The 114,600-nt window shown below is 68.2% G+C and carries 106 protein-coding genes, 1 tRNA gene and 1 pseudogene (2 of these 108 running past the window's edge); 59 read left to right on the forward strand and 49 right to left on the reverse strand.

From position 1 onward, the window contains the following. The 5 genes from ACQPYY_RS25640 to ACQPYY_RS25660 all read left to right on the forward strand — a co-directional run. Positions 1-230, forward strand: the 3' portion of a protein-coding gene (locus tag ACQPYY_RS25640) for a hypothetical protein (RefSeq protein WP_433591285.1). 133 nt of this gene lie to the left of the window's left edge; the window shows 230 of its 363 coding nt (coding positions 134-363); the start codon falls outside the window, past its left edge; the stop codon is at positions 228-230. Between the two features lie 88 nt (positions 231-318). Next, complete coding sequence (locus ACQPYY_RS25645; RefSeq protein ID WP_433591286.1) at positions 319-3,726, forward strand: AfsR/SARP family transcriptional regulator; 3,408 nt, start codon at positions 319-321, stop codon at positions 3,724-3,726. A 177-nt stretch (positions 3,727-3,903) separates the two neighbouring features. Then, the gene (locus ACQPYY_RS25650) at positions 3,904-4,284 is read left to right on the forward strand and encodes a nuclear transport factor 2 family protein (protein WP_379094860.1); all 381 of its coding nucleotides are present in this window, start codon (positions 3,904-3,906) and stop codon (positions 4,282-4,284) included. A gap of 2 nt (positions 4,285-4,286) precedes the next feature. Further along, entirely contained in the window at positions 4,287-6,377 is a 2,091-nt protein-coding gene (locus ACQPYY_RS25655; protein WP_433591287.1) for an MMPL family transporter, read from the forward strand. A 77-nt stretch (positions 6,378-6,454) separates the two neighbouring features. Continuing rightward, complete coding sequence (locus ACQPYY_RS25660; protein ID WP_433591288.1) at positions 6,455-7,906, forward strand: DUF222 domain-containing protein; 1,452 nt, start codon at positions 6,455-6,457, stop codon at positions 7,904-7,906. A 305-nt stretch (positions 7,907-8,211) separates the two neighbouring features. On the opposite strand, the gene ACQPYY_RS25665 is transcribed toward ACQPYY_RS25660, so the two are convergent. Together ACQPYY_RS25665 and ACQPYY_RS25670 are read right to left on the reverse strand one after the other, a co-directional pair. Next, positions 8,212-9,291: an acyl-CoA dehydrogenase family protein gene (locus ACQPYY_RS25665; protein WP_433591289.1), complete on the reverse strand. Its 1,080-nt coding sequence runs from the start codon at positions 9,289-9,291 to the stop codon at positions 8,212-8,214. A 9-nt stretch (positions 9,292-9,300) separates the two neighbouring features. Continuing rightward, positions 9,301-10,467, reverse strand: coding sequence for an acyl-CoA dehydrogenase family protein (locus ACQPYY_RS25670; RefSeq protein WP_379094849.1), 1,167 nt, complete (start codon positions 10,465-10,467; stop codon positions 9,301-9,303). Positions 10,468-10,586: 119 nt separating this feature from the next. Here ACQPYY_RS25670 and ACQPYY_RS25675 point away from each other — a divergent pair, with 119 nt between their 5' ends. Both ACQPYY_RS25675 and ACQPYY_RS25680 read left to right on the forward strand, forming a co-directional pair. Then, the gene (locus tag ACQPYY_RS25675) at positions 10,587-11,534 is read left to right on the forward strand and encodes a patatin-like phospholipase family protein (protein ID WP_379094846.1); all 948 of its coding nucleotides are present in this window, start codon (positions 10,587-10,589) and stop codon (positions 11,532-11,534) included. After that, positions 11,531-12,115 carry a QsdR family transcriptional regulator gene (locus ACQPYY_RS25680; RefSeq protein ID WP_379094844.1) on the forward strand — a complete coding sequence of 195 codons (585 nt, stop codon included), beginning with the start codon at positions 11,531-11,533 and terminating at the stop codon, positions 12,113-12,115. The genes ACQPYY_RS25675 and ACQPYY_RS25680 overlap by 4 nt, the downstream gene beginning before the upstream one ends. Position 12,116: 1 nt before the next feature. Here the strand turns inward: ACQPYY_RS25680 and ACQPYY_RS25685 are convergent, their stop codons facing one another. From ACQPYY_RS25685 to ACQPYY_RS25700, 4 genes are all read right to left on the reverse strand, one after another. Beyond that, positions 12,117-13,271, reverse strand: a complete 1,155-nt coding sequence (locus ACQPYY_RS25685) for an alkaline phosphatase family protein (protein WP_433591290.1) — start codon at positions 13,269-13,271, stop codon at positions 12,117-12,119. A gap of 61 nt (positions 13,272-13,332) precedes the next feature. Further along, positions 13,333-13,794, reverse strand: a complete 462-nt coding sequence (locus ACQPYY_RS25690; RefSeq protein ID WP_379094838.1) for a hypothetical protein — start codon at positions 13,792-13,794, stop codon at positions 13,333-13,335. A gap of 82 nt (positions 13,795-13,876) precedes the next feature. Then, positions 13,877-14,188 (reverse strand): hypothetical protein, encoded by a 312-nt coding sequence (locus tag ACQPYY_RS25695; protein WP_433591291.1) that lies wholly within the window; start codon positions 14,186-14,188, stop codon positions 13,877-13,879. An 89-nt stretch (positions 14,189-14,277) separates the two neighbouring features. Continuing rightward, positions 14,278-14,919 carry a TetR/AcrR family transcriptional regulator gene (locus tag ACQPYY_RS25700; RefSeq protein ID WP_379094835.1) on the reverse strand — a complete coding sequence of 214 codons (642 nt, stop codon included), beginning with the start codon at positions 14,917-14,919 and terminating at the stop codon, positions 14,278-14,280. A 109-nt stretch (positions 14,920-15,028) separates the two neighbouring features. On the opposite strand from ACQPYY_RS25700, the gene ACQPYY_RS25705 reads away from it, so the two are divergent. Beyond that, complete coding sequence (locus tag ACQPYY_RS25705) at positions 15,029-15,745, forward strand: SDR family NAD(P)-dependent oxidoreductase (RefSeq protein ID WP_433591292.1); 717 nt, start codon at positions 15,029-15,031, stop codon at positions 15,743-15,745. 18 nt (positions 15,746-15,763) lie between these two features. Here ACQPYY_RS25705 and ACQPYY_RS25710 read toward each other — a convergent pair whose 3' ends face one another. From ACQPYY_RS25710 to ACQPYY_RS25730, 5 genes are all read right to left on the reverse strand, one after another. Beyond that, a complete protein-coding gene (locus tag ACQPYY_RS25710; RefSeq protein ID WP_433591293.1) occupies positions 15,764-17,086 on the reverse strand; it encodes a serine hydrolase domain-containing protein in 1,323 nt (440 codons plus the stop codon). Positions 17,087-17,196: 110 nt separating this feature from the next. After that, a complete protein-coding gene (locus ACQPYY_RS25715) occupies positions 17,197-18,552 on the reverse strand; it encodes a CHAT domain-containing protein (RefSeq protein ID WP_433591294.1) in 1,356 nt (451 codons plus the stop codon). Then, positions 18,549-20,063, reverse strand: a complete 1,515-nt coding sequence (locus ACQPYY_RS25720) for a tetratricopeptide repeat protein (RefSeq protein ID WP_433591295.1) — start codon at positions 20,061-20,063, stop codon at positions 18,549-18,551. Before ACQPYY_RS25720 ends, ACQPYY_RS25715 begins: the two co-directional genes overlap by 4 nt. Positions 20,064-20,065: 2 nt before the next feature. Further along, on the reverse strand, positions 20,066-21,259 hold the full coding sequence (locus ACQPYY_RS25725) for a hypothetical protein (RefSeq protein WP_433591296.1): 1,194 nt from the start codon (positions 21,257-21,259) through the stop codon (positions 20,066-20,068). Continuing rightward, positions 21,256-22,683 (reverse strand): hypothetical protein, encoded by a 1,428-nt coding sequence (locus ACQPYY_RS25730; protein ID WP_433594730.1) that lies wholly within the window; start codon positions 22,681-22,683, stop codon positions 21,256-21,258. Before ACQPYY_RS25730 ends, ACQPYY_RS25725 begins: the two co-directional genes overlap by 4 nt. A 148-nt stretch (positions 22,684-22,831) precedes the next feature. Between ACQPYY_RS25730 and ACQPYY_RS25735 the strand changes: the two genes are divergently transcribed. Then, positions 22,832-23,374, forward strand: coding sequence for a lipoprotein LpqH (locus ACQPYY_RS25735; protein ID WP_433591297.1), 543 nt, complete (start codon positions 22,832-22,834; stop codon positions 23,372-23,374). A gap of 93 nt (positions 23,375-23,467) precedes the next feature. Next, a complete protein-coding gene (locus tag ACQPYY_RS25740; RefSeq protein WP_357086327.1) occupies positions 23,468-24,256 on the forward strand; it encodes a hypothetical protein in 789 nt (262 codons plus the stop codon). A 62-nt stretch (positions 24,257-24,318) separates the two neighbouring features. Here the strand turns inward: ACQPYY_RS25740 and ACQPYY_RS25745 are convergent, their stop codons facing one another. The 3 genes from ACQPYY_RS25745 to ACQPYY_RS25755 form a co-directional block, all read right to left on the reverse strand. Continuing rightward, positions 24,319-24,885 (reverse strand): YbhB/YbcL family Raf kinase inhibitor-like protein, encoded by a 567-nt coding sequence (locus ACQPYY_RS25745; protein WP_433591298.1) that lies wholly within the window; start codon positions 24,883-24,885, stop codon positions 24,319-24,321. A 106-nt stretch (positions 24,886-24,991) separates the two neighbouring features. Beyond that, entirely contained in the window at positions 24,992-25,738 is a 747-nt protein-coding gene (locus ACQPYY_RS25750; RefSeq protein ID WP_379094811.1) for an AraC family transcriptional regulator, read from the reverse strand. A gap of 129 nt (positions 25,739-25,867) precedes the next feature. Further along, positions 25,868-26,851 (reverse strand): cyclase family protein, encoded by a 984-nt coding sequence (locus ACQPYY_RS25755; RefSeq protein WP_379094808.1) that lies wholly within the window; start codon positions 26,849-26,851, stop codon positions 25,868-25,870. A 94-nt stretch (positions 26,852-26,945) separates the two neighbouring features. Between ACQPYY_RS25755 and ACQPYY_RS25760 the strand changes: the two genes are divergently transcribed. Further along, positions 26,946-27,383, forward strand: a complete 438-nt coding sequence (locus ACQPYY_RS25760) for a T6SS immunity protein Tdi1 domain-containing protein (protein WP_379094805.1) — start codon at positions 26,946-26,948, stop codon at positions 27,381-27,383. 13 nt (positions 27,384-27,396) lie between these two features. Here the strand turns inward: ACQPYY_RS25760 and hutI are convergent, their stop codons facing one another. The 4 genes from hutI to hutH are packed head-to-tail and all read right to left on the reverse strand — an operon-like array spanning position 27,397 to position 33,056. Continuing rightward, the gene (hutI, locus tag ACQPYY_RS25765; RefSeq protein ID WP_433594731.1) at positions 27,397-28,572 is read right to left on the reverse strand and encodes an imidazolonepropionase; all 1,176 of its coding nucleotides are present in this window, start codon (positions 28,570-28,572) and stop codon (positions 27,397-27,399) included. Further along, on the reverse strand, positions 28,569-29,864 hold the full coding sequence (locus ACQPYY_RS25770; RefSeq protein ID WP_433591299.1) for a formimidoylglutamate deiminase: 1,296 nt from the start codon (positions 29,862-29,864) through the stop codon (positions 28,569-28,571). Before ACQPYY_RS25770 ends, hutI begins: the two co-directional genes overlap by 4 nt. A gap of 1 nt (position 29,865) precedes the next feature. Beyond that, positions 29,866-31,515, reverse strand: coding sequence for a urocanate hydratase (gene hutU / locus ACQPYY_RS25775; RefSeq protein ID WP_379094799.1), 1,650 nt, complete (start codon positions 31,513-31,515; stop codon positions 29,866-29,868). Next, positions 31,512-33,056 (reverse strand): histidine ammonia-lyase, encoded by a 1,545-nt coding sequence (hutH, locus tag ACQPYY_RS25780; RefSeq protein WP_379094796.1) that lies wholly within the window; start codon positions 33,054-33,056, stop codon positions 31,512-31,514. Before hutH ends, hutU begins: the two co-directional genes overlap by 4 nt. Before the next feature lie 95 nt (positions 33,057-33,151). On the opposite strand from hutH, the gene ACQPYY_RS25785 reads away from it, so the two are divergent. Beyond that, entirely contained in the window at positions 33,152-33,943 is a 792-nt protein-coding gene (locus ACQPYY_RS25785) for an SAM-dependent methyltransferase (protein WP_379094793.1), read from the forward strand. Between the two features lie 39 nt (positions 33,944-33,982). Next, a complete protein-coding gene (locus ACQPYY_RS25790; RefSeq protein ID WP_433591300.1) occupies positions 33,983-34,996 on the forward strand; it encodes an alpha/beta hydrolase in 1,014 nt (337 codons plus the stop codon). A gap of 28 nt (positions 34,997-35,024) precedes the next feature. Here the strand turns inward: ACQPYY_RS25790 and ACQPYY_RS25795 are convergent, their stop codons facing one another. Next, on the reverse strand, positions 35,025-36,065 hold the full coding sequence (locus tag ACQPYY_RS25795) for a hypothetical protein (protein WP_433591301.1): 1,041 nt from the start codon (positions 36,063-36,065) through the stop codon (positions 35,025-35,027). Positions 36,066-36,099: 34 nt separating this feature from the next. On the opposite strand from ACQPYY_RS25795, the gene ACQPYY_RS25800 reads away from it, so the two are divergent. From ACQPYY_RS25800 to ACQPYY_RS25815, 4 genes are all read left to right on the forward strand, one after another. After that, entirely contained in the window at positions 36,100-37,200 is a 1,101-nt protein-coding gene (locus tag ACQPYY_RS25800) for an alpha/beta hydrolase (RefSeq protein WP_433591302.1), read from the forward strand. A gap of 60 nt (positions 37,201-37,260) precedes the next feature. Then, positions 37,261-40,950: an arabinosyltransferase domain-containing protein gene (locus ACQPYY_RS25805; protein WP_433591303.1), complete on the forward strand. Its 3,690-nt coding sequence runs from the start codon at positions 37,261-37,263 to the stop codon at positions 40,948-40,950. Between the two features lie 33 nt (positions 40,951-40,983). After that, positions 40,984-41,841 (forward strand): aldo/keto reductase, encoded by an 858-nt coding sequence (locus ACQPYY_RS25810; RefSeq protein ID WP_433591304.1) that lies wholly within the window; start codon positions 40,984-40,986, stop codon positions 41,839-41,841. Between the two features lie 114 nt (positions 41,842-41,955). Continuing rightward, on the forward strand, positions 41,956-43,071 hold the full coding sequence (locus tag ACQPYY_RS25815) for an esterase-like activity of phytase family protein (RefSeq protein WP_433591305.1): 1,116 nt from the start codon (positions 41,956-41,958) through the stop codon (positions 43,069-43,071). Between the two features lie 69 nt (positions 43,072-43,140). On the opposite strand, the gene ACQPYY_RS25820 is transcribed toward ACQPYY_RS25815, so the two are convergent. Together ACQPYY_RS25820 and ACQPYY_RS25825 are read right to left on the reverse strand one after the other, a co-directional pair. Then, positions 43,141-44,265: an alpha/beta hydrolase gene (locus ACQPYY_RS25820; protein ID WP_433591306.1), complete on the reverse strand. Its 1,125-nt coding sequence runs from the start codon at positions 44,263-44,265 to the stop codon at positions 43,141-43,143. Between the two features lie 124 nt (positions 44,266-44,389). Beyond that, on the reverse strand, positions 44,390-45,172 hold the full coding sequence (locus ACQPYY_RS25825) for an MBL fold metallo-hydrolase (RefSeq protein ID WP_433591307.1): 783 nt from the start codon (positions 45,170-45,172) through the stop codon (positions 44,390-44,392). An 82-nt stretch (positions 45,173-45,254) separates the two neighbouring features. Between ACQPYY_RS25825 and ACQPYY_RS25830 the strand changes: the two genes are divergently transcribed. Then, entirely contained in the window at positions 45,255-45,968 is a 714-nt protein-coding gene (locus tag ACQPYY_RS25830; RefSeq protein WP_433591308.1) for a hypothetical protein, read from the forward strand. Here ACQPYY_RS25830 and ACQPYY_RS25835 read toward each other — a convergent pair. The 3 genes from ACQPYY_RS25835 to ACQPYY_RS25845 form a co-directional block, all read right to left on the reverse strand. Further along, positions 45,965-46,276, reverse strand: coding sequence for a hypothetical protein (locus ACQPYY_RS25835; RefSeq protein WP_433591309.1), 312 nt, complete (start codon positions 46,274-46,276; stop codon positions 45,965-45,967). The genes ACQPYY_RS25830 and ACQPYY_RS25835 overlap by 4 nt on opposite strands. Before the next feature lie 9 nt (positions 46,277-46,285). Then, entirely contained in the window at positions 46,286-46,633 is a 348-nt protein-coding gene (locus ACQPYY_RS25840) for a hypothetical protein (protein WP_379094764.1), read from the reverse strand. A 71-nt stretch (positions 46,634-46,704) separates the two neighbouring features. After that, positions 46,705-47,319 carry a TetR/AcrR family transcriptional regulator gene (locus ACQPYY_RS25845; RefSeq protein WP_379094761.1) on the reverse strand — a complete coding sequence of 205 codons (615 nt, stop codon included), beginning with the start codon at positions 47,317-47,319 and terminating at the stop codon, positions 46,705-46,707. Between the two features lie 173 nt (positions 47,320-47,492). Between ACQPYY_RS25845 and ACQPYY_RS25850 the strand changes: the two genes are divergently transcribed. The 6 genes from ACQPYY_RS25850 to ACQPYY_RS25875 all read left to right on the forward strand — a co-directional run bounded on the left by ACQPYY_RS25850 (position 47,493) and on the right by ACQPYY_RS25875 (position 53,190). Next, positions 47,493-48,428, forward strand: a complete 936-nt coding sequence (locus ACQPYY_RS25850) for a metal-dependent hydrolase (RefSeq protein WP_379094758.1) — start codon at positions 47,493-47,495, stop codon at positions 48,426-48,428. Continuing rightward, on the forward strand, positions 48,428-49,570 hold the full coding sequence (locus ACQPYY_RS25855; RefSeq protein WP_433591310.1) for a hypothetical protein: 1,143 nt from the start codon (positions 48,428-48,430) through the stop codon (positions 49,568-49,570). Before ACQPYY_RS25850 ends, ACQPYY_RS25855 begins: the two co-directional genes overlap by 1 nt. 55 nt (positions 49,571-49,625) lie before the next feature. Beyond that, positions 49,626-49,973 (forward strand): acyl-CoA thioesterase domain-containing protein, encoded by a 348-nt coding sequence (locus ACQPYY_RS25860; protein WP_433591311.1) that lies wholly within the window; start codon positions 49,626-49,628, stop codon positions 49,971-49,973. Beyond that, positions 49,967-50,470 (forward strand): acyl-CoA thioesterase, encoded by a 504-nt coding sequence (locus ACQPYY_RS25865; RefSeq protein WP_433594732.1) that lies wholly within the window; start codon positions 49,967-49,969, stop codon positions 50,468-50,470. The genes ACQPYY_RS25860 and ACQPYY_RS25865 overlap by 7 nt, the downstream gene beginning before the upstream one ends. 180 nt (positions 50,471-50,650) lie before the next feature. Then, positions 50,651-52,057: a serine hydrolase domain-containing protein gene (locus tag ACQPYY_RS25870; RefSeq protein ID WP_433591312.1), complete on the forward strand. Its 1,407-nt coding sequence runs from the start codon at positions 50,651-50,653 to the stop codon at positions 52,055-52,057. A 113-nt stretch (positions 52,058-52,170) separates the two neighbouring features. Then, positions 52,171-53,190 (forward strand): AraC family transcriptional regulator, encoded by a 1,020-nt coding sequence (locus ACQPYY_RS25875; RefSeq protein ID WP_433591313.1) that lies wholly within the window; start codon positions 52,171-52,173, stop codon positions 53,188-53,190. A gap of 42 nt (positions 53,191-53,232) precedes the next feature. On the opposite strand, the gene ACQPYY_RS25880 is transcribed toward ACQPYY_RS25875, so the two are convergent. Continuing rightward, positions 53,233-54,219 carry an NAD-dependent epimerase/dehydratase family protein gene (locus ACQPYY_RS25880; protein ID WP_433591314.1) on the reverse strand — a complete coding sequence of 329 codons (987 nt, stop codon included), beginning with the start codon at positions 54,217-54,219 and terminating at the stop codon, positions 53,233-53,235. Next, the gene (locus ACQPYY_RS25885) at positions 54,216-55,586 is read right to left on the reverse strand and encodes a flavin-containing monooxygenase (protein WP_433591315.1); all 1,371 of its coding nucleotides are present in this window, start codon (positions 55,584-55,586) and stop codon (positions 54,216-54,218) included. Before ACQPYY_RS25885 ends, ACQPYY_RS25880 begins: the two co-directional genes overlap by 4 nt. A gap of 187 nt (positions 55,587-55,773) precedes the next feature. On the opposite strand from ACQPYY_RS25885, the gene ACQPYY_RS25890 reads away from it, so the two are divergent. Further along, positions 55,774-56,262, forward strand: coding sequence for a DUF420 domain-containing protein (locus ACQPYY_RS25890; RefSeq protein ID WP_433591316.1), 489 nt, complete (start codon positions 55,774-55,776; stop codon positions 56,260-56,262). An 11-nt stretch (positions 56,263-56,273) separates the two neighbouring features. On the opposite strand, the gene ACQPYY_RS25895 is transcribed toward ACQPYY_RS25890, so the two are convergent. After that, positions 56,274-57,083 carry an SAM-dependent methyltransferase gene (locus ACQPYY_RS25895; RefSeq protein WP_433591317.1) on the reverse strand — a complete coding sequence of 270 codons (810 nt, stop codon included), beginning with the start codon at positions 57,081-57,083 and terminating at the stop codon, positions 56,274-56,276. Positions 57,084-57,358: 275 nt separating this feature from the next. On the opposite strand from ACQPYY_RS25895, the gene ACQPYY_RS25900 reads away from it, so the two are divergent. Then, positions 57,359-58,165 (forward strand): LLM class flavin-dependent oxidoreductase, encoded by an 807-nt coding sequence (locus tag ACQPYY_RS25900; protein WP_433591318.1) that lies wholly within the window; start codon positions 57,359-57,361, stop codon positions 58,163-58,165. 157 nt (positions 58,166-58,322) lie between these two features. Next, positions 58,323-58,805 (forward strand): hypothetical protein, encoded by a 483-nt coding sequence (locus ACQPYY_RS25905; protein WP_433591319.1) that lies wholly within the window; start codon positions 58,323-58,325, stop codon positions 58,803-58,805. Positions 58,806-58,940: 135 nt separating this feature from the next. Here the strand turns inward: ACQPYY_RS25905 and ACQPYY_RS25910 are convergent, their stop codons facing one another. Beyond that, positions 58,941-59,621 carry a pyridoxamine 5'-phosphate oxidase family protein gene (locus tag ACQPYY_RS25910; protein ID WP_433591320.1) on the reverse strand — a complete coding sequence of 227 codons (681 nt, stop codon included), beginning with the start codon at positions 59,619-59,621 and terminating at the stop codon, positions 58,941-58,943. 349 nt (positions 59,622-59,970) lie between these two features. On the opposite strand from ACQPYY_RS25910, the gene ACQPYY_RS25915 reads away from it, so the two are divergent. The 5 genes from ACQPYY_RS25915 to ACQPYY_RS25935 all read left to right on the forward strand — a co-directional run bounded on the left by ACQPYY_RS25915 (position 59,971) and on the right by ACQPYY_RS25935 (position 66,008). Next, entirely contained in the window at positions 59,971-61,236 is a 1,266-nt protein-coding gene (locus ACQPYY_RS25915; RefSeq protein WP_433591321.1) for a hypothetical protein, read from the forward strand. After that, positions 61,233-62,417, forward strand: coding sequence for a DUF4041 domain-containing protein (locus ACQPYY_RS25920; RefSeq protein ID WP_433591322.1), 1,185 nt, complete (start codon positions 61,233-61,235; stop codon positions 62,415-62,417). Before ACQPYY_RS25915 ends, ACQPYY_RS25920 begins: the two co-directional genes overlap by 4 nt. A 98-nt stretch (positions 62,418-62,515) precedes the next feature. Continuing rightward, on the forward strand, positions 62,516-63,763 hold the full coding sequence (locus tag ACQPYY_RS25925) for an FAD-dependent monooxygenase (RefSeq protein ID WP_433591323.1): 1,248 nt from the start codon (positions 62,516-62,518) through the stop codon (positions 63,761-63,763). Beyond that, a complete protein-coding gene (locus tag ACQPYY_RS25930) occupies positions 63,764-64,459 on the forward strand; it encodes a TetR/AcrR family transcriptional regulator (protein ID WP_433591324.1) in 696 nt (231 codons plus the stop codon). A gap of 124 nt (positions 64,460-64,583) precedes the next feature. Then, a complete protein-coding gene (locus ACQPYY_RS25935; protein WP_433591325.1) occupies positions 64,584-66,008 on the forward strand; it encodes a DUF1254 domain-containing protein in 1,425 nt (474 codons plus the stop codon). Between the two features lie 63 nt (positions 66,009-66,071). Here the strand turns inward: ACQPYY_RS25935 and ACQPYY_RS25940 are convergent, their stop codons facing one another. After that, the gene (locus ACQPYY_RS25940; RefSeq protein ID WP_433591326.1) at positions 66,072-67,436 is read right to left on the reverse strand and encodes a cytochrome P450; all 1,365 of its coding nucleotides are present in this window, start codon (positions 67,434-67,436) and stop codon (positions 66,072-66,074) included. A gap of 101 nt (positions 67,437-67,537) precedes the next feature. Next, positions 67,538-68,176 (reverse strand): hypothetical protein, encoded by a 639-nt coding sequence (locus tag ACQPYY_RS25945; protein WP_433591327.1) that lies wholly within the window; start codon positions 68,174-68,176, stop codon positions 67,538-67,540. A gap of 247 nt (positions 68,177-68,423) precedes the next feature. On the opposite strand from ACQPYY_RS25945, the gene ACQPYY_RS25950 reads away from it, so the two are divergent. Genes ACQPYY_RS25950 through ACQPYY_RS25965 form a run of 4 tightly spaced genes read left to right on the forward strand, consistent with a single transcriptional unit; the run spans position 68,424 to position 74,279 of the window. Next, a complete protein-coding gene (locus ACQPYY_RS25950) occupies positions 68,424-69,665 on the forward strand; it encodes a hypothetical protein (RefSeq protein WP_433591328.1) in 1,242 nt (413 codons plus the stop codon). After that, complete coding sequence (locus tag ACQPYY_RS25955) at positions 69,665-70,327, forward strand: hypothetical protein (protein ID WP_433591329.1); 663 nt, start codon at positions 69,665-69,667, stop codon at positions 70,325-70,327. The genes ACQPYY_RS25950 and ACQPYY_RS25955 overlap by 1 nt, the downstream gene beginning before the upstream one ends. Next, positions 70,324-72,309 (forward strand): PQQ-binding-like beta-propeller repeat protein, encoded by a 1,986-nt coding sequence (locus ACQPYY_RS25960; RefSeq protein ID WP_433591330.1) that lies wholly within the window; start codon positions 70,324-70,326, stop codon positions 72,307-72,309. The genes ACQPYY_RS25955 and ACQPYY_RS25960 overlap by 4 nt, the downstream gene beginning before the upstream one ends. Further along, complete coding sequence (locus tag ACQPYY_RS25965) at positions 72,306-74,279, forward strand: protein kinase domain-containing protein (RefSeq protein ID WP_433591331.1); 1,974 nt, start codon at positions 72,306-72,308, stop codon at positions 74,277-74,279. Before ACQPYY_RS25960 ends, ACQPYY_RS25965 begins: the two co-directional genes overlap by 4 nt. A 115-nt stretch (positions 74,280-74,394) precedes the next feature. Here ACQPYY_RS25965 and ACQPYY_RS25970 read toward each other — a convergent pair whose 3' ends face one another. Continuing rightward, positions 74,395-75,651: a haloacid dehalogenase-like hydrolase gene (locus ACQPYY_RS25970; protein ID WP_433591332.1), complete on the reverse strand. Its 1,257-nt coding sequence runs from the start codon at positions 75,649-75,651 to the stop codon at positions 74,395-74,397. Positions 75,652-75,969: 318 nt separating this feature from the next. Between ACQPYY_RS25970 and ACQPYY_RS25975 the strand changes: the two genes are divergently transcribed. Both ACQPYY_RS25975 and ACQPYY_RS25980 read left to right on the forward strand, forming a co-directional pair. Then, entirely contained in the window at positions 75,970-76,641 is a 672-nt protein-coding gene (locus ACQPYY_RS25975; protein ID WP_433591333.1) for a helix-turn-helix domain-containing protein, read from the forward strand. After that, positions 76,638-77,447 carry a hypothetical protein gene (locus ACQPYY_RS25980; RefSeq protein ID WP_433591334.1) on the forward strand — a complete coding sequence of 270 codons (810 nt, stop codon included), beginning with the start codon at positions 76,638-76,640 and terminating at the stop codon, positions 77,445-77,447. Before ACQPYY_RS25975 ends, ACQPYY_RS25980 begins: the two co-directional genes overlap by 4 nt. Positions 77,448-77,636: 189 nt before the next feature. Here the strand turns inward: ACQPYY_RS25980 and ACQPYY_RS25985 are convergent, their stop codons facing one another. After that, complete coding sequence (locus ACQPYY_RS25985; protein WP_433591335.1) at positions 77,637-78,080, reverse strand: type II toxin-antitoxin system VapC family toxin; 444 nt, start codon at positions 78,078-78,080, stop codon at positions 77,637-77,639. Beyond that, a complete protein-coding gene (locus ACQPYY_RS25990; protein ID WP_433591336.1) occupies positions 78,077-78,307 on the reverse strand; it encodes a ribbon-helix-helix domain-containing protein in 231 nt (76 codons plus the stop codon). Before ACQPYY_RS25990 ends, ACQPYY_RS25985 begins: the two co-directional genes overlap by 4 nt. 333 nt (positions 78,308-78,640) lie before the next feature. Here ACQPYY_RS25990 and ACQPYY_RS25995 point away from each other — a divergent pair, with 333 nt between their 5' ends. The 3 genes from ACQPYY_RS25995 (at position 78,641) to ACQPYY_RS26005 (ending at position 81,374) form a co-directional block, all read left to right on the forward strand. Further along, positions 78,641-79,909 carry an ATP-binding protein gene (locus ACQPYY_RS25995; RefSeq protein ID WP_433591337.1) on the forward strand — a complete coding sequence of 423 codons (1,269 nt, stop codon included), beginning with the start codon at positions 78,641-78,643 and terminating at the stop codon, positions 79,907-79,909. Continuing rightward, the gene (locus tag ACQPYY_RS26000; protein ID WP_433591338.1) at positions 79,906-80,091 is read left to right on the forward strand and encodes a hypothetical protein; all 186 of its coding nucleotides are present in this window, start codon (positions 79,906-79,908) and stop codon (positions 80,089-80,091) included. Before ACQPYY_RS25995 ends, ACQPYY_RS26000 begins: the two co-directional genes overlap by 4 nt. A gap of 167 nt (positions 80,092-80,258) precedes the next feature. After that, positions 80,259-81,374 (forward strand): replication-relaxation family protein, encoded by a 1,116-nt coding sequence (locus tag ACQPYY_RS26005; RefSeq protein ID WP_433594733.1) that lies wholly within the window; start codon positions 80,259-80,261, stop codon positions 81,372-81,374. A gap of 204 nt (positions 81,375-81,578) precedes the next feature. Here ACQPYY_RS26005 and ACQPYY_RS26010 read toward each other — a convergent pair whose 3' ends face one another. From ACQPYY_RS26010 to ACQPYY_RS26020, 3 genes and pseudogenes are all read right to left on the reverse strand, one after another. Continuing rightward, the gene (locus tag ACQPYY_RS26010) at positions 81,579-81,863 is read right to left on the reverse strand and encodes a DUF3892 domain-containing protein (RefSeq protein ID WP_433591339.1); all 285 of its coding nucleotides are present in this window, start codon (positions 81,861-81,863) and stop codon (positions 81,579-81,581) included. Between the two features lie 145 nt (positions 81,864-82,008). Then, entirely contained in the window at positions 82,009-82,725 is a 717-nt protein-coding gene (locus ACQPYY_RS26015; protein WP_433591340.1) for a MerR family transcriptional regulator, read from the reverse strand. Positions 82,726-83,019: 294 nt separating this feature from the next. Continuing rightward, positions 83,020-83,254: pseudogene (locus ACQPYY_RS26020) on the reverse strand (transposase); the annotation flags it as partial. A 159-nt stretch (positions 83,255-83,413) separates the two neighbouring features. Here ACQPYY_RS26020 and ACQPYY_RS26025 point away from each other — a divergent pair. Continuing rightward, positions 83,414-83,755 carry a hypothetical protein gene (locus ACQPYY_RS26025; protein ID WP_433591341.1) on the forward strand — a complete coding sequence of 114 codons (342 nt, stop codon included), beginning with the start codon at positions 83,414-83,416 and terminating at the stop codon, positions 83,753-83,755. Between the two features lie 7 nt (positions 83,756-83,762). On the opposite strand, the gene ACQPYY_RS26030 is transcribed toward ACQPYY_RS26025, so the two are convergent. Together ACQPYY_RS26030 and ACQPYY_RS26035 are read right to left on the reverse strand one after the other, a co-directional pair. Further along, positions 83,763-87,083, reverse strand: coding sequence for a type ISP restriction/modification enzyme (locus ACQPYY_RS26030; RefSeq protein WP_433591342.1), 3,321 nt, complete (start codon positions 87,081-87,083; stop codon positions 83,763-83,765). A 41-nt stretch (positions 87,084-87,124) separates the two neighbouring features. Continuing rightward, entirely contained in the window at positions 87,125-87,457 is a 333-nt protein-coding gene (locus ACQPYY_RS26035; protein WP_433591343.1) for a hypothetical protein, read from the reverse strand. A gap of 34 nt (positions 87,458-87,491) precedes the next feature. Here ACQPYY_RS26035 and ACQPYY_RS26040 point away from each other — a divergent pair, with 34 nt between their 5' ends. Continuing rightward, the gene (locus ACQPYY_RS26040) at positions 87,492-87,968 is read left to right on the forward strand and encodes a hypothetical protein (RefSeq protein WP_433591344.1); all 477 of its coding nucleotides are present in this window, start codon (positions 87,492-87,494) and stop codon (positions 87,966-87,968) included. Between the two features lie 159 nt (positions 87,969-88,127). Next, complete coding sequence (locus tag ACQPYY_RS26045) at positions 88,128-88,526, forward strand: NUDIX hydrolase (protein ID WP_433591345.1); 399 nt, start codon at positions 88,128-88,130, stop codon at positions 88,524-88,526. Here ACQPYY_RS26045 and ACQPYY_RS26050 read toward each other — a convergent pair. Then, entirely contained in the window at positions 88,510-89,877 is a 1,368-nt protein-coding gene (locus tag ACQPYY_RS26050) for a hypothetical protein (RefSeq protein WP_433591346.1), read from the reverse strand. The two genes, ACQPYY_RS26045 and ACQPYY_RS26050, sit on opposite strands and share 17 nt — an antisense overlap. A gap of 398 nt (positions 89,878-90,275) precedes the next feature. On the opposite strand from ACQPYY_RS26050, the gene ACQPYY_RS26055 reads away from it, so the two are divergent. The 4 genes from ACQPYY_RS26055 (at position 90,276) to ACQPYY_RS26070 (ending at position 92,808) form a co-directional block, all read left to right on the forward strand. After that, a complete protein-coding gene (locus ACQPYY_RS26055; RefSeq protein ID WP_433591347.1) occupies positions 90,276-90,533 on the forward strand; it encodes a helix-turn-helix domain-containing protein in 258 nt (85 codons plus the stop codon). Beyond that, complete coding sequence (locus ACQPYY_RS26060) at positions 90,530-90,892, forward strand: hypothetical protein (protein WP_433591348.1); 363 nt, start codon at positions 90,530-90,532, stop codon at positions 90,890-90,892. Before ACQPYY_RS26055 ends, ACQPYY_RS26060 begins: the two co-directional genes overlap by 4 nt. A 417-nt stretch (positions 90,893-91,309) precedes the next feature. Further along, positions 91,310-91,534 (forward strand): hypothetical protein, encoded by a 225-nt coding sequence (locus ACQPYY_RS26065; protein ID WP_433591349.1) that lies wholly within the window; start codon positions 91,310-91,312, stop codon positions 91,532-91,534. Between the two features lie 170 nt (positions 91,535-91,704). After that, entirely contained in the window at positions 91,705-92,808 is a 1,104-nt protein-coding gene (locus tag ACQPYY_RS26070) for a recombinase family protein (protein ID WP_433591350.1), read from the forward strand. Here ACQPYY_RS26070 and ACQPYY_RS26075 read toward each other — a convergent pair. Together ACQPYY_RS26075 and ACQPYY_RS26080 are read right to left on the reverse strand one after the other, a co-directional pair. Further along, on the reverse strand, positions 92,784-93,098 hold the full coding sequence (locus ACQPYY_RS26075; protein ID WP_433591351.1) for a hypothetical protein: 315 nt from the start codon (positions 93,096-93,098) through the stop codon (positions 92,784-92,786). The genes ACQPYY_RS26070 and ACQPYY_RS26075 overlap by 25 nt on opposite strands. Positions 93,099-93,294: 196 nt before the next feature. Beyond that, a tRNA-Ala gene (locus ACQPYY_RS26080) sits at positions 93,295-93,370 on the reverse strand. Positions 93,371-93,489: 119 nt separating this feature from the next. Here ACQPYY_RS26080 and ACQPYY_RS26085 point away from each other — a divergent pair. After that, entirely contained in the window at positions 93,490-93,882 is a 393-nt protein-coding gene (locus ACQPYY_RS26085) for a hypothetical protein (protein ID WP_433591352.1), read from the forward strand. Between the two features lie 330 nt (positions 93,883-94,212). On the opposite strand, the gene ACQPYY_RS26090 is transcribed toward ACQPYY_RS26085, so the two are convergent. Then, positions 94,213-95,535, reverse strand: coding sequence for a putative glycoside hydrolase (locus ACQPYY_RS26090; protein ID WP_433591353.1), 1,323 nt, complete (start codon positions 95,533-95,535; stop codon positions 94,213-94,215). Positions 95,536-95,659: 124 nt separating this feature from the next. Between ACQPYY_RS26090 and ACQPYY_RS26095 the strand changes: the two genes are divergently transcribed. The 3 genes from ACQPYY_RS26095 to ACQPYY_RS26105 all read left to right on the forward strand — a co-directional run bounded on the left by ACQPYY_RS26095 (position 95,660) and on the right by ACQPYY_RS26105 (position 99,305). Continuing rightward, positions 95,660-96,661 carry a polysaccharide deacetylase family protein gene (locus ACQPYY_RS26095; RefSeq protein ID WP_433591354.1) on the forward strand — a complete coding sequence of 334 codons (1,002 nt, stop codon included), beginning with the start codon at positions 95,660-95,662 and terminating at the stop codon, positions 96,659-96,661. Positions 96,662-96,721: 60 nt separating this feature from the next. Further along, positions 96,722-98,173, forward strand: a complete 1,452-nt coding sequence (locus ACQPYY_RS26100) for an FtsW/RodA/SpoVE family cell cycle protein (RefSeq protein ID WP_433591355.1) — start codon at positions 96,722-96,724, stop codon at positions 98,171-98,173. A gap of 61 nt (positions 98,174-98,234) precedes the next feature. Next, the gene (locus tag ACQPYY_RS26105; RefSeq protein WP_433591356.1) at positions 98,235-99,305 is read left to right on the forward strand and encodes an amidohydrolase family protein; all 1,071 of its coding nucleotides are present in this window, start codon (positions 98,235-98,237) and stop codon (positions 99,303-99,305) included. A gap of 3 nt (positions 99,306-99,308) precedes the next feature. Here ACQPYY_RS26105 and ACQPYY_RS26110 read toward each other — a convergent pair whose 3' ends face one another. Then, a complete protein-coding gene (locus ACQPYY_RS26110) occupies positions 99,309-100,007 on the reverse strand; it encodes a phosphatase PAP2 family protein (RefSeq protein ID WP_433591357.1) in 699 nt (232 codons plus the stop codon). 175 nt (positions 100,008-100,182) lie between these two features. Between ACQPYY_RS26110 and ACQPYY_RS26115 the strand changes: the two genes are divergently transcribed. Beyond that, entirely contained in the window at positions 100,183-100,992 is an 810-nt protein-coding gene (locus tag ACQPYY_RS26115; protein WP_433591358.1) for a class I SAM-dependent methyltransferase, read from the forward strand. 28 nt (positions 100,993-101,020) lie between these two features. On the opposite strand, the gene ACQPYY_RS26120 is transcribed toward ACQPYY_RS26115, so the two are convergent. Then, a complete protein-coding gene (locus ACQPYY_RS26120; RefSeq protein WP_433591359.1) occupies positions 101,021-102,133 on the reverse strand; it encodes a cytochrome P450 in 1,113 nt (370 codons plus the stop codon). Between the two features lie 171 nt (positions 102,134-102,304). Between ACQPYY_RS26120 and ACQPYY_RS26125 the strand changes: the two genes are divergently transcribed. Further along, positions 102,305-103,117: an SAM-dependent methyltransferase gene (locus tag ACQPYY_RS26125; protein WP_379094671.1), complete on the forward strand. Its 813-nt coding sequence runs from the start codon at positions 102,305-102,307 to the stop codon at positions 103,115-103,117. Positions 103,118-103,140: 23 nt separating this feature from the next. Here the strand turns inward: ACQPYY_RS26125 and ACQPYY_RS26130 are convergent, their stop codons facing one another. The 4 genes from ACQPYY_RS26130 to ACQPYY_RS26145 form a co-directional block, all read right to left on the reverse strand. Further along, the gene (locus ACQPYY_RS26130; protein ID WP_379094669.1) at positions 103,141-103,581 is read right to left on the reverse strand and encodes a hypothetical protein; all 441 of its coding nucleotides are present in this window, start codon (positions 103,579-103,581) and stop codon (positions 103,141-103,143) included. Beyond that, positions 103,578-104,429 carry a hypothetical protein gene (locus ACQPYY_RS26135; RefSeq protein ID WP_433591360.1) on the reverse strand — a complete coding sequence of 284 codons (852 nt, stop codon included), beginning with the start codon at positions 104,427-104,429 and terminating at the stop codon, positions 103,578-103,580. Before ACQPYY_RS26135 ends, ACQPYY_RS26130 begins: the two co-directional genes overlap by 4 nt. Before the next feature lie 387 nt (positions 104,430-104,816). Next, the gene (locus ACQPYY_RS26140; RefSeq protein ID WP_433591361.1) at positions 104,817-105,887 is read right to left on the reverse strand and encodes a polyprenyl synthetase family protein; all 1,071 of its coding nucleotides are present in this window, start codon (positions 105,885-105,887) and stop codon (positions 104,817-104,819) included. Positions 105,888-105,990: 103 nt separating this feature from the next. Then, positions 105,991-108,153: a terpene synthase family protein gene (locus tag ACQPYY_RS26145; RefSeq protein ID WP_433591362.1), complete on the reverse strand. Its 2,163-nt coding sequence runs from the start codon at positions 108,151-108,153 to the stop codon at positions 105,991-105,993. A gap of 301 nt (positions 108,154-108,454) precedes the next feature. On the opposite strand from ACQPYY_RS26145, the gene ACQPYY_RS26150 reads away from it, so the two are divergent. Continuing rightward, complete coding sequence (locus ACQPYY_RS26150; protein ID WP_433591363.1) at positions 108,455-109,663, forward strand: UDP-N-acetylglucosamine--N-acetylmuramyl-(pentapeptide) pyrophosphoryl-undecaprenol N-acetylglucosamine transferase; 1,209 nt, start codon at positions 108,455-108,457, stop codon at positions 109,661-109,663. 118 nt (positions 109,664-109,781) lie between these two features. Continuing rightward, a complete protein-coding gene (locus tag ACQPYY_RS26155) occupies positions 109,782-110,138 on the forward strand; it encodes a ribosomal subunit interface protein (RefSeq protein WP_379094659.1) in 357 nt (118 codons plus the stop codon). A gap of 105 nt (positions 110,139-110,243) precedes the next feature. Here ACQPYY_RS26155 and ACQPYY_RS26160 read toward each other — a convergent pair whose 3' ends face one another. After that, a complete protein-coding gene (locus ACQPYY_RS26160) occupies positions 110,244-111,104 on the reverse strand; it encodes a response regulator transcription factor (RefSeq protein WP_433591364.1) in 861 nt (286 codons plus the stop codon). Between the two features lie 55 nt (positions 111,105-111,159). Here ACQPYY_RS26160 and ACQPYY_RS26165 point away from each other — a divergent pair, with 55 nt between their 5' ends. The 3 genes in view from ACQPYY_RS26165 to ACQPYY_RS26175 are tightly spaced (at most 53 nt apart) and all read left to right on the forward strand, a layout consistent with a single transcriptional unit that may run on beyond the window. Then, positions 111,160-112,797: an AMP-binding protein gene (locus ACQPYY_RS26165; protein ID WP_433591365.1), complete on the forward strand. Its 1,638-nt coding sequence runs from the start codon at positions 111,160-111,162 to the stop codon at positions 112,795-112,797. Next, positions 112,794-114,500: an AMP-binding protein gene (locus ACQPYY_RS26170; protein ID WP_433591366.1), complete on the forward strand. Its 1,707-nt coding sequence runs from the start codon at positions 112,794-112,796 to the stop codon at positions 114,498-114,500. Before ACQPYY_RS26165 ends, ACQPYY_RS26170 begins: the two co-directional genes overlap by 4 nt. Before the next feature lie 53 nt (positions 114,501-114,553). Then, positions 114,554-114,600, forward strand: partial view of a hypothetical protein gene (locus ACQPYY_RS26175; RefSeq protein ID WP_379094651.1) — the 5' end (the start) only. 145 nt of this gene lie beyond the right edge of the window; 47 of the gene's 192 nt are visible here — the first part of the coding sequence; it begins with the start codon at positions 114,554-114,556; its stop codon lies off the right edge, out of view.

Genomic DNA, 114,600 nt, shown 5'->3' on the forward strand with positions numbered 1-114,600 from the left:
CGTGGGTGCGAGATCAGGAGACCGGGCCCGACCCGCGCCGCGGCGTGGTCATCCCCGGCCCCCAGCGCCGCGTCGGCCAGCGACATCCGTACCGGGAGGTGTGCGTCCCGTCGGCCGAATACCAGCTCTTCAGCGCCGCGGTTCGCAGCAACCGCCGCCGCGCCACCGCCTGCGCCGAGGAGGAAGGCCGCCGGCGAACCCGCGTCCTGTCCACCGCCAACTGCGGCTGACCACACCGCTACCGGCGCACGCCACCGGACCGCTCGGGGGGTCGAGCGAATATCCGAGCCGATCGTGCCGCCGTGCCACACTCGCGGAGTGAGAATCGCCATCCTGGGCCCGCTGGAAGTAGCGAACGACGCCCGGCCCGTTCCCGTCCCGGGAACCCGCCTGCGCGCCCTGCTGATTCGCCTCGCCCTGGACCCCGGCCGCCCGGTGCGCGTCCCCACCCTGATCGACGACCTGTGGCCCGAAGCCGCGCCCAAACGCCCCGAACACGCACTGCAAGAGCTGGTTTCCCGCCTCCGCCGCACCCTCCCCGCCAGCGTCCCGCTCCACGCGGCCGCGGGCGGCTATCTCCTCGGCATCGCCGCCCTCTCGGTCGACGCCCACCGCTTCGAGCGCCTCGTCCGCGGTGGCATCCTGCGCCTCGACGGCGGCGACCGCACCGCCGCCATCAACCAACTGCGCGAAGCCCTCTCCCTGTGGCGCGGCCCCGCCCTCGCCGACGTATCGGTCCTGCCCTTCGCCGCCGCAGCCGCCACCCACCTCGACGAACTCCGCCTGACCGCCACCGAATCGGCCCTGGCCGCCGAACTGTCCACCCGCCCCGGCGATCCCCTCCTCATCACCGAACTGACCGGCCTCCTCACCGCCCACCCCCTCCGAGAACGCCCCCGTCTGCTCCACATTCAGGCTCTCCACGCCGCGAGCCGCACCCCCGAAGCCCTGAGTTCCTACGCCCACTACCGCACCCTGCTGGCCACCGAACTCGGCCTGGACCCCAGCCCGGAACTCGCGGACCTGCACCTGAAGCTCCTGCGAGGCGGGCCCCCGACCGGCCCCGCGGCGGCGAGGCCCGAACCGGCCACGACCGCTCCGGGTTCCACGCAGCAGCTGCCGGAGCCGACACCGGCGTACAGAGATTCGGCGATGAAGGCGACCGCCGCCACAAGTCCGGCTGCGCGGCTCCGGATTCCGCTGACGAGCTTCGTCGGGCGCGAACACGACCTGACGGAGGTGGTGAAACGGGTCGGAGCCTCGCGGCTGGTCACGTTGGTGGGGCCGGGCGGCGCGGGCAAGACGCGACTGGCCGTGGCCGTGGCCGGAGAACTGGGCGGGCACATCGCGGGCGGACCGGTCCCGGGCGAGGCGGGCCGAGCGGACGAAGGCACGACGAGCAGCCGAGGCGAAAGCACGGCACACGGCCGAGGCGACAGCACGGCGGGCGGAGGGTTCGCGGGTGGTGTGGGGTTCGCGGAATTGGCGGCGGTGAGTGATTCCTCGGATCTCCCGCGGGCTGTGGCCGGGGCGCTGGGGGTGGCGTTGTCGCGGACGGTGGAGCCTTCGGGGGCGGATCCGGTGGGATTGCTGGCGGAGGCGCTGCCGACCGCGCCGATGCTGCTGGTGCTGGACAACTGCGAGCACCTCGTCGATGAGGTTGCCCTGTTCGTGGCGGAGCTGCTCGGGCGGGTGCCGGAGCTGCGGGTCCTCGCGACGAGCCGTCAACCGCTGGGGATCGGCGGGGAAACGCTGTGGGAGACCGCGCCGCTAGCGGTACCGCCACCCGATTCGGCTGATATCGAGGGTTTCCCGTCGGTTCGACTGTTCCTGGATCGCGCTGCGGCGGTCCGCGCCGACCTCGCACCGACCGATAGCGTACTCGAGACTGTCGCCGAGATCTGCCGTCACCTGGACGGATTGCCGTTGGCCTTGGAGCTCGCGGCCGCGAAGCTGCGGGTCATGCCACTGCCGGTGCTGCGTGCACGGCTGGATGATCGTTTCGCCGTGCTGGCGGGCGGGAGCCGCACCGCGCTCCCCCGTCACCGCACGCTGCGGGCGGTATTGGATTGGGACTGGGAGCTTCTCATCGAGGCGGAGCGCACCGCCCTCGCGCGCCTGTCGGTCTTTCCCGCACCGTTCACCCCCGCTGCTGCCGAGGGTCTCGGTGTGGCGTGCGCCGAACTCGAAGCGCTGCTGGACAAATCACTGGTGCAGCTCGTCGACGTCCTGGTCGCCGAACCCGCCCTGCCCACACCGCAGCCGCGCTACCGCATGCTCGAGTCGGTCCGCGCCTACGGTCGCGAGCACCTCACGGCCCGAGGTGAACTGGACTCGACCAGATCCGCCCATGCGGCCTACCACCTGGCTCTCGCCGAAGCCGCCCATCCGTATCTACGAGGCCATGCCCAACTCCCCTGGCTCCGGCTCCTCGATGCCCACCATGATCACCTGATCGGAGCCCTGCGCTTCGCCCAGGAGTCCGCGGACACCGACACCGCGGCCCGCCTGGGCTCGGCGCTCGGCATGTACTGGGCCCTCCACGCCAGTCACACGGACGCGGTCCGGCTCCTGCGCCCAATCCTCGAACTCCCGACGGCCCACCCTCATCCCCCGCTGGCGGCCGCGTTCGCCCTGCATTCCATGCTCGCCGCCCAGGCCACCGAACTCACCGCGGCCGCCGACCACATCCGCCGCTGGACGGGCGCGACGGAATCGGCTTCCGGTTCAGCCGCTTCGGCGACAGCGGACGGGGCAGCGGAATTGGCTTGGGCGCTGGTGGAGTTGGCGTCCGAACGAGTCGATGTGGGGCTCGGGGTGGTGGAGCCGTGGCTGGGGCATCCCGATGCGTGGACTCGGGGGATGTTCTGGTTGGTGCGGTCGTTCCTGCACGCGAACGAGTCCGGAGTGGCGCGGCTGGAGGCGGATCTGCGGATGGCGGCGGGGTGTTTCGAGGAGGCCGGGGAGCGGTGGGGCTGGTCCACCGCGTTGACGTATCTGGCGTTCGCGCGGGCGGCGCTCGGGGATTTCGACGGGGCCGAGGCGGCGATGGCGTCGGCGCTGGTCGCGGCGGAGGAGCTGGGCAGACCGGTCGCGTTGCGGGTGTGGCTGGTGATGATCCGCTTGCATTCGGGCGAGGTGGAGGCGGCCCGGGCCGATCTGACCGCGCTGGCCGAGGAGACCTTGCCGGCCGGGGACACCGTCATGACCCGGCTGCTCGCGGCGGATGTCGCTCGGTTCGATGGGGATCTCGCCGAGTCGGTGCGCTGTTTGCGGCGGGTGGAGTCCGATCTCGGGCGGGCGGTGCGCGAGGACCGGTCGTACCGGGCGATGTTCGGTCTGCGCATGGGCTTGCTGCGCGCGGCCGAGGGCAGTACCGCTGCGGCCGCCACCCATTGTTCGGATGCGTGGGCGAACGCCGTGGCCGTCCGCGACCTGCCCCTGGCCGCCGAGGTGGCCGTCGGCGTCGCACGGGTGTGCCTGGCGGCCGGGGCCGCGGCGGCGTCGGCCGAGGCTTTGGGCGCCGGGCACGCGTTGCGTGGCGCGCCGGATGCCCGCTATCCCGACATCGTGGCGCTCCGAACGGAATTGGCGGCCGTCCTCGGCAGCGATCAGGCGACTGCCGCTTACGAACGGGCCCGGGTTCTCCCACGCGACGGGGCACTCGCGGCGGTCGAAGCCAGTCTTCGGACGGCGAGGGACAGCAGCTCGGACGACCGGGGTTGATGAGCAGCACGATCGAGCAGCCCGGCTCGTATGCAACACGACGGACGTTGGGTCGTCCCTTCGGATGGGCCAGACGCGCCACGACACGCCTGGGCTATCGGCACACGTGAGCGCCGCGTGAATGCGTGTGAGCGCGATGTGAACTCGCTGTGAGCGCCGCCCCGCAGTGTGGGTCGTATGCGAAACGACTCCGATCTGCACGAGTTCCTCACCACCTATCCCCACGACATGGCGTTCAGCCCCGATGACCCGTCCACCGTGGTCGACCGCTGGTTCGCCCCCGACGTCGACTACCGCAACGACGGCCTCCACCTGAACCGTCAGTCCTTGATAGCCCACGCCCGCCCGGCTCGCAGGAACGCCGAATCCGTCCGGGTCCGCATCCATCGAGCCTTGCTGTCGGGTGACAGCATCGCGGCCCACTACACAATGTTCGCGACCCTCCGCACGACCGGCCCGACCGCCACCGAAGTGTGCATGATCGGCCGCCTGTCCCCGGACGGACGCATCGAGCGGATCGATCAGCTCACCCGCTCCGTGCCGGTGGAGGGCGAGTAACCGTGAGGTCCTCGCTATCCGCGCCGATCGTGCGGCGAATCGCTGTGGCCGCCATCGTCTTCTGGGTGGCCGTGCTCGTCGCCACCGGTGGTCTGGCGGGCAAGCTCGCCGGGGCCGAGAAGAACGACGCCACGACGTGGCTGCCGAAGAGTGCGGAGTCGACGAAGGTCTCCGAGCTGACCGGGAAGTTCATCGGGTCCGATGTGTATCCGGCGGTGGTCGTCTACGAGCGCGGCGACGCGGTGTCGAGCGCCACCGCGCGGGCGCGCGCGGAGTCGGACTCGCAGCGGTTCGCGACGCTGCCGCAGGTGCACGGCCCGGTCCCGGAGCCCGTGGAGTCCGAGGACGGCAAGGCGATCCAAGTCGTGGTCCCGATCTCGGTGGGCGTCAAGGGGGTCACGGACGCGCTGCCGACGGTGCGATCGATCCGCGACATCGTCTCCGATGCGGGCATGAGCGTGCACGTCACCGGGCCGGCGGGTTATGGGGCCGATTCGGCGGACGCGTTCTCCGCGGTGAACTCGACACTGTTGTACGTGACCATCGCGATCGTCATAGCGATCTTGCTGGTCACCTACCGCAGTCCGGTGCTGTGGCTGCTGCCGCTGGTGTGCGTGGGCGTGGCCCTGACCGTCGCGCAGGGGCTGATCTACCTCCTGGCGGCGCACGCGGGCCTGACGGTCAACAGTGACACGGAATTCCTGCTGACCGTCCTGGTCTTCGGCGCGGGCACGGACTACGCACTGCTGCTCACGGCCCGCTATCGAGAGGAGTTGCGGCGCACGGAGAATCGTCACGCGGCCATGGCCACGGCCATCCGCCGCGCCGGACCCGCGATCGCCGCGAGCGCGATCACCGTCGCGCTGAGCCTGTTGTGCCTGGTCGTGGCCGACCTGAACTCGACCAAGAGCCTGGGCCCGGTGATGGCGACGGGCGTCCTGGTCAGCTTCGCGGTGCTCACCACCCTGTATCCGGCTCTGCTCGTGCTGTGCGGCAGGTGGATATTCTGGCCCGCCGCACCGCGATTCGGCGATCCCGAACCGGCCGGAAGCCGCCGAGGGAGTCGCCTCGAACGCTTGATTACCTCCCGTCCGCGCAGGGTCTGGCAGGTCACCGCGGCCGTGCTGGCGTTCCTCTCCCTGGGGTTGTTCGGTTTGCACGCGTCCGGACTGCGGGCGCAGGACACCTTCCGAAACCGCCCTGATGCCGTGGTCGGCGAGCAGGTTCTCCTCGAGCATTTCCCGGGCGGATCCGGTGACCCGCTGCAGATCATCGGACCGGCGTCGGACGCGGATCGCCTGCGGGACTCGGCTTCGGGGGTTCCCGGTGTGGTGTCGGTGTCGACTCCCGTGCGCGCGGGCGGTCTCGCGTACTTGGAGGCGACGACGGCCGATGTCACCGGTAGCGCTGCGGCGTTCGCAACCGTCGAACGTCTCCGCTCGGTGGTGCGTTCGGTGCCCGACGCCATGGTTGGAGGCAGCAGCGCCATCGCGCTCGATACTCAGAAGTCCGCCCGCCACGACCGTAATACGGTTGTGCCACTGGTGTTGTTCGTCGTCTTGGCGATCATGGCGCTACTGCTTCGAGCCTTGGTCGCTCCCGCGGTGGTTCTGGCTACTGTCGTCCTTTCTCTCGCGGCAGCTCTCGGCGTCAGCGCGCTGGTGTTCGACAAGGTGCTCGGCTTCGCGGGCGCGGACCCATCGTTCCCGCTGTGGGCCTTCGTGTTTCTGATCAGCCTGGGGATCGACTACAGCATCTTCCTCATGGCCAGGATCCGCGAGGAGACAGCGAACCATGACACCGCTACGGCAACGGCGATCGCGGTGCGCACCACCAGCGGAACGATCACGGCGGCGGGTGTTGTGCTGGCGGGGACGTTCGCGGCATTGCTCACGCTGCCTTTGGTTTTCGCGGCGGAGATCGGGTTCGCGGTCGCGTTTGGAGTGCTGCTGGATACGTTTCTGGTGCGGACCGTGCTTGTACCAGCGCTCGCGATCGATCTGGGTGAGCGCATGTGGTGGCCACGACGCACCCGACTCGATTCCCGAGAGGAAGGCGCGATTCCCGATCCGATTGTGACGCAAACTATTTAATTCGTGCAATCTGAAAAGGCTTGGACTCCTTTGTATTTCAGGCAACATAGATAATCATGCGGGCGTAAAATGGAGGCATGGATTCGAATGGGGTGACACTCGACGACTGCGGCATCGCTGAACTGGCGGCCGCGGTCTCGACCCTGACCGAATCCTTGCAGAACGGGAAGATGGTGGAGTTCTCCGACGAGGATGTTGTGTCGTTGATGCGGCAGCTCGAAACCTGCAAGCGTCAGCTCGCCGCTCTGGATACCCGTCTGATCATCGAAGCCGGGGAGCGGTCGCTGCATTCGCGCAGTGGCGCGGGGAAGATGGTGCCGTTTCTGCGCCACACCCTCGGGCTGTCACGCTATGACGCGTCGGTGCGGGTGAAGGTCACTCACCACTGCGGCGAATTCGTCCAGCAGACGGGCCATGTCGCGCCGCCGGTACTGCCGGTGACCGCCGAAGCGTTCGCGGCCGGTGTCATTTCGCGGGATCACGTGCGTCACATCATGGATGTGATGAACCACCTCCCTCTCGATGTGCCTGCCGAGGCGCGGGCGGAAGCCGAACAGATTTTGGTGGACTACTCCCGTCATGGGTGGCCCGATGATCTGTTGAAGATCGGCCGTGACATCCTCGCCCGCCTCGATCCCGACGGGAAAGTGGTGTCGGACGCTGACCGTCGCCGCCGTCGCGGGATCACGTTGTGCCGCCCCGGGGTGGACGGGATGACGCGAATCGAAGGGTGGATCACGCCAGAACTGCGTGCGTGCCTGGATGCGGTGTTCGCGAAGCTGGCGCGGCCGGGGATGTGCAATGTCGAGGATCCGGAAAGCCCGTCGGCCACTGGTGGGTTCATCGCCGACAGTGTTCTTGATGCTGCCGCGCGTCGTGATCGTCGTGATGCCGGGCAGCGGACTCATGACGCGTTGCTGGCGTTGGTGCAGCCGGGTGTGAACATGCGGACCCTGGGCATGCACCGTGGGCTGCCGGTCGAGGTCGTGCTGACCATGAGCTTGTCCGACCTGGAGAACGGCACCGGGGTTGCCACCACCGCGTCGGGCATCCAGATCTCGGTCAACGAGGCGCTGAAGATGGCCGAGGGCACCCGGCCGGTGATCGCGGTCCTCGATGGTGATGGGATGCCGCTCTACCTGCGCCGCTCCCGCCGCACCGCCAACCGCGCCCAACGCCTCGCACTCCTCGCCCGCGACAAGGGATGCACTCGACCGGGGTGTGAACAACCCGCCAACATGTGCGCCGCCCACCACATCACCGACTGGGCCAAAAACGGACCCACCGACATCACCAACCTGACCCTGGCGTGCGACCACTGCCACGCGCTGGTCAACGACGGCCCTGATGGCTGGAAAACCGTTGTGATGGGTAAAGATTCGCTTTACCCCGGCCGGACAGGGTGGATCGCACCGAAGAGTCTTGATCCCACCGGCACCCCACGCGTCAACGATCGTCATCACGTAGGGCAGGCGATCGCCGCTGCCGTCGATTCCAGTTGCCGAACGTGGCGCTCACGGGCAGCGTGACACCCGGCTGCTCATGTCGCACCGGCGTGCGCAAAGCTACGCGGAGTGTGGTCACCTCGCCTGCCCTGCCGGACTGGGGCTGACGCCGGGCTGAGATCCGTATCCCGCCGATCCCAGCCCACGGACCGCACGCATCACCTTGTCGAGCCCGAACCCCAACCCCTAACCCCTCTTGCTCCGGGATGCTGCGCGGCCGAGCCGTGAGGGGGCTGGTAGGTGAGGGTGCCTCGCAAGCTCGGCCACCCTCTCTTCCTTCTCCAGGCGTCTTTATCTTTTGGTCTCTTGATCTTCGGTCTTCTCTGCCCTCAGATCTCGACCATCTGATAGTCGGCCACATGACTGCCGAGGTACCGCAAGTGGTCGGTGCAGTCCCCCAGCGTGTGCTCGATGGCGTTCAACCGCGCGGTGAAGTGCCCAACCGGATACTCGTCGGTCATACCGATCCCTCCGTGCATCTGAATCGCCTCCTGCCCGATGTGCCTGGCCGACCGCCCGATTCGCAACTTGGCACGGGATACGACCATCGGATCGATAACCCCGTCGGCCAGCGACATGGACGCGTACATGCTCATCCCCCGCGCCAGCTCCAGCGACACGTACATGTCGGCAGCACGCTGGGTCAGCGTCTGGAACGTACGCAGCGCCACACCGAACTGCTTGCGAGTCTTCAGGTATTCGGCCGTCAGCCGCAGTGACTCTTCCATCGCCCCGATCGCTTCGGCACACAACGCGGCCTGGGCGGCGGCGATGGCGGCACCGATGGCATCGGAGGCATCGGCCACGTCGCCGAGCGGCTCCGCGGAAGCTCCGTCGAATTCGATGTCCGCGCCATGCCGTCCGTCGTGGGTGGTGTACGGCCGCAGACGCACACCCGGATCGGAGGGCTTGACCAGGAAAAGCCCGACGCCGTCCGCGTGGGCAGCACTGACGATCAGAACGTCCGCCTGGTCACCGTGAGAAACGGGGTGCTTGCGTCCGGTGATGCGCCACTCGTCGCCATCGGGAACGGCCTGAGTGTCGGTGTCGGTGGCAGGCCAGCGCAGACCCGGCTCACCGTGGGCGAAAGCGAGTTTCAGCTGTCCTTCGGCGACGCGCGGCAGCAGATCCTTGCGCTGGACGTCGCGGCCGACGGCCGAGATGAGCGCACCGGGCAGTAGCGCGCAGTCCAGGATCGGTTCGGTGGCCAGGGCGCGCCCGATCTCGGTCATGACCAGCATGGCTTCGATGGGTCCGGCGCCCGTGCCGCCGTCTGCCTCATCGAAGGTGAGTCCGAGCAGCCCGATGTCGGCGAAGGTGGCCCATCGTTTGGTGTCGCGGCCGCGGGCGAGCAGGTCCCGCACGGTGTCGCGCAGCATTTCCTGTTCGGGGGTGAGATCGAAATCCATGGTGCTGCCTCACAGTCCGAGGATCGTCGAGGCGATGATGCCGCGCTGCACCTCGTTGGATCCTCCGTAGATCGATGTCTTGCGATAGTTCAGGTAGGTGGCGGTGCTGCGGCGCGCCCAGTCGGCGTTCGACTCGTCCTCGCGGGCAATCGAATCCGGGCCGGCGATGTCGACCAGGAGTTCGGTGACGGCCTGCTGGAGCTCGGTGCCGCGCAGTTTGAGGATCGACGACACCGGGTTGGGTTTGCCGTCGGCGGATCCGGCGGCGACCCGTAGTTGCACGAGTTCCAATGCGAGCAGCTCGTTTTCGAGTTCGGCGAGGCGGGTCGCGAACAGCGGATCGTCGAGCAGGGTGCGGTCGCCGAGGCGGGTCTGCTTGGCGTGTTCCTTGGCGAGCCACAGCCGCACCTTGGTCTGGCCGACGGCGGCGATGCCGGTGCGTTCGTTGCCGAGCAGGAATTTGGCGTAGGTCCAGCCCTGGTTCTCGGCGCCGACGAGCTGGTCGGCGGGCACCCGGACGTTCTCCAGGAACACCTCGTTGACCTCGTGGCCGCCGTCGATGAGCTTGATGGGCCGCACGGTCACGCCCGGGGTGTCGAGCGGGAACAGGAACATGGAGATGCCCGCCTGCTTCTTGGGGGCGTCGGGATCGGTGCGGGCCAGGCAGAAGATCCAGTCGGCGAACTGCGCGCCGGTGGTCCAGGTCTTCTGGCCGTTGATCACGTAGCTGTCGCCGTCGCGGACGGCGACGGTGCGCAGGGAGGCGAGGTCGGAGCCGGCTTCGGGTTCGGAAAAGCCTTGGCACCACCAGATGTCGAGGTTGGCGGTGGCGGGCAGGAAGCGCGCCTTGAGTTCCTCGGAGCCGAAGTGCGCGATGACCGGCCCGATCATATTGGTGTTGAAGGTGAGCGGTTCCGGCACCGACGCGAGCTGCATCTCCTCGTGCCACAGGTGCCGCTGGATCGGGGTCCAGTCCTTGCCGCCCCAGGCCACCGGCCAGTTCGGGGTGGCGAGCCCGTGCGCGTTGAGGATGCGCTGGCTGGTGACGAGGTCGTCCTTGGACAGTTCCTGTCCGTGCCGATGCCGGTTGCGGATGTCGGCCGGGATTTCGCTCCGATAGAACGCGCGCAGCTCGTCGCGGAAGGCGAGCTCGTCGTCGGTGAGCGCTAGTTGCATGCGTTGACCTCCAGTTTCGTGGTTACCCACGCCATCGCCGGAAATGATACACAGACATAGCCGTGTCTCAAATAGGGTCGTATACTCGACACGCCCCCGGCCCCTCGAAAGGAGCACCTTTGTCCGACCACGACCTCGGCGTCGGCGAACTCATCGCGCGCCGGCATCGCGAGGACAGCGCCCCCGGTCGCCGCACCGATCGCCATCGTCTCGCCCTCGTCATCGAGGGCGGCTCCTCGCGTGGCGCCTACTCGCACGGAATGGCCATGGCCATCGAGGAATTGGGCGTGCTGTCCTGCTTCGACGCGGTGTACGGGGCTTCGGCGGGCGCGTTGAACGCGGCCTGGCTGCTGTGCGGGCGGGCGGTGGATTCGCGGCGGGCCTGGAATCCCGAGGTGATCAACCGCGTCATCAGTCCGGCGCGGGCGCTGCGCGGCGGCAAGGTGGTGGACACCGACTACCTGGTGCACACCGTGTACGAGCGGATCGTGCCCATGGATTTCCCGGCGATCCTGGCCAATGCCATCACCTTCCATCCGATCGCCACCGACGCCGATACCGGCGCGGCCGTCGACCTGCACCCGGAGCTGAGCGATGTGCGCTCGGTGCAGACGGCGCTGCGGGCCTCGACCTGCCTGCCGATCCTGGCGGGGCGGCCGGTGCGGATCGGGGCGCGGCGGTTCGTGGACGCGGGGCTGTCGGAATCCGTGCCGGTGCGAACGGCATTGGCGCAGGGCGCTACCCGGGTGCTGGTGCTGCGCACGCGCCGGGACGACGAGGCCGTGCGGCCCCCGTCGACGGTGGAGTCGCGGGTGGTGGCGCGCTTCCTGTCGCGGCACGCGCCCGGGACCGTCGAGCCCTGGCTCGCGCGGGTCGAGCGACATCACAGCGACGAGCGCGATTTCGCCTCCGACCCGGCCGTGCTGCAGATCCGCCCGCCGCGCGACGCACCCGCTATCGGCCGCGTCGATCGTGACCCCGAGGTGCTGCGGACGGCTCTCATCCTGGGACGCGCGGCGACCGCGCGCACGCTGTCGGAGTTCCTGGCTCCTAAGCTGTCCGCGTGACACGAGCGGAGGGAACGAGAGCGCCGGGCCGACCGGCGTCGGCGAGCCGGGACGATGTGCTCGAGGCGTCCATCGCCGTGTTCCTGGCGGGAAAGCGGCTGGACGTCAATGCCATTGCCGCGCAGCTCGGGGTGGGGCGGGCGAGCATCTACCGCTGGTTCGGCTCCCGCGACGGCCTGCTCGGCGCGGCCGTGGCGCGGCAGCTGGAGAAGGTGGTCGCCCTGGCCGACCGCCGCACCCGCGGCACCGGTGGGGAGCGGCTCGCCGCGGTGCTGGACCGGACCATCGACCTGCTGGTCGCCAACGACGCGCTGCGCGCCTACTTCGACAACGAGTCCACCGCCGCCCTGCGCCTGATCACGCGCGGTGACGGGACGGTGCACCAGACCGCGGTGAGCATCGTCGAGCGGCACATCGAGCGCGCGCGATCGGAGGGCTACCAGCCGCCGATCGAGCCGGACACCCTCGCCTATGCCCTGGTCCGGTTGTGGGAGGCGTTCCTCTACAACGATGCCGTGGCCGGCTTCCGCGGTGACGTGGACCGCCTGCGCAAGGTCCAGAACGCGCTGCTGCGAACCTGATTCAGCGGTTCGCGATCAGCGGGACGAGCTGTTCGGCGGAGGTGCGGGCCCCGTGGTGGCCCAGCAGCGCGGATTCCAGGGGTTCGAGGGCGGGGCGGATCAGCGCGGCTCGATTCTCGGCCACGGCGATGAGATCGCCGATGCGATGGGCGATCACGGGTGTCGGCGGGGTCGGCCCGAACCAGTGCTCGTCGAGGGCTTGTTCGCGGGAGACGACGGTGGCGTGCGGCGCGAGTTCCCCGGTCCAGGCCGCGCGGACATCGGCGACGGCGTCGGGGTGGTCGAGATAGACGTGACGCACCCGCGCCTCGCCGCCGATCAGGCGGACGCCCCGGTGCAGGGCGGGGAGCGCGTCGAGGTCGATGGCGTTGTCCACGTGGACCATTCCGTGGTCGCCGGTGATCAGCAGCGTGCAGCTGGACGGCAGGTCCGCGAGCAGGTCGGCCACCGCGGCGTCGATCTCCGCGAGTACCGCCAGCCACTGCGGCGATTCGGGGCCGTACAGGTGCCCGTTGGCGTCGAGGTCGGCGAAGTAGGCGTAAGCGAACCGCGACGCCGTCCCCGAATGCTGTGCGACAGCGAGGATTCCGGCGCGCAGATCATCGAGGTTCGAGGCCGGGTGCAGGGTGCCCGGGGCGCGGAAGGCGGCGCGGGTCAGTCCCGAGGCGCGCTGGTAGCCGGGGATCACGTAGTGCGGTTCGATCCCGTGGGCGGCCAGGTCCTCGAGGCGACTGGCCTGCGGCTGCACCGATTCCGGCGGGTAGGCCTCGACGGCGGTGTCGCCGGTGGCGCTGTCGAGGGTCCAGCGCAGCGAGTTCAGCAGCCGCACCCCGTCGCCCTCGGGCAGCGCGAAGCTGTAACCGATGATGCCGTGGGTGGCGCAGGGCGCGCCGAGCGCGAGGCTGGTCAGGCTGGTCGACGTGGTGGCCGGAAAGCCCGCGGTGAGCGTGGTGCGGACGTGTGCGGCGAGGGTGGGCGCGAGGTCGCGGTGTCGGCCCAGCAGCTCCGCGCCGAGGCCGTCGATGAGCAGGACCACGACGTCCCGATTGGGCGCGATGGCCAGGGGATTGGGCTGGTCGAGTCCGAAGGAGGCGGCGACGGAGGGCAGGATGTCGGCGAGCGTGTGCGGACTGGACCCCGCGGGTGTACCGGGCATGGCCCGACTCTATTGATTGCGCGGCCACCGTTCAGGTCGCTCGCCCGGAAAAGCCGCGAGTTCAGAATCCCGGCGGCGGGGGCAGGCGGCGTTCGCGCGGGACGAGCAGGAGCAGCAGCGACAGCAGTAGTCCCCCGGCGACGAGGTACAGCCCCCAGGTGCCGGAGAGCAGGTGCCGGTAGTCGGTGCGGAGTTCGTGGTCGAAGCGCTGGTCGAGCCGCCAGCCCAGGACGCCGAGTCCAGCCAGTCCGGCCAAAACGCCGATCCAGCCCACGATGCGGGACCCGGTCAGCGCGGCCACCAGCACCACCGCCGCGACCGCGAGCAGCCCGATGGCCAGTGAGGTGACGAAGCTCCCCGACTGCGCCCCGATCTGCCCCAGGGTCCGGCCTTGCTCGAAGCCGTTCCGCAGGTCGGTGAACTGAACATTCCGCGCGTCGACCGTGCCGACGAGCGGACCGAAGACCCCGGCCGCCACCGCGATGGCGGCGGCGAACAGCAGTAGGTGAACGAAAGTGCGCATACTCCACGGTATTGCGTGGACGGTCCCCCGGCACGCGATCGAACCTTACGGTCCGACACACACCGGAGGACCGGCGGATGAATCAGGCGCGACGATCCACCGCGGCCCACGCGGCCACGGCGACCACGCTCGACACCACGGCCACCGACGGCCACGCGCCGATCTTCTTGGCCAGCGGGTGCGAGGCGCCCATCGCGCCGATGGCGAGCCCGGTCAGCGCGGCCGCGCCACCGGCGCCGACGGTCTTGCGCCACCGCGGGAACGCGGCCGCCGTGCCCGCCGCGAACACCGCACCGCCGAGCTGACGCTTCTTGGTGGCCTGGGCGAGCGCGAAGCCGCCGGTGAGTCCACCGGCCGCGAGCAGCGACGTCGGTACCGCGGGAATCCCAGCCATTTCACTACCTCCAACACGTGCGAACGAACGATCATCCTCGACGGTAACCGGAGCCGATTCCGCCGTTTCTTCGGGTCGGTGTTCGTCCCTCAATCGCGGTCCGGGTCCGCGAGCAGCGAGCGGTTCAACTGCTCCTCACTGATCGGCGGAACCGGTAGCGGGTGAGCGGCTTCCGCCCGCAGACCGTCCAGGATCAGCGCCAGATTGCGCCGCCACGCTTCGGGGGCGATGTCCGTGGTCTGCTCCACCACCCGCGTGTGCGACCAGGTGATGAACGCGATGTCCTCGAGCACCCAGTCCGCCCGCAGCGCCCCGGCATCCTGTGCGCGCGTGATGATTTCACGCATGACGGCGTGGCCCCGATCACGCTGGGCGGCGATCTCCGGACTGGGCGCGGCGCGTAATGCGAGCTCGTTGAGCAGGCGGTCGTGAGCCTGTAGTTCACAGATCTTCTCGACCAGGTACACGAACGAATCCCACGGATCATCCAAGGCGAGAGCGGCTTCCGCGATGCGACCGCCCGCCTCGATGCGGTCCTCGACCGCGGCCGCGATCAGATCGTCGCGCGCCGGGAAGCGGTTGTAGAGGGTGCCGATGGCCACGCCCGCGCGGGCGGCGATCTCCTTGAGGGGCGCGTCGAGCCCACGTTCGGCGAAAACCTCACGCGCCGCGGTCACCAGCGCGTCGCGATTGCGGCGGGCGTCGAGGCGGAGCGGTTTCTGGGCGGGCATCCGCCGATCCTACAAATCCGGGTCACGATTTATGTTGAGCATAGGTTCAACTTAGTGTTAGCGTCGGAGACGTAACTTGAACCACTGCTCAACTTATCTGGGAGCGAGCATGAGCAAGACCATCGCGATCTTCGGTTTCGGCCCCGGCCTCGGCATGGGCGTCGCGCGGCGCTTCGGGCGGGAGGGGTTCCGCGTCGCCGTGATCGGCCGCAGACCCGACAAGGCCGATCGGCACGTGGCCGACCTGAAAGCCGAGGGCATCGAGGCGCAGGCCTTCCCCGCCGACGTCACCGCCGCGGACCAGCTCGACGAGGCCATCGCGACCATTCGGCGGACCTTCGGCGACATCGATGTCGCACTGCACGGCGCGGCCGCCGGGATGACCGACCGCGCACCCTCCACCCGCGCCGTGGACCTCGCGGCCCTGCGCGTTCCCATGACCCTGAAGCTGCACTCGCCCATCCTGATGACCCGCGCCCTGCTGCCCGCCATGCTCGAGCGGGGCACCGGCGCCCTGTTGTTCTCCTCGGGCTCGCCCGCGCACGGCGTGCTGCCCTATCTGGCCAATTTCGGTGTGGCGCTGGCCGCGCAGCGGGCCTACGTGCTGCAACTGGCCGAGGAACTGCGCGGCACCGGCGTGCACGTCGGGTTGATGAACATCGGCGTGCTGATCGGCGACAGCGAGGCGGAGCGCATGGTCGACGAGCACCCCGAAGTGGTGCCGTCCGGCGTCAGCATCCCGCGCATGACCAATAGCGAACTGGGCGACCACTATTGGGACCTGTATACCGGCCGGGATCGAACCGAAGTGGAGATCGGCTTCTGAACCCATGCCCCCGACGGGTCAGCGGATGCCCGGGGTCGCGGGATCGGCCCCGGTGCAGCCGAGGATGAAACAGCCGGGGGGCCAGTCGCCGAAGGGCGGGTACAGGGGTTTGCCGAGGCATTCCAGCAGGCCGCACCCCGGGTACGCCATCGGGCCGAGGCCCAGGGCGGCGAGGGTAGCGTCGGGGTTCATGAACATGGGGTCGGTGATGCTGGCGTCCGGACGTTGGACGTAGGGGCCGGGGTCGGAGAGTGCGGGGGTGCGGAAGGCGGTGGTGAGGCCGCGCAGGACGTCGTGCGGAAAGCTCACCGCGCCACCGGGAACCGTGACGCCGGTCCAGCTGACGAGGAGGCCGAGGCTGGGGACGATGAAGTTGTCCTGGCGCATCATGCCGGCCATCTGGAGGGCGTCCTTGGGGAGGCCCGGGAACAGGTCCTCACAGTCGGGGCCGTTGACGGTGATCAGGAAGCCGTAGCAGGGGTTGACGCCGTTGGAGGTGGTGGCCTCGGCGAGGTAGGCGGTCGGGATCACCGGGCGGCCGTGCCATGTGCCGCGATTGACGAGCAGCAGGCCGAGCTTGGCGTAGTCGTCGGGCGGGAGCACCAGGTGGGCGTGCCCGTAGGTGTTGCCGCTGCGGTCCCGCGCCCACAGATAGTCGGAGTGCCGGATGCCCCAGGGATCGAACAGGTTTCGTTGCGCGTACGCCTGGAAGTCCTCGCCGACCGCCCGCTGGATCACGTACACGAGCAGGTCGACGGCGCGTTGACTGTACTGCCAGGTCTCCCCCTGCGGATGCAGGATGGGCATGGCGAGGGCCTGCGCGACCACGTTCGAGTCGAGCCGGGCCACCCCGGTGATGCCTTCGGAGGCGATGGCGATCTCCATGCCGGAGGTCTCGGTCAGCAGGCTGCGCACGGTGATCGCGCGATGTTCGGCGTCACCGAGCCCGGCGGGCAGGTAGTCGCCGATCGGATCGTCCACGCGCAGTAGGCCTTCGCCGACCGCGATACCCGCGACCATGGACACGACGCTCTTGGTGCCGCTCCACAGATTCCACGGGACGCCGCCCGCCCGCTGATTGGTGGGTCCGGCCGCGATCAGGCAGTTGTTGCGGAACACCTGCACGGTGAAGCGGGTCGGGTCGGAGGCGAAGTCGACCGCGCGCCGCAGCGCCTCCGAATCCAAGCCCACCTCTTCGGCGGTCGCGGTGTCGGGCTGCCTGCCGTCGCTGACGTCGCAGTGCCGCAGGCCGTCCGGCTCCGCCCCGGCGACGGGCGCCGCGAACGAGGTCAGGGCGGCCGCCATCATCACCGCCAGGATGCCTGTCAGGAAGCGCGCCACTCGATCCTCCGTACTCCGTTGAATCCGTCTGGCTCATCGGAGAATCGGCGGGCGCGATTAGCTCTTTCCGGCCCGTGACTTTCGGGGGCGCGGGTTTTCGGGGCAGCCGATCAGCGGGTGTCGACGGTGGCGAACGCCGCCCAGATCAGCGGGGAATGCTCGATCGCCCCGGTCGCGCGCCAGGCGGCCAGATGTGTGCGCTGCCAGGCATTGAGGGCGACGACCGGATCGGCTGTCTCGTGCGCGGAGTCGATGGCGCACACGGCTTCCTGGAACGGGTGCACGGTGTCGGGGATGCCGGAGTACCGGCGGAACGCCAGGTCGGTGGGCAGCGGCCAACGCCCCGCCGTCACCAGTTCCGCGCCACCGGTGAGCATGGCCGCCACCAGGCCGACGGGTTCGGCGAAGCGCAGGTCGCCACCACTCTCACAAGCGATCAGCGCGACCCGGCTCGGAATCGGCCAGATCTCGGGTCCCGTCCGGGGAACACGCACGCCGCCAACACCATTGCCCGTCCCAGCGCGCTTGCCCACGATGCCGGGACCGTAGCCCAGATCATCGCCGAGGTTGCCGGAGCTCGGATCCGCGGCGAGTGCATGCGTGCCCAGCAGCAGGTCGCGCGCCGAGAGCGGGCGATGATCGCGGTAGGCGGGCGCGCAGCCCGGGCTGGCGGCGGTGCAGGACAGGTGCAGAGTGGCCGATTCGCTGCGGCCGGATTCGGGAGCGGCGGCGGTGACGTGGCCGACGTAGAGCAGCCGGGCCGCGCCCGCGTGCAGGGCGCGGCTCAGCCACGCGCGGTCGAGATCGGTGCGGCGGAACGCCTCCACCGGTTCGGCGACGGGCGGGGTGAGGCGGCCGGCGGCCGCGTGGTCGGCGACGAGCGCGGCCAGTGGGGCTGCGGCGGAGTCCATCCGGCCGAGGACGGATCCGAGGGCGGAGTCGGCGCGGAAGCCGGGCACGCGCGGGTCGAGTACCGCGACGACTGGCAGATCGCGGGTGTCCGTCCATGTTCGCGCTACCCGGGCGGGGGCGTGCACGATGCCGGGCGGGGCGAGGACGCTCACGTCGGCGATGTCCAGCAGGCGCACCTCCGGGTCGGGGGCGATCAGTTCCCAGGGCAGTTGGGCGGTGCGGGGCGACGGCTGAATCCGGATGTGGGGGCGAATACCTCGCACGGAGAACTCGTGCAGCGATACGGCCAGGTTGTACGGGAGAAATACCGACGAGAGATACTGCGCCAGCGCGTTTTCCGCCTCGGCGGTCGCCAGTTCACCTGCGGTGAGCGCATTCTCGAGCCCACCGGCGACTCCCGGTGCGGGGAGGGCGGCGGTGAACCGGCTCATGGCCGCTTCGACCTGGTCTTCCGGTACCACTCCGACCCCGGCGGGGGCGCTGTCGTCGATCCAGCGCCAGGTCAGGTAGAGGTCGCCCGCGTCCGCCATGCGGACCAGCACGGTGGGCGTCATGCGGGGATCACGCGATCGGTGCGGACGCGGCGGCCGTAGCGTTGTTCGGCGGCGTCGAGCCAGGCTGCCAGGGCGATGTGGCCGTCCGGTCGCACCGCGATACGAGGCGGTGGCGTGACGGGCAGTCCCGCGCCCGCGGCCACCGCGGCGAGGGCGGTGCCGAGTTGCAGCGCGTCCTGAACCGCGGCCGCCGAGTCCGAGGGCGGATCGAAGGGTTCGAACAGGTCCAGCGGTGCGGGCTGGTCCGCGGCGAGCCGGTCGATGTCCAGGATCGTTCCCGCGCACTGATTGTCGATGAGGTCGGCTACCAGCCGGGCGTCCCCGGCCAGGTAGGCGTACCGGAAGGCGAGCCGCAGGGCGGGATTCACGATCCGGCGGTTCCAGGTGTCACGCTGGGTGCCGTCGGGGAGCTCGTAGCGGACGGCGTCCAAGGCCAGTGCCGCCGGGACCGCTAGATCCACCGCTCGCGCCAGCAGGCCCGGTACGTGCGCGACGAGCGGTTCCAGGAGTCCCGCGTGCCAGTAGTCGAGCTGGGCGCAGTGCAGCCCGAGGCCGCGAGCGGCGTAGGTGCCGCGCGCCGCCGCCAGCTCGGACTCGCCGTCCTCGTATCGTCCCGCCGCGAACGCGTTGGTGGCCAATCGAAGTCGCACGTCCGCTGCCTCGACCACGGCGTGCGACTCTTCGAACCGGTGCAGCGCCGCACGGTACTGAGCGTCCGCGGCACCGGTCCGCCCACGGCGCTCGGCGATGAACCCCATGACCTTCAGACCGATGCCCGCGCGATGCGCCATTCCAGTCGCCTCGAAATACTCCTGGGAGGCGGCCAGCAACGGTTCGGCTTCATCGAAAGCGCCGGTGCGGGTGTGCATCAAAGCCAGGTTCTGCTGTGTCTCGGCGACGCCGCCGGGGTCGGCGACGGCTTCGAAGGCGGCCAGCGCCTGCCCCGCGAAATCCTGGGCCAGTTCCCAGCGCCCGGTCTCGAAATGCGCGGCGGCCAGGTTCATCAGCGGATGCCCGGCCTGCTCCGGCCCGAACCGCCGTGCCGCGTCCAATGATTCACCGGCCAGCTCCAACGCGCGCCACCACTGCTGCCGATGCAGGGCAATCGCCGTCGCGGATACCAGGCACGCCAGCCGCAGATCGCCCGGCGCACCCTCGTACCCGAGCACCTCCCGAGCCTGTTCGAGGGCCGACTGCGCCCCGTCCAGATCCCCGAGATTCTGCAAGGCCTGTGACAAACCGATCAGCGCGCCGGGATACATCCTGGGCGCGTCCTTCCGCATCCGCGCCAGTGCTTCCCGGAACCGCGCGGCCGCCCCGGCGTGATCCCCCAGCCGATCGGTCACCACCGCCACGTCCACCAGCGCACACAACCGCAGATCCCCGTGCTCGACCTCGGCGGCCCGCTCGAATATCCGCAGCCCCTCCAGTAGTTCGCCGCGCGCCACGGCTTCCGCCCCGGCCCGTAACAGCGGGCTCTCGCCCGCGTTCTCGTCGATACCCGTACTCATGCTCAGAAGTCCGAATCACCTGCGGCGGCATCGATTTCGGCGAGCAGTGGCGCGAACGGACCGTCGTCACCGACCTGGGCCGACGCGGTCCGGAGCCGTTCGGCCGCGAAGTCGCGAATTCGCTGACGCACCGCGCCCTGCGCCGCCGCCTGTGGATCGGCCTCGAGGTCGGGCCCGAAGCCCGGGACGCCGATGGCGACGTCCACCGTGGAAGCCGATGCGGGCAAATCGGATTCGCCGGTCCAGCTGTCGCCACCCGGACGCAGTTCGGTCAGCAGCTCACCACGACCGGTGTCGACGCGGGCCCACGGCCGCAGGTGCTCGGGCACCCCTGCGGGCAGGTCCGGATGAGCCGCCACGGCAATGGCGACGGTGGTGACCCCGGCCGCCCGCAGGACCTGCCAGGACACCGCGGATTCGGACGCGTCGACCAGGCCGGGCGGGCACCGCCGCCAGTCCCAGCCACCGGTGCCGCGGGCGAGCACCATGGCGGCGCCGATCCGGTCACCGTCACCGGCCGCGAGCGCGTAATCCGAAGCCCGCAGCGAGGATTCGACAGGTTCCCGAACCGGTGGCGGGACCGCGTCGTCCCCGTCGACCAGCGACTCGCACTCCTCGGTCAGCAGTGCGATATCGCGATCGAGCAGGGCTTGGTCGAGCGCGGCGATGCCGTCCAGTACCGAGACCGGCCACCAGCGTGACGCCCAGTGCGCGTACGCGAGTCTGCGGGCACTCGCCACCAGCGCGGGGAGCCCGGGGGCCGTCGCCGCTTCGGTCAGGCGGCGCTGACGGGAGTCTGCGGGGAGTGTTTGGGACCCGCGATCGACAGCGTCGGCACCGTAGACCCCGTCGTCCACACCGGTCGGCTCGTCGAGGGGAGTATCCGGACCGGTTGCGGCGGTATCGAATTCGGCGAGATCCCTGTCCAGTTCGCGGGCTCGCGGCCGCACGGCGTCGAGCGCGGTGGCGACCAGTTCGCCGTACAGGGCCCATACCCACTCCTGGGCGGCGTCGACATCGTCGATGATCGCTACGGGGAGTTCTTGCGCGGCAAGGACATTCCAGGTCAGGAGGCCGCCGAGTACTTCCAGCACCATGACGCCGGGTCCGGCGGGCGCGACGGCCGGGGTTCCGGCCGGGACGATCGCGCGCACCGCGTCGGGCCAGCGCTCGATGGTGACAGTCGAGTGCGTCATCCCGCCCTCGATTCCAGGGCCTCGGGCTCGGCGGTCGCGGTGGCGGCCAGGGCCTTCTTCACCCGCATGCGGTGGTCCAGGATGACCGACCGTGCCACCCCGTCGAGGAGGTCCCAGAGCTCGACGGCCGCGTACACCGGAAATTCGCGCACATCCCGGCCATGCAATCGCGGCCACAGCCTCCGCAGGTAAGGACGCCACGGCACCCGCAGATCGGCGGCGATGGCACCCAGCGGCCCGTCGACGGCGCCCACGTGCACCGCCATCCGCCGGGCCTGCAAGACGTAGGCCTCGCGTTGCCAGCGCCCGTTGATCAGCCGTGCGGCCGCGCCACCGGCGGCGGGGTCCCCCGAATCTGTCGCGGCCCCGGGGACTCCGGTGGTGATGCCGGGTGAGCCGGCCGCCGCATCCGGTGCACCTGCTCGGGCCTGGGGCGGAACCACGCTCCCGCCATTGCCGTTCGGCCCGTGTCCGCGGTGGTCGCCGAGCGGCCGCAGGGCGACCGCGAGCCGGGCTCCCGCGGCCGCCGCCACCCGCAGCGACTCGTCCAGCAGCGCCCAGGGCGAGCAGGCGCGCGCGATCTCGGCGTCGACGAGCTCCGGAATCGGGGGCAGGTCGGCGCGTTCGCTGGAGGCCTGAAGGACGGTGAAGACCCGCTCGTGAATGGTGCGGTCGAGCGGTAGTCCGAGAGTGGCGGTGGCGGCCGACGCTCCCACTCCGGGCGGTTGCGGCAGCGGGTACAGGGTGAGTCCGAGTTCCTGTGCGGTACTGCCGATCCCACCGTCCCAAAGCCGAATCCCGGTGTGCGTGCCCACGGACGCCGCGACAGCGTCGTCGAGGTCCGGCTGACCGTCCGCATCGTCGAATCGGGTTACGGCGCAGGCGTCGACGAGTTCGCCCAGCAGATCAGCGTGATCGGGGACCTCGGTCAGCGGGCGTCGCCGCCACGCGGTGTCGATCAGCTCGGCGACTTCCCCGGCCCGTTCCGGTTCGGACAGGTACTCCCGCAGCGCCTGGGTGGTGCGCCCCGCGGTGACCCCGTGGATCTCGCGCAGCGCCGCTTCGGCGGCGGGCCGGTCCCGCACAGGATCGGGCCGACCCGAGACGGTGGCCAGTTCGAAGCAGCGCTGGAAGTACAGATCCTGCGCATTGCCCTCGGTGATGCGCAGCGCGCGCCGGGTCTGCTTGAGCAGTGTGAACCAGGCGGCGGTGGCGGCGAGGACGTCGGCGGCGGCGTGGACGCGGGCGGCGAGCAGCACCGCGCCGTCGGCGGTCAGCATGGCTCCGGCGCAGGCCGGGTGCTGGACGGGCCGGATCACCAGGGGATCCAGGATCAGCTTGACGGTGCGGCGGAGGGGCCCGCCGTGGGGTCCGCTCAGGGGTTCGACACCGGCGAGGCGGTGCCAGACCTCATCCAGCACCATGGCCCGCGGTCGTCGCATTCGCCCACGTTATCGCAGTTTCCCCGGCCCGCGCGCCCCGGAAGTTGGGATCGGTAGGCCGGGTGCCGATTCCTACTGTTCTGGCATCGGTTCCACCCCGGAGCCACCATCACGAGAACGAGGAATGACCATGAACACCAAGCCGATCCGCCTCACCACCGCCGTCCTCGCCGCCACCGCCGCGGCCGCGCTGCTGGTGACCGGTTGCAGCTCCAGCGATTCCAAGTCGGGTTCCCCCACCACCGCCGCGACCTCCGCCGCGCCCGGCTCCGCGGCTCCCGCCGGCGGCGCGTCGTCCGCGTCGGTGGACGGCAAGGCGATCAGCGGCAAGTTCGACACCACCTGCGTGAAGCAGGCGGGCACCCTGGCCCTGGCGCTCGCCGACCAGAGCAACGCCACCTACGGCACCCTCGCCGCCAGCGCCACCATCACCGGCGACAACACCGTGCAGGCGGTCGGCATCACCGGCACCAAGGGCGGCGCGAACGGCCAGCCGTACGCGGTGGGTTTCGGTAACGGCATGCCGGGCGGTTCGGCGAAGGTCACCAAGAGCGGCAACACCTACACGGTGTCCGGTGAGGGCGTCGGCGGCGTGGACCTGTCGAACCCGATGGCGGGCCCGAAGACCGAGAAGTTCGAGATCGTCTTCGCCTGCTCCACCATCGTGGGCTGACCCGGCCCGCCCCGGCCCCCCCGTTGTCCCCGCTCGTGCCACCTGGCACGAGCGGGGGCGGCAACCACAACGTCTTCGCATCAGGAGAAACACATGAAGAACCAAATCCGTTACAGCGTCCTCGCTCTCGGCGTCCTGGCCATCGGCTACTACCTGTGGCACGGCCTCACCGCCGACGACGTCTTCGGCTGGGTGGGCCCGCAGATGGCCCTGCCGATCATCGCCCTGACCATCATCCCGATCGTCTTCGCCTTCACCGGCGACGGCATCATGTCGGCCTTCACCGGCACCAATAGCTCCCAGTTCCGCGACGGCCTGGTGGGTTTGGGCACCGTCGAGAGCGTCCGCCAGACCGGCGTGTATCTCAACGAGCAGCCGCAGGTGCGCATCGACTTCCGGGTCGAGGGCGCCGACGGCAAGGTGTTCGCCTCGCACGCCAAGCTGATCGTGCCGCTCACCCAACTGGCCCTGCTGCGGCCGGGCGTGGTGCTGCCGGTCCGCTACCTGCCCGACAGCCTGGACAAGGTCGAGGTGGACCTGTCCGGCGACACCTCGGCGGCCCAGGACGCCATGAACGCGGCCATGATCCGCAAGGGTTTCACCACGCCCGCCAAGCTCGATATCGCCCGGCGCGGCACCGCGGCGCAGGCGGTGGTCCGGTCGCTGTCGGTGCCCGGCGAGATCCGGGACGGCTACACCCGTCTGGACCTGGTCCTGGTGGTCACCCGCCCCGACGGCACCACCTTCGAGACCCGCACCGAGAAGTTCCTGCCCCCGACGGCGGTCTCGCTGGTCCAGGTCGGCCGCATCGTGGGCGTCCACTACCTGCCGGAGAACGAACAGGAGGTGGTGCTGTCGCTGCCCGTCAACGCCGCCGGATGATGAACGACCGGATCGAATCCCCCAGAGCCGCAGGCCTTGCCGCCCGCGGCTCTCGTGCTGTGTCAGGAACGTTCGTAGAACCCGTCGATCCGCCCGCGCCCGCAGGCCCGCGCGGCGTCGAGCACCTTGTGCGGTGTGGCGGCGTCGAGCGCCCGGCCGCCGGGCAGCGCGACCGGTTCGGCCAGCGCGAACACCTGGAAGACGTAGCGGTGCGGTCCGTGCCCGCGAATCGGCCCGGGCCCCATGTAGCCCCGGCCCCAGCTCGACCGCAGCAGCCGGACGCCCTCGGCGTCGGTGCCGGAACCCAGTGCGCCCGTCGCCAATTCGCTGATGCCAGGTTCGATCAGTGCGAGCGCGTGCACGAACGGCCCGCCGAACGGCGCGTCCTGGTCCTCGACCACCACCAGCAGTCCGGCATATCCGGCCGGTAGCCCCGACCAGGCCAGCGCGGGCGAAAGATCCTGCCCTCCGACTCTTCTCATGGTGTGCCGGATGTCCAGCCGCGCCTCGTGCGCGAAGTCCGTGCTCGTCACCTCGAAGACGTCGCCCGCGCCCAGATTCGCCCGGCCCCAGGCCAGCTCCGCGGCCGTCGCGCGCCGATTCCGGAGTATTTTCCCGATGACCGCCACGTGTTCTCCTTGCTCATCGGCTGGACTCTGATCACCCCGCCCGGACCGCCGTTGGCTGCTGGCAGCCCGCGCCTCCGGCCTGACGGCCGCGGCGGTTCACCCGGCGTCACCCGGGGGACGCCGGGGTCGCGCCCTGCTCACCGAGTTCGAGCCGGAACCCGGTGGGGGTGGTCGCCGTGTGGGCACGGAAGAACTTGGTGAAGTTGGCCGGGTCGTCGAAGCCGAGGTGACGGGCGCAGTCGGCGGTGGTGGCGGGACTCTGCGCGAGCAGGCGTTTCGCCTCCAGGGTGACGCGCGCGTTCACGTACTGCTTGGCGGTGACCCCGATGGCGGCTTGCACGGCGCGTGAGAGGGTGCGCGGCGAGTAGCCGAGTTGTGCCGCGTACCAGGACACTTCCCGGGTGTCGGCGTGACAGCGTTCGACCAGGCGCGCGAACCGGCCGAAGAGGTCGGTGGGTTCCGGCGGCGCCGGCAGGGCCGCCGACAGCCGCAGGGTGACCGCGCCGAGCAGGTGCCCGAGGATGGCGGCGTCGGGCGGATCGGCGGCGTATTCCCCGGCCAGATGGTCGAAGGCACTGTCGGTCAGGGCATTGGCGGCCACGATCGGGGGTGTGGACGGCAGCCGTCCGAGCACCGCGGCCGGAACCAGGTCGGAGCGCACCAGCACGAGATCGCCCTTCAGGTCGGCGATGTCGTCCCAGCGGTGCGTCCAGCCGGGATGGATCCAGGCGATGGTGTCGGCGGTGAGTTCGTGTGCCGCGAAGTCGACGGTCAGCCGCCCGCTGCCCGCGGTGCACCGGGCCAGCACGTGGAAATCGCCGCGAATGGTCTCCCGGCCCAGGGCGACGGACATGCCGCGGAGCCGGTCGAAGTCCAGCAGTTCGAGACCGGTGGGGGCACCGGCCCTCGGCGCGTACCGCGGTGTTCGACTGGGTTGTCCGCTTTCGACCATGAGCGTTGCCGAATCTACCGGCCGCCGGTCCTATTTGATGGCGATCGGGCTGATCGGGGTCCCCACCGCACCGGGAATTCGCAAAGCGGGCGCGCAGAGCAGGAAGTCGTAGACGCCGTCCTCGGCGCAATCGCGGGACAGCGCTTCGAGATCCCAGATCTCGCCGAGCGGCATGCCCATGTCCCGCAGCGCGATCATGTGCAGCGGCATCATGACCCCGTCCTCGGGCCGGATCACCTCGACGGCCGGGTTGTCGGCGGCGACGGCGGCGATGTCGTGTTCGTGGAACCATTCCGCGCACCGCCAGCTCAGGCCGGGGCTGCCCGCGAACCATTCGCCGTGCCTGCGGGTTTCGAGGAAGCGGGTCCACCACCCGGTGCGCACCACCAGGATGTCGCCAGGCCGCAGCTCGACGTCCTGGGCCTCGGCCACCGCGGCCAGTTCCTGCGGGCTGATGACGGCGGCCGGTTCGAGTCGGTCCACGTTCCGGTGCCGGGCCACGTCCAGCAGGACGCCGCGGCCGACCACGCCGCCGCCCTCGGCGATCCGCTCGATACCCAACTTCGTCGCACCGAAGCTGGTGACCGAACCGGCCGGGTACCCGTTGTAGAGCAGTCCGTCGTAGTACACGTGCGAGATGGCGTCCCATTGCGTGGACGATTGCAGCGGCATCATCAGGTAGTCGTCGTTGAAGCGCATCGGGCCGTGCCCGTACAGTCCGGCGACCTGGGCTTCGGTGGGTCCGCCCCAGCCTTCGAGGTAGCCCGCGAGCTCGGCGTCGCCGCCGTCGAGGGACATCAGGTGGATGGGGTTGCGCCGGTAGCCGCTGGAACCCTGCGGGCCGTAGGCGTCGATGGGGATGCCGAGCTGGATGGCGCGGCCCCGCAGCGCCCGGGTGGCGGCGTAGGCGATGCGGTCCGGTGTGAGGTGGTTCAGTGCCCCGAGCTGGTCGTCGTCGCCCCAGCGACCCCAGTTCCGCACGCGCTCAGCGGCTTTGCGCCATTCCTCGGTCACCGGGCACCTCCATGTCGATCGGTCGCTCGATATCTACCCGGTGCCGCGGAACCTGTCGAGTGAGAGTCCCGGCCGGTCTGGTTGGATGGTCGCGGTGACCAGCGTTCCCTTCCGCCTCATCGGCGACCTGCGTATGGACCGGGTGATGCCGGCGTGGGCCGAGCAGTATCCGCCGTACGACACGGTGGTCGGCTACTCGGATCTGGGGCACGCGTTCCTGATGAGCAGCCGCACCGGCGAGTACGGCATCTTCGACCCGTACAGTCCCGGCGTGAAGGATTACGGCGTCTTCACCGAGGTCACCGATTTCGTCAGCCGGGTCCTGTTCGATCCGAGCGTCATCACCTACGTACTGCAGCCGGGTCATGTCGCCGAGATCCGCCGACGCCTCGGCCCGCTCGACGACGGCGAGGTCTACATCGCCACCCCGTACCCCTTCCTCGGCGGTTCCGAGACGCCGGACGCCTATCAGAAGGGCGGCGTCTGGGTGTTCTTCGATCTGGTGGCGCAGGCGCACGAACAGGATTCGTGAGCAAGCGCTCCGGCTAGCCGGGCCGCACCTGTTCGCCGCGCCGCCAGACCGACCGGGTCAGCGGGACGCCGGGGCGGTACGCGAGATGGATGGCGGAGGGTGCGTCGAGCATGTGGAGGTCGGCCGCGGAGTCCGGGCGCAGCACCCCCACCGCGCCGGGCGCCGACAGATCGTGGGCGAGCGCTTGGGCGCCGCCCGCGGTCGCGGCCCAGATCGCCTCGGCGATAGTCAGATTCATCTGCAGGACCGCGGTGGCCACGCAGTAGGCCATGGAGGTCGTATAGGAGCTGCCGGGGTTGGCGTTCGTGGCGAGCGCGATCCGGGCGCCGGCGTCCAGCAGGCGGCGGGCGGGGGCGAGTGGCTGGCGAGTGGAGAGGTCGCAGGCCGGCAGCAGGGTGGCGATGGTGGTGGAATCGGCCAGCGCGTCGACATCGGCGTCGGTCAGGTGGGTGCAGTGGTCGACACTGGCCGCGCCGTGCTCGACGGCCAGTCGGACACCCGGCCCGGGGCCCAGTTGATTGCCGTGGACGCGAAGACCCAGGCCGCGTGCGCGGCCCGCCGTCAGCACCCGGGCCGACTGATCGGCGTCGAAAGCGCCTGTCTCACAGAAGACATCGGTCCAGCGGACATACGGCGCGACCGCGTCGAGCATGGGTCCGCAGACCAGGTCCAGGTACTCGTCGGCGGACAGTTCGGGCGGGACCATGTGCGCGCCCAGGAACGTGACCTCGTCCGCGATGTCGGCGGCCACCATGGCACAGCGCTGTTCGTCGGCGACGGTCAGCCCGTAACCGGTCTTGGTCTCCAGGTAGGTGGTGCCCTGACGCAGGGCTTCGGCCCGCAACCGCCGCAGGTTCGCGGCCAGGGTGGCATCGCTGACCGCTCGGGTGGCATCGACCGTGGTGCGAATACCGCCCGCGGAGTACGGGATTCCGCTCATCCGGGCCCCGAATTCGGCGGTGCGATCCCCCGCGAACACCAGGTGGGTGTGGCTGTCCACCCAGCCGGGCAGTACGGCCCTGCCTCCGGCGTCCACGTGGTGATCGGCAGCCGGAGCCGACGCGGTGGGGCCGATCCAGCGCACAAGGTCGTACTCGATCACCAGGGCCGCGTCGCGCAGGACGCCGTACTCCGCCGTATTGGTGGTGAGTTCGCCGATGCCGGTGATGACCGTGGTCTCCGGGTTCATCGCCATAGTGCTCCGATCTCGGTGTCGAGGGCCGCGGCGACATCGCCGAGGGTTCCGTGGGCGCGATCGCGGACCACCCAGCGGCCCGCGACCATGACATCGGTGACGTCGGATGCGGTGGCCGCGAACAAAATTCCGTCCCCGGTCACGCCCGCGGTGCGCGGTGACGCCGTGTCCACGCACACCAGGTCGGCGTCCCGGCCGGGAGCGATCACGCCCGGGCCGGTCCATCCCGAGGCGGCGTGTGCGGTGGCGGCGGACCGCAGTTCGCCCGCGCCGAATCGTCCCCGCTCGCCGCTGCGGAGCCGTTCGTGCATTTCCAGGGCCCGCGCCTCGAACCAGGGGTCGATGACCGACTGCCCGTCACTGCCGAGCGCCAGCCGCACCCCGGCGTCGGCCAGCGCCCGGGCGGGCCCGATGCCGTCGCCGAGATCGGCTTCCGTACCGGGGCACAGGCACGCCCAGCACTCCCCGAGGGCGGTGATATCCCCGGGCGTCAGATGAGTCGCGTGCACCGCGACCGTGCGCGGGCCGAGCGCACCGGCGGCCGCGAGCAGTTCGGTGGGCGTGCAGCCGTGGACCGCGAGGCATTCCTCGTTCTCCCGCGGCTGCTCGGACAGGTGGACGTGCAGGGTCCGGTCCCCCGCGCCATGTACCACAGTGGGCAGCTGATCCGCGGGGACGGCCCGCACCGAGTGGATCGCCGCCCCGACCTGCACCAATCCCCTTGCCGGGGAGAAGGATTCGAGCCGCTGCGCCCACGCCTCCGCATCGCCGTCGTCGAACCGCTGCTGCGCACCGGCCGTCGGCTGACCGAAACCGCCTGCCAGATAACACACGTCGAGCAGCGTCAGCCGGATCCCGGCATCGGTGGCGGCCGCGACCAGCGCGTGCGAGAACTCGTTGGAGTCGGCGTACCGCTGCCCGTGCGCCGCATGATGCAGGTAGTGGAACTCCGCGACGCTGGTGTAGCCCGCGAGCACCATCTCGGCGTACACCGCGCGCGCCAGCCGGTAATAGGAGTCCGGCTCCAGGCGTGCGGCGACCGCGTACATGCGGTCCCGCCAGGTCCAGAAGCTGCCCCGACCCGACTGGGCCCGTCCGCGCAGCGCCCGATGGAACGCGTGCGAGTGCGCGTTGGCGAACCCCGGCACCACCATGCCGGGCAGCCGGGTCCCGCAGGCCCGTTCACCGCTGGCCACCGCCACGATGACGCCCTCGGCGACATCGATGCGCACCCCCTCCGCCACCCCCGACGGCAGCCACGCGCGCTCACCCCAGTAGGTGGTCAATTCAGGCCTCCCCCAGAGGAATTCGGACGCCCTTCGCCCGCGCGACGGCATCGGCCTCCGGGTATCCGGCATCGACGTGCCGGAACACCCCCGTGGCCGGATCATTGGTGAGCACCCGGTCGAGTTTCTGCGCGGCCAGCGGCGTCCCGTCCGCGACGGTCACCTGTCCGGCGTGGATGGAGCGCCCCATGCCGACCCCGCCGCCGTGGTGGATGGACACCCAGCTCGCCCCGGACGCCGTATTGACGAGGGCGTTGAGCAGTGGCCAGTCGGCGATGGCGTCGGAACCGTCGGCCATGCCCTCGGTTTCGCGGTACGGCGAGGCGACCGACCCGCAGTCGAGGTGGTCGCGCCCGATCACCAGCGGCGCGCTGACCGTCCCGTCCGCGACCAGTTCGTTGAAGCGCAGTCCGGCGGCCTGCCGTTCGCCGTAGCCGAGCCAGCAGATGCGGGCGGGCAGGCCCTGGAAGGCGACCCGGTCGCGGGCCAGCCGGATCCAGCGAGCCAGGGATTCCTGTTCCGGGAACAGGTCGAGGACGGCGCGATCGGTGGCGGCGATATCGGCCGGGTCGCCGGACAGCGCGACCCACCGGAACGGTCCCTTGCCCTCGCAGAACAGCGGGCGGATGTAGGCGGGGACGAAACCGGGGAAGTCGAAGGCCCGCTCGTATCCGGCCAGTTTCGCCTCGCCGCGAATCGAGTTGCCGTAGTCGAAGACCTCCGCGCCCCGGTCCAGGAACCCGACCATGGCCCCCACGTGGATGGCCATGGATTCCCGTGCGCGGCGGGTGAATTCGTCGGGTTTGCGGCCCGCGTAGTCGTCCCAGTCCTCGACGGCGACGCCGATCGGCAGGTAGGTCAGCGGATCGTGGGCGGAGGTCTGGTCGGTGACGATGTCCACCGGGACCTCCCGGCGCAGCAGTTCCGGCAGTACTTCGGCGGCATTGCCGATGAGCCCCACCGACAGTGGCCGCCGTGCGGCCTTGGCGGCGAGCACCCGGGTCAGGGCGTCGTCGATGTCGTCGGCGATCTCGTCGAGGTAGCGGGTCTCGACCCGCCGCCGGGCATGGCGCGGATCGCATTCGACGCACAGCGCCACGCCGCCGTTCATGGTGACGGCCAGTGGTTGCGCCCCGCCCATACCGCCCAGGCCGGCGGTCAGGGTGAGGGTTCCGGCGAGGGTGCCGCCGAAACGCTTGGCCGCCACCGCCGCGAAGGTCTCGTAGGTGCCCTGCAGGATGCCCTGGGTGCCGATGTAGATCCAGGATCCGGCGGTCATCTGCCCGTACATGGTCAGCCCGGCCGCCTCCAGCCGCCGGAATTCCGGCCAGTTCGCCCAGTCCGGCACCAGATTCGAGTTGGCGATGAGGACCCGGGGCGCCCATTCGTGGGTGCGCAGCACGCCGACCGGCTTGCCGGACTGCACCAGCAGCGTCTCGTCGGCGCTCAGGTCGACGAGGGTGCGGGCGATGGCGTCGAAGCAGCGCCAGTCGCGGGCGGCTTTGCCGGTGCCGCCGTAGACGACCAGGTCGCCGGGTCGTTCGGCCACGTCGGGATCGAGGTTGTTGTGCAGCATCCGCCAGGCGGCCTCGGTCTGCCAGGTGCGGGCGGTGAGGGTGCTGCCGCGGGCCGCGCGAACCGTTCTGGTCATGACGAAACCCCTTGTCCGAGAAGGTGATCCATCGCTCCTGAATGCAGGAGGTCGGTGACGGCGGCGATATCGGGCGCGAGATGCCGATCGGGTCCGGGGCCGGGGACCCGGGTGCGGACCAGGTCCCGCAGGGCGCCGGTCACCGGAGCGGGCCGCAGCGGCGCGCGGAAGTCCAAGGCTCTTGCGGCGGTGAGCAGTTCGATGGTCAGCACGGTCGTCAGCCCGTCCACCGCACGGCGCAGTTTGCGGGCCGCCGACCACCCCATGGACACGTGGTCCTCCTGCATGGCGCTCGAGGGGATGGAGTCCACCGACGCCGGGACCGCGCATCGCTTCAGCTCCGACACCACCCCGGCCTGCGTGTACTGCGCGATCATGTACCCGGAGTCGACGCCCGGGTCGGCCGCCAGGAACGCGGGCAGCCCGTGCGAGCGGTGCACGTCGAGCATCCGGTCGGTGCGCCGCTCGGCGATCCCGGCCACGTCGGCGACGGCGATGGCCAGGAAGTCGAGCACATAGCCCACCGGCGCCCCGTGGAAGTTGCCGTTGGACTCCACCCGGCCGTCGGCCAGCACCACGGGATTGTCGATGGCGGAGGCCAATTCGCGTTCGGCGACGGTCTCGGCGTGGGTGAGGGTGTCGCGGGCCGCGCCGTGTACCTGCGGTGCGCACCGCAGCGAATAGGCGTCCTGGACGCGCGGGCAGTCCTCGCCGCGATGGCTGGCCACGATCTCCGATCCGGCCAGCGCCGTCCGCATACGCGCGGCCGACACCGCCTGCCCGGGATGCGGGCGCAGCGCCTGGAGGTCGGCGGCGAAGACGCGGTCGGTGCCGAGCAGCGCCTCCACGCTCATGGCGGCGGTGAGGTCGGCCAGGTCGAAGAGCCGATGCAGGTCCTCGATGGCCAGCACCAGCATGCCGAGCATGCCTTCGGTGCCGTTCGTGAGGGCCAGACCTTCCTTCTCCGCCAAGATGATCGGGGTCAGTCCGTGCTCGGCCAGCGCGGGCGCGATGGGTCGCGCGCCGTCGGGGCCGAGCACCGAGCCTTCCCCCATGAGCGCCAGCGCGACCGCGGCCAGCGGGGCCAGATCGCCCGAGCAGCCCAGCGAACCGTATTCCGGCACCACCGGAATCAGTCCGCTGTCCAGGAGCGCGGCCAGTGCACGGGCGGTTTCGGGCCGGACGCCGGTGTACCCGGACAACAAGGTGCGCAGCCGCAGCAGCATCATGGCGCGCACCACCTCGGGTTCGACGGGCGCTCCGGCCCCCGCGGCGTGCGAGCGAATCAGCGAGCGCTGCAGGTCGGTTCGCCGATCCGCCGGAATGTGCCGCAGGGCCAGCGCCCCGAATCCGGTGGACACCCCGTAGACGGGCCGGTCGCTGTGCGCCAGCTCGTCGATGTCGCGGCGCCTGCGTTCCAGGTCCGCCAGTGCCCGCGCGTCGACGTCCACCCACGCGTGGCGGCGGGCCACCGCCACCACCGCCGCCCGCGTCAGGGGCCCCGCTCCCACCGGTACCCGCTCGGTTCCGATTCGCGTCATGGGCACCATTCTGGCGGGTTGCGGGTAAGCTGCGCGTTTCCCTCTGGCGCGCGCCGCCGATTGTTACCATCGGCGTGGATGTCGAGGGAGGTGCGGTGTCTGAGAACAATCGAGCACCGGTTGGTGTGGACCCGTTCCGGCCCAACCCTGCTCGGGTGTACAACTACATGCTCGGCGGCAAGGACAACTACGACGCCGATCGCGAATACGGCGATCGGATGCTCGAAGTCGCGCCCGATACCCGGGTGACCGCCTGGCACAGTCGGCGTTTCCTGCTGCGTGCCGTCGAGTTGGCCGCCGACGCGGGTATCCGCCAGTTCGTGGATATCGGCGCGGGCATTCCGATCTCGCCGAATGTGCACGAGGTGGCGCAGGAGATCGAGCCGACCTCGATCGTGGCGTCCATCGATTTCGATCCCGTGGTGTTCGCCCACAGCAATGCCTTGCTGACCGGCGCGCCGGGCGTGACGCCGATCCTCGCCGACATTCGCGAACCGGACAAGATTCTCGAATTGGCGCGTATCGAAGCCGGAATCGACTTCTCGCAGCCGGTCGCCTTCCTCATCGTGGGTGTCCTGCATTTCGTCATGGACGACGAGAAGCCGTTCGAAGCGGTGGCCCGCCTGCGCGAGGCCATGGCCCCGGGCAGCCTGCTCGCCATCCAGCACGCCTCGACCAATACCCACCCGTTCTTCAAGAACACCGCCGCCACCAATGCCGCGAACAGCCCCGCCCAGCCCGATTTCCGCCCGCCGGAACGGGTGCGGGAGTTCTTCGACGGCATGGAGATGCTGCCCCCGGGTCTGGTCGCCGCCAACGAGTGGCTCGCGGTCGACCCGGGCCCGACCAGTCTCGTCGTCCTCTGTGGTATCGGCCGGAAGCTCTGAGCCGCAGCCCATCCCGATCCCCGGAAGGGAATTACCCACGTGCACACCAAGTTCCGTGCGCTGGCTGTGAGCGCCGCCGCGACGCTGTTGTGCTTCACCCCGGGCGTCGCCCAGGCCGACGACTCGACGGCCGGCCGGTGCCAGGACGTCAGCTTCCCGGTGTCGCAGGGCACGCTGTCGGGGACGCTGTGCCTGCCCGACGGTCCCGCCGACGCGGTCATGGTCCTGATGTCGGGCTCCAACTACAACCACGTCTACTGGGACTTCCCGTACCAGCCGGAGACCTACAACTTCCGCCAGGCCATGAACAAGGCCGGATACGCGACACTGGTGGCCGACCGGCTCGGCAACGGCGCGAGCACCCGGCCGCCCAGTCTCTCGCTGACGGCCACCGCCACCGCCGACGCCCTGCACGTCATGGTGCAGTCGCTGCGCGCCGGACTGGCGGGCAAAGCCCCCTTCGCCAAGGTGGTCACGGTCGGGCACTCGCTCACGTCGAGCACCTCGGTCATGGAGGCCATCGGCTATCACGACGTGGACGGCGTCGTGCTCACCGGCTACTCGCACACGCTCAGCGTCCCCGACGTGCTGGGGGTGATCAGCAGCTACTATCCAGCCGTCGAGGATCCCGGATTCGCCGGGCGCGGTTACGATTCCACGTATCTGGTCACCCGCCCCGGGGCCCGCGCCGCCGACTTCCACGGCCTGAACCCGGATCCGCAGGTGGTCGCCCTCGACGAGGCCACCAAGGAGACCTTCTCCCTCACCGAGTATCCCGACGGCCTGCTCGCCACGCTGCCCGGCGAGTCCAGCCTGATGACCGCCCCGGTGCTGTTGGTGGACGGGAGCCGCGACCGCATGGTCTGTGGTCCGGGCTTCAGTGTCTGTGCCGACAGCGCCACCCTCCAGGCCGCCGAGAGTCCCTACTTCTCACCGGCCGCGAAGTTGCGCGCCTACGTGCTGCCCGACAGTGGTCACGCCATCAACCTGGCCCCGAACACCCGCGACTACCACGCCGTCGTCGTCGATTGGATGAAGTCGGTCGTCGGCTGAGGCCGAATCAGCCTGGGCTGAGGCCGAATCAGCCTGCGGTGGCGAGGAAGCCGGCGCGAGTGACCAGAGCGTCGGCGATCGGGCGCGGTCGGCGGCCCAGACCGCACGCACTGGCCACCCCGTCGACCGGACGACCCAGTGCCTTCTCGACGATCCGCAGCGTCTCGATTTGCGCTGCCTCGGTGGGGCTTTCGTGGACCAGCCCGGCGTGGAAGCGGGCGCCCGCGGGCAGGTCCAGGCCCGCGAGGGGCGCGTAGAAGGCGGGATCCGTGGACGGCGGGATGTCTCCGGCCGCCAGCGGGCCGTGGATGAATTCCAGGGTTCTTCCCGAAGGCCACTGCCGGGCAATCGAATTCGCCAGCGTCACCAGCGGTCTGGTGTCCCGCAAGGTGGTTCGCGCCTTGTTGTTCATGCTGCCCAGGCACAAATGGACGCCGATGCGGGTCCCCGGCGGTGTCGCCGCGGCCATCTCGGCGATGCCGCGACCCAGGCCGGCCGCCGCCTCCACCTGCCGGTGCAGGGGCTGGGTCGTGGCCATCAGCACCATCTCGGCGGTCGCCTCGAACTGCACGACCACGTCGTCACCGGCCAGCGCGCGAATGGTCTCGATATCGCGAATACTGGCGTCCTGGAAAGCTTTCCGATGCTTGCGCACGCCGCACCGGCCCATGGCGATGAACGCCAGGGTGAAGGCGGTGGGCATCCCGATCTGCAGCGACAGCCCGGGCAGATCCCGTTCCGCGCGCAGTGCCCGGAAGATCGGCATCGCCTCCTGGGCCTCGGCCAGGTACCCCAGTTCCATCATGCCGCCGGTCAGCGCGACACCCCGGGCCGCACGGTGGATGGTGCGTTCGTGACTGGAGAGCCAGGTGCCGCTCCTCTTCACCTCGAGCGCACCCTGGGCGACCAGGTCGTCGATGATGGGCTGGATGTACCACTCGTAGCGGCGGGTCTCCCCCGTGGGCAGGGTGCGTAACCGCGGGCCCGCACCGTCCAGCATCGCCCGCATCGCATCGCCGGTGCTCTCGGCCGGAAAGCTCCCGACGAAGTGCACATTTCGCGCGCCCATACCGTGCATCGTAGATCTTCGATCACATTTCTCGATGGGTAGGTCGCGGATCTCGGTGTGGAGTATCGTCATTCGCCAGAAGATGGCCGGAATCGAACCGCTCAGGGGATTTCCGCACGTGCGCACCTCATTACGGACGTCGGCCGTGTGCGCGGCCGCGACTCTGCTCGCTCTCGTCACCGGTCCGGCCCACGCGAGCGAACCCGCACCGGACCGCTGCCAGCACCTGACCTTCCCGGTGCCGCAGGGGACGGTGGCGGCCACGCTCTGCCTGCCCGACGGGCCGACCGACACCGTCATGGTCCTGATGTCGGGCTCCAACTACAACCACGTCTACTGGGACTTCCCCTACCAGCCGGAGACCTACAACTTCCGCCAGGCCATGAACAAGGCCGGGTACGCGACACTGGTGGCCGACCGGCTCGGCAACGGGGCGAGCACCCGCCCGCTCAGCGTCAGCCTGACCGCCACCGCCACCGCGGAAGCGCTGCACGGCATGGTCACCGCGCTGCGGGCCGGACTGGCGGGCAACGCGCCCTTCACCACGGTGGTCACCGCCGGGCATTCGCTGAGTTCGGGCACCTCGGTCATGGAGGCCACCGGCTACCACGATGTCGACGGCGTCCTGCTCACCGGCTACTCCCACACGCTCAGCGTGCCGGACGTCCTCGGCGTCATCAGCACCTATCAGCGGGCCGTCGACGATCCCGGGTTCGCCGGGCGCGGTTACGATCCCGGCTACCTGGTGACCCGGCCCGGCACCCGCGCCGCCGACTTCTACGGCCTGGACCCGGATCCGCGGGTGGTCGCCCTCGACGAGGCCACCAAGGAGACCTTCTCGCTCACCGAATACCCGGACGGCCTGCTCTCCACCCTGCCGGGTATGTCCAGCTTCATCTCCGCGCCCGTGCTCATCGTGGACGGCAGCCGCGACCGCATGGTGTGCGGCCCCGGCTTCGGCACCTGTACCGACACCGCGACCCTGTACGCGGCTGAACAGCAGTACTTCTCGCCCGCCGCACGACTGCGCACCCACGTGGTGCCCGACAGCGGCCACGCCGTCAATCTGGCCCCGAATACCGGCGGCTACCACGCCGTGGTCCTGGACTGGATGCGGTCGATCGCCGGCCACTGAAACGGGGGCCGCGGAAATCCGCGATGAGATTCGCGGAGGCGATGGCTAGCATCGGCGTTCGTGCGTTCAGTTTCCGGGGGAAGTTTTCACATTCGACTGATCGCCCTCGTGGCGGGGGTGCTCGGTGTTCTGCTGGCGGTGCTGGTGCCGCTGCTGCCGGTCCGGCAGGATCGGGCGAGTATCGATTGGCAACCGGCGCAGGCGATTCAGCTGACCGCGCCACTGGTGGACTATGTGCCGCTCACGCTCGATCTCCGGGTGCCGTGCGCGGCGCTCCGGGAGCTGCCCAGCGGCACCGTGCTGTCGACGGTGCCGGCCCAGGCCCCGGGCGGCTCCGCCACGGGGTTGATCGCGCGGATCGAGGAACTGCCGGGCAGCGGGCGCACCCTGTCGGTGACACTGCGCAACAAGCCGCTGATCACGGCATCGGTATTCCAGATGACGGGCGTAGGAACAGCTTCCGAGACCGCGATCACCACGCCCTCGGGCGTCACGCCGCAAGCCGTGCCGCCCGCACCGGGTTCGACCCCGGCAGCGGTCCCGCCATCCGCGACAGGAACTCCGCCCGCCGGCGCCAAGCTGCCCCAGGGCGGGACGACGCCCACCGGCCCCGCTCCGTCCGGCGGCCCGACGCCGCCCGCGGGCGCCACGCCGCCGGCCGGATCGACGCCGCCGCCGGGCTCCACACCACCGGCGGGTCAGACCCCACCGGGAGGCCCGACTCCCCCTGCCGGGCCCGTACCGCCCACCGGGCCGACGCCGCCCGCGGGCACCACTCCCCCGGCCGGATCCACACCGGCCGCCGACGCACCGCTGCCGCCCGCCGGTTCCGGAAGCGGCACCGCGCCCGGACCCGGCACCGGCGCCGGTTCGACTCCGAATATCGTGCCGCACAACGGTTGCGACGCTCTGATCGTGCACTCGACCGCGAGCGGGACGACCGCCGAGCTGACCGGACTCGCGACCCCGGAGGGTAAGCCGTTCCGGTCCACGGTGGCCGAGGATGTGCGGCCGCGGATCGTGGGCGTGTACACCGATCTGGATCAGGCTCGGCTGGGCGATGCCACGCTGCACGCCGAGGTGGACGCGCGGTTCTCGTCACGGCCGAGCCTGTGGAAGCTGGCGGCCATGGCGGGCGCGGGACTGTGCACGCTGGTGGCGTTGGTCTGCCTGTACTTCCTCGATGCCGCCGACGGGCGGCGGCGACGGCGGTTCCTGCCCGCGCGCTGGTGGCGGTTCACCGGCACCGACGCGGTGGTGCTCGCGACGCTGGGCGTCTGGCACGTGATCGGGGCCAATACCTCCGATGACGGCTACATCCTCACCATGGCGCGGGTGTCGAAGCACGCGGGCTATACCGCGAACTACTACCGCTGGTACGGGGTGGCCGAGGCGCCGTTCGGGTGGCCGTACGAATTGCTGGCCCAGATGACCCGGATCAGTGAGGCGAGCGTCTGGCTGCGATTGCCCGCGCTGCTGGCCGGGGTGCTGAGCTGGTGGGTGATCAGCCGGGAAGTGCTGCCGCGCTTGGGTTCCCGGGTGCGGTCGGCGGGACCGCGATGGACGGCGGCACTGGTGTTCCTCGCCCTGTGGTTGCCGTACGACAACGGCCTGCGTCCCGAACCGTTCATCGCCCTGGGCGCGCTCCTGACCTGGTGTTCCATCGAGCGCGCCATCGCGACGCGGCGCCTGCTGCCCGCCGCGGTGGCAGTCCTGATCGCGGCGTTCTCCCTGGCGGCCGGTCCGTCCGGATTGATCTGCCTGGCAGCGCTGTTCGCCGGTTCGCGGCGGGTGCTGTTCGTGCTGGTCGCCCAGGTCCGGGCTGCCTCCGGCGGGGTGCTCGGACATCTCGCGCGCATCGCCCCCGTGCTCACGGCGGGGACCCTGGTGCTGACGGTCGTCTTCGCCGATCAGACGCTGGCGTCGGTCGCCGAGGCCACCCGGGTGCGAAAACTCGTTGGCCCCGACTTCTCCTGGCCCGATGAGCCGACCCGCTGGATCTCACTGCTCTCGCTGACCCCGGACGGATCCCTGGCCCGCCGCTTCGGCGTGCTCGCCATGCTGCTGTGCCTGGCCGTCTGCCTGGCGGTGGCGCTGCGCAAGGGCGGACGGATTCCGGACACCGCGCGCGGCCCGGTCGCCCGGTTGCTCGGCATCGCCGTGATGTCGCCGCTGCTCATGGCCTTCACGCCGACCAAATGGACCCACCACTTCGGCGTCTACGCCGGTCTGGCGGGAGCGCTGGCCGCGGTGACGGCGGTCGCGATGGGCGGCAACGGTATTCGACTACCGTATTTGCGCACCGCGTTCGCGGCGGCGGTCCAGTTCCTGGTGGCGTTCAGCTTCACCGGTTCCAACGGCTGGTGGTACGTCTCCGGCTACGGCGTGCGCTGGCCCGATCGCGCACCGCTGGCGGGTGGCGTCGGCCTCGCGTCGCTGATCTTCGGGCTGGGTGCGCTGTGCCTGGCCGTGGCCGCCTGGCAGTACTGGCGCGAACCCTATCGATCGGCCGGAAACAGCGGCGCTGCCTCGCCTTTCGCCAGGATCGCCATTCGGCCGCTGACCATCGCCGCCGCCGCGCTCGTGGCCTTCGAAGTGGCGACCATGGCTTCGGCCGCCTGGTCGCAATACCCGGCGTACTCCGTCGCGCTGTCGAATATCCGCGCGCTGGAGGGCAAACCGTGCGCGGTGGCCGACGACGTCCTGGTGGAGACCGCGACGGCGGACTCGGTCCTCCAGCCTTACACGGGCGCACCGGCGGATGGACTCGCCGCCGACAACAGCGGATTCACCGCCAACGGCGTCGGCGACCTCGCCCCCGAAGGCGGCCCGGGCGGCGGCGCCGGGAACGGCGGCAAGCCGTCCACTCCCCCACCCGGCGGCCCGGCCGACAAACCCAAGTCCGATCCCGGCATCAATGGCAGCACCGTCGCCCTGCCCTACGGCCTGGATCCCACACGCACACCGGTGCTGGGCAACTACACCACCGATCACCCTCGGCCCAGCCACCTGACGACCCAGTGGTATCGCCTGGATCAGGAGGCGGCGCAACCGGACTCGGCATTCAAGGCGCTGATCCTGACCGTCGCCGGTCATATCGCGGGCGAGCAGCAGGGCCACCGGGTCGAGGGAGCCGCCCTCCGCGTGGAGTTCGCGCATCGCGCCGACGACGGCACCCTCCAGCCCCGCGGCGATCTGACCCCGCCCACGGTCGGCGGCGCACCCGGATGGCGCAACCTGCCCATCCCCCTGGACCGAGTCCCCGTCGGCGCCAATGCCATTCGCTTGATCGCCACCGCGGACGACCCCACCGGTCAGCAGTGGCTGGCCCTCACACCGCCACGCCTGCCGCGCCTGGCCACCCTGGACGCGGTGGTCGGCCACGACGCCCCGGTGCTGACGGATTTCCATGTCGGCCTGGCCTTCCCGTGCCAGCGCCCGTTCGACCACCGCGACGGCGTCGCCCAGCTCCCGGCCTGGCGCATCCTGCCCGACAAGCTCAATGCCCAGGTCGCCACCACCTGGCAGGGCGATTCGGGCGGCGGCCCGCTCGGCTGGTCGGATCTGCTGGCGCGTTCCGAGACCGTCCCCGCCTACCTGGACCACGACTGGACCCGTGACTGGGGCGAACTGCAGCGCCTCACCCCGTACGTCGACGCCCCCGCCGCCCCGGTCACCGTACGGGTGGAGAGCCGCTGGGGCTGGGCCGGGGACGACCCCATCCGCGCCGACCCGGCCCGGACGCCGTAGCCGGGCGGCGCGGGAAGCCTATAGTCGATCGATATGACCTTTCGCAGCGAGAGCAGCACGGTGCCGTCGGTCGTCCTGAACGACGGACATGTGATTCCGACGCTCGGTTTCGGGGTGTTCCAGGTCGCCGACGCGGAGGCGTTCGACGTCGTGACCGCCGCGCTCGGCGCGGGATACCGCAGCATCGACACGGCCGCGATCTACGGCAACGAGGTCGAAGTGGGCCGCGCGATCCGCGAGTCCGGCGTGCCGCGCGACGAGGTCTACGTGACCACGAAGCTGTGGAACTCCGAGCAGGGCTACGACTCGACCCTGCGCGCCTTCGACGAGAGCACGGCCCGGCTCGGGCTGGACTACCTGGACCTGTACCTCATCCATTGGCCGGTGGCCCAGGCGAACCGGTTCGTCGACACCTTCCGGGCCTTCCAGACGCTGAAGTCGCAGGGCCGGGTCGGTTCGATCGGCGTCTCGAACTTCACCCGCGACCATCTGTCCCGGGTGATGGCCGAGACCGGCGAGATCCCCGCGGTGAACCAGATCGAACTGCATCCGCATCTGGGGCAGGCGGATCTGCGCGCCTTCCACGCCGACAACGGCATCGCGACCGAGGCGTGGAGTCCACTCGGGCGGGGCGCGGATCTGAAGGATCCGGTCGTGGTGGAGGTCGCGGAGGAGACCGGGCGCACCCCGGCGCAGGTGATCATCCGCTGGCATCTGCAGCTGGGCACCGTGGTGATCCCGAAGTCGGTGACGCCGTCCCGCATCCGGGAGAACTTCGACGTCTTCGGTTTCGAGCTGACCGCCGACCAGATGCACCGCGTCACCGCCCTGGATCAGGGCACCCGGATCGGCCCCGACCCGGACGTCCTCACCTACGGATTGGACGTTTAGACGAAATTCCCGGCCGGAATCCGCTGAGCGGGACGATCTCTGGCCGACCGGCGTGAGGGTTCGGACGCTTACCGGGAAGCAGCGCTTCCCCGTAACGAAAGGGCCTTCACGCCAATGAAGTTCGCACGCCTGAGCACCGTCGCCTGCGCCGTGACCGTGGGCCTCACCGCACCGCTGCTACCACTGGATTCGACGCCGGCGGGCCGGGCGGACACCGCGATCGGCATTCGCTACGTCAACTCGGTGACGCTGTCGGACGACACCCAGTTCGGCGGCTTCAAGGTGGGCGGCCTGTCGGGCATCGACTACGACAACGCGAAGAAGAACTACCTCGCCATCAGCGACAACCGCGGCGAACAGGGACCGGTGCGGGCCTATACGCTGCGGCTGCCGATCGGCGCGGACGGCCGCCTGGGCGACCCGGCGTTCGACACCCTCATAAAGCTGCGCGACGCCGACGGCAACCCGTACGCCCCGCGCGCCTCCGACACCGAGTCCATTCGCTGGACCCCGAATCACAAGGGCTTCTACTACACCAGCGAGGGCGAGGCGAAGGTCGGCCGACCGGGCTTCATCCGCGAGGCGAACCTCGACGGCTCCTACGTCCGCGACATTCCGGTGCCCGAGGCCTTCACGCCGGTGCTCGACGCCCAGGGCGTCCCGCAGTCCGGCATTCGTGACAACCTCGGGTTCGAGGCCATGGACGCGGCCGGTTCGTCCATCGTCGCGCTCAGCGAGAACGCCCTGACCCAGGACGGTCCCGCGGCCGGATCGGATGTGGAGAGCCGCGCCCGCCTGGTGCGGATCCACCACACCACCGGCGCGGACCTGGGCGAGTACATCTACCCGGTCGACAAGGTCGCCCCCGGCGCGCTGCCGGTCGCCACCGGTGTCGCCGAGATCCTCTCGATCGACGGCGACCGCTACCTGACCCTGGAACGCAGCCTCGTCCCGAACCAGGGCTTCACCGCCCGCATCTATGAAACCTCCACCGCCGGTGCGGATCCGGTGACCGGTGCGGCCTCGGCTCCGGCGTCGGCCAAGCCGATGTCCAAGCGGCTGCTGTTCGATTTCACCGCCAACGGCATCGACCCCCAGTGCGCCGAGGGCATGACCTGGGGTCCGGAGCTGCCCGGCGGCGGCCGCTCGTTGATCCTGGTCTCGGACAACAACTTCGGCCAGGCGGGCAAGACGGCCTTCCACCTGCTGGCCGTCGACAACGCCCGCTGACCCGCGCACCAGAAGATCCGCCGCCGGCCGGTGAACCGGTCGGCAGCGGATCTTCGGTGTCACGACCCGCTAGTTCTGCGGCGGCGGGCCGGCGGGACCGTTCGGCGGCTGCGCACCGCCCGGACCGTCCCCGGGCGGCGGGCCCGGCTGCGCACCCGGCGGCAGCGGCTTGCCGATGTGCTGGGCCAGGTCCGGCAGCATGCGCGTCGCGACCTGTTCCCAGTTGCCCCAGTTGTGGACGCCGATGCTCGGGAAGTCGTAGCTGACATTGTCGTAGCCGAGCGCCTGCAGGCGGGACTGGAACGCCTTGGTGTTGGCCAGGGCGATGCCTTCCAGGGGCATGCCCTGGATGATCGCGTCCGCCGAGGACAGGTCCTGTTGCGCCGGGGTCCCGCTGCCCGCGGCGATGTAGAGCCGCGTGTTGTTCTCGATCAGCTTGGGCGCGAAGCCGTACGGGTCCATGCGCTGCCATTTGGCGCTGCCCGCGGCCGCCATGGAATCGATGTTGTAGCCGCCCGCGGCGAGCAGCGCCAGGCGCAGCGCCTCCCGCATGCCGGGCGCCGCCAGGGACAGATAGCCCGACATCGAACCGGCGTAGACGAACTGGTCCGGATGGTAGGCGGCCATGAGCAGCGCCGCGCTGCCGCCGCTGGACAGTCCGAAGATGCCGTTGCGAGAGTCGCTGAACCCCAGCCGATCCCGTAGCGCGTCCCGCAGATCGTGGGTGAGGAAGGTCTCCCACTGATAGGTGTAGGACTTGCCGGAGCTCTCGTCCCAGCCCGCGATGGCCGACCCGGAGTCGCGGCTCGGGAACAGCCCGGCGTCCGGATTCACGCCGCCGAAGCTGCTCGGGGCGTCCCAGTCCTGATAGAAGCTGGACTCGCCGCCGACCGGCAGCACCACATTGATATTGAATTTGGCCAGTGCGGCCGGGATTTCGGTGTGCAGCTCCCAGCCGTTGTAGTCGTTCTGGGCGCGTTCACCGTCGAGCAGGTACACCACCCGATCGGTATTGCCGTCCGCCGCCCGCACGATCCGGGTCTTGATCGACCCCATGCCCGAGTCGACGAAGAAGTCGAATGCCTTGGGATTCGGCTCCGCCGCGACCGGTCCGGCCGTCACCACCGCCGCCCACGGCACCACGGTCGCCAGCGCGGCTCCCACCAGGCCCCGTTTGGCCCATCCACCCCGCATATCCTGTTGTCTCCCCTCGATCCTCCCCGCTGCCCTGTTCCCGGCGCGGCGGTCCGCCAGGCAGCATATCCGGTGCGCCCGGGCGGGTCCCCCCGAATACCGTTGCCGCCCAGCCGGGATCGGCTCAGGCGGTGGCGACCGCGTCCTCCAGCATGCCGGGGTCGTGCGCGCACACCATCAGCAGATCCGGGCCGCTCGACCGGTACAGCTCGGCCAGACGCGCCTGATTGGCGTGCATCACCGCGCGGTCGTGGGCGAGGAGGTTCTCGGCGAGCGCGTGCATGCGCGGCACCGGCGACCCGTCCAGGCGGCCCGGGTGCAGGAAGGCGTCGCCGCAGTGCAGCACCCAGCGGTGACCGGCGTCGACCGCGACCGCCGCGTGGCCTCGGGTGTGACCGGGCATGGGGATCAACACGATTCCGGGGCTGATCTCGGTCAGCTCCCGCGCGGTGAACCCCCGCCAGCTCTCCCCCGCCGGCGCGTACTCGACGATCTTCGGCCCGTGCGCCCAGAGCCCCGGGCGGAAGCGGTTGCGCTCCTGCCAGGTCGGCTCGTGCATCGCCCCCAGCGCCTCCGCGGCGGTGACATGCAAGGTGGCGTGCGGGAAGTCGGCCATGCCGCCGATGTGATCCCCGTCGAGGTGGGTGGCGACGATGTGGCGGACATCCTCGGGCGAGTAGCCCAGGCCCGCGAGCTGACGCACCGCGGTCTCCGCCGGATCCAGGATGGGACGGTTCATGAACCGACTGGGCCCCAGCCGCCCCGCGGGATCGGCGATATCCGCCAGGCCGAATCCGCAATCCACCAGCACCAGACCGGCCGCCGCGGTTTCGATCAGCAGCACGTGACAGACGTACGTCGCGAACGGCAACCGCATGGTGCCGCAGTTCAGGTGGTGAACCTTCATGACCCGATCGTGCCCCAAAGTTCTTGTTAAGCAAACCGGAAGATCACTCGCGAAATCTGGCCTCCGACGGAAAGGGGCCCCCATGGAATCGTTGATCTTCTCGCTGGGTATTTGCGTCGGCGTTCCATTGCTCCTGCTGGTCGCGGCGGCGACCATGGCGGCCCACAGCGAGCGGGACCGCAGGGCCCGGGTATGGCAGTGGGCGATGACCAATGGATGGCAGTTCCAGGACGGCGGCTCCGCACCCTGGATCAACCGGCTGCCGGGCCGCAGCCGCCGACGACTCGGCATCGCGGTGACCGGCATGCTGGGCGGCCACTGGGTGACGGTCGCGGAGTACTCCTACCAGACCACCTCGAGCTCGGGCGATTCCACGACCACGCACACCCACCGGTACATCGTCGTGCTGGTCCTGCTGGATCGGCCCCATCCGTGGCTGGCGGTGCAACGACGCGGCTTGATGTCGCAGTTCGGGCGGGCCTTGTTCGGCGACAAGCCGACCGCGACCGGCAATGTCATGTTCGACGCGCAGTATCAGATCAGCGCCGCAGACGCTTCGCACGCCAAGGCCATGATCAGCCCGCCCTTGATCGCCGCGCACATCGCTGACGCGGTGCCGCAGTGGACGCTGCAGGGTAATGGGCTGCTCGGCTACTTCCCGGCGGGAAAGTTCAACAACCCGAACCTGATTCCCGGCTATGCGGGCCCCTTGCTGCATGTCGCGGACCTGCTCGGCCCGGTGGACTTCGCCGCACCAATCGACCGCCGGTCGCCGTCGCGACCGGCGGATGGTTAGGCGGGTTCGAGGGTGAATTCCGGACTGCGCCCGCGCGCGTCCAGCCGCCCGTCACCCCAGCTCGAGCTGCCGTAGGCGTCGACCTCGATCGCATACGTCCCCGCGGGCAGGTCCTCGGGCAGCTGGACCGAAGCGCGATCCAGCCGATCGACCAGACTCAGATAGGTTCGGGGCGAGCGGGATTCGACGGCGACCAGGAACACCCGCGCGGACTCGAAGCGCGGTGCGTCCGTGTCCGAGGACCAGCACACGCGCAGTGACCGATGCGCCCCATCGGCGAATTCCACGGTCACGCGCAGCACCGGCACCCCTCCAGGCTAGACCGTGTCGTCGAGCGTCACCCGCACGCTGACCCGCCCGTTGTCGCGCTCGGTCACCGCGTGCCCGCTGCGATCCACGCCGTTCAGGTGCAGCGAGATCGGCCCGCCCTCGCCCAGGAAGTTCCGCCACCAGGTCTTCTTCTCCGGCATGGCCACTCCGATGACGATGTCCTTGCCCGACCGCATGTACCCGACCGGAATGGAGAACGTCTTCCCCGACCGCCGCCCGGTGTAGGTGATGACCACCAGCCCGCGCCCCACGAACGGCCCGATGACCGGGAGCTTGGTCAGCGCCACCATGCCCGCGTTGAACCCGCCCGCCAGCTGTGCCACAACATTTTTCATAACCCTGCCCTCCTTTTGGAGGCACGGTAGCACTCGAGAGCAGCGCTAACGATCCCCGGTGAGCGGTGCGCCTAGTTCATGACCGTGGATTGGGCGATGATGGCCGACCCCATCCAGCGGCGCAGGTAGCGGCGCAGTTCGGCGTCGGAGCGGGGCGGGTTGCCCGGGGAGATGAAGAAGGACTGCATGGTGCGGAGCAGGAATTCGACGAGTTCGGCCAGGGACTCGTCGTCGTAGCCGTAATGCCGCCAGTCGACGTCGAATCGCTTGATCATCGTGAGGCCGAAGGCCTGCGCCTCCTCGGAGGTGATGCCGGCGGGGTCGGCGTTGGAGGAGGTGGCGGCCAGCAGCAGGCCCAGGTGCGGGGTGCGGCGGACCTCGGTGAGGGTGTAGGCGATGCCGTGGGTCATCGCCTCGACGGGATCGGTCATGCCGCTGACCTGCGCTTCGAGGCGGTCCAGGAAGCCGGCGACCGAGGCGATGGCGGAGGCCCGCATGAGGGCGTCGGCGCTGGGGAAGTAGCGGTACACGGTCTGCCGGATCACGCCGAGGGATTCCGCGACGTCGGCGATGCTGATCTCCGAGCCCGTGCGCGCGATCAATTCGACTGCGGCGGCGACGATTCGAGCCGCCGCCTCCTCGTCGTTCTCCGGCGGACTCCCGCCCCACCCGCGCCTGCGTGCCATGGCCAGACCGTAACACCCGGAAGGGTCGCATTCGGCGCGCGATCCCGCTGAGCAGGGATTTCAAATCATACACTTGTACGTGGCTGTGTATGTTTGTATGTTCACAGCGGCATCGGAGCGCGCGACCGGGCCACCGGACCCCAGCCCTTCCGGAAGACGAGGAATCGCCCGATATGACTGACCTGATTGTGCGGAAGCTGACTTTCGCGTTCGAACAACACGATGTGCCGTTCCTCTGGAATCCGGAGAACCCGGCCTTCTCCAGCATGGCCAACGCGGTGTCGTTCCTGGCCATCGGTTTCGAGAAGATGATCGTGCAGATGATCACCCAGGCGAAGTCGCAGTTCACCGACCCCGAGGTGGCCGAGGAAGCCGACGCCTTCATGCGGCAGGAGGGCCAGCATTCGACCGCGCACCGCCAGCATGTGCGCGGCCTGATCCGCGCCTACCCGGGCCTGCAGGAGACCCTCGACGAGGTGGTCGGCGAATTCGACAAGCTCACCGCCGAGAAGCCGCTGAAGTATCGCCTGGCCTACACCGCCGACCTGGAGGCCACCTTCACCTCGGTGTTCAAGCTGATGCTCGACAACGAGGCCTCGCTCTTCCGGCCCGGCGACGACCGCGTCGCGTCGCTGTTCATCTGGCATTTCGTCGAGGAGGTCGAGCACCGTAGTTCCGCGCTGATCATCTTCGATTCGCTGGTGGGCAGCGACCTCTACCGGATGCGGGTGGCGCCGTCGATCTTCCGGCACGTGCTGCGCATGGTGCGGATCGCGTGCGCCGGATTCAACAAGCATGTGCCGCTGGAGGAGCGGAAGATCGACGCCATGTCGATGTTCGCGACCTACCGCTATCAGCAGCTGCTGGGCAAGGTGGTGCCCAGCCTCGCGCTGCCCTACGCGGGTCCGGGCCCGCGCGCCTTCGACGATCTGCCGCTGGGTGAGCAGCTCGTCGCGCTGCGCGGGGTCATCCGCAGCCAGCTGCCCAAACACAATCCGGCGCACGAGACGACGCCCGCTCTGGCCGACGTGTGGTTCAAGCGCTACCAGGAGGGTTACGACGTGACCCGCTGGTATACCGCCGAGACGTCCGGGGCGGGAGCGAACTGATGGCCGAGCATTGCGCACCCACCTTCGCCGGGCTGGCGAAGTCGCTCGGCTTCTCCTGCGAGGAGGCGGGCGGGCTGTTCGAGCTGAGAAGCCCGCTGGCACTGGAGAACTGGACCCTGCCGGTCCTGGAGACGACGATCATCCTGGGCTCGATCCTCGCGCTGGTGTGGGCCGTCATCCGGCTGCGCCGCCACGGCGACCCGACCAATCTGGTGCTGTGGTTCGGCGCGACCGCGTACCTGTTCGTCATCGAGCCGCCGTTGTATTTCCCTGCCGCGTTCGGCATTTCGGGACACGTGGACACGATGTTCGCGCACAACGTGTTCACGGTGGACTTCCTGTGGGGCCGCCTGCCGCTCTACATCGTGGCGATCTACCCGTTCATGGCCACGATCGCCTACGAGATCGTGCGCATGCTGGGCGTTTTCCGCTACGGCGCGCTCGCGGGCGCGACCTGCGTCGGTTTCGTGCACCATGCGTTCTACGAGATCTTCGATCAGATCGGCCCGCAGCTGCGCTGGTGGGAGTGGACCACCGACAACCCGCTCAACCAGCCCATGTTCGATTCGGTGCCGCTGCCGAGCGTGGTGGTCTTCGCCGCCCTGTGGCCGATGTCGCTGGCGTTCTGCGTGTACCGGTTCGTGGGTCGCCGCGTGGATGCCGGTGAGCATTTCACCGGTCTCCAATTGACCTGGCGCACAGTGGTGATCGGTCTCGCGGCGTCCGCGGGCACCTTCATCCTCCCGCTTCCGGCCACGGTCCTCGGCGCCGGCAGCACCACCGTGCGCGGCGTCATCTACGCGCTCGAACTGATCGCGCTCTCGGTGGTGGCGGTCTGGCTGATGTATCGCCAGTGGTCGCGCCTGCGGCAGCCGGGCAGCACCGAACCGCGCTACGACAATGCCTTCGTCCGCGTCTACGCCACGCTCTACCTCGTCGTCTTCGCGGTCCTGTGGGCGACGGCCCTCCCGGACTTCTTCGACGCGAAGAACGGCGTCACCGAGAACGGCGACCCCATCGGCAACCTCTGGTACACCCTCGCCTGCTTCGCCGTCGGGATCCTGTCCGTCGCGGCGGTTTCCTTCCGCGGCGCGGCGCGATCCGGGGACGAGACTCCCGCGCTGATCGCGGAGCGGAGCTGATCCGGCGAGCGGGACCCGTGCGGATTTCCACGGCCGGGTGTGCAAACATTCGGCCATGGCTGGTGGTACCCACATGTGGCCGGTCGTCGACCTGACGGACCTGCTCGATGTTCTCGATCTGACCGAGGCCGGGCCCGGGAGGTTCCGGGCCCGCAACGTCACCTCGACGCTGCCGACGACCCTGGGCAGTCAGACGCTCGCCCAGGCCGTCATCGCGGCCGAGCGCACGGTGCCGCACATGGCCGTCCAGTCGCTGCACGGGGTGTTTCCGCGCGGCGGGTACGCGGATCGCGATGTCGAGGTGGAGGTCGAGACCGTTCAGTCCGGCCGGGCGCTGGCGACCGTCCAGGTGTCGTTCCGGCAGGAAGGGCGCGAACACGCGCGTGTGTGCTGGCCATGCTGAGCGTCGAGGAGCCCGATTTCCTCGCCCACAGTGCCCGCCTGCCCGAGGACGTTCCCGGTCCCGACGAGTGCGACGAACTGCCCTGCGCGCTGCTGCCCTGGGAGGTTCGCACGCTCGGCGGGGCCGATGCGCTCGCTCTCGAGCTGGCCGGGCCGCCGACCCTGGACGTGTGGATGCGCTGCGACAAGGCTCCGGACGAGCCCGGTCTCGCCCGCGCCCTGCTGGCCCACGGCAGCGAGGGCTTCCTGGGCCCGGTCGCCATGCGGCCCTATACGCAGTCCGAGATCGCGCGTCTCGGTGGTCGCGGGGCCGCCGCGATGCTCGCCCAGACGGTCACCTTCCACCGCCCGTTCAGCCTCCACGACTGGCTGCTCATGCGGTGCGAGAGCAACTTCGCGGGCAATGGCCGGATGCACGGCCGGATCCAGATCTTCACGCGGGCAGGCGATCTGGTGGCCACGGTGGACACCCAGGGCCTGATGCGCAGCGCCGCCTGAGCGCGGCTGTTCCGGCCGATGGGGGGCAAACCGGTCACTCACGGGTGTCCGGTCGGTCAAGGCGGTGAGTCCCGAGTCCACCGCCTCTACCTCTGGGTATGTTCTTGCGAAACCAGCCGGACACCCGCCGTTCAGTGTTCCCCAGGGGGACGGCGGGACTCAGAGGAGTTCCCCACCCGCATGCGCAGATCAGTTCGCAGCCAAGGCGATCGCGGTCGTTTGATTCGGTTCGGCGCGATCACGGCCACGACTACCGTGCTCGCCCTGGGCGGGCCGTTCCCGGCCGCGACGGCCGATCCCGCGCCGCAGCCGATCACCGACGCGACCGATCTGCTGGCGGCGATCCAGGGTGGCCGGTTGCTCGGGGTGCCGCCCTTGCGGGATGTGATCGCGGGCAGCGCCGCGAGCCTGTCGTCGCCCGAATTCTGGTCGAACTACGTGCGCGAGATCCTCGTCCACAACAAGGTGCTGCTGCCGCTCCCGATCGATGTGGTCAAACCCGATGTGGCCCTGCCGCACGCGCCGATCGCGGCCGGAGCCGCCGCCGCGCTGCCGCAAGCGCCCGTCGATCTGCTCGACGTGACCTACGAGTGGGCGGGCGGCACCAAGACGGTCGCCGATTTTCTCAATGACTCCGGCACCGACGTCATCGAATTCGCGCACCAGGGGTCCCTGGTCGCGCAATACTTCGCCAATGGCTGGTCCAATGACACCGCCCATCAGGCGTGGTCGACCACCAAGTCCTTCGTCTCGACCCTGGTCGGCATCGCCGTCGACCAGCACCTGATCGCCTCGCTGGACGATCCGATCGAGCGCTACATCCCCGAGCTCACCGGCACCGCCTGGCAGGGCGCGACCGTCCGGAATCTACTGGAGATGCGGTCGGGCATCCGGTGGGACGAGCACACCGAGGAGCTGTCGCAGAACACCCAGGTGACGCAGTGGATCGAGATGTCCCTGGACTACTACACCGAGGGCGGGTCGGGGAAGACCCGGGACGAGTTCCTGAAGTCGCTTCCGGCGGATCGGGCGCCCGGCGTCGCCTTCAACTACAGCAGCGCCGACACCCAGGTGCTGGCCTGGATGCTGGAGAGCGTCTACCACCAGCCGTTCAACCAGGTTCTCTCCGAACAGTTGTGGCGGCCCGCGGGCATGGAAGCGCCGGCCGACATCATGACCGACCGGACCGGCGCGGCCATCGCCTCCGAAGCCCTCTTCGCCCGGCCTCGCGACTTCGTGCGGCTCGGTGAGCTCCTGCGTACCGGCGGCCGCACGCCCGAGGGCCGGCAGGTGGTGTCCCCACAGTGGGTCACCGCCGCCACCACCGGCATGAAACCGGCCAGCGATGCCGGGGACGCCACCGTCGGAGGCTACGGCTTCCAGTGGTGGAGCGGCGCGACGCCGGATGGCTTCCAGGCCAACGGCTTCCAGGGCCAGTACATCACGGTCGCCCCGTCGGACTGCGTGACCGGCGTCCGGCTGGCGCACACTCTCCAGCTGAGTACGGACGGGGAGTTCGCGGGCCAGGGCAATGACGAATGGCATGCGCTGTACCGGGCGGTGCTGGCCCGGCTCGGCGGCTGTTGAGCCTCGCCGCGTTCGAGGGGTGACGACCGGTGTCCGCTGGTGTAAACGATCTCGCGAACCTAGATTGGACGTGTGACCAAGTTTGGCGTCCGTCGGCGCGAGGTCCGGACGGAGTGAGCACGAGGCTGGATCTGCCCACGATCCCCCCGTCGGTCCTGAGCGGGCTGGTCGAGATCGGCGCGCGGGAGGCGCGCGATGTCGGGCGGTGGTTCACGGGTACCGGTCTCACCGCGCCGGACGTGCTGACGGCGGACTCCATCAAGGTGTCCTTCCGGCAGGCCGTCACCGTCCTGCGGCGCGGCATCGCGGATATGCCCGGGCGGCCGCTCGGTATGCAGGTGGGCGGGCGGGACATCCTGCTGTCGATGGGCATGCTCGGGGTGGCCATGCGCTCGGCCGCCACCGTGGGCGAGGCCATGTCGATCGGGCTGGAACTGCACCAGGCATCGGGCAGCCTCATGGACATCGAACTGGAGCGCGACCAGCACCACGCGGCGCTGCGCCTGCACGAACGGTGGCCCGAACCGCAGCTGCTCAGCTTCCTGTGTGAGGAAATACTGTGCAGCACCATGATTTTCGTGCGGTCCGTGGTCGGGTCGGACTGGTCGCCCACCCGGGTGGAGCTGAGTTATGCCCCGCCGCCGTACGCCGGTCACTACGAGCGGTTCTTCCGCTGCCCGGTCGAGTTCTCGGCCGAGGCCAACCGGGCGGTCTTCCCCGCCGCGGACCTGGCCCTGCCCTTCGCCACGCACAGTGAGCCGACCCGGGTGATCGCGGTCGACGCGTGCCGTCGCCTGCTCGATATCGGGCGGCGGGAACCCGACGTGGTACTGATCGTCGAAACCCTGCTCGAGCAGAATCTGCGGCATCCCCTGACGATGTCCGAGGTCGCCGCGCGACTGCACGTCACCGAACGCACGCTGCGCCGCCAACTCGCCACCGCCGGTGAGAGTTTCAGCTCGGTCCGGGATCGGGTGCGGGAACGGCGCGCCACCTATCTGCTGCAGGATTCGGCGCTGCCGATCTCGGCGATCGCGCACCAGATCGGATACAGCGATATCCGCGAGTTCCGCCGCGCCTACATCCGCTGGACCGGATCCGCGCCCAGCGTGGCCCGCCGCACGCTCCCGTAGCCGGTCCGTATCCCGGACAAGGGATCCGGACCGGCTGAGCGGTCACAGCGGCAGGTGTTCCTCGTACCAGCGGGCGGCATCGAGGATCGCTTGGTCGATATCGCCCGGGTAGTAGCCGAGTTCGGCGATGGCGCGGACACTGCTGGTCGCCTGCGGCAGCGACAGGTAGCGGGCCAGACCGGGATCGAGTTCGGGAGCGGTCCGGGTGACCGTGGCGGTCAACTCCCCGAACAGTCCCGCCGCGCGCACGATCGAACCGGGCAGCGGCAGTGGCCTTTTCGCCGCCCCCACCAGTTCCGCCATACGGCTGAACACCTCGTGGTAGCTGTGGTTCGGCCCGGCGAGAATGTAGCTGCTGCCGCGGGTGCCGTCGTGTTCGAGCGCGGCGATCATGCCGCGCGCGACCGCCCGCACGTCACACCAGGACGTGGTTCCGGGCGGGCACGGATAGCGGCGGCCCTGTTGCAGCGCCCGGATGACCCGGCCGATCTGCAGGGTGTAGTCGTAGGGGCCGATCATGAAGCCCGGGTACACGATCACCGCGTCCAGTCCGCGTTCGATCCGGTGCCGGACCGCGATCTCACCGGCGAGTTTGGTGTCGGCGTAGTGATAGCCGATACCGGTGAACAGCTGGTCGCCGCCGTCCTCGGTGACGGGTCGGCCGTCGCGGTGATACCCCAGCACATCGGTGGTGCTGGTGTGCAGGAACCGTTTCACGCCGGACTCGAGTGCGGCATCCGCGAGCAGCGCCGGGACCACGGCATTGACCAGCCGCCGCCGTTCCGCCAGGCCGGACCAGGCGGAGGTGTCGCCCGCGACGTGGAAGACCCAGTCGTGGCCGTCGACCAGGCTCCGGGCCGCGCCGGGCGCGGTCAGGTCCGCGAGGCGGACGGTGATGGGAAGCTCTGCGAGCCAGCGGGTTTCCGAGCCCGGCATGCCGGACGCGGTCACCTGGTGACCGGCGCTCAGGAGTTCCCGGACCAGGTTCGCGCCCACGAATCCGGTCGCGCCGGTGACCAGGCACCTCATGACCGACCCTCCGACGCCGACCGCTCGGCCCGGATCGGTTCGAACTGGCCCGCGGTGAGGTTGCTCCAGCCGAATCGCTTGCGCAGCACCGCGAGATAGCCGTGATAGGCGTGGGCGTCGACATAGGCGCGATGCCGGGCCGAGGCCAGGAACTTGATGCCGCCGTTGAGTTTCGGCCGATCGCCGGCGATGAGTCCCTCGAACGCGGCCGCCCGGGCGGGATTGTGCTGCTGGTCGTGCAGGTACTGGGCGACGACATTGCTGATGTGGTCGAACAGCGTGTACGCGCTGGAGTTGATCTCGAGGTAGCCGAGGCCGAACAGGTTGCGGTGCTCGCGATTGAACACCGACAGGTACAGATCGGGTCGGCCCTCGGTCCAGTCGAAGTACTTCTCCGCGTACGGAATCGACCAGTCGTAGCCGGTAGCGTGGAGGATCAGGTCGATTTCCTCGCTGCTGCCGTCGGCGAACCGGACTCGGGAGCCTTCCAGCGCCGCGACATCGGGGCGGATGGCGACGTCACCGTGCTGCAGGTAATGAACCAGCTGACTGTTGAGCAGCGGATGCGACTCGAACAGTTTGTGATCCGGTTTCGGCAGACCGTATTTCGTCAGGTTTCCTTGGAGCAGCCGCAGCAGCGCCTGGAAGAACGGGCGTTCCAGCCACAGCGGCAATTGCGGTCCGCTATTGGCGATTTCGTCGCTGGGGATACCGAAGATGTGTTTCGGGATGACGTGATAACCGCGCCGGATGCTGACGAAGGCGGCCTCGGCGTTCGCGGCGGCGTCGCAGGCGATATCGGCGCCGGAGTTGCCCAGTCCGACGATCAGGACCCGCCGCCCGCGGAATTCGAGGGGACTGCGGTAGGTCGAGGAGTGCCGGATCTCGCCGTCGAACGAGCCCTGGTGTTCGGGCGAGCGCGGCTGCCAGGTCACGCCGGTCGCGCAGATGACCGCGGCGTACCGGCGCTCGGTGCCGTCGTCCAGCGTGACCAGCCAGCCGAGGCCGTCCTCGAGCACATCGACGACGGCGCAATCGAATCGGATCGCCTCGCGCAGGCCGTAAGCCGCGGCGAAGGAGCGCGTGTACTCCAGGATCTGCCGGTTACCCGGATAGTCCGGGTAGTGCTCCGGCATCGGAAAATCGAAGAATCCCGACGTCTTTCGCGACGAGATGAAATGCGCGGACTCGTACATCGGGGTGCCCGGGTTGTCGAGGTCCCAGATGCCGCCGACATCGGAATGCCGCTCGAACTGATCGTACGGGATCCCGAGGCGTTTCAACGCCCGAGCCGCGGACAATCCCGCCGGCCCGGCGCCGACGATACAAACCCGACCCGGCCCCTCGGCCGCTTGCGTTCCGAACATGAACCCTCCGTTCGATGGTGACGATAACGGCATCAAACAGCCGCCGGACCCCTGCTGACGAGGGGTGATGCGGCTGGAAAGGGGGGATAACCGGACACGCCGCGCGCGCTGCTACGCTCGCGGTCCGCGGATCTTCCCGACGCACCGTCGGTAAGTTTGTCTCCGCAGAGAGGTGAAGGCACCGACGATGAACAACTTCCCCGGAGTCGACGGTTTCCTCGGCACGAGAGCGTCGTGGGCGATGGACACCATGGTGCTGGTCATGGCGGCCGTGGTCGCCGTGCTGGCGTGGAGCGTCCACCAGGCCCGGGTCAATCGGAAATTCGGCCTGCACAAGGGAGTTCAGATCCTGCTGGCGGTCGGTCTGCTCGCCGCCGTGGTGCTCTTCGAGATGGATGTCCGCTTCAACGGCTGGCAGGAGCGGGCCGCGGGCGTCGTCGGCGGCACGGCCTCCACCGTGGTGTGGACCGCCCTGGCCATCCACCTGGCCTGCGCGGTGTTCTCGGTCGTCCTGTGGCCCGTGGTGATCATCCGCGCGGCCCGCAACTTCGATGCGCCCCCGCGCCCCGGCGCGCACAGCGCCTGGCATCGCCGCTGGGCGCCGATCGCCGCCATCGGCATGACGCTGACCGCCGTGACCAGCTGGATCTTCTACGGCCTGGCCTTCGTCGCGTAACCCGGTGCGGCTCAGACCTTCTTGCCGACAGCCCCGTACAGCGACACGTTCTTGTCGTGGCCGGGCGGGAATTCCTCGCCGGGGTTGCGCCACCGGTGGATGATCTCCACCCCCGGCTCCACCAGTTCCAACCCGTCGAACAGCCGCTCGACCGCGCCCCGGGTGCGCGGCTGCACCGGTATCCCGCGATCGATGTAGACCTGCAACAGCCGGGCCATCCCCTCGGGATCCTCGGGCCCGGCGTCGAAATCGGTCGTGACATGCGAGATCGCCAGATACGACCCCTTCGCCAGCGGCTCCATCAGGGTCCGCACGATCTCGAGCACGTCCCCCGGCACGAAATGCAGCACCGCCATCAGCGACACCGCGACAGGCTGCGAAAGGTCCAGCGTCTCCATCAGTTCCGGAGCGTGGAGAATCTCCTCCGGCTTGCCCGCGTCGGCCAGGACGAACGCCGTCCGTCCTTCCTCCGCACTCACCAGCAATGCCCGCGCGTGCGAGAACACCAACGGATCATTGTCGACGTAAACCACCCTCGACTCGGGCGCCAACCCCTGCGCCACCTGATGCAAATTCGGCTCGGTGGGTATCCCCGTCCCGATATCCAGGAACTGCCGAACCCCCTCCCCCGCCAGATACCGGGTAGCGGTCCGCATGAACTCCCGATTGGTCTGCGCGGTCACCCGAACAGCCGGAAACTCCGCCAGCGCCTTGTCCCCCGCCTCTCGATCGGCCTCGTAATTGTCCTTCCCCCCGAGGAAGTAGTCATACATCCGAGCCGAATGCGGCACATCAGTACGTAGCTCACGCGAACTCGCCACAACGGCCCCCTACGACCCGTATCCGAAAACCCGTCCCCCGCCTGTATACCGCAGCGCCATGAGTCGCACCCCCGGATCGGGCAAGAGCTCGAACCGCACAACCCACCCGAAACGCCCCGCCCGCAAGGGCATCCCGCTTCCCCGGCATTCACCACCGCGCGCCGGGAATTGCGCGCTTCGGATATAGATCTGAGCGAATCACGCATTGGAACGCTCGCGGCAAGGTCATACCGTTGAGCCACGTACCAACCGCACAGGAAAGTGGAGGCCCTCCGGTGGCTATTCAGATCGGCGTATTCCTGCCCACGTCGGGACCGCACAGCGCGGCGTCGGGGCCACGCGAGGTCCGGGAGAGTGCGCGGGTGGCGGAGGCCGCGGGGCTCGAATCCCTGTGGGCCACAGATCACCTCGTCGCCAGTCAGCCGATGCTCGACAGTACCGTCGCGCTCAGCACGGCGGCGGCGGTGACCGATCGGATCCGGGTCGGGTTCGGCGCGATGTTGTTGGCGATGCGGCCGGTTGCGTGGGCGGCCAAGGAGATCGCCACCTTGCAGCAGGTGTCGGAGGGTCGGCTGCTGGTGGGAGTCGGGACCGGCAACCCGGCACACGGAGATGTCGGGTGGCGGGCGGCGGGAGTGCCGTTCGCGGAAAGGGGGGTTCGCACCGATCGGGCGCTGGCGGTGCTACCGCGGCTGGTCGCCGGCGAGCGGACGACGCTGGACGACGGGCTCGATGTCGCGCTGTCGCCGGGTGCGCCGGTGCCGCCGATCCTGGTCGCGGGCAATAGCGCTCGGGCCCGGCGCCGGGCCGCCGTGCACGGGGATTCCTGGATGCCGATCAACCCGGGCCTCGACGATCTGCCCGGCTTGCTGACCGACCTGAAGCAGCTCGCTGAGCAGTATGGGCGGCAGACCCCCGCGGTGACCGTCGTCGCCCCGGCGCTCTCCGCGGAGCCTCGTGCGGCCGCGGACGAGTTGGTCGCCTACGAGGCCGCCGGTGTCGAGCGGGTCGTGCTGGCTCCGACCGGCCCGGATTGGCGAAACGACTACGCCTTCGCCGCCGGCGTACGCGCCGCCCAGTAGCCGGGGTGCCCGAGCAGCTCGCCGCGTCGAATACACAGATGCCGCTGCGCTCGCGGCTGTCGGCTGCGCCGATCCCATCATCATGCGGTCACGCGGCCGATGTCTATGCACGCAGAAATCACTCGATGCACGCACGAATCAACCATGAGGAGGTTCAGTGACGAATGACGTGACTCGCCGGGCTGCCGGTGTCGTCGGCAGGCTGGGTTTCGCGGGTGTGATGGCAGGTGCGCTGCTGCTGGAGCAGCAGGCCGTCGCGCAGGCCGCGGAGACGACCACGTTTCAGCTCCCCTTGATGGAGGTTTCCCAATCATGGGGCGTCCCGGCATATTTCACGATCTTCATGACGGCCACCGTCGGCGACGAGCCGGGAGTCACCAGCTTCGGTGTCGCCAACCCGCCGGCGTACGACGGTGACCACGTTCTCGACTCGGCCGTCCGAATCCGGTGGGTGAATCTGTCCACCGGCGCCACCGGCATGATCGACATGCCGGTCCGGGAAACCGCGGCGCAGCCCTGCACCTGCGCCCCGGCGTCGGTACCGGTGCGCACCGGAGCCGGCCGGATCGTCGCCCTGGCGACCGCCGACGGCATTGCGGCGAACGTGTCCTCGGGGCTCGGCACCTTCATGGCACCTTGATCTCGGACTCGGGAGCGCCACGCAGGCGATACTGAACACCGGCTGAGCGCGAAATAGCCACGGTAGCCGTCGGTTTGGGCATGCACGGAGTCCCGCGAAGCCCAGACCGGCGGCTGCCGCCAGTCGATAGCCGTCTCAGCTCGTCGTCCCCGCCGCCCGCAGGGCCGCGTTCTCCCGCTCCAGATCGGCGATCCGCTCCCGCAGATCGGCCACCGCCTCCAGCACCTCCTCCCGCGGATACAGCTCCGGAATATGCTGACTGCAGTTCCAATCGAACGCCTCGACCTCGATCAGCACCGCCCGCTCGACCTGCGCCTTGTACCCCGGAACCGTCAGCGAGGCAACAAGTTCCGGCTGCTCCGCAGCCTCCACCACCCGCGCCCGCCCGAAGATCTTCAACCGGGTCCGGGCCGCGTAGTCCATCAGGAACAACGCCACCCGACCGTCATGGTCGAGATTCCCCCGGCTGATGTACTGCTTGTTCCCCCGAAAGTCCGCGAACCCCAACGTCCGCGAATCGACCACCTTCAAGAACCCCCGAGCCCCACCCCGATGCTGAATGTACGGCCACCCCGTCTCACTCACCGTCGACAGATAGAAACTGTCCCGCTCCCCGATGAACCACGCCTCGTTCTCCCCCAGCCGATCCGCCACCTCCGGCACCGCCGCCATCCGCTCATACCCCCGCAAACTCCCCTGCGCCGCCTGATGAGCCCGAACCGCATCGGTGAACGCAACCTGCGCATAATGCCCGGTCATCCCCCAACCTCCCTCTCGATCGGCCCACGCGAGATGCAGCCTTCTAACCGTTAACACTGGCTTGAACAGTTAAAAGCTCGGATTGATTCCCTACGCCCTGACCAAATACGAACTCAGCGGCCGATCCCCCAGCTACCCAGCGACGAATCAACCAGCCTGCGCGCGGAAACGAGCGATCGGGCAGGCGTACCGCGATGGGATCGCGTCCCCTGCCGATCAGATCAGCACGCCGGCAAGGAATTCAGCGTGACGAACGCCCCCGACCAGTGTCGACGGCCCCTGGACCCGAGATCCGGCGTGTCCGGGCCGGGTGTCTGTAACGGAGCCGACCCAGTCGCGACAGGGAGTGCAGGCCGTGGTTCTGCGGCCGGATCTGTGAATATGGCCGGAAATGGGGTGGAGCTGGGTGACGCGGCGTCGGGGGTTCTTCGCTGAATTGCAGCATCAGCAGCGGCTTGCGCAACAGCGGCAAGCGCAGATGCAGCGGGCTGCGACACGTGCACACAACGAGGCCGTCCGGGAGGCGCAGCGCTTCGCGCGCGAACAAGAGCGTGCAGCTGCAGCTGCCATGCGCGCTTCGGCCGCTGAACGCGCATCCGCGGAGCGCGCGGCCAAACTGGCCCACATCGCGGCGCGAGAGGCGGAGGTCGAGGAGAGGAATGCACAGCTCGCCGTCTCCTACGACGAGATCAACAATCTCCTCAACGCCACTCTCGAGGTTGATGACTGGGTCGATCTGGAATTGCTCCGCGAACACTCCGCGGAACTCCCGCTCAACCGGCCTGAGCTACTTACGCCGACTCGGCCTCCCGCCTACCAAGTGCCCCCTGATCGCCCGGTCTTCGTGCCGCCCCCGCCACCGTCGGGCCTCAGCGGCACACTCGGCGGCAATCGCAGACATGCCGCCCAGATGGAGTCGGCGCAACAGGAGTACCTGAATCGCGTTCAGCATTGGCAGCTGGCGCTGTCTCATACCTGCGCGATGAACGCAGAGCTGCGCGATCGATGGCGGCAGCAGGAGTCAGCGAGGAAGGCAGCGCTGGCCGACGCGAAACATGAACTGGACGAAGCGAATGCGGAACGTCGACGCCAGACTGAGGAGTCGAATGCTCGTTTGGACAGTCTGATCATCGGGTTGCGGGAGCGCCGACCCGATGCGATGGATGAATACGTGTCGATCGTCATGGCGAACTCGATCTATCCAGAAGCGTTCGAGGTGTCGTACGAGCACTCCTTCGACGCGGGCGACCACGAACTGCACATCAGCGTGTTGGCGCCGCACCCCGACACCTTCCCGACGATTAAGGCGTTTCGCTACAACAAGACCAGCGACGAGATCACCTCCACCTCGGTGCCGGCGACCGAAACGAAACGGCGTTACGCGTCAGCGATCGCACAGACCGCGTTGCGAACGGCGCACGAAGTGTTCGAAGCCGACCGGGAGAAGGTCATCGACAGCATCGCGCTCACTGTCGCAGTCAATACCGTCGACAGCGCGACAGGCCACGACGTCCGCATCGACCTCGTTCGGTTGGCGACTGATCGCGCGGATTTCCTTCCACTGGAACTCTCCAGGGTGGAGCCCAGCGCCACGCTGGATTACCTGGCGGCCGCGGTGTCGAAGAACCCTTACGGACTGGTTCCCTTGGCAAACCATGGAGTACGGGGATGAGCGACCAGCAAGAAGTGATCGTGGGATTGCGAAAGATGTTGGTCGTCAAGGAACGTGAATCCGCCGACCTGCAAGACCGGATCCAGCAGCTCACCGCGCAACTCCAGTCCCGCGCGATTGCCGCTCTCGAGCCTCCGGCACCGGCTGATCCCCGACTCATCACAGTCGACGACGCCCTGGTGCTTCAGGAGGTGGGGATCTACGAGTATCACCACCCTTTGGAGAACGCCGAGAACTACAAGCAGGCCCTCGCCCAGCTCCGCGCCGATGTACGGGAGGCCGTGAAAGGCAGCGAGGCTATCGTAGTGGCCAAGAAGTTCAGCTTCAACAATTCCCTGGCGGAAGGCCGCCGGTTGACCTCGGACCTGGCCAAGCTCATGTTGCGCGCCTACAACGCTGAGGCAGAGAACTGCGTCCGCACCATGCGCGCCGGCAACCTGGACACCGCCAAGCGACGGCTCGACAAGGCCGCCAAGGACATCGAAAAACTCGGTGCGGCAATGCAGATGCGAGTGTCATCCAGCTATCACACGATGCGCACCAAGGAACTCGAGCTCACCGCCGACTACATGATGAAGGTACAGGAGGAACGCGAGATCGCTCGTGAGGAACGCGAGCGACTGCGCGAGGAACGCAAGGTCGAACAAGAGCTCGCCGCCGAACGCGAGCGACTCGACAAGGAACAAGCTCACTACCGTGCCGTGCTGCAGCGACTCAGCGATACCGGACAGGACACGAGCGAAATCGAAGAGCAGCTGGAACGCATCGCCGACGCCATCGCACAGAACGACTTTCGCGCAGCGAATATCCGCGCAGGCTATGTCTACGTCATCTCCAACATCGGCGCCTTCGGCCCGGGCGTGGTCAAGATTGGTTTGACACGCCGACTCGAACCACTCGACCGAGTACGCGAACTCGGCGGTGCCTCCGTGCCGTTCCCATTCGACGTCCACGCGGTCTACTTCTCGGACGACGCGGTCACCCTCGAAAACGAACTCCACAGAGAGTTCGGCCGGCAACGGCTCAACCACGCCAACCCTCGTCGAGAGTTCTTCTTCGCCACCCCTGAGGAAGTACGGCAAGTACTCGCGAAGAAGGTCGGAAATCTCCTCGACTACAACGATTCCCCCGAGGCCACACAGTACTTCCAGTCGAAGGGCTACTGGCCGGCGTCACGGTGAACCTGCCCGGACCGGGCATCCGACTGGCTCGGGAACATTTGTCCTATATCCGGAGTGGTGGGCGGCGGATAGTGGAACTCGTTCACAAGGAGGGCTTCGTGCGGATTCTCGTTTCAGGGGCCGGCATCGCGGGGCCGGTGTTGGCGTATTGGCTGAACAGGCATGGGTTTTCGGTCACCGTGGTGGAGCGGGCGGTGACGTCGCGCAAGACCGGGGGGCATGCGGTGGATCTGTTCCGGCCTGCGATGGAGATCTCGGAGAGGATGGGGGTGCTGGAACGGATCGAGGAGTGCGCTACCGGGACTGCGCGGTTGACCTTGCGGCCGGAAAGGTCGTCGCGGGCGGTTCAGGTGGACCTCGGCAAGATCTTCAGCGCCGCCTCCGACCGGCATGTCGAGATCATGCGGGATGACCTGAGCGAGATCTATTACGACGCAACGCGTGACGATGTGGAGTACCTGTTCGGGGACTCGATCACCGGGCTCTCGCCGGACGGCGGGGTTCGGTTCGAGCATGCGGCTCCGCGCCGGTTCGACCTCGTCATCGGCGCGGACGGACTGCACTCCACGGTCCGGCGGCTCGTTTTCGGCGACCGACCCGGTTCCAGCACCTTCATCGGGGCCTACCTCGGCGTTCTGACCTTGCGCGATGCCGCCGCGCTGGATCGTGAGCTGCTCATTCATGTCGGCGTCGGCCGGACCGCGGGGATGTACGGCACCCGACATTGCGGCGAGGCACGGGCATTGTTTCTGTTCCACAGTGAGCGGGAACTCGACTACCACTACCGTGATATGCCACGGCAGAAGGAACTGCTGCGCAACGCCTTCCAGGACATGCATCCGGACGTGGACCACTGGCTGACCGAACTCGACACCACACCGGCCTTCTACTTCGACTCGATCACCCAACTCCACCTGGACACCTGGTCGCGCGGAAGGGTGACGCTGGTCGGCGACGCGGGCTACTGCCCCGGCCCGGCGGTGGGCGGCAGCACCACCCTGGCAGTTGTCGGCGCCTACGTTCTCGCGGGCGAACTGGCTCGAGCGCGCAGCGACCACGAACGCGCTTTCGCCGCTTACGAACGCGTGATGACACCCCACATCCAGGGCAGCCGAGCAGCCGCGCTCAGCGTCGCGAAAACCCTCATCCCCGCATCCCGCCTCGGCATCACCGGACTGACCCAAGGCGCCCGCCTGATCGCGGCCCTGCCCACCCGCCCCCGCCGAGCCCTCCTACGGCTCGCCGGCCAGACCGGCCGCCTCTACAACTCCATGACCATCGACGACTACGGTCCATCGATCCCGTCAGGGCGGCCGGCCCGCTCCGGTGATCACTACGATGGCTGAATGTCCCAAGGCCCTTCCACCCGGCAGCTTCTGGCCGACACGGCATTGCGGATGTTCGCCGAGCGCGGCATCGACGCGGTCTCCCTGCGGGAGCTGACCGCCGCCGCGGGCCAGCGCAACAAGACAGCCGCGCAATACCATTTCGGCAGTAGGGAACAGCTGGTTCGCGAGCTGTTCGAGCAGCACACCGGCCAGGTGAATCAGCGGCGCTGGGAGCTGCTCGGCGCTCTCGGTGAGGGGGCCGAGACCCGCGAACTCACCGACGCCCTGATCCGGCCCCTCGCCGAGAAGGCTGCTCAACCCGAGGGCTACTACCTTCGTTTCCTGGCCCAGGTGTCGACCCCGCCGTGGATCCACACCCTTGCCAGTGCCGATCCCGCTGTCACCAGCAGTGTGCGGGCCGTGCTGGCGGCGTTGGCGGATCGCCTCGCACACCTTCCCCTGCCGATCCTGCGTACCCGCCTGTCGCTGAGCATGATGCTCGCGGTCCGAGCCCTTGCCGGGTTCGAGCACGCCGGACCGGCGGACGGCACCCGCAGCGCACTGTTCACCGTCAACATCATCGACGCCACCATCGGCATGCTCACCGCGCCGGTTTCGGAGGCCGCCGACGCCCTCCTCGCCGAGCTGCCCGGCACGACACCCGAGCCCGATTGGCCGTGGCCCTTCCTGATCGGCGCCGCCAGCGGAGAGTGACCGCATCCCCTGCTCGACCGAGCTGTCAAGACCGTGGCCCGTACAGCAGTTCCGCCGTTGACGACCACCCGAGTTAAGTCATATGCCTTAAGGCGCTCGACTTAACCTCTCAGGAGTGGTCCACATGAGAATCATCAGAGGCCGCAGGGCCGTCATCTCGCTGGTCGCACGCGGCTTGGCGGGTGCGCTCGCCGCCGCCACACTCGCGACCCTCGCCGCGCCCGCGGGCGCCGACGAACCCGACGCGAACGGTCCCGAACCGCATCGGGAAACCACCATCCGCGAGGCCTACGACTACGCGTTCCCCCTCTACTTCCTGTCGAAGCTGCGATGGAACGCGCTCGAGACCACCGGCGGACGCACCAGCACCACGCTCAACCATTACGCGCACTCGCGGTCGGTGGCGGGACCGAACGACACCTGGGCCAACGCACCGCTGGTCGACGCGCTCTACTCGACGGCGTGGATCGATCTCGCCGCGGGACCGGTCTTCCTCGATACGCCCGACACCGGCAGCCGGTATTACGCACTGACCCTCATCGACTTCTACTCCAACACCTTCTATTACGGCGGAACCCGGGCGACCGGCACCGCGGCGAAGCGTGTCCTCCTGGTCGGCCCGAAGTGGAACGGTCAAGCGCCCGAAGGGGTCTCGGTGGTGCGTTCGTCCACCAACGACGTCTACGTCAACCTCCGCGTTCAGACGACCGGGCCCGACGACCAGGCCGCGGTCAACGCCGTCCAGGACGGATTCACCATCACACCGGCACCGGGGTATTCGGCCGGCGCCTCGGTCCGCCGGGTCGCGCCTGGCACGGGCCCGGAGAACTACCTCGCCGTGGTCAACCAGATGCTGGAACTGAATCCGCCACCGAGCTACGACGATTCCCTGATCAAGAAGTTCCGCAAGGTCGGAATCTGTGGTGCGGATTGCACTTTCGACAAGATCCCGAAGCCGACCCAACAGGCGTGGCAGGAGCTCTATCCCACGTTGGGCAACTACATGGCCCAATATGCCGCCCAGACCGCCAAAGCCAAAGGCTGGGTCGACTACAGCCCGCCCGGATCCCTACTTGGCACCACCGAACAACGCGACTACGCCTTGCGCGCCAGCTCATTGGGCAGCGGAACGGGCATGCTCGGCCTGCGCCGCGAGGAAGCCAACTACTGGATCACGTTCACCGACAGCTCCGGCAACTACATGACCGGTGACCGCGCCTACACCCTGCGCCTGCCCTCCGGCGGCATCCCGTCCAAGGCGTTCTGGTCGGTCACCCTTTACGAGGTCCAGCAGAACGGCCAGTTCCTCACCAAGAACCCGATCAACCGCTACCACATCGCGAACAACACTCCCGGCTTGGTCACCCATCCCGACGGTAGCTTCGACATCCGTATCCAAGCCACCGAACCCGCCGCCGACAAGCAGCCGAACTGGCTCCCCGGCCCCGGCCCCGGCCACGCCTTCATCCTGTTCGCCCGCGCCTACATCCCCGGATCCTCCGTGCTGGCAGGTGAATTCACCATGCCGCCGGTCACCGTGACCGACTAGTCCGCGCCCTCGGCCGGGGTGCCCGCCGAAGCCCGGCGGGCACCCCGCAGCCGATTCGGCGTGTCAGCCCCGTCGTCGAAGGGTCACGGGGAGTGAGTCTTCCGGCAGCGGGGTGGCGCTCATGTCGAGGGGCATGATGTAGTCCTGCGGGACTTCCCATTCGAAGCTGCGGAGCAGCTGGTGGAGGACCATTTTGATCTCGAGGCCGGCGAAGTGCTGGCCCAGGCATTTGTGGGGGCCGCCGCCGAAGGGGGCCCAGGCCATGCGGTGGCGTTTGTGTTCGGCGCGGTCGTCGCTGAAGCGTTCCGGGTCGAACTCCTCGGGGTGGGACCAGATTTCGGGACGATGGTGGTTGGCCAGGGCGGGGACGATCACCATCGAGCCTTCCGGGACGAAGTAGCCGCAGATCTCGGTGTCCCGCACGGCTACGCGCGGCTCGATCTGGATCGGCGTGCACAGGCGCGTCGTTTCCTTGAAGATCCAGTCCAATTCGGTGAGGTCGGCGAGTTCGTCGTAGCCGAGCTCGTGGGGCATGTCGAGGGAGCGGGCGCGGGCGCGTTTCTGCCAGTCGGGGTACTTCGCCAGGTTGTAGACGATGTTGGCGAGGGTGCCGGTGGTGGTGTCGTGGGCGGCGGCCAGGAGGAAGACCATGTGGTTCACGACGTCCTCGTCGGTGAACCGTTCACCGTCCTCGCCGGTGGCGTGACACAGCACCGACAGCAGGTCGGCGCCCTGCTGGTCGCGGGCGGCCGTGATCCGTTCGGCGAGGAACACTTCGAGGGTGCGGCGGGCGCGCAGGCCCTTCCGCCAGCGGCTGCCGGGCAGCGATATCCGCACCATGGCGCCGCCGGCGTGCAGGAGCGCCATGATGGCGCCGCTGATCCGGTCGGCCTCCGCGCGCGGCAGGCGCGCACCCATGAAGACCTCGAGGGCCACATCCAGGGTCAGCTGCTCCAAACGCTTGTGCATGAGCACCGGGTTGCCCTCGGCCACACTGCCTTCCGGCAGCTCCGCGATGTGGCGTTCCACGATGGTGTGGAGGGCTTCCAGGTAGGAATTGAGCGCCGATCGCCCGAAGGCCTGCTGCATGATCGCGCGGTGCGCCTTGTGCTCGTCGAAGTCGAGCATCAGCAGGCCGCGGTCGAAGAAGGGCCCGTTGAGCGGCTTCCACGCGGGGCCGTTGGCGAACACCCGGTCCCGGTTCATCAGGACCTGCTGTGCCGCATCGGGACCGGCGGCGATGATCCACCGGCTGCCGAACATGTTCAGCACATGCACCGGGCCGTAGGTGTTCTCGTCCTCCTGCGCCGCGCCGTGCGGGTCGCGGCGCTGGCGCCGCAGCTGCGAGATCCAGTTCGTGGCCGGCCCGCTGATCTGCCGGAGCTCGCTGCCCGTCGGTGGTGCCGCGACGAATTGTGTTCTGGGCAAGGCAAACCCCTCCTGCGTAACTGACGACAAGGCCGAAAGTTACCTGCAGGGATAAGGGTCACACCAGGGTTCGGACAGATTTTGCCGAACCCTCCTGCGTTTTAATGCAGATTGGCTACGACGTCCGCCGCGATCGCCTTCGCCGCCGCTTCCGAGGCGGCCGCGCCGTTCCAGTCGTTGACGACGACATCCACGACGGCATTACCCGAACGCAGGATGAGTCGCGCGTCGGAACGACCCGGAATCGCCTTCGGACTACCGCTGACCATGACGGCCGACTGCACCTTCGACCCGAGTTCGGCGGGAGTGATCTCGATGGACTTCGACTCGTTGAGCTGCGGCTGATACACATCGGAGAGCGAGCTCTGAGCACGGCTGTACATCGCGGGCGAGCCGGCGGCCATGCGCAGGACCACCTGGATGCTGACCGGATGCGTCACGGAATCGGCCGTCGTCCAACTCGGCGTGTGGGTGACCTCGTCGGGGTTGAGCGTCATCGTCGGGGTGCGTCTGCACTGCGCCCCAGGGGTGTAGCGGCTCAGCAGCGCGGCGGAGACCAGCGTGCACTCGTCGCTCGTGTCGTGGTAGGTCGGCCCCGCGGCCGCCTCGTCGGAAGAGCCGGACGTGATCAGGAAGACCGCACCGGCCGCGATCGCGACTCCCAGCACCACCGCCCCGACGATCCACACCCGCTTGGACCGAGGCTGTCCCTGCTGCACCGGGGACATCACCGCACTCACCAACCCGCTCCGATCTAGAGAACTCAGCTGGTCAGAGACATTACCGCACCGCAAGCCATCCGCTACACCCGGCAACCCGCACCTCCGATGTGAAACCGATTGACGGCCAGGACAATTGATCGGCGGTTCGGCAACCCTGCCGCGACGGCGAATGCGATGCCGTCACGTAATCCTCCATGCCGGATTCGGGCATTCGCGGTACGGTGGCCCGGCGCTGGACAGCGCGGTCAGGAGGGAGGACTTGACCATGGCAGGTAGTGAGCACGCGGAAACCGAGGATGAGCGACAGCCGGTGGGTCCCGGTGATTCGACTCGGACCTCGGAGGCCCCCGACGGCGGTCCGGCCGAACCGACCTTGGCACGGCAGATCGCCGAATACGGTCCCATGCCCGAGTTCACGGTGCGGGTCATGGGAACGCGGCTGGCCGAAGCGCTCGCGGCGATGCACGCGCTGCGTCAGGTATTCGGAGATCTGCGTCCGGAGACGGTGCTGATGTCTCCGGACGGGCCGCGGCTGGGCACCGCCCGGCCGCCCGCCGATGCGGAACAGGGCGACGACGTATTCGCGCTCGCGGCGGTGCTGGTCTTCGCCGCGACCGGCCGCATGCCGGCCGACGGCGGATTGGCCGCGGCACCACCGGGACTGCGAAGCACAGTGGGCGACTGTCTATCCGGCGATGCGAGCCGCAGGCCGAACGCCGCCGATCTCGCGCGGGCGCTGGCCGCACCCGTGCCGGCGGTGCAGGCGCCGTTCCCGCCGGAGCCGACGCCCTTCCCGGATCAGACCACCCGCCGATTGCCGACCGACTCGGCGACGGCGCGTAGTCCGGAATATTCTTCCGCACCGCATGATTCGCGTAGCCGTCTGCCGTGGATCCTCGCTGCCGTCTGCGCGGCCCTGATCGTGGCGATCCTCGCGACCGTCGGCATCGTTCTCGCCACCCGCGACGACGGCGGCACGGCGAGCCCCGGCGGAACTTCCAGCGGCACGGCGGATCCGGCGGTGAAGTACACCAGCGCCGGCCTCGGCGACGCCTGCGCGCTGCTCGACTTCACCGCCCTCGAGAAGTACATCGGCAAGCCCTACAAGAGCCCGCAGGGCGACAAGATCGAGTTGCCGCAGGTCGCGGATTCGCTGGAGTGCATGCCGCTCAACGATCACGGCTTCGTCCTGCTCCACATCGAGGTCTCCGACCACATGGACATGATCCACCAGCTCTACGACGGCCATCGGGCGGACGGTCTGGGCACCACGGGATCCGGCGTGACCACCGCCAAGGTGCCGGGAATCGGTGAGGACGCGTACCAGGTCATCCACGAACCGAACAAGGGCGATACCCAGCAGATCGGCTGCCAGCTCGGCTTCCTGAAGGCGAACGTGGTCGTCATCGTGGACGTGAACCTGTCCGAGGACAACGGCACCGGCCGCGACAAGCTCGCGGAGATCTGCCAGACGCAGGCCCGCACCGTGCTCGGGAGGCTGAAGTGATGGACCGGCCTCCGGTGTCGTCCGGCAACCGGTTGCCGTGGGTGATCGCGGCGGTGTGCGCGACGCTGCTCGTCGCGACCGTCGTGTTCGCGGTGGTGGCGCTGACGGGCGGCGGTGGCAGCACGAACACCGCCGGGACGACCACCGCGTATCAGCCGGGTGGGCCCTTGCGTGAGAAGCCGGGCAGGTACCAGCCCGGCAAGGTCGCCAATTCCTGTGAGGCGCTGGACTTCTCCGCGATCGAGAAGATGGGGTTTCCGGCGAAGGGCAAGCCGGTCCACGAGGAGCGGAACGCGGGGAACACCGGCAGCCTCGAATGCTCGGCCGATTTCGAGAACGCCTCGTTGACCGGGCAGGCCGCCTACGAAGCGCAGGATGACCCGGGGATCTTCGACGAACTGAAGGCCGGCACCATCGCTACGCCACCCGCGAATACGACCGCGGGCGCGATTTCCGGCCTGGGTGGTTCCGCGTATTTCACGGTGGAGGACATCGGCAACGCCACCAGCACCTATCTCACGGCGGTGGTGGAGGTATTCGACGAGAATCTGCGGTTGCGCACCACGTTCAAGGTGTCCGGCCTCGGTCTGCACACCACCCGTGAGGATGTGCGCAAGGCCGCCGAGGCTCAGGCGCGCACCATGCTGGATCGGCTTCGGTGACAGCGGAATCGGCGCGCACCGTCGGCCCCTACCGGGTGATCGGCCGGCTGGGATCCGGTGGCATGGGTGAGGTGCTGCTCGGGCGGTCGCCGGGCGGACGGCAGGTCGCGCTCAAGGTGGTGCACCGGCATCTGGCCCGCGACAGTGAGTTTCGCGCCCGCTTCGCCCGCGAGATCCAGGCGGCGCGAGCGGTCGGCGGCTTCTACACGGCCGCCGTGGTCGACGCCGACTGTGAGGCGGCGCAGCCCTGGCTGGCCACCGATTTCATCGCCGGACTGTCCTTGAAACACGTGGTGACCGATTTCGGCCCGCTACCGGAAGCGTCGGTGGAGGAGCTGGCGGCGGGAGTCGTCGAGGCGCTCCTCGCCATCCACGAGGCGGGCGTCACCCATCGCGATCTGACGCCGGGCAATGTGCTGCTCACCGAATCCGGGCCGCGTGTCATCGATTTCGGCATCGCCAAGCTGGTCGCCGAGACGCAGTCGATGACGGCCACCGGCTCGATCATCGGCACGCCCGGGTACATGTCGCCGGAGCATGTGCTCGACGGCGAGGTCGGTCCGGCGGGCGATGTCTTCTCGCTCGGGTCGGTGCTCACCTTCGCCGCCACCGGGCACGGACCGTTCGAGGACAAGACGTCCGCGCTGGTCATGATGCGGGTGGCGCACAACAAACCCGATCTCGGCGGGCTGCGCGAGGGCAGGCTGTACCGGATCATCACGGCCTGTCTGCACAAGGATCCGGATGCCCGGCCGAGCACCGCGGACCTGCTGGCCGCGCTGGCCGATCACCGATCGGAGCCGAGTCCGACCGGCTGGCTACCGCCACCGATGCTGCGGGCGGTGGCCGTACCGCCGGCGATCGAGCCGCTGGAGCCGGCACGGCCGATGAGCCGCCGCACGGTGGTGGTCTCGGCCGTCGTCGGCGCGGCGGCGGTCCTGGCGGGGTCGTTCGGCGCGGGGAGGCTGATCGTGAATGGCGTGCGGTCCACAGCGCCTGCCGCGGTGGCGAGTCCGGGTGGCGCGCTGCGGTGGAAGAGCGATATCGGAGCCTTCGTCGGCGCCGACCGCGCGGTCGATCCGGTGGCGGCGGACGCGAATTCGGTCTACGCCGGCAGCATCGACGGGTCGTTGTACGCACTCGACATCGGGTCCGGCGCGACGCGATGGAAATCTCCCATGCAACAGGAGCTCTCGCACGGACCGGTGATGTCGGGCGGAAAAGTGTTCGCCACCAACATCAACGGGCTGTTCGCGTTCGATGCCACCACAGGCGCCCGGTTATGGAGCAATGCGAACATCACGGGCGCTGTCGCGGCCGACGGCGGGCTCGTGTTCGGTGTGATGTCGACCGCGCGCGGCGACGGCATCGTCGCTTACGACGCCGCCACCGGCGTCCAGCGCTGGAATGCGCTGGGCGGTGAGGATCTCTTCATCAGCCGGGTCTCCGCCGCGGACGGCGTGGTCGCCACCGTGACCGGTCGCTCCCAACTCTGCGCGCTGGATGCCGCGACCGGTGCGGAGCGCTGGCGGAAAGGCGATGCGAAGCTCGAATTCTCCCGGCTGGAGACGCCGGTCATCGCCGATAGCACGATCTTCATGGCGGCCGGGTCCGCTTTCCGCGCCTTCGATCTCGCCACCGGCGCCGAGAAGTGGAAGTTCGACCACTACGGCGGCTTCGCGACCACGGTGCGTAGCGGCACGGTCTCCATCGTGGACTACGACCGCGCCTACGGATTCGACGTCGCCGAGGGCACCGTGCGCTGGCTGTACCGCGCGGACGAACCGCTGTCCGTCACGATCGCGGCGGGCACGGACTCCGTCTATGTCGTCACCGCGAAAGTTCTGCACGCGCTCGACAGCGCCACCGGCGAGCAGCGCTGGAGTTTCACCGCACCGGACAAGATCGGCCGCGTCACCTTCGGCTCGGGAAGCGTGTTCCTGAGCTGCGATGACCGAAACGTCTACGCCCTCACCGCATGAACACGCCAGCACACCGGGTGATCGAGCCCCCGGCCGCCGACGATCCGCGCCGCATCGGCCGGTATCGCGTGCTCGGCAGGCTCGGGTCGGGCGGTATGGGTGAGGTCTTCCTCGCCGTGTCGCCGGGCCGCAGGCTGGTCGCGGTGAAGGTGGTGCATCCGCATCTGGCCCGCGACCCGGCGTTCCGGCAGCGCTTCGCCCGCGAGGTGGCGGCCGCGCGGGCGGTGGGCGGATTCCACACGCCGGCCGTGGTGGACGCCGATGTCGAGGGGCCGCTGCCGTGGAGTGCGAGCGAATACATCCCGGCACCCGCGCTGGACGAGGTGGTCACGAAATACGGTCCGCTGCCGGTCGATTCGGTGTGGGAGCTGGCGCGCGGCATGGCCGAGGCGTTACAGGCCATCCATGCCGCGCAGGTGGTGCACCGGGATCTGAAGCCGTCGAATGTGCTGATCGCGGCGGACGGGCCGCGTGTCATCGACTTCGGGATCGCGCAGTCGCTCGGCGACGGCGCGACGGTCACGGTGACCGGCGGGGTGATCGGTACGCCCGGATACATGTCTCCGGAACAGGCGCGGGGTGAGTTCGTCGGTCCCGCCGGGGATGTGTTCTCCCTGGGGTCGGTGCTGCTGTACGCGGCCTGCGGCCGAGGACCCTTCGGAACCGGCGACGCGGCGGCACTGCTCATGCGGGTCGCGACCGGCAAGCCGGACCTGTCGGGATTGCCGCCCGGATCACTGGGTGACCTTGTCGCGCAATGCCTGTCGATCGACCCCGGCGACCGGCCACGACCCGCTGACCTGCTCGCGGTCCTGAACCGCTCGCCTCGCGCGGCGGCGGAGTGGCTCCCCGCCGAGGTGGCCGATGGCACCCGGGCGGTCACGCGAGAGGTCTCGGACCTCACTCTGCACGCCGCGGCGACCGAGCCGGAGCTCCCACCGCGCCGCACGCGGGCGGGCATGATCGTCCTCGCGGTCCTGGCGACCGTACTGCTCGCGGTGGCGGGCGGGCTCAGCTATTCCGCTGTGCGCGATTCTGGGACGTCAACGGCCACAACGCCTTCGAGTGCGCCATCGACGGCGGCCGCGCCGCGCGCGACCCGAATTCCGGTCACCGGCCTCCCGACCTCCGTGGCCCTGTCGGCCGACGGCAAACAGCTGTTCGTTCTGGGCGGCGGCACCGTGGAATTCGTCGGACTCGCGACCGGCGTCGTCACCCGGACCCTGAAGCTCGATCTGGCGGTGTTCGAACAGGCCACCGTGGCCCCCGACGGCAGACGCATCTACGCACCCTCGCTCGCCCGCAAGGTGATTCGCGTTCTGGACGCCACCACCGGCGCCGAGATCGGAACCCTGGGGCCGGTCGATTCCCCCAAACGGCCGGACGTCTCCCCCGACAGCCGCCTGGTCTACGTCCCCGATGGCAACAACCTCGCCCTCTTCGACGCGGAGACGAACTCCCGTGTCGGCGAACGCATCCCGATTCCGCAATCCCCGGGCAAGACCTTGCCGCTACCGGATTCGAGCAAACTGTTCATCGCCGAATACAGCCTGATGAACCAGAAGAAGAACGACATCTCCGTCTACCACTCGGCGACCGGCGCGGTCACCGGCATCGATGTCGGAGTCCGCACCCGCGATCTGGCCCTGTCCGCCGACGGCCGCCGGGCCGCGGTGACAACCTGGACCGCCAACCGGGCCTTCTTCATCGACACCGCCACCGAAACAGTCACCGGCAGCATAGATTTCGACTCCCGCCTGTCCGGCGTCGCCCTGTCCGCCGACGGCTCCCGCGCCTACATCGCCTCCGAAGCCACCGCCACCGTCATGGTCGTGGACACCGCCACCGCGAAGCTCGTCGACCAGATCCGCGTCGAACAGGAACCCGAAGGGCTCGTCATGGCCGCCGACGGCCGCCTGTACGTCGCGAACTCCCGCTCCGGCTCGGTGTCGGTGGTGTCCACGCGCTGAGGCTTTCTCTCGGCTCCGGCACCGTGCCGGTAACAGCGTGCCGTCGCGGTACCCGGATACGAAAAGAGCCGGGCTCGGCGATCTCGCCGAGCCCGGCCGGTGGGGGCGTCCTAGCTCAGTAGACCTTGTCCGCCTGGTCAGGGATGACCGCGCCGGTGGTGTCGTCCTTCGCGGGGGCACCGCTTCCGTCGGGGTTGGTGTAGCCCTTGGTGGAGCACGGGTACAGCGAGGTCTTCTGCGCCTTGGGCTCGATGAACATGGGGTTGACCAGCCACTTGCCGTCGCCGTTGAAGTACGCGGGGCACATCAGCTCGGTCTTGTTCCGGTTGATCACCAAGCGCAGCGCGGTCGCGTCGCGAACGAAGGTGGCGTCGGTGGTGGAGTCGCCCGCCGCGAAGACCTGGCGGTTGTCCTGGCGCTCCCACGCGGCCGCGCCGGTGACGCCGAAGACCCGCTCGTTGATGAAGCAGCGCTTGCCATCGAGGTAGGTAATGGCCTGATCCTCACCGGAACCGCCGCAGCCGACGGTGTGGTAGCTGCGCACTCCGTGGTCCATGACGTTCTGGATTCCCACGATGTGATTGCGCTGCACACCCAGATGCGGCGCCCAGGCCTCGATCACGGCCTGCGGCGAGGCGGTGATCACCCAGACGTCGAAGCCCTCCTTCTGCAGGGTGCGGTAGAGATCGGCCATCTGGTCGTAGTAGCGGACCCAGGCCACGACCTTCTTGGTGCCCACCATCTGCGTGGCGCCGACCGGATTGGCGAGGTTCTCCGCGCGGGCGGCCTCGGCGAACTTGGTCACGGTCTCGTCGTTGTAGCCGGAGAGCAGGTTGTTCACCCACGCGTAGGAGGCTTCCGTGCGGCGCTGATTCCAACCGGCGAACGCGGGCTTACCGGTGGTCGTCGTGGTGTCGTTGTACACCGTGTACAGCTCATCCGCGCACGCGGTGTTCGTGCTGGTCGGCAGCGGCTGACCGGCGGCGACGGTGGTGCCGCACGCCTGGGACAGCGCCGCGGCGGCATCCTTGGTCAGGTACGGGCTGGTCTGCGTCCAGTCCTTGTTCGGAGGCTGCAACACCTTGTCATTACGCAGGATCCAGAACGTGGTGGCGTCGCCCGCGTCGTTCTTGATCGTCGTGTTGTCCCAGTCGAACGTGGCAACCGGGTGCTTGTTGCCGTGAACCGCCTTGTTGCACTTGCCGTACTCGTCGACCAGCTGCTGCAGTTTCGAGGCGTTGTCGCCGTACCACTGCAGTGAACGGTCGAGCTGCGCGCAGTTGTTGCTCGACGGGGCCGCGCTCGCCTGTGGCATCACCAAGGAGGCGAGGCCCAGCATGACCGCCAGCGCGAGTAGATATCTCTTTGTCATGCGCGGCACGCTAGGCATCCCACCCCACCGCAAGCCGTCACCTACGTAAATAAAGGACTGGTGTCCGGCAAATTATTGACATCGACTCCGTCGTCCGAGATCGGATGCGCGGCAGCCTGTTCCGAAACGCAACAAAGCCGCAGCCCATCGATCTGCGGCTATGCCGTTCGGTGGAGCTGGCCGACCAGCATGCGAACCGGGTGGGCCCTGATAGACGAGCCGGACATCCTGGCCGGGGCGGCGGCCTGCGACATGGCGTTCGCGCCGGCGATGCCGATACACTTTACAGATTAGGTCCGAAATGGGACATTATCTGTCATGACTGAGAGCGACTTCGTCAGCCTCGAAGTAGCGGCGGCACTGCTAGGGATTTCGATTCGGCACGTCCGTCGCCTCGCAAACTCCGGACGCCTGACCCAAGTCGCCCGCGGAGTGCTCGAGCGCGACTCGGTGGATCGCTACCTGATGTCGCAGCGTCAAGGTCGAACCCGCTCGTGGGCGGAGCATACGGCGTGGGGGGCGATCGCACTCCTCTCCGGCGAAGAGGCTGACTGGCTCGGCCCTACCCAGGCCTCACGGATCCGACGCACGCTCCGGGAACTGGTAGACCCGAGCGACCTGGTTTCACGGGTCCGCGACCGCGCGCACGTGCAAACATTCGCAGCTCACCGCGCCGCGATGCCCCGGCTTCGCGCAATCGTCGTGCGCCCCAATATGAATGCTCTCGGTATCGTCGACAGCGGAGAAGCCCGAATCGACGGCTACATCGCCGCATCAGACCTCGACAACGCGATTCGGACTCTCGGTCTCCGCATCGAGTCCTCCGGTGACATCACCCTGCGTGTCACCAACTTCGACTTCAACCAAGTCCGCAAGCTCGTTTCCACAAGCGCCGTCGTCGCGGCGCTCGACGCCGCGACCGTGCTCGACCCCCGAATTCGGGGGGTCGGCCAGCGCGCTCTCGCCGAGATGCTGGAGGCATACCGATGAGCGATCAACCCGAGCGACCGACGATCGACATCGCCTCCTTCCCCGGCGGCTGGCCGACACCGTGGCCCAATGTTGCCGAACTGGCCACCGCGCTCCCACGTGACAACTGGACCTTGGTCGGCGGACTCATGACCCAACTGCACACAATCCACTACGGAATCGGCGTCGTTCGCCCAACCAACGACGTGGATATCGTGCTGCACATCGAGACCCAGCGTGGAATTCCGGCTGCCGCGGCGACCGCGCTCGAAAGCCTCGGGTACCGACTGCAGCCCTCCATCGGCCCACGCAACAACACGGCGCACCGGTTCGTACGCGGAACAACAACCGTCGACCTCGTCGCTGGTGCCCCGACCGAAGATCACGTCGATGTCTTGATCTCCGATCATCCGGCGCCCAAGGTTGTCGAACGACTCCGCGGCCGCGACATGGTCCGCATCGAAGGTGGCACCCAAGCGCTACGCCGAACCATCAACGCACGCATCGAGATAACAGCGGGGGTGGTCGCAGAGATCTCCGTGCCGCGCCCGTTCGGTGCCGTGATTCTCAAGTCAGCGGCTTACACGACGGATTCCCGGGATCGGGACCGGCACCTTTACGACGCCGCGGCACTGCTGGCATGCATCGCGGATCCGTTCGCGGAACGTGCCGACTTCGCCGGCTCCGACCGGCGTCGAATCTCCATGCTGGCAACCCAACTCGTACCCGAGCATTCCGCGTGGCGCACGCTGTCACGCCAACACCGGACTCAGGGCGAGACCGCCTTGGCGATCTTGGCCCAAGCGGACCAGACACCGGAGCATTGATCGAATCCCGGGCATCCCGCATCGGGCGATCATTTTGGGCCCAGGTGGCCTGGCCGAGTTCGATGCCATCCCCAACCGCATCCCGAACGACAACCTGCCTGGTGCGAAGAAACAGGTGCGGCCCGGCGATTCGTCGGGCCGCACATCACGATCCGCGCGGCCGGCACCCGACCGCGGTTTGTCAGCGGTTCAATCGCCCTGGAGCAAGAGCCGGAACGACGAATGAGCCGGGGTCAATGGCCGCACGGCACGAAAGTCCTTCTCATCCAAGGTCAGTACGTCGTTGGTGAGGTAACGCTCGGCGAGCACGACAGTCACCGCATCGGCCAGATCGAGCCGCAGGCCGCGATACTGCTCGATGATCTTCTGGGCGACCCGGAGGTCATCGCGGTCCACCGGTGGCACGAGCACCGCGCCCTCCTCGGCGGAGGTGAGCAGATCGTCGAGTACGAGATCGGCTACGCGGCGGTCTTTTCCGAATCGCGCGACCAGCAGATGATCGACCTCGTCCAGCACGAGCGGCGAGACAACCGCGACGGAGGTGGCGAGGAATTCACGGGCCCGCTCGTGCAGGTCCGCGGCGCGATCGTAGGCAGCGATGATGGCCGAAGTATCGGCGACGAAGAAGCTCACTCGCCGTATGCCTCGCCGAGCAAGTCCTCACTGTTGGCGGCAAACCGAGGATCGCCGGAATCGAACGACGGCCAGGGACGGGTGCGCCGTACCCGGTGCGCCCGCATCAATACCAGGTCTATCCCCTCGCGGATCAGATCGGCTTCCGATCGCCCCGCTGCTTCGGCAGCCTCTTTGAGACGGGCAGCCTGCTCGGGATCCAGGTACACGCTCGTTTTGGCCTTCATGAACGTAGGGTACTACGTAGGGCACCTGCCGGGTTCGCGCATTGCCTGAACAGCAGCGGTGCTTGTCGATGGGCCCGCAATCATGATTCGAGCGGTGGGTGCCCGGCCGGGCTCGGTTGTCGGTGCCCGATGATCGCGACCGCTCCCCGTGCCCGATCGCAACGAATCATCTGCGGACCAAACCGCCGACTCAATGACAACGCTCCAGCGAAGCAGCGGCTCCAGCATCGGCAAGAAGCGCACGACCGAAGCGGCAGATCACGCACACAGGAACCGGCAGATCGCGCACGTATTATGCGGCAAATCGCGCATGACATATGCAATACTGCTGCGGTGACCTCGTCCTTCTCGTCATCGCCGATTGGTCGGATCCTTCCCCGGCATACCCACTCGGCAGTGCATGAAGCGCTTGCAGATACTCGTGTCGTCCTGGTCAACGGAGCTCGCCAATGCGGAAAGAGCACGCTGGTCGCCCGGATAGGCAGGGAGATCGGCGCGACCTGGCGCAGCCTCGACAAACCCGAGACCCGACAGGCAGCCGGCTACGACCCCACACAGTTCGTCCTCGACGATTCCCTCTTGATCATCGACGAGGTCCAGCGAGTGCCGGAACTGCTGCTGGCGATCAAGGAGACCGTCGACGCCGACGGACGACCCGGCCGGTTCCTGCTGACCGGTTCGGCTCACGTCATGGCACTTCGGAGCGTTCCGGACGCGCTCCCCGGACGCATGGAGACGATCGAACTCTGGCCGCTCTCCCAAGGCGAAATCGACGGCGCACCCGACAAATTCATCGATTGTGCCTTCGAGCGCGGACCCCAGCTACGGCACGACGGGACCGAGAATCGCGATGATTACATCGAACGGATTGCGCGCGGCGGTTTCCCCGAAGCCGTTGCACGAGAGGGTAAACGGCGTTCCCGATTCTTCTCCTCCTACGTCGCCGATCTGATCAATCGAGATGTCATGCAACTGTCCGAGATCGAACGTTCCGCTGAGATGTTCACCCTGACCAACCTCGTCGCGGCCCGCTCCGGTCAACTTCTGGTGCCCGGCGCCCTCGGCAATGAACTCGGCCTGCCCAAGGACACCGTCGCCCGCTATCTCCGCCTCCTGGAAGAGGTTTTCCTGATCAAGCGCATCCCCGCTTGGTCCCGAAACCTGACCACTCGGGCCGTCGCGACCTCCAAGGTGTTCATGGTCGATTCCGGAATCGCCACATATTTGTGCGGTGCCGACCCGCGCGCACTGCGGGCCGTGAACGGCCCACTCGGGCCACTACTGGAGGGCTTCGTAGCCGCCGAACTCGCTCGTCAGCTCACCTGGTCCGACCAGGAGGCCCGCATGTTCCACTACCGCACTCGCGACAACGTCGAGGTCGACATCATCCTCGAGAACAACCGACGCGAGGTGATCGCGATCGAGGTGAAAGCCGCCGCCACGGTCAAGGGCGAGGACTTCCGCGGCCTCCGCCACCTCGCAGAACGCCTGGGCGACGACCTCCTCGCCGGATACGTGCTCTACACCGGCACCGAAACCCTCCCCTTCGGACCGAAATTCCGCGCCCTGCCGGTCAGCGCCCTGTGGAACACACGACCATGACCACCTCGAACGGTTCGCGCGCCGCCACGAAAACAGCAGAGCCGCAGGCTATTGACCTGCGGCTCTGCTTTTCGGTGGACCTGACGGACCAGCATACGAACCGGGCGGTGCTGGTCGACGGGCCGGACGTGATCATCCGGGCCGTGGGTGCCCGACCGGTCGCGGGCGGTGATGCCCGATGACCGGCCACGACGAACATCGGGCTGCGTTTGGATCGGCGGATGGCAATACGGATGGGTCGGCGTCTGCTCGGCGTCCTATAACCGCCGCCCCAAACGCCGAACACGGTATCGGCATCCGCGCCGCTCAACACCACAATCCGAGGGCGGGGTCGAAATCCCGACTCAGTATCAATACTGAGGGTCCATCACGTGGGGGGCGGCGGCGTGGCCGCGGCGGGCATCCGGATGCCGGTCCCTGGTTCCGACTCCTCGATCGTGACCGTCGTCTTCTCTACCTTCTGAACGAGCACAAGGTGTTGACCACCGACCAGATCGCAGCGCTGGAGTTCACCTCGACCCGCCGCGCCCAGGACCGACTACGCAAGCTGCGTGAGATGGGCATGCTGTTCGCCTTCCGCGAGTCGCTCTACGGCGGTGGCACCAGCCAAACACGCCACGCCCTCGGCTACTCCGGCGCACGCCTGATCGCCGCCGCACGTGCCGGGAAGCCGCCGACCCCGGCCGCGCACGCAGTGATGCTCGAACGGCTGGCCTGCTCCCCGACCCTCGAGCACCGCTTGGGGGTCAACAGTTTCTTCGCCGCGCTGGCCGCGCACCGCAACCCTGCCCGTCACCCCGATACTGCGGATGCGGAGGGGCTGACGCAGTGGTGGTCGGAACGCCAATGCACCGACCAGTTCTGGACCTCGCCGCTCGATCCCACCCCAATCCGCCCGGACGGGTATGGCTGCTGGGAGCAGGGCGGGCGCGCGGTGCGGTTCTTCCTCGAATACGACACCGGCACTGAAACCTTGTCCACCGTCGCCTCCAAACTCGCCGACTACCAGAGCTTTCCCACCGACCGATTCGGAATCCTGCTCTTCTCGCTGCACTCGACCCGCCGTGAAACCGGGCTACACACCGCCCTACGCCGCACCTTCGCCAACGGCGACTCGGGCCTAGTGATCGCGACCGCCGCCCGCGACCTCACCCACCAAGACGGCCCCGCAGGCCCGGTCTGGGCGTTGCTGACCGCCAGCAACAGTGACACCGTGACCGAGCGGCTTCGGCTGGCCGAGCTACCCGAACGCGGCCCACGCATCTCCCACCACGCCAGCACCGGCCAGCCCTACAACGAAGCCGCCTTCGACCATGACGACCCGACCGTCCGCGACCGGTTCCTCACCAGCCAGCCACAGCCCACCAGCCCGTATCCAGCTGCGGCCGTGCACCTTCACGACGGCACCGCCTCCACAGACGACAACATCATCATCGACCTGGACCACTACGATGATGAGTCCTGAGAGCACTCAACGGCGTTTCTGGATGGACGCGGAAGAGGGCTTGCTGGAGCCACTACCGTCCATCGAGATGCTCTTCGTGCCTTCGCAGCACCGGGTCCAGTCGCATCTATTGACATTCTGGAAAGGGTGAGAGGGCGGACTCAGCCGCACCGCATCCGAGATGGTCCTCGGAATCCGGTGCGGCTGTTCATCCTTCAGCCTTGCCTAGAATTTCGGCAGGTTGAGCAGATTGTTCGTCCAGACTCCGTCGGCATGAGTCCGCAGATACTTCGGCTTGCCGTTGCCTGGATTGACAACGCCTACATCCACCCGCGGCGCGCGGGGCTCTTCCACGTACGCCTTGCCGTTCTCATTCCCGATCCAGGCAACGATGTCCGCCCGGGTGTTCTCGCCTGTCTTGCTTGTCGCCGGGTTGATCCACCGCAGCCGCTGGATGTGCTCGTGGGTGGTGCCACCTTCGAGGTGGATAGCGGTGATACGAATTGCCATGATTAGTGTTTGCCCTTACTTCGTGGGTTGTGTTTCTCCGACCGAAGTGAAGGCCGTACGCTACGAGTGCAAGCAGGTTGCGTAGCAGCCTTCACAGTGAGGCGGGCACTCCAATGCCCGCCTCACTACTTGTATTCAGCGCTTTTCAGCTGGTCACCTCCTTCTTCCGGGTAGATGCTGGCCGCTTCGCTGACCCGTCTTCGGGGTCGGGCGGGAGCTTCTCGTTCGGCCCCAAACCGAGGATGACCGTGGCCGGATCAGTGGAGTAGTTGCGCTGCAATGCCAGAGTGATCCGGGTAGCGGCGAACCACTCCGGATCGCCTTCCACACCGTTCTCGTCCTTCGGACGCCGGGCGATGGCGAATCCAATCGTCGTGTCCGGGTGGGTCGAACGCTTTAGGTTCCTGTTCTTGTCGACGATGTCGACCGCTCGCTCGGGAAGTTGGCCCAAAGTGTCGATGAACAACCGCGGCACGTTGATCGCAGCTTCGACCGACCGGACGTGTTGCCGGGCGACGAATTCGAGCTCGCAGAGGTCTAGTTGGCCGGCCATGCGAGCCCGGATGAGGCACTTCCACACCGGCATCAGTTCTTGTAGCGCCTCGATGGAAACGCCGATCTTTCGGGCGCGCAGGATCCACTTCGCCAGGTCGACCACGATCAGTGGGTAGGCCCCGGCCCGGGAGCCGACGCGGACGCTGTGAGGGATCAGCTTTGCAGTTGTGGCGTAAAAGGTGAGCTGACGGGAGGTCAGAGAGAACCCAGCCTTGCGGACCGCAGCGATCAGCTCAGACTTTGTAACCAGCTGGTCGCTGCCCTGGAGCTGTAGATACTCCAAGAAGCCGTTCTCTTCGATTTCCACCGCGCACCACCTTCACTGCTGTTCCGTACACCATCAGTGTACGACATGCCACTGACATGGCCATACGACCAGTGTAAGTGATCACGGTGACATACGACCGGCTGTGACAATCTGGGCACGGTGCCATATCCCTCGGGTAGCTCGAACGTCACCCGCACGCCCCATCCAAGGTCATCCCCCGAATTACGAAGGCAATGAACACGACAAGCAGCTCAATCGCGCCAGATCTGTGGAGGCGATTGGATGCACCCGGCGAAGCTCAACCGGCCAAGGCGGTTCGAGGTCGATCGAACGCTCAATCACGACCGCGGTCGCCAGCCGCACGAAGGACACCGGGTTCGGGAAGATCTCCACCACATCAGAGCGGCGTTTGATCTCCTTGTTCAACCGTTCGATCGGGATTGTTGGACCACACCTTCGACCAGTGCGCGTGCGGGAATCCGGTGCACGCCAGCACATCGTATTTCGCTTCCCGCATCATCTCTGCCACCTTCGGAAACGACCTGGCCAGGGTGTCGGTGACCTGATCCTGAGCCACGCGTTCGCGTTATTGCGACAGAGCGGGCGCACAGTTTGTTTAGAAGCCCCGTTACGCGCGGTCTGCGGCAGGATCGTCCCCGGTGCTGCTAGACATACATCCGTGCACCCAGCGCTTTCGCCATCACAGATTCGGGTTCTGCGTCATCTCGTGACCGCCGAGATTCCGTACCCTGATGCGATAGCGGCCGCAGCCCGGGGGCTAGACCAGGAGAGCATCACAGCCGACGTGCAAACTCTCAGTTGGATGGGCCTACTGGAAGTCACAGGTGAGAGTCTGGTTATCACGCCGCGAGGCAAGGCGGTCTACTTCGAAGCCGAGTGCGCCACGCTTGGCGAACGCCTGGCTGAGGTGAGCGTATTCGCCGATGAGATGCAGCGACGTACACCCTCACTCAGTCCGGAAATGCACGCGCTCCGTGAACTCGCAGAGGGTACATGGAGCGGAACAGAGGCGCTAGCGTACGTGGAGCGCTGGGCGGAGAAACGCTGAGCTGACGCTACGGTTCCTCGTCGGCGTCCAGATGAAGCTCGTCGTGACTAGGCTTCAGTAGACGACGGGGCCTGCGAGCCTTGTCGGGCACCGGCAGAATAGCGGCCTTCTCAAGGTCTGCCACCGTGACCGTGGGTCCGGCGAGGATCCGGTCCAGCAGTTCCTGTTGCACGGGAGCGAGGTCGGTGAGCCGGCGCAGCACGGAAAGCAGTTCCATGAGTTCGCGCGACCAGCTGGATGGCCACGAGTCAACATGCAAGTCGTCCAGTGGGCTCGTCTTGCGGCTGTTGGGGTTCGCCTTGCGGTATCCGAACCACTTCTTGACGATCTGCATGCCGCCGACGTCATAGTTCCACACTTCTGTCGGGACCGGGCTCACGAATCCGGCACCCAAGTACAGGGTTCGGTTCATCTCGGCGTAGTGGATTTCGCTCGGAACCTCCGTCCCGATGTGCTGGTCGTAACGGAGCCGACGCGGATCGCCTGGAGGGAAGAGGACATCTCCTGCTGGTCGACCGTCTTTCGGATCGATGTACCGTTCCCCGTACGTCGAGGCCCACAGCAGACGCTCACCAAGCTTCACGGCCTCGTGCCACAGATCGGGATCGCGAGTGAGCGGCAGCCGTACGCCAGGAGTGAGTAGTTCCTCGGCGAACCGCACGGTGAACCCACTGTGCCCGGCGACAGCCGCCACATATGCGGCCAGGTCGTGCACCGTGATGCGGTCGAGGCCGAGCTCGGTCGCCAAGTGGGCGAGCAGGCGTGGATGCACATTGGGTGTGCCGTCCGGGTGGAGGATCGGCATGATCTTGCCGCCGCGGCCGTTGAAGTGGTGGGTGTCGGGGAGCAGCGCGGTGGCGACGACGGCCGGCCCGGTCTCGATCTCCTGGGAGGACTGCTGGTTGAGGAAGAGCTGTCCCGGCTGGAGGGCTTCCCACAGTGTGGGTCGGGCGAAGTCGATGACGCGACTGTCGGAGATCAGCCACTGCCGGTCGAAGCTGCGCATGGCGATGCGGATCAGGTCCGGCGTGAGGTCAGTTTCGTCTGCAAGCCCGTGGGCGTGCTCGGGTTGTCCGGGCAGCGGGGGCCGGCAGGCGTGCAGCGAACGATCTCGCGTCTCCTTGAATAGCTTCGCCTTTTTGTCGGGGTCGGCCTCGTGGATCAGACGCGCCCAGCGCCGTTGGAGCAACTGCTCGCTGGGGGCGTTGACCCACGAGCGGTTAGCGGTAATTCCCAAACTTCCCCAAAGGAAAAGATCATCGAGAGCAGGATAGTCCTCCCACCCCGTCTCGGTGACTGGGCGGAACGGGCGGATGGCGGCAGAGTGCGTGTCCTGCCAGCCGTCGTCGTCCAGTTGGATCTCTTTGAGCTGGCGGTACTTATCGGCTCGCCTGCCGTGTATGGCTCGGTAGTGGATGTGGGCGGGCCGATCGGGATCGGTGTCCTTGCTGCGGACGAAGATGCAGATGGCCAGCGGCTGGGCAACACCAGGGAAAATCCGGGTGGCCACATCTGGGCGATGCCCTTCCGGAGAGAGGTCTATAACCCAACCCTCGTCGCAGGTCCGCCTCAGGTAGTTACGCATGCCACGCCCGCCGGGGCCAGTGGTGAAGCCAGCGGGGGTGATGAAGCAGACGACTCCCTGCTGGTCCTGTTGATGGGCGTCGAAGACCTTCCAGGTTGCCCAACGCCAGAAGTAGATGTAGAGGTTCTTGAGCACGTGCTCATAGCGACCGTTTCCGGGCCACTTGAACGCTTCGATCGGGGTGCTGCCCTGCGCCGGGCTTCCCTTCTCTATCCAGCCTCCACGGCCCATGGCCTTGTCGTCGTAGGGTGGGTTGCCGATTGCGACGGTGACCGGCGTGTTGGCCTTCACCTGGTTCGCCCGCCGACGCGATTCCGAGATCACGCCGTACGTCGAGGCGAGGGTTTCCTCGGCCAGATACGGGTTGTCCAATGTGTCGGTGACGAACATCTTCATACCGTCAGGTGGTGCGACTGCTTTATGCCGCTTGAGCAGGTCCGAAGCCCTTAGCTCGGCGACGGCGAAGGGGCCCATCTGCAGCTCGAAGCCGATGAGGCGCTTTGCCAGACTGCCTATTGCATCCGGAATCGCCCCAGGGCCATCGTTATCCGCCGCCCAAGCGGCGACGTGCTCGATGATCGCGTGAAGGTATGTGCCCGTTCCCATCGCCGGATCGACGATGCGCACGCTGTCGTCCGCGTATCCGGCCTGGCGACTCAAGCGGGTACGGAGCACATCCTCGGTAAGGCGCACCATCTCCTCGACAATTTCCCGAGGGGTGTAATACGAGCCGCTCTTCTGGCGGAGCTTCTCGTCGTATACCTCCAGGAACGATTCGTACAGGTGTAGGTAGGCATCCCGCCGACCCCTGCGGATCACCGCCCATTCGACAGCGTCGACTACTTGGATAAGCAGGTCGAGGCTGACCTCGAAGCTTACCGTGATGTTGTCGGTCAGGAGCTGAAGGGCTTTGCCCATCAAGGCGTGTCCGTTATCCAGGCGTCGGCCGATCTCGTGTAGCCCCACTCCTTTCACGGAGATGTCCTCTGTACGCGCTAGCAGAAGCGCGAATGTCACCGTCTGGGCATATCCGTCGGCAAAGGTAGCGTCGTCAGCTGACGGGAAGAGCAGCCTACGCCAGTCGTTCTTCAGCCCGGTAAACCGCAGTTCCTCGGGCCGCGCGCCCTCCGCTGCATACTGTCCCTCCCATTCCAGCTGCTCCAGGACCGCCGCACGTAGCAGGCGGCACAGCGGCGCGGTGCGCCGGACCAGTGTGTTGATGTGGCGGATCGGCTCAGGAACCCAGTGGAGGAAGGTCCTCAGAAGGGCATGGAATGCGGCGGGCTCCCGGACGGACAACGAGTGTCCTACACTTCCGAGATCGCCGTCGAAGAAGACCGGGGCACCGATCAGCTCGCCGGAGCGGAAGAGGCGCCACTCAGTGCCGTTGGTGTAGAGGACGTTTGGCAAGTCGCGGAGCCGTTCCCACTGCTTCTTGTTACGCCCGGTGAACTTCTCTGGATCGACCGTCTGACCGGGGCGCTTGACCTCGACATAACCTACGATTTCACCGTGCACCTCAACCGCATAGTCAGGGCGCACGCCAACATCACGCAGGGGCGTTTCGGAATGCCACAGGACGCCGTCCATTGCGTCGTGGCTGCCCACAGCTTCCAGAAGATTCTGCAGAGGTGGTCGAATTGACGCCTCGGGGTCGCCCGGTCCGTTCACCATGGCCTTGCATGACGCACCGAAGATCGAGATAGCTTCTGCGAGCCAGCCGAACTCCTGACCCTCCGTCACTGCCACTCCCCCGCCCTATCGATCGCGACGCGAGGAGTATGTCACATCCTAGCCCTAGAGGATGACGTGAAAGCACTTCGGACCGAACACGTTTCGGTGCGATGATCGGCGACGGTGCGATTGTCCGGCCAGAGATCGTACTGCGGCCCGCCACCCTTCATCGGCACGCACGCTCTGCCTGGCCGAAGATGATCATCACCGGTGCCGGTGATGATCACGACCTCGTTGGCGCGGTCGGCGCCGATCACCCCAGCAAGCAATGGCAGTCGACTGAACATCCCATAGTAGCCGCATTGAGCGCTGTTCGAACCGGCCAAAGTGATCCGGTCCGGACGTACCGGTTTTGACGAGCGCAGCGCGAAGTGTCGCGACATGGGGGACGCTATCGATCGTTCACAATTTCTGTTCATGAGCGAGCCCAGCCCTGAGTGGACTCCGCCAGAGTCCTGTGATCAGTGCTCGCATCCGATTTCCGAGCACATGCTGTGGAAACCGGATGCGGTATGCGGCGGCTGGATCCACTGTTGCGTTGCCGGTTGCCAGTGCTGGCACGACTGGCCGCTGACCGCCGCGCAGGCGAACGTCGAGTCGCGAATGCTCGTGGAGAGGGTCGATCGTCTGTCGAGCCGTCCCGGGTGGCTTTTCGTCACGGGAGTCGTCGAAGGTGAGCCGCTGCATGTTGGCGACACGGTACTTGTCCAGCGTGGGAACAAGACTCGCTCCACGACGGTCAGAACGATCGAAATTCATCCTCTCCCCGGTAAGACCACGATCGTGTTGGACACGGACCTCGAAGATCTAGCCGTAGAGGGTGCGATCGTGAGTCGTCGGGCGGGGAAGCAAGGCGCGAAAGCGGTCGAGGGCAGAGCCCAGCCAAACCGTTGACCGCGTAGGGTCTGGGGCGTGAAGCGTGCGACGCAGTGGAACATCCTCGGGGAGCGCCTGGTCGATGAGAATCGGCACATTCGCCTCTCGACGGTCGACGTCGAACTGCCGGACGGGGTCCGGTTTACTCAGTACGTAGCGCGGATGCCACGGTGTGCAATGACGTTGGTACTCAACGAGAATCGCGAAGTGCTGTTGATGTACCGGCATCGGTTCATCATCGATCAATGGGTGTGGGAACTGCCCGGCGGCTATGTCGATCATGCCGAGGATGTCGCGGTGGCGGCGGCGCGGGAGGTGGAGGAGGAGACCGGATGGCGGCCACGCGCGATGGAGCATCTGGTGACCTATCAGCCCTCGATCGGCACCCTGGATCAGCCGCAGGAGATCTATCTGGCCCGGGGCGCGGATCTGACCGATACCGCGCCCGACATCAACGAGGCCGAGGACGTGCGGTGGATCCCGCTTACCCAGGCGGCGGCCATGATCGATCGGGGTGAGATCGTGGGTGCGGCGACGGTGGTCGCGATCTATCGGGCGCTCAGCCTCGCCGTGTGAGTTCGAGGATCTGCTGACGGAACTCGGCGACCTCGGTCAAGTCGTTGAACGGCCGCAACCGGTAGCGCAGGTCCCGCAGGTAGGACAGGCTGCGGCGAGATGCCAGTTCGACGGCGATATCGAGCGCGCCGCGTCCGACCTGTACGGCCTCGCGTGGGTCGGTGACGGTCAGGGCGGAGGCGAGCAGGCTCAGGTTGAATGCGCGTCCGCGTTGGTAGCCCGCTGACATCGTCAATGATCGCTGCGCGAATTGCGCTGTGCGCGCGTGGTCGCCGAGTTCGCGGAAGCAGTGGGCGGTTTTCGCGGAGATGTAGGACTGGTCGAAGTAGGCCAGCCATACCGGTTGTTCACCGGGTCGGGCGCGATCATAGGCGCGTTCGGCGGCGTTGAGTGCTGTGGTGCAGGATGTTTCGTCTTGGCGGGCGGCGTGGCCGTGGGCTTCGACCATGTGGCATTCGGATTCGAGGGCAGCCAGACCAGCGGTGCGCGCGGCGATCTGGGCGGCGCGGGCCAAGTCGATGGCATCTCCGGGCCGACCGACGTAGGTGGCCTGGTGGCTCATGGCGGCCATGATTTCCGCGCTGAGCGCGCCGTCGCTGGCGGCCCGGGCGAGTCGGAGGGCTTGGATCAGGTACCGCTGGGCCAGGCCGTGGTCTTCTTGGTCGTAGGCGGCCCATCCGGCCAGGCGGACGAGTTCGGCTGTGGAGCCGAACAATTGGCGGCCGATGTGTTCGTTGAAGCTGCCGTGCAGCAGCGGCGCGACCGAGCTGTGCAGGTACTGCACGATCGTCGAGCGGACCTTGCCGCCACCGACCTTGTTGTCGAGATCCCGGAACGCCGCGGCCATGGATTGGACCGCGTCGACGTCGATCTGCCCGACACGTCGAGACGAGCCGATCGATACGGGGTGTTCGGGGCCGGGCAGTGTCAGCCACCGCATGGAGGCGGCCGGGTACACGGCAACCGCGTAAGAGGTGTCCTGAAGAAATCGTCGGTGCTCGATATCGCTGCGCCACAACGCGGTCGAGGCGGCGACAGCTCCCGAGAGACTGAGTGAGAACTCCAGGCCGAGATCCGCGGCCGCATCCCGGGGATTGGACATGCCGCACATGGCCGGTGTGATTGTGCGCCCGAGTAATTCGGTCAGAGTGTCGGCGATCAGCTGCGGTACCGGCGGCTGGGGCTGCTCCCCTGACAGCCAGCGCCCGATCGAAGTGTGGTCGTAGCTGAGCTGCAGCCCCAGACCGCGGCCCCGGTCGACGACGCGGCGGGCGAGGGCCTTGCGTACCCCGCCGGCCTCGTCGACCAGCTCCTCGAACTGCCGATTCGGTTGTTTCGCACGGCGTCCCATGCATCGCAGTGTGGCACCGGTAACACCGAACCGCTATCAATCGACGATTGCGCACACCCCCTGTGCACACACCCGCCCAGCCCGCGCGCCTACCGATGACCGCCCCCTGTGCAGTGGACTGGCAGTCAGCCCCACCGATGCCGGGTGGCCTGTTAACACGCGATACCCCCGGCATCGGGTGCGCTGCAACGACCGCCGAGTACCGGGAGCTGCCGGACATGGACATCCTTCTTGCCATCACGCTCGTCTCGCTAGTGGTCTTCGCCGCCGCCGCAACCGGCCGCCTTCTTGCTGGCAGTGACGGTCCCGCGCCGCGGCTAACCGTCGCTGACATCCAGGCACGACTCGCCGCCGAACCACCACGCAGTTACGTCCCGATCAGTCGAGGGCGGTGAACGATGGCGTTCACGGAACCCGAGGCGAAAGTGCTTGGCGCACTGTCCAACCTGGACCCAGCCGAAGCGCTGACCGTGCGACAACTCTGCCGCGCGACCAGGCTGCCCGAAACCTCGATCCACCGGGCACTGCTGCGACTGTCCCGCACCGGGCTCGCGATGGGCACCCTGCAAGGACCAGCGCGCTGGCGCTGCACCAATCGGGGTCGCCTCGCGATCACCCGCCCCGTATATCGCGAATATGCCGGGACCCGACCATGACCAACTACGTGATCGGATTCCTCCGCCCCGACGTCTCTGGCGAACAGTGGCAGCAGGACGAGGCACGCATTCACACGCTCGCGGAGAAGCGCGGGTGGTCGGTGGTCCTGGTCTACTTCGGCGACCCGAAGCGCCCCGGTGCGGTGATCAATCGCCTGATGAATCTCGCCTACGCCGAATGCGTCAACGAGGTGATCGCCCCAAGCGCCGACCATTTCGAACCCGACGACCTCCCTGCCCTGGTCAAGATCGCCGACGTGATCTGCGCGGACACCGGAACCAGGTACACCATCCCAACAGACAACGCTTCCCAAAGCCCCCCGAAACCCGCAGCTGCTGGGGGGGAGGTGAACCGATGAAGTCCTTGGAACCCGGCCCGAACGGCAACGGCCACGACATGTGGAATGTGCCCGTAAACGCCGATGACGACGGTCAAGACCAGACCGGCCTGATCAACCGGCGGTAGGCGTCACTGCTCCCACGAACCCGTTCAGAGCGCCCCAGGTAAGGCAATCGCCCCTGGGGTGCTCGGCTGTGGCGACACCGATCGTTATCGAACTTTTCGCGCGCAAATGTCGAAATCGGGCCCCTCCTTGGCAGTTAACAGGCGCGACACCCCCATATGCCGGAACCCAGCGGACCCGTGATTGATGTCGAACTTTGACCGCGGAACACGGAATTGCATCAATTCCGGTCCCGGACGCGGATAAACGCGGGTTCCGCTGCCAGTACAGGGTGACGCCACTCCTAACGCCGAACATCCCATAGGAGCCTCGATGGAACGCCCCGAACCCGGAAAACGCACCCTGACCGGGACCGAACCTGCCAAGCTGCGCGCCCGCGACCGTGTCCACCAACGCTGGCACATCGAACGAATCGACACCGAACCCCTCACCACCACCCAACACGACTACGCCGTCACCCTCCTCGCCGACCTCATCACCGCATGGACCCACCGCCACCACAACGACAACGACAACGGCGAACGGAACGCCGCATGAAACACCCCGACCGAAATACCCGCCACACCAATACATTCGAAAACCGATCGAGGGACAATGAACCCGGCGACATACCGGACCGAATCCCGAACCCGAATTCCGGGCGGCCACAGGTTGTTTCAGACATCGGATTTTGCGAGAAGCGTGTCTTGATGGGAAGGACCGGCAGCATGGCAGGCACCAAGAAGTCCTCAACTCCGCGTATCTCTACCGACATTGCCGCATGGGAGCAGGACGTGCGGGTAGGGACTTACACCCGCCGCTCCACCACCGAAGAAAACCAGCCCTACTCCATCGAAGCCCAGGACGCCCGGCTGGATTCCTACATCGATTCCCAACCCGGCTGGCGGCACACTGCCAGCTTCACCGACGACGCCTCCGGTGCCAGCACCGAGCGGCCAGGTCTGCAACGTGCCCTGCAAGCCGCGCGCGCCGGGGTCATCGATGTGCTCGTGGTCTACCGAGTGGATCGCTTCTCCCGCAACCTGCGTGACCTGGTCACCCTGCTCGATGAACTCGACCGGGCCAAAGTCGTGTTCCGCTCTGCCACAGAACCATTCGACACCTCCACTCCCATGGGGCGCATGCTGGTGCAGATGCTGGGCATGTTCGCCCAATTCGAACGCGACACCATCATCGACCGCGTCATCGCAGGCATGGAACGCAAAGCCGCCAAAGGGCTTTGGAAGGGCGGCAAACGCCCCTACGGCTACCGAGTCAACAAAGCTACTCAAACCCTCGTCGTCGACGAAGCCGAAGCCGTGGTCGTGCGCGTGATTTTCGACCTCTACACCTGCCGTCGTCTCGGTGCCCGTGCCGTCGCCGCGGAGTTGAATGCGCGGGGTCATCGCGCCAGCACCGGCCGCGAATGGTCCGGCCACCACGTCCTGCGGATCCTCAACAGCCGGATCTATCTCGGCGAGTTGACCTTCCGCGGCACCACCGTCACCGATACCCACCCCGCCCTCATCGATACCGCCACCTTCGACCATGCCCAGGCCGTCCTCGAAGCGCGCGGGGAATCCCACGCCCACCGCGCCGCCAACTCCTCGGACTATCTCCTGACCGGTCGCCTGCGTTGCCCGCGCTGCGGACGCGCCATGATCGGTACCAGAGCCACCGGACGCTCCCGCACCTACCGCTACTACACCTGCTTCAACCGTGCCCGCTACGACAGCGACAAGTGCGACTTCACACGACTCGATGCCGACTCCGTCGACGCCGCCATCCTCGAAGCCCTGGGCAAGTTCTACCGCACGACCGTCACGACCTGATCAGCCAAGCCATCCACGCTCAGCGGCTCCACCACCACGACTCGATTAGCGGCACCCGCGCCGAACTTGCTGCCGTCTCCGCCGAACTCGCCAAGGCTCAGCAGGCGATCGACCGCTATCTGAACGCCTTCGAGAACGGCACCCTCGACCCCGAACTCCTCGCCGGGCGACTCGGCGAATTGCGCACCAAGACAACCCAGCTCGCCACCCGCCGCGACCAACTCACCGCCACCCTGGCCTGCGAACCCACCGCCCCGGAACCCGCCGCGCTGGACGGCATCGCTGACCATATCGCGGAAATCATCGCCACCGGCACCCGCACCCAAGCCAAGGCACTGATCGAGACCCTCGTCGCCCAGGTCGCCATCACCGGGTCCGATCGTCTAGTCCCCACGTTCCGCATCCCTCAACCCGGAAACGACATTGGGGCTGGTACCGCTTCCGCGGTACCAGCCCCAATGGAGTCGGTTCGTGCAATGCCACGATTGGTGGAGCTAAGGGGACTCGAACCCCTGACCCCCACACTGCCAGTGTGGTGCGCTACCAGCTGCGCCATAGCCCCTTGCGGTTGTCGCGGGGATTACCCGGCGACTGGACGAAGGTACACCATGGGGGTTGGGGGTGTGCAAATCGCCTGGTAAAGGTGGGTCATTCGGGCGAAGGGGTGGGTTGGGTGCACGGATGACGGGGCACTCGGTGTTGAGGTCGGCGGCTGCGGCGATTGCCGTGGGCGTGGCGGAGTTCGATGAGCTGGCTGCTGCGCCGGAGAGTGTGAGCTTCCCGCCTACGGTCGAGTTGCGGGATGGGACACAGGGATTGAACGGTTTCGCGGAGGTTGTGCTGCGGGATGGGTCGCTGTACACGCGGCCTCGGGAGTCGCGGGGGGCGTGGCGGAAGGTGCCGACGCCGGGGTGTTTGGACGGGCAGGTCACCGCCGTGTCGGTGGACGGGAACATGCTCGTGGCCGCGGACCGGAACGGGTGGATCTACTTCGATGGACAATCTGCTGTCGGGGCCGATGGTGTGGAATTGGACGTTCTCGTATGGCGGGCCGATCTGGTTGTGGCCGGGTGAGCAGGGGCCGGGGCCCGCCGATCGCGTCGAGCCGGTGGGCGATCAGTCATCGGATGTCGACAAGTTTCGAGGATGCGAAGGGGTACAACCGTCCGAGCACGGCGAGGCTGGTCGAGTTGGTGGCGTTGTCCCAGGACGGATCTCGGATCTCATATCAGGATCCGTGGCTGCCGGCGGATCTGAGTTATGAGATCGGGGGCTGATGGGTGGCGGGCTTCGTCGACGGACCCCTCACGGGCACGCCGGTTTTCGAGGTGACCGTGCAGGCCACCCGGTCCCAGCTCACCGTCGCCCCGCTCGGCGTGACCCTGAACCGGGGCTGACCATCGGCTAGTTGGGGATCATCGCCCCGGGGTGGTACGTGACCGCGGGGTTCCACAGGAAGAACCCGTTGTACCCCGCCGCATAGGTGGCGTCGATCTGGGCCTTCACCTGGTCGTCCCCGTAGGAGACGCCCAGACTGAAGTCCTGCAGCCACGGAATCACCTGCGCGCTGGTCCCCGCCGTGCGCGCCCGGAAGTCCTGGAGGGACCGGAACACGATGTCGTAGGGCTGTGAGTTCGGGCTCGCGACATCGTATTCCCCGGCATGCCAGTGCGACGGATACAGCATGGGCGCCAGGAAATCCGAGTAGCGCGCCATCGACGGGATGTCCTGGGCGATCTCGTCGGGCCGGGTGGCGGCGATGCCGAACACGGCGGCGCTCAACGACGCACCGGCCTGGTGGATCGGCTCCCGGCAGTCGCGCAGGAAGTTGGCGATCGAGTCCGACGGGGATTCGGAGAGCCCCGGGAACTGCATGCCGCCCAGCCCGCCGTCGGGACGGCGGATGTAGTCGTACATGACGCCGTCGAAGCCAAGCTTCGCCGCCTCGACGGCGAGATCACGGTTGTAGGACCGGATTTCGGGGCTCGCGAAGTTGGTGAACGCGATCGCGCCGTAACCGCTGGAGTACGGCTGGCCACCCGCGTTCTGGATCACCCAGTCGGGATGGCCGTTGCGCCAGGCCCACACGGCCACGGTCGGATCGCGGAAGGCGACGATGCGGCCGATGACCTTCAACCCCATGTCGTGCAGCTGCTTCAGCGCGGCGGGGGCGTCGTAAATCGTGGTGGCCGCACCGGATTCGCGGGCCAACGGCACCTGCGAGTCGTAGCCGATCATGCCGTCCTCGTCCTTGATGTCGAGCTGCACGGTGTCGATCCGGCCCTGACGGGCGAGATCCAGCACGGCCTCCCGCATCGGGTCGTAGGCCCACGCGTAGGCGGTGACATGGACGGCGCGGATGCGCGGCAGCGTCACCTCGACCTTCACCGGGCTGACGACGGTGTCCCCCGCCGCACCGGTGGCCACCACCGTGGCGTCGACCGGACCGTGCGGCAGCCGGATCTCGAAGGAGCCGTCCGGGGCGGGACGCACCGACTGGTCGCCGATGGCGACCTGTTTCGCGCCGATCGCCTTGCCGCGCACCAGCACCGGGTCCCGATAGGAGGTGGCGGCGGGGGTCGGGGCGAGTTCCAGGGTGGGCGGCTGGACGGCGGCCGAGGGGCGGCTGCGGCCGAACACGAACACCACCGCGGCGAGCACCAGGCACAGCACCGCGCCGATCGCGAGCAGGGCGGACCGCCGACGGCGGATCGACCGGAGTCGCATGAGCAACCTAGACACCAACTTCCACAGACGGCTGTTGGGCATCACTATCTCGCCTGTATGCGAACAAAGTCCGATTTTCACCGAGATCACGTCAAAACCGTTGTCGCCGCGTAGCGTTGCGGCGATGAAGGCGTCGACCATGCTGCGAATGGTCACGGCGGCGCTGCTGTGCGCGACCGCCACCGCGTGCGGAGGATCCACCGCTCCGAGCCCGGCGGCCGCGCCCGCCCCGCCCCCGGCGGCGGCCAGGCCACCGGATCCGGCCGCGGTCGCCGCCAATGAGCTGGGCCGGATCCCGATCCTCATGTACCACCGCGTCGAAGCGGAGCCCGGCGGCGAATACGACCAGACCCCGGCGAAGTTCACCGCCGAACTGGAGCGGCTCCACACCGAGGGCTACCGCCCGATCACCATCACCGAGTACCTGTCGGGCGTCATCGACCTACCCGCGGGCACCCATCCGGTGGTCCTCACCTTCGACGACTCCACCGGCAGCCAGCTGACCCTCACCCCGTCCGGCGATCCGACCCCCGACTGCGCCGTCGGCCTGCTCGAGCAATTCCATTCCCGCCACCCGGATTTCGCGGCCACCGCCACCTTCTACATCAACAACGAACCCTTCGGCGAGGACGCCCGCACCCTGCCCTGGCTGGTCCGCCACGGCTACGACATCGGTGCGCACACCGCCACCCACGCCAATCTGGGCCAGCTGCCGCCCGCCGACGTGCAACGCGAACTGGTCCAGAACATCCGCGCCATCACCACCGCCGCCCCCGGTACCACCATCCGATCCATGGCCCTGCCGCTCGGCGTCTATCCCGCCGACCACGCCCTGGCCCGCGCGGGCAGCTGGGACGGCACGCCCTACCGATTCGGCGGCGTCCTGCTGGTCGGCTCCAACCCGGCCGCCTCGCCTTTCACGGCGGCCCTGGACCCGGCGGGCATCCCCCGAATCCGGTCCGGCCGCGGCCCCGTCGCGTTCGACTCCGGCTACTGGCTCGACTGGCTGGCGGCCAACCCGGCCGAGCGGTACACCTCCGACGGCGACGCCACACACGTCTCGTTCCCGCGCGCCGCCGCCGCGGACCTGGCCGTGAGCTGGAACTCGACCGCGCAACCGTACTGACCGCGAGCGGCCCTGCCGCTTTGGCTCCTGTTCCTCTGGACGCGCGCGATACTGTTCGGTGTGAGCGCAATTCGGCACAGCCCTGCCCCGGCGAGGTCGAGCGGACGGGTTCCGCGCAACGCCGAATTGCTACTGTGCGCGGCGGCGCTGGCGCTGACCGGATTCGCGTATCTGGCCATGACCTCCACCACCGGCAGCGGGTTCGACGGGCAGAGCATTCGGGCGCTGGTCGTCTTCACCGTGTTCGTGTTGGTCACGCATCTGGCGGTGCGGCGGTGGGCGCCGGCCGCCGATCCGGTGTTATTGCCGTGCGTGGTGCTGCTCAACGGGATCGGGCTGGTTCTCATCGATCGGCTCGATCGGGCGGAGGCGGCGCAGGCCGCGCACGCGGGCAAGCCGATCCCGTCGTCGGATTCGGCGCACCAGCTGATCTGGACCGGCTTGGGCATGGCGTTGTTCGTCCTGGTACTGGCCTTGGTGCCCGATCACACCAAACCCGCCCGATACGGCTACACCTGTGGACTGGCCGGAGTGATCCTGCTGCTCATCCCCGCGCTGCTGCCGTCCCGCTTCAGTGAGGTCAACGGCGGCAAGAGCTGGATTCTGATCAGCGGCTTCTCGATTCAGCCCGGTGAGTTCGCCAAGGTGCTGTTGATCATCTTCATCGCCGCGTTCCTGGTCGCCAACCGGGATCTGTTCACGACGGCGGGAAAACGCTTCCTGGGCATGACCTTCCCGCGCCTGCGCGATCTGGCGCCGCTGCTGCTGGTCACCTTCGTCGCGGTGCTCGTGCTGGTGTACGAGAAGAACCTGGGCTTCTCGCTGCTGGTGTTCGGGACCGTGCTCGCCATGATGTACATCGCGACCGGGCGGGCGTCGTGGCTGCTGATCGGGCTGGCCATGTTCTCGGTCGGCGCGATCATCGCCTACGGGCTGTTCGCGCACGTGCGGGTGCGCGTACAGGTGTGGCAGGACCCGCTGGCCACGTATTACACGACGGGATACCAGATCTCGCAGGGCCTGTTCGGAATGGGCACCGGCGGGCTGATCGGCACCGGCATGGGCAATGGCCGGCCGCAGGACGTGCCGTTCGCCAAGACCGACTTCATCATCTCCACCATGGGCGAGGAACTCGGACTGGCCGGGCTGGCCGGGGTGCTGGCGCTGTTCCTGATCCTGTGCGTGCGCGGTTTCAGCGCCGCCCTCACCACCCGCGACGCGTTCGGCAAACTGCTGGGCGGCGGACTGGCGTTCTCCATCGGCTGGCAGTTGTTCGTGGTGGTCGGCGGTGTCACCAAACTGATTCCGCTGACCGGTCTGACCACGCCGTTCATGTCCTACGGCGGTTCCTCGCTGCTGGCCAACTACATCATTCTGGCGCTGCTCATCCGGATCTCCGGCGACGCCCGGTCGGCCCCGCCGCCGCCCGCGCGCCCCACCGCCCCGGTGCCGCCGATCGCCGAGGACCTGACCGCCCACGTGTCCCGCCGCCTGCTGCCCCGCCGCCGCTGAACCGGAGGCCGTCGATCCGATTGCGCTGCCGCACAGCCCGAACCGGGAGCATGCTGGACCGGTGACTACCTCCAGCGCCGGCCGGACCGCCCTCGACAATGTGCGCGTCTTCGACGGCCGCGGCCTGACCGAACCGACCACGATCGTCATCGACGGCGCGATCATCGGCGCCGACGACACCGGGGCCGACCGCATCGACGCGGCGGGCGCGGTCCTGCTGCCCGGCCTCATCGACGCCCACGTCCACATTCGCGACCACGACACCCCCGCGCTGCTCGCCGCGCACGGCGTCACCACCGGCCTGGACATGGCCTGTGAGCCCGAGGTGGTCGCCGACCTCCGGAACACCGTCGGCACCAGCGATATTCGCAGCGCGGGCCGCGCCATCGTCGGACCCGACGGCATGCACGGCAAGTTCCTCGGCGAACCCGCCATCATCCGCGGCGCGGAGCAGGCCGAACCGGCTGTCGCCCAGCGTCATTCGACCGGCTCCGACTACATCAAGCTGGTGCTGGAGGCCCCCGGCGAGGGCGGCCCCGACGCCGCCTCGGCCAAAGCCGTCGTCACCGAGGCCCATGCCCGCGGCCTGCTCGTCATCGCGCACGCGGCCACCCCCGGCGCGTACACCATGGCGCTGGACGCGGGCGCGGACGTCATCACCCATGTCCCCGCGGGCAATCCGCTCCCGGCCGCCACCATCGAGCGCATCGCCGCCGAGGGCACGATCGTCGTCCCCACCCTCACCATGATGGAAGGGATGGCCGCGGTCCGGGGCTTCCCCGCCGCGTTCGGCGCGTGTCTGGCGTCGGTTGCCGCCATGCACGCCGCGGGCATCCCGATCCTCGCGGGCACCGACGCCAACGCCAATCCCGGCGTCCCCATGAATCCCGCGTTCGGGTCGGGCCTGCACCACGAACTCGAACTGCTGGTCGCGGCCGGACTCTCCCCCACCGAGGCCCTGCACGCCGCGACGGCCGGGCCCGCCGAACGGTTCGGTCTCGTGGATCGCGGGGCGATCGCCCCGGGGCTGCGCGCCGATCTCGTTCTGCTCGACGCGGATCCGCTCACCGACATCACCGCGACGACGCGCATCCGCCGGATCTGGTCCGCCGGAACCCAGGTCCGCCGGTAGGTTTCAGTCCCGGCCGGGCAGCCGATCGGTCACCAGGCGGGTCAGCGGGCTCAGGGTCAGGCAGATCGTGAGCCAGCACGCGCCCATCAGCCATCCGGCCAGCACGTCCGTCGGCCAGTGCACGCCCAGGTAGAGACGCGACAAGCCGACAGCGAGCACGAACAGGACGGCGAGCGCGGTCACCACGGCCCTGGCGACCGGCCGGAGCCAGGGCAGTGCGACGACGACCAGGATCCCGATCACCACCGTCGAGCCGAGGGCGTGGCCGGACGGGTAGGAGTGGTTCGTCTCGGTGACGAGGTGATCGACTACCGGCGGGCGGTCGCGCCCGATCAGGAGTTTGCCGAAGAAGACGATCAGGCCCGCCCCGGCCGAGGTCACGGCGACGAGCACGGCCCGGTTCCAATACCTGCGCCAGGCCAGGAGCAGACAGGCCAGCGTCGCGTAGACCGTGACCGACGTGGTGCCGCCCGCATCGCTGATCGCCTTCGCGACCGTGGTCCAGGTGTCGGTGCGGTGGTCGATGAACCACTGCAACCAGGCCGCATCGGGTCCGGCGGGACCGTGAGCCCAGACCACCACGCAGGTGAGGGCGATGATGACCGCCGCCAGCACGGACGCGATGAACACACCGGTGAGCGTGTAGTCGGCCGGTGGTGTCGTCGGCGCGGTCTCCTTCGGCGTGGGCGGTGTGGACGGCATGTCATCGAGGTTGCCACGCCTTCGCTGAGAGAATCTCGAGAGCTGGGTTCCCGTGGTGGGTACGGGCCGTGGCCACCGGGCCCTGGCGGCGGAGCCGAAACAGTCGCATACTCGGAGATGTAAGCATCGGCTGATTACTAGATGACCATCCAGCCTTCGGAAGAAGAGTGCTGACATGAACGATATTTCGATCGACACTCCCTATTTGTCCGGCGTCTCCCGGACCGGCATCGAAAATGCTCTGGTCACGGCGGGGTACGACCTCCACCATGTGCAGCTCACCGATCTCACCCTGGTGGAGGACTTTCACACCATGGGCCGGATCGCCACGGGCGCGCTGGTGGAGCTGGCGGGAATCACCGCGGAATCACGGGTGCTGGATGCCGGCAGCGGGATCGGGGGGACCGCGCGATTCATCGCCGACAGCCGGGGATGCCGGGTCACGACCGTGGACCTGACCGAGGACTACTGCGAGACGGCGCGATGGATCAACAAGCTTGTCGGACTGGATGATCGGATCACGGTGCGACAGGGCGACGTCACCGATCTACCGTTCGCGGACAACAGCTTCGACGCGATCATCAGCCAGCACGTGCAGATGAACATCGCCGACAAGGACGGCCTCTACCGCGAGGCGCATCGCGTGCTGGATACCGGTGGCCTGCTGGCCCTCTGGGATATCACCACGGCATCCGAGGGTGAGCCCGACTTCCCGCTCCCCTGGGCGGACCGCGCGGACCAGAGTCATCTGGTGACCGCCGGCGAACTGCGCGCGGCCGTCGAACGATCGGGCCTGACCGTGGAACAGTGGGAGGACCTCACCGAGCAGGCGACCACCGTCATGCGGATGGTGCTGGCGAATCCGCCGAATCCCGTTGGCCTGCAATCCTTCGTCGCGAACTTCCCGGCCAAGATCGAGCACCTGACCGAGGCGCTCGCGGACGGGCGCTTGCGGGCGATCCGGGGAATCGCCCGCAAGCCCTGATCAGCTCGGTAACCCTCGTCAGCTCAGCTCAGCGCAGCGTGACCGTGGTCGGCAGCGTGGCGAAGCCGCGGTTGTTGGAGGCATGGATGCGCTTGCTGCCCGCGGCGTCCACCTCGAAATCGGCTACGCGGGAAGCGATTTCCTGCAGGGCCGTGCGCAGCTCCAGCAACGCCAGGTTGGAGCCCAGGCAGTGGTGGCGGCCGCTGCCGAAGACCAGCGAGGCGGAGGTGTCGCGGTCCAGGTCGAAGGCGTCCGGGTCGGCGAAGACCTCCGGGTCGCGGTTGGCGGCGCCGGTGAGCAGCAGCACGCGGGCGTCGGCGGGGATGGTGACGCCGTGCAACTCGACCGCCTCGGTGGTGGTGCGCAGCTGGGTCTGGGTGGCCGGATCCCAGCGCATGGCCTCGGCGATCCAGTCGTCGATCCGGCCGTCGAGCGCGGCACGGCGGGCCTCCGGGTGCAGGGCGGCGGCGTTCCAGGCATTGCCGAAGGTCAGCATGCTGGTCTCGATACCCGCGCCGACCAGCAGGATCAGCACGCCCACGATCTCCTCGGGGGTGAGCCGATCATCGCCCTCGGCGGCGTCGAGCAGACCGGAGAGCAGGTCCTCCTGGCGGGACTTGCTGCGCTCGATGGTCAGCTCGGTGTAGTAGCCGACCAGCGCGCCGATCGCCTGCATGGCCTCGGGCCGCAGGTCGGTGGACTCCTCCTCGGTGTACATGATCTCCATGCCGAGCTTGCGCAGCATCTCCCGATCACCCTCGGGCACGCCGACCAACTCGGAGATCACCTCGGTCGGGAACGGTCCCGCGAACTCCGCCATCAGATCGAAGCTGCCGCGCGCGAGCAGCGGTTCCAGCATCGAGACCGCGATCTCGCGCAGCCGCGGCCCCAGCGCCTGCACCCGGTGCGCGGTGAAGGCCCGCGTCACCAGGCCGCGCAGCCGGGTGTGCTTGGGCGGGTCCATGGCGACGAAGGAGAAGAAGCGCTCGGCCTGCGGGCCCCAGAAGGCGGGCTCCATGCGCAAGCCGTTCTTGCTGGAGAAACGATCCGAATCGCGGAGGGCGGCGAGTACGTCCGCGTGGCGCGACAGGGCCCAGAAATCGTCGGTCTCGTTCCGGTAGACCGGGGCCTCGCTGCGCAACCTGGCATAGTAAGGGTACGGATCGGAATGGACTTCGAAATCGAACGGGCTGTATCGCAACTGCATGACGAACCTTCCGGCGATGTCGCGGCGCGGGCGCGGGACCGCCGCTACCGATCCGCAACTGGAGCTGACATAGTCAGACAGTAGCCGAAAAGGATTGGGAGCGTTGTGAACTCGGATTCAGCGGCAGAGCGCGTCGACACCACCAAACCACACCCGGCCCGCCGGTACGACTATTGGCTGGGTGGTAAGGACAATTTCCCCGCGGATCGCGAGTCCGCCGACGCGGTCGCCGAGGCCTTTCCGACGGTCCAGCTCGCCGCGGTCGAGAACCGGAATTTCCTGCGGCGCGCCGTCGCCTATCTGACCGGTGAGGCCGGAATTCGCCAGTTCCTCGATATCGGCACCGGCCTGCCCACCGCGGGCAATGTGCACGAGATCGCCCAGGGCATCGCCCCCGAATCCCGCATCGTCTACGTCGACAACGACCCCATCGTGCTGGTGCACGCCCGGCACCTGCTCGACAGCTCCCCCGAGGGCAGGACCGCCTACCTGGACGCGGACCTCCGCGACCCGAAGCACATCCTCGACCACCCCGATCTACGCTCGACCATCGACCTGAGTCAGCCGGTCGCGCTCATGGTGGTGGCGGTGGCGCACTTCATGCCCGACGACGAGCACCCCTACGAGCTGATCCGCACGCTCACCGACGCGCTGGCGCCGGGCAGCTACCTGGTCATGTCGCACGCCACCAACGACTATTTCGACGAGCACGACCTGGCCCGGTCGGCTGAGGCCAACACCCGCAGCGGCGTGCCCTTCCAACTACGCTCGAGCACCGAATTCGCCCAGTTCTTCGACGGCTTCACCCTGGTCCCGCCGGGAATCACCGCGGTCACGCTGTGGCGGCCGGAGGAGTATCGGCCGCATCCGCGACCGGAGGCGGTGTCCATGCTCGGCGCGGTGGCCCGGATTCCCTGACCGGTCCGCGCCGAGCCGCGTGGTCACAGCCTGCCGACATCCTTGAGCACCCGCCGGGCCTGCGCGAAGAGCATGCCCACATTGACCGACTTGCGGCACACCACGACCACGACCACGTCCTCGCGGCTCTCGGTCCGCACGAACAGGTGGGTGAGGTTGTCACTGTTGACCAGGATCTCCTGGAAGTAGTGGCGGTCGGAGCGGATGCCGCGGCGCTCCTTCCAGATGTTCTCGATCATGACCACATTGCGGCCTTGGAACAGCTCCAGCGTGGCAGCGGCCAGCAGATCGAGCACTTCGGTGGGGTGGTTGTCGACGGTCTCCACGGCCAGCAACATGCCGGTCGACATATCGATCGCGCCCGCGGCGATGCAGTCGGGCACGTCCGATCGCAGCACCTTGACCAGCGTCGCGATTCGATCCGTCATGCTGCCGGGCGCGCCGGCTCCGCTCGGATTGTTCATTGCGTCCTCTCTGATTTCCTTGGGGTGAGGCTTCGTTGGCCGCCCCGCAGCATGGGCTGGGGCGGGCTGGGCGGGAGCGCGTCATTGATGCCGCTGGCCCCGCGGCGGCGGCGCGGCAGCAGAGTGCGGCCGGTCAGGCCACGGGCGGGCGCGGGGTCGAGCGGGGTCGGATCGACTTCCACCGGCGCGATGACGAGCAGGTCGTCGTCGAGCATCCGGACCACCTCGACGGTGACCGCGTACAGGCTGCGGCACAACAACTTCGCGATATCGCGGCAGCTGCGGCGGCCGTTGGACCACAGCAGGATCTCGCGGCGGTGGCCGCTGCCCGGACCGCTGAGCAACACCCGGCCGCGTTCGGTGAGCTGCAGGTGATTGCGGTGCGGGGAGACGCGGCCGTGGGCGAGCGCGCCCAGCCGCCGTTCGGTCTCCAGCAGGATCCACCCGGGTTCGAAGCCGGGCACCTGCGCCGCGGCGTCCTCGAATGTGTCGGGCGCGTCGGTGGATTCGAGGTCGGCGTTCGATTGCCAGAAGCAGTTGCCGATCCAGCCCGAGGTGATGGCGAAACAGCCGTCCACGGCGGCCATCATGGTCACCACGCGCAGATCGGCCTCTCCGGTGGAGGTGCGCCCGGGGCGCGCGAGCAATTCGCGCACCCCGGGCGCGCCGGGCGAGTCCACCGTGACCACCAGCCCGTGGACGACGTGGAGGTCGCCACCCGGCTCCCCGGTCACCCGCAGTACCCCGGTCCGCGTGGTGGCCGCGGCCTGCGCCAGTTCCCGGACCAGTTCGCGGGCCGATTCGCGGTCCAAGGCCGGTAGGCGCCCGGCGACAGGTCCCGTAGTCATGCGCGAACTCCTGGGGAAATAGGCAGAACGACATGGCGCGAATGCGCGACCGACAGCGAAACGCGCACGCCTGGTTGATATTTCGACGGCGAATCGCATCGACCCCGCTCACCGCGTGTGGGATATCGTGACAGCCCAGCAGTTTTGGAGCAATGGATTCCTGCGAATCGAGTACTTAAGTCCCTTCGCGGCTACCGAATTCGCCGGGGTGGGATCCAGCATCACCAGCGCAAGCGATCCGCTACATGCACGCCACCGGGGTTAAGACTTATTGACAGAGACAGCGCGGAGTCACAATTGTTCCCGACGGAATTATATTGCGGCGCAATATGAACCGCCCGGTCGAATTGATTTGCCCGATGTCGAATCGTCGCGATGATCGAGGCGTCACCGATCGTGCGGGACGACGCATTCGGCCAAGGCCAGCAGATCCGCGGCGGGACGTCCCTCCAGCATGTCCGCGGCGGCGCGCATATGCCGCAGGGATTCCGCTTGCGCCCAAGCTTTTCCACCCGCACGCGCGATGAGATCCGCGGCGTGCGCGGCCGATTCCCGATCCAGAGCGGTAGCCGAGGCGTAGAGCTCGGCGAACTCGCGGCCCGCCGGCGTCGGCGACTCGAGGGCCGCCACCACGGGTAAGGAGTGCTTGCGCCGCATCAGATCATGGCCGACCGGTCGGCTCGGATTGCCGGGCTCACCCCAGATCCCGCGCAGGTCGTCACACAGCTGACAGGCGATGCCCAGCTCCCGGCCGAACCGGTCCATGGCCGCCACCACCTCCGAGGGCGCGCCCGCGCACAAGGCGCCCATGGCGCACGCGCACCCCAGCAGGGCCGCCCGCTGGTGGCGCAGCGTCTCCAGGCACTCCTCGAGCGACCCGGCCGGAGCGGATTCCTGGGCCCGGTCGTGATGCCGGCCCAGGCAGAGCTCGATGACCACGTCCGCCAGGCGCGCGATGCTGTCCAGCGTCGCGGTCGCCGGGGCGTCGGCCAGGGTCCAGATGGCCAGGCTGTGCAGGGCGTCCCCGACCAGCACCGCGTCGTCCACACCCCACAACTGCCACACCGTGGGACGCCCCCGGCGCACAGCGCCGCCCTCCACGATGTCGTCGTGGATGACCGTGAAGTTGTGCACCATCTCGACCGCGGCCGCGGCGTGCACGGCGGCGGCGGGCTCGGTGTCCAGGGCCGCGGCGGCCGCCAGCACCAGCGCCGGGCGCAGTCCCCGGCCCGACTCCCCCTCCGTCACCACACCGTTCGCGTCGCACCAGCCCACGTGGTACTCGGCCATCAGGCGCAGTTCGCTGGGCAGGGTGTCGAACGCGGCCCGCAGCAGCGGCCGAGTGAGGCGCTTGGCCCGCCGCAACAGGTGTGTGGCCCGCTCATCGGCCCCGATTCCGCTGTCCCGCGCGCCTTTCCGATGAGAGAAGGCGGCGCCGGCCGCTGTCGACGAACTCATGGCAACCTCCAGTGAACTGCTGCGGACTCGTGGTCGCCGGACCCGACCGGGTCGGCGCCGACCCGATGGACACCGGGCCCCGCGAGATATGGGTGCCGACCGCTCAGCGACGAGCCGCGGGGGCGGCGTGCACGCTGACGAACGGCCCCAGCGGGCGGCCGAGCGCTTGCCTGGGCCGAGACACGCGCGGCGCTGCCTCGGAGTAACGTCCGGTCCTGATGTGCCAGTGCAGGTTTCCGGCCATGTGATCGCGCAGCCGATCGACGTGCGTCAGCAGCGCGGCCCGAACCTCCTCCGACAGTTGATGATCGGCCATGAAGCCCGGAAGCTGATCGCGGACAACGAGTTCGAACTGCCGCAGCCGCTCATTGGCCAGGTCCACCACGATGGCCGACGCGCGCTCCCGCGAACAGCCCAGGAACGACTGCGTCAGATACACCAGATTGTGCAGTTCGTGGTCATATTCGATTTCCCGCTGATACGAGTACAGATCATTGACCAGACCGGTGTAGTCCTGCGCCGAATGTTGCAGCTGCCGGACGATACCGGAGTCCGCGAGGTCCGCGACCGCCGGATCCGAGACAACTCCGGGCGAATGGAGCGCATCCAGCGCGCCGAACAAGGGACCACCGGAGGTGATCCGCCGCAATTCGAGATAGTCGACCGGGTCCGGCAAACGGTTCCGGGTCTCGTTCTCCAGCACGGTGATCCAGCCGTCGACGAGTTCGATCAGCGCCGCACGCAATCGATTCCGGCCGCTGTCGTCGCACACCGCCGACGTCTCCCGCCACAGCGCGGCCAGACCGAATTCGAGCGGACTGGACGGCGCCGGCGCGCTCTCGCTCAGCTGAAGAGGTAAGCGCCGCAATTGATCCCGTCCCGAAACCGGATCGGCCCGGAACACCCGGGTCCCCAGATCATCGGCGTAGCTGCCCCAGGTGCACCAGCGCGAGCGCAGCTTCAAGGTCTCCGCGTCGGCCTCGGGGTCGGCCATCGCCAGGAGCGCCGGAAAGTCCGCGTCCGCCAGCGATTCCGCTGTCCAGCCCACCCGCGGATCCAGCAGTCCCACCGAGGCCGCCCACTCCGCGACATCGGCGCGGGCCAGCTCCACGTGCGGATTCACCCCCACGACGTAGGGCATCTCCAGCCCATTGACCGGCAGCGGACCCGCCACCCGGGGCGGTGGCACATGCTGATTCAGCTGTACCCGCAGCCCGGGCCGCAGCCGTGCGCCGGCGGTGCCCAGGCCGGTCGGCCCCCGATCGACGCCGCTGTTCATGTATCGACTGGACCGCAGATGCCATTCGTGCCCACCGGACTGCCAGTCCTGCAGTCCCAGCGTGTAGCGCGTCACCGCGAGCTGCTCCTCGGGAGTGGCCGCGCGTTCGGTGAACAACGGGGGCACCTCGGCGAGCGCGGTGTGCTCGAACTGCTTGAGGCGGGAGGTCAGCACGTCATTGGTGAGCTCGGCGGCCGCCTGGGTGGGTAAGCCCAGGAACCGTTCCAGCACCAGCACCATGTTGGCGTTCTCACCCTCGACCCGCACCTCCCGTTCGTAGGAGAACAGGTCGTTGCGCAGATGCACTGCGTCGGAGAAGGTTTCGCACAGCACCCGCAGCGGGCGCTCCTCGGCGAAACGGCCGGGCACCTCGGCGCCGCAGGCGAATTCCACCAGTGCGGCCGACCAGGGCGCGCCGCCCACCCGGCGGCGCATCTCGATGTACTCGACCGGATTGGCGACCCGGTCGCGGGCGATATTGTCCAATTCCCAGAGGGATTCGACCATGAGGTTGTGGGTGGAGCGGCGCATGCGCCGCCGCCAGTCCTCCGACATGACGGGCACGGTGCGGGCCCAGCAGTCGGCCAGCCCGGCCTCCGAGGCGTTCTCCGGTTCCGGTGCGGGACAACCCGGTTCGGCCATGAACTCTTCCAGGCGCGCCAGGTAGCGGGTGGCCTCGGCGCGGTTGCCGGTGCGCTTGTAGGCGTCGAGGAACCAGTCGTCGAAGTAGAAGACCCAGATGTACCACTCGGTCAGCAGCGTCAAAGTCTCGGCGTCGCAATCGGGATGGGTGTAGGCGCACAGCAGCGCGTACCCCATGCGCTCCAATTTCTCGGCGTCCCAGATGGGTTTGCCGTCGACCCCGGGCTCACCGAGCATACCCAGGCGCTCGGCCCACGCGGCGGCGTGGACGCGGGCGTAGTCGTGATGGGGATTGAGCCGGGCGGGGTGCGGGGAATAGAAATCGGGCAGGGTGAAGGGCTTCACTGCGGGGCCCTCTCGCTGGGCTGATCAATAGGACATGCCGGTGCGCACTGCTTTGGGGAAATATCGCTACTCGGGGAAAAGCCGAACGGGACCGCGTCGGAACTGCACTGCGAAGACGTGACTCTTACTGCGACAACGTGATCAGTGTCACAACCATGGTAAAGGCTCGTAGCCGTCTCGCCAACACCTCGCAATCTTCTCCGACCGACCGGTACCTCCCGGACCGGATCCCGGAGCCGTTCCCGGGATAGCCTGGGCGCTGCCCCACCCAACCGACCCACCCCGCCCAGGAGGATCGTCCATGTCGAATCCCGCCGCCGACCGCACCCCGATCCTGCAGCGGCTGGGCGATCGTGGCCGGGTCCGGGTGATCGTCGCCGGCGGCGGCACCGGCGGCCACACCTATCCGGCGGTCGCCGCGGTCCGGGCGCTGCGCGATCTGGCCGCCGAGGCCGGCGCCACCGCCGAGGTGCTGTGGGTCGGCGTGCCCGACAGTCTCGAACAGCGGGTGGCGGCCGAGAACGACATCGACTTCACCGGCATCAAGGCCGGAAAGCTGCGGCGCGACCGCAATCCGCTGAAAATGCTCAACAAGGACAATGCCCGCGACGCGCTGCGGGTGCCGGTCAGCGTGCTCACCGCCCAGGGCGTGGTGGGCCGCTTCCGGCCGGACGCGGTGCTGTGCACCGGCGGCTACGTGTGCGCCCCCATCGGCATGGCCGCCGCGCTGCGCCGCCGCCCGCTGGTGATCCACGAGCAGACCACCGGCATCGGCAAGGCCAACCTGCTGCTGGCCCGGATGGCCGACCGCATCGCGCTGTCCTCCGAGGCCTCCATCGCCATGCTGCCCGCCAAGGTCCGGGGCCGGGCCCTGGTCACCGGCAACCCGATTCGGCCCGCGCTCACCACCGGCGACCCCGCCGCGGCGGTCAAGGCCCTCGACTGGGACGGCTACGCCCCCGGCCTGCCGACCGTCTACATCACCGGCGGCGCGCAGGGCGCGGTGCAGATCAACGATCTGATCCGGGAGCTGCTGCCCGAACTGCTGCACTCCGCCAACGTGATTCACCAGTGCGGGCGGCTGTCCTTCGAGCAGGTGCGCGACTTCGCCGCCACCCTGCCCGAGGACGTGCGCGGCCGGTACCTGGTGCGCGAGTTCATCGGCCCGGAGCTCCCGGACGTGCTGGCGCTCACCGATGTGGTGATATCCCGTTCCGGCGCGGGCACTCTCGCGGAACTCACCACCCTGGGCAAGCCGTCGGTGCTGATCCCCTACCCGCATTCGGTGGGCGGGGAGCAGATCCGCAACGCGCGGATCCTGGCCGACCACAATGCGGCCCGCGCCCTGGTCGGCGAGGACGCCACCACCGCCAATCTGCGCGCCGCCCTGACCGAGCTGCTCACCGAATCCGAGACCCGCGCAGCCGTTTCCGCCGCGGCCCGCGCCCTCGGACACCCGGAGGCCGCCGAGCACCTGGCCCTGACCGTGCTGGACCTCGCCACGCGGTGAACCCGGTCGCCGCGCGGTGATTCCGGTCCACGCGAGCGATCCCACAGGCGAGTCTCAGCCGGGGTAGGTATGGTCGAAGGTGTCAGCAAGTTCTCGGCTAGTACCGAGAAGATTGGAGATGCCAGCCATGCAAATCCAGGTCTTCGCCGACAAGAACGTCGGTGGCGGCGCGATCGCCCAGGATGCAACCGATACCATCGCTGCGATTCTGGACCGGTTCGCGGATCATCTCACCCGGGTCGAGGCCCACATCACCGATGTGAACGGCCACAAGGGTGGTTCCGAAGACAAGAAGTGCACCCTCGAGGCCCGGCCCAAGGGCCAGCCACCGGTCGCCACCACGCATCGCGCGGCCACCGTCGAGGACGCCTACACCGGGGCCGCCGACAGCATGGCACACCTGCTCGACAGCAGGTTCGGAAGACTGCATCACGCCAAGGGCGGCGAATCCATTCGTCACCTGGTGGCGGACTGAGCCGGCCAACTCTCGGGGCTTTCAGGGGTAAGTCCCTGAAGGCCCACCCGTGGAGAAGCAGTTCGATTCTCCGGGGCAGCTGAAGCCCCATCCAGGGGGAAGCGTTTACGGAAGGAGCCCGAGGCGGCGTGCTCGCACGACCGCCTCGTGGCGATTGTGCGCGCCCAGTTTGGTCATGGCGCTGCGCAGGTAGCTCTTCACCGTCTCCGGGCTCACCGAAAGCCGCTGGGCCGCTTCCACATTGGTGCAACCCAGGGCGATATGGGACAGCACGTCCAGTTCGCGCGGAGCCAGCGTCACCGCGTCGTCGGCGGCCGCCACCCCCGACACCAGGCGGGCGAGTCTCTCCGTGACGTCCCGCAGCCGCGCCCGCGCGGTGGCATCGGAGACCACCTGGGTTATCCCCCGCAGCTCCGCGTGCAGATCCCGGAGTTGTTCGGTGGCAATCACATTGGCGCTGTTCATGGATTCCCGTGCGAAGGACAGCCGCAGCCGCCGATCCACCTCGTCGCGGATGGCCAGTTCCGTGCTGAGCCGCCGCGCGGCCTGCACCATCTCGTCGGCCACTCCGTCGCCGATCACCCCCGTTTCGCGATTGGCGACGTAGATCACCGCGCGCGCCTCGCCCTTGACCACCACCGGCACCGCCACCACCGAGCGCAGGCCCTCCCCCAGGACCGGGACGTCGTAGTGGTGGGTGATGGTGGACGCCGAGCGGTAGTCGGCCACCGAGCGCGGGCGGCCCGTCGCCACCGCCGAACCGCCCAGCCCGGAGCTGTGCGCGACCGCCAGCCCCCGCATGCCGTTGGTCCGGGTTCCGACGAACTCGCTGAGCACCAGCGTGCCCGCGTGCACCTCGCCCCCGAAGACGACCGGCAGCTTGCTCAGGGCGGCGAGCGCGCGCAGCTCAGCGCGCAGGGCGTCGCCGTCGCTGGGGCGCAGGAGCCCGTCGGCGGCCGTAGTCATCGGGTAGCCCCTTTCGGGGGTAGTCGAGGCTGGGTGTGACGTAGATCCTACTGGTGTGACCGAGAGCACGAGCTACACCTTCGGAGTCTGGGACGCTCCCCTGCTGGGGGACACCATCGGGGCGAACCTGGACCGGACCACGGCGGCGCATCCGGACCGCGAGGCCCTCATCGACTACACGACCGGCATCCGCTGGACCTACCGCGAGTTCACCGACGAGGTGAACGCCCTGGCCCTGGGCCTGCTGGCGGCCGGGATCGGCAAGGGCGACCGGGTAGGCATCTGGGCGCCGAACTGCCCGCAGTGGACGCTGACCCAGTACGCGACCGCCAAGATCGGCGCGATCCTGGTGAACATCAACCCGGCCTACCGGGCCCACGAGCTGCGCTACGTGCTGACTCAGGCGGAGATCCGGCTGCTCGTCGCGGCGCCCGCGTTCAAGACCTCCGACTACGCGGCCATGATCGACGAGGTTCGCCCGGAGTGCCCGGAGCTGGAGCAGGTGGTGCTGCTCGACAGCACCGAGTGGCGGGACCTGTTCGCCACCGGGCGCGCGGCCGATCCGGACCTGCTGGCGGCGGCGCAGTCGGCGCTGTCCACCGACGATCCGATCAATATCCAGTACACGTCCGGCACAACGGGTTTCCCCAAGGGCGCGACGCTCAGCCACCACAACATCCTCAACAACGGGTATTTCGTGGGCGAGCTGTGCGGCTACACCGAGCAGGACCGCATCTGCATCCCGGTCCCCTTCTACCACTGCTTCGGCATGGTGATGGGCAATCTGGCGGCCACCACGCACGGCGCGGCCATGGTGATCCCGGCCCCGGCCTTCGACGCCCGCGCCACCCTGGAAGCCGTTGCGGCCGAACGCTGCACCTCGCTGTACGGGGTGCCGACCATGTTCATCGCCGAACTGGCCGACCCGGACTTCGACGCCTACGACCTGTCCTCGCTGCGCACCGGCATCATGGCCGGATCGCCGTGCCCGGTGGAGGTGATGAAGCAGGTCATCGAGCGGATGGGCATGCGCGAGGTGAGCATCTGCTACGGCATGACCGAGACCTCCCCCGTGTCCACCCAGACCCGCCGCGACGATTCGCTGGTGCAGCGCACCGCCACCGTGGGCCGGGCCGGGCCGCACATCGAGGTCAAGATCGTGGACCCGGTGACCGGGGTGACGGTGCCGATCGGCACCGCGGGCGAGCTGTGCACGCGCGGCTACTCGGTGATGCTCGGCTACTGGGGTCAGCCCGAGAAGACCGCGGAGGCCATCGATTCCGCGCGCTGGATGCATACCGGCGACCTGGCCACCATGGACGCCGACGGGTACGTCGCCATCACCGGGCGGATCAAGGACATGGTGATCCGGGGCGGCGAGAACATCTACCCGCGCGAGATCGAGGAATTCCTCTACACCCATCCCGACATCCTCGACGCCCAGGTGATCGGCGTGCCCGACGCCAAGTACGGCGAGGAGCTGATGGCCTGGGTCCGGCTACGGCCCGGGGCGGAGGAGCTGACCGCCGAGACCCTGCGCGAGTACTGCACCGGCAAGCTCGCGCATTTCAAGGTGCCGCGTTACGTGCACGTCGTCGAGGAGTTCCCGATGACGGTGACCGGCAAGATTCGCAAGGTCGAGATGCGGGAGATCAGCGCGCGGCTACTGGGAACGACCGAGGAGAACGCGTGAACAACGTCAATACCGAGGCCTATCGCGCGGCCCGTGACGGGCTGCTGGCCGCCGCCACCGACTACGACGCGGCGGTGCGCGATTTCGAGTGGCCGCGACTGTCCGGTGAATTCAACTGGGCGATCGACTGGTTCGACGTCATCGCCCGCGGCAACGACCGGCCCGCGCTCTGGATCGTCGAGGAGGACGGGTCCGAGCAGCAGGTCGGCTTCGCCGAGATGGCCGAGCGCTCGGATCGGGTGGCCACCTGGCTGGCCGGGCTGGGCGTGGGCAAGGGCGATCGGGTGATGCTCATGCTGGGCAATCAGGTCGAGCTGTGGGAGGCCATGCTGGCCGTGGCCAAACTGGGCGCGGTCATCATGCCGACCACCGGCGCGCTGGGCCCGGCCGACCTGAGCGACCGGATCGAACGGGCCGGAGCGCGTTTCGTCATCGCCAACCAGGGCGACGCGGGCAAGTTCGACGAGGTGCCCGGCGACTACACCCGAATCGTGGTGGGCGGGGCCGTCTCCGGTTGGCAGAGCTATGCCGATGCCGCGGCGGTCGAGTCGGCCGGTCCGTTCCGGTCGGTCACCGAGGTGACCGATCCGCTGCTGGTGTACTTCACCTCCGGCACCACCAGCAAGCCGAAGATGGTGCAGCACTCCCAGATCAGCTACCCGGTCGGTCATTTGACCACCATGTACTGGATCGGCGTCCGGCCCGGCGACACACACCTGGCCATCAGCGCGCCCGGCTGGGCCAAGCACGCCTGGAGCTGCTTCTTCACGCCGTGGCTGGCCGAGGCCACCGTCTTCGTCTACAACTACGCGCGTTTCGACGCCGCCGCCCTGCTCGCGCAGCTGCGCCGGGCCGAAGTGAACACGTTCTGCGCGCCGCCCACGGTGTGGCGCATGCTCATCCAGGCCGATCTGGGCGAGCGTCCGGCCGGGCTGCGCGAAATCCTCGGCGCGGGTGAACCATTGAACCCCGACGTCATCGCGCAGGTGGAGAAGGCGTGGGGCCTGACCATCCGTGACGGCTTCGGCCAGACCGAAACCACCCTGCAGGTGGGCAATACGCCCGGACAGCCGCTGGTGCCCGGCTCCATGGGCCGTCCCGCGCCGGGTGTGCCGGTGGCGCTGGTGGATCCGATCACCGGGCAGCTCGCCGACGAGGGCGAGATCTGCCTGGACCTGTCCGCTGGGCCGGTCAACCTGATGACCGGCTACCTGGGCGATCCCGAACGCAATGCCGCGGTCATGGCGGGCGGATACTACCACACCGGCGATGTCGCGGCCCGGGACGCGAACGGCTACATCACCTACATCGGACGCACCGACGACGTGTTCAAATCCTCCGATTACAAGGTGTCGCCGTTCGAATTGGAGAGCGTGCTCATCGAGCATCCGGCCGTGGTGGAGGCCGCTGTGGTCCCGCAACCGGACGACACGCGGCTTGCCGTGCCGAAGGCATACGTTTCGCTGGCTGCGGGATGGGAACCCAACGCCGAAACCGCCCGCGCCATCCTCGAATACGCCCGCGACCACCTGGCTCCCTACCTGCGTGTCCGCCGGGTGGAGTTCACCGAACTACCGAAGACCATCTCCGGCAAGATCCGCCGCGTGGACCTGCGCCACCGCGAGGAACAGGCGCACGCGGAAGGCGTCACCATCCCCACCGAGTACCGCTACGAGGACGTCCTGACCGACACCACCCGCTGAACCCGCCCCACCCGTACCGACCCGCCCTGCCCCTGCGACAGATAGGAACACCCGTGTCCCACACCGTGGAGTCCGCGACCGCCTACGTCATCGCCGCCCT

This window comes from Nocardia sp. CA-145437 (assembly GCF_050956485.1).
Lineage (GTDB): Bacteria > Actinomycetota > Actinomycetes > Mycobacteriales > Mycobacteriaceae > Nocardia.

Coding starts and splice junctions, on each gene's coding strand:
- ACQPYY_RS25730 (WP_433594730.1), bottom strand. CDS start 22,683: ATGGTGCTGGATGAGGTCTGGCACCGCCTCGCCGGTGTCGAACCCCTG.
- ACQPYY_RS25965 (WP_433591331.1), top strand. CDS start 72,306: ATGAACACGCCAGCACACCGGGTGATCGAGCCCCCGGCCGCCGACGAT.
- ACQPYY_RS25845 (WP_379094761.1), bottom strand. CDS start 47,319: ATGGCACGCAGGCGCGGGTGGGGCGGGAGTCCGCCGGAGAACGACGAG.
- ACQPYY_RS25990 (WP_433591336.1), bottom strand. CDS start 78,307: ATGAAGGCCAAAACGAGCGTGTACCTGGATCCCGAGCAGGCTGCCCGT.
- ACQPYY_RS26065 (WP_433591349.1), top strand. CDS start 91,310: ATGGAACGCCCCGAACCCGGAAAACGCACCCTGACCGGGACCGAACCT.
- ACQPYY_RS25825 (WP_433591307.1), bottom strand. CDS start 45,172: ATGAAGGTTCACCACCTGAACTGCGGCACCATGCGGTTGCCGTTCGCG.
- ACQPYY_RS25820 (WP_433591306.1), bottom strand. CDS start 44,265: ATGCGGGGTGGATGGGCCAAACGGGGCCTGGTGGGAGCCGCGCTGGCG.
- hutU (WP_379094799.1), bottom strand. CDS start 31,515: ATGACCAGAACGGTTCGCGCGGCCCGCGGCAGCACCCTCACCGCCCGC.
- ACQPYY_RS26160 (WP_433591364.1), bottom strand. CDS start 111,104: ATGACTACGGCCGCCGACGGGCTCCTGCGCCCCAGCGACGGCGACGCC.
- ACQPYY_RS25720 (WP_433591295.1), bottom strand. CDS start 20,063: ATGAGTACGGGTATCGACGAGAACGCGGGCGAGAGCCCGCTGTTACGG.
- ACQPYY_RS25830 (WP_433591308.1), top strand. CDS start 45,255: ATGGAATCGTTGATCTTCTCGCTGGGTATTTGCGTCGGCGTTCCATTG.
- ACQPYY_RS26060 (WP_433591348.1), top strand. CDS start 90,530: ATGACCAACTACGTGATCGGATTCCTCCGCCCCGACGTCTCTGGCGAA.
- ACQPYY_RS25665 (WP_433591289.1), bottom strand. CDS start 9,291: ATGGATTTCGATCTCACCCCCGAACAGGAAATGCTGCGCGACACCGTG.
- ACQPYY_RS25975 (WP_433591333.1), top strand. CDS start 75,970: ATGACTGAGAGCGACTTCGTCAGCCTCGAAGTAGCGGCGGCACTGCTA.
- ACQPYY_RS25950 (WP_433591328.1), top strand. CDS start 68,424: ATGGCAGGTAGTGAGCACGCGGAAACCGAGGATGAGCGACAGCCGGTG.
- ACQPYY_RS25930 (WP_433591324.1), top strand. CDS start 63,764: ATGTCCCAAGGCCCTTCCACCCGGCAGCTTCTGGCCGACACGGCATTG.
- ACQPYY_RS25920 (WP_433591322.1), top strand. CDS start 61,233: ATGAGCGACCAGCAAGAAGTGATCGTGGGATTGCGAAAGATGTTGGTC.
- ACQPYY_RS25715 (WP_433591294.1), bottom strand. CDS start 18,552: ATGACGCCCACCGTGCTGGTCCGCATGGCGGACGCGGGCGACCTCTAC.
- ACQPYY_RS25735 (WP_433591297.1), top strand. CDS start 22,832: ATGAACACCAAGCCGATCCGCCTCACCACCGCCGTCCTCGCCGCCACC.
- hutI (WP_433594731.1), bottom strand. CDS start 28,572: ATGAACCCGGAGACCACGGTCATCACCGGCATCGGCGAACTCACCACC.
- ACQPYY_RS25890 (WP_433591316.1), top strand. CDS start 55,774: ATGAACAACTTCCCCGGAGTCGACGGTTTCCTCGGCACGAGAGCGTCG.
- ACQPYY_RS26075 (WP_433591351.1), bottom strand. CDS start 93,098: ATGGTCAGCGATGCCGTCCAGCGCGGCGGGTTCCGGGGCGGTGGGTTC.
- ACQPYY_RS25810 (WP_433591304.1), top strand. CDS start 40,984: ATGACCTTTCGCAGCGAGAGCAGCACGGTGCCGTCGGTCGTCCTGAAC.
- ACQPYY_RS25860 (WP_433591311.1), top strand. CDS start 49,626: ATGGCTGGTGGTACCCACATGTGGCCGGTCGTCGACCTGACGGACCTG.
- ACQPYY_RS25800 (WP_433591302.1), top strand. CDS start 36,100: ATGGGTAGGTCGCGGATCTCGGTGTGGAGTATCGTCATTCGCCAGAAG.
- ACQPYY_RS25650 (WP_379094860.1), top strand. CDS start 3,904: ATGCGAAACGACTCCGATCTGCACGAGTTCCTCACCACCTATCCCCAC.
- ACQPYY_RS25865 (WP_433594732.1), top strand. CDS start 49,967: ATGCTGAGCGTCGAGGAGCCCGATTTCCTCGCCCACAGTGCCCGCCTG.
- ACQPYY_RS25700 (WP_379094835.1), bottom strand. CDS start 14,919: ATGCCCGCCCAGAAACCGCTCCGCCTCGACGCCCGCCGCAATCGCGAC.
- ACQPYY_RS26045 (WP_433591345.1), top strand. CDS start 88,128: ATGACGTTGGTACTCAACGAGAATCGCGAAGTGCTGTTGATGTACCGG.
- ACQPYY_RS26130 (WP_379094669.1), bottom strand. CDS start 103,581: ATGAACAATCCGAGCGGAGCCGGCGCGCCCGGCAGCATGACGGATCGA.
- ACQPYY_RS25685 (WP_433591290.1), bottom strand. CDS start 13,271: ATGCCCGGTACACCCGCGGGGTCCAGTCCGCACACGCTCGCCGACATC.
- ACQPYY_RS25850 (WP_379094758.1), top strand. CDS start 47,493: ATGACTGACCTGATTGTGCGGAAGCTGACTTTCGCGTTCGAACAACAC.
- ACQPYY_RS26155 (WP_379094659.1), top strand. CDS start 109,782: ATGCCAGCCATGCAAATCCAGGTCTTCGCCGACAAGAACGTCGGTGGC.
- ACQPYY_RS26115 (WP_433591358.1), top strand. CDS start 100,183: ATGAACGATATTTCGATCGACACTCCCTATTTGTCCGGCGTCTCCCGG.
- ACQPYY_RS26090 (WP_433591353.1), bottom strand. CDS start 95,535: ATGCGACTCCGGTCGATCCGCCGTCGGCGGTCCGCCCTGCTCGCGATC.
- ACQPYY_RS25955 (WP_433591329.1), top strand. CDS start 69,665: ATGGACCGGCCTCCGGTGTCGTCCGGCAACCGGTTGCCGTGGGTGATC.
- ACQPYY_RS25705 (WP_433591292.1), top strand. CDS start 15,029: ATGAGCAAGACCATCGCGATCTTCGGTTTCGGCCCCGGCCTCGGCATG.
- ACQPYY_RS25690 (WP_379094838.1), bottom strand. CDS start 13,794: ATGCGCACTTTCGTTCACCTACTGCTGTTCGCCGCCGCCATCGCGGTG.
- ACQPYY_RS25855 (WP_433591310.1), top strand. CDS start 48,428: ATGGCCGAGCATTGCGCACCCACCTTCGCCGGGCTGGCGAAGTCGCTC.
- ACQPYY_RS26095 (WP_433591354.1), top strand. CDS start 95,660: ATGAAGGCGTCGACCATGCTGCGAATGGTCACGGCGGCGCTGCTGTGC.
- ACQPYY_RS25970 (WP_433591332.1), bottom strand. CDS start 75,651: ATGACAAAGAGATATCTACTCGCGCTGGCGGTCATGCTGGGCCTCGCC.
- ACQPYY_RS25935 (WP_433591325.1), top strand. CDS start 64,584: ATGAGAATCATCAGAGGCCGCAGGGCCGTCATCTCGCTGGTCGCACGC.
- ACQPYY_RS25725 (WP_433591296.1), bottom strand. CDS start 21,259: ATGACGCACTCGACTGTCACCATCGAGCGCTGGCCCGACGCGGTGCGC.
- ACQPYY_RS25980 (WP_433591334.1), top strand. CDS start 76,638: ATGAGCGATCAACCCGAGCGACCGACGATCGACATCGCCTCCTTCCCC.
- ACQPYY_RS25695 (WP_433591291.1), bottom strand. CDS start 14,188: ATGGCTGGGATTCCCGCGGTACCGACGTCGCTGCTCGCGGCCGGTGGA.
- ACQPYY_RS26070 (WP_433591350.1), top strand. CDS start 91,705: ATGGCAGGCACCAAGAAGTCCTCAACTCCGCGTATCTCTACCGACATT.
- ACQPYY_RS26085 (WP_433591352.1), top strand. CDS start 93,490: ATGACGGGGCACTCGGTGTTGAGGTCGGCGGCTGCGGCGATTGCCGTG.
- ACQPYY_RS26000 (WP_433591338.1), top strand. CDS start 79,906: ATGACCACCTCGAACGGTTCGCGCGCCGCCACGAAAACAGCAGAGCCG.
- ACQPYY_RS26050 (WP_433591346.1), bottom strand. CDS start 89,877: ATGGGACGCCGTGCGAAACAACCGAATCGGCAGTTCGAGGAGCTGGTC.
- ACQPYY_RS26055 (WP_433591347.1), top strand. CDS start 90,276: ATGGCGTTCACGGAACCCGAGGCGAAAGTGCTTGGCGCACTGTCCAAC.
- ACQPYY_RS25815 (WP_433591305.1), top strand. CDS start 41,956: ATGAAGTTCGCACGCCTGAGCACCGTCGCCTGCGCCGTGACCGTGGGC.
- ACQPYY_RS26135 (WP_433591360.1), bottom strand. CDS start 104,429: ATGACTACGGGACCTGTCGCCGGGCGCCTACCGGCCTTGGACCGCGAA.
- ACQPYY_RS26110 (WP_433591357.1), bottom strand. CDS start 100,007: ATGCCGTCCACACCGCCCACGCCGAAGGAGACCGCGCCGACGACACCA.
- ACQPYY_RS25740 (WP_357086327.1), top strand. CDS start 23,468: ATGAAGAACCAAATCCGTTACAGCGTCCTCGCTCTCGGCGTCCTGGCC.
- ACQPYY_RS26040 (WP_433591344.1), top strand. CDS start 87,492: ATGAGCGAGCCCAGCCCTGAGTGGACTCCGCCAGAGTCCTGTGATCAG.
- ACQPYY_RS25880 (WP_433591314.1), bottom strand. CDS start 54,219: ATGAGGTGCCTGGTCACCGGCGCGACCGGATTCGTGGGCGCGAACCTG.
- ACQPYY_RS25795 (WP_433591301.1), bottom strand. CDS start 36,065: ATGGGCGCGCGAAATGTGCACTTCGTCGGGAGCTTTCCGGCCGAGAGC.
- ACQPYY_RS25840 (WP_379094764.1), bottom strand. CDS start 46,633: ATGAAAAATGTTGTGGCACAGCTGGCGGGCGGGTTCAACGCGGGCATG.
- ACQPYY_RS25670 (WP_379094849.1), bottom strand. CDS start 10,467: ATGCAACTAGCGCTCACCGACGACGAGCTCGCCTTCCGCGACGAGCTG.
- ACQPYY_RS25660 (WP_433591288.1), top strand. CDS start 6,455: ATGGATTCGAATGGGGTGACACTCGACGACTGCGGCATCGCTGAACTG.
- ACQPYY_RS25870 (WP_433591312.1), top strand. CDS start 50,651: ATGCGCAGATCAGTTCGCAGCCAAGGCGATCGCGGTCGTTTGATTCGG.
- ACQPYY_RS25885 (WP_433591315.1), bottom strand. CDS start 55,586: ATGTTCGGAACGCAAGCGGCCGAGGGGCCGGGTCGGGTTTGTATCGTC.
- ACQPYY_RS26150 (WP_433591363.1), top strand. CDS start 108,455: ATGTCGAATCCCGCCGCCGACCGCACCCCGATCCTGCAGCGGCTGGGC.
- ACQPYY_RS26140 (WP_433591361.1), bottom strand. CDS start 105,887: ATGAGTTCGTCGACAGCGGCCGGCGCCGCCTTCTCTCATCGGAAAGGC.
- ACQPYY_RS26010 (WP_433591339.1), bottom strand. CDS start 81,863: ATGGCAATTCGTATCACCGCTATCCACCTCGAAGGTGGCACCACCCAC.
- ACQPYY_RS26035 (WP_433591343.1), bottom strand. CDS start 87,457: ATGTCGCGACACTTCGCGCTGCGCTCGTCAAAACCGGTACGTCCGGAC.
- ACQPYY_RS25750 (WP_379094811.1), bottom strand. CDS start 25,738: ATGTCCGTCGCCCTGGGCCGGGAGACCATTCGCGGCGATTTCCACGTG.
- hutH (WP_379094796.1), bottom strand. CDS start 33,056: ATGACGCGAATCGGAACCGAGCGGGTACCGGTGGGAGCGGGGCCCCTG.